This window comes from Paenibacillus sp. J23TS9 (genome assembly GCF_018403225.1).
In the GTDB taxonomy this organism is placed as follows: Bacteria; Bacillota; Bacilli; order Paenibacillales; family Paenibacillaceae; genus Paenibacillus_AQ.
In genome coordinates this window covers 2,129,441-2,244,783 of the sequence record NZ_BOSG01000001.1, presented here as the reverse complement: position 1 = coordinate 2,244,783, position 115,343 = coordinate 2,129,441, and the positions used below count along the sequence as shown (strand labels likewise).

Genomic DNA, 115,343 nt, shown 5'->3' with positions numbered 1-115,343 from the left:
TACACCAGGAGGATATGGATGGGACAAGCAGAAGGATCATTACAGAAAAAATTAAAGCCTAGACATATCAGCTTTATGGCGATGGGCGGTGTGATCGGAACAGGGATTTTTAAAGGCAGTGCTGAAACGATTGGACTGGCGGGGCCAGGGGTTATCGTGTCTTATATATTTGCAGGGCTGCTGCTGCTGGTCGTCATGGCTGCGATGGCAGAAATGGCGACCGTGTATCCTGGCCGAAACATGAAGGATTTCGTCCGCGAAGCTTTCGGGGAGAAAATCTCTTTTATTATGGGCTGGATGTACTGCTTCATGTGGTTATCGGTATGCGTGATTGAGATAATAGCTGCTGGTAGCTTTTTGCAGTATTGGTTTCCGGAAGTTCCTTTATGGGTGCTTAGTTTGGCCAGTGCGGCCTTTATTATTCTTATCAATCTAATGAGCGTGGGGACATTCGGAGAATTCGAATTTTGGCTGGCAGGTATCAAAATCGCCATGATCGTTATATTTATCGTTCTTGGAATGGGTTTAATATTCGGTATTATTCCAAGTGAGCATACGCCTTACTTACAGAATTTCACAAACTACGGTGGCTTCTTTCCGAATGGCTGGACATCGGTTTTCTCAGCACTGCTTGTAGTCATGTTTTCCTATGGGGGCTCTGAGCTTATCGGCTTGACGCTGACCGAAACGGAAAATGCAGAGCGTATATTACCGAAGGTGGTCGGTAATTTTATTCTGAGAATTATTCTGTTTTTTACGCTGCCGATTCTTATTATCTGCGGATTGATTCCATGGAACCAGGTTGGGCCTGAGAGCAGCCCGTTCGTGCAGGTGCTTTCCTCGACAGGACTCTCAGGGGCGGCCCATATCATGAACTTTATCCTGGTTACCGCTGTGCTGTCGGCTGCGAATTCGGGAATCTACGGGGCATCACGGATGCTCTTTTCCATGGCTGCTGCCGGCGAGGCTCCCAAGATACTGGCAAAAACAAACCGAAAAGGCAGTCCGGTGAACACGCTGTTGTTATGCGGAGTCATACTCCTTGCTGGTGCTATGCTGGGGATGTTTGCTCAGGAGCAGTTATTCCGGGTGCTGATGGCGGTACCAGGCTTCGTCGTTCTTCTGGTATGGATTTGTATTGTTCTTTCCCAGATGAAGCTTCGAAAAGCATACCCGGTTAAACCCGCCTTCAAAGTTTGGGGATCTCCATTTATAACAGGTACCGTAGTTTTGTGTCTGGCGGTCATTGCGGTACTGTTTCTTATTGACCGGCAAAACCGGTTCAGCATCGGGATATGTCTGGCAGTTCTGCTGATGCTAATCATTTGGTCCTTCGCCAAATTCCGGTCCAAACATGGCGGTGTATAAGGAGCGAGGGATATTCCGACTGTTGTTAGGGTTTTCTTTTGAAAACAATATGATCAATTTTACTATTGACGAGCGCCAACAGCTGGTCAGCCATGTAGTTTGCGGAATATTTGAAATTCATTTCTGCCCAGTGCATGATCACGCCAACGGTTGCAGATAAGCGGTAGCTCAGCATTAATTCATAGTCCAGCGGGGGATCGCTTGGTTCCATCTCCATATGCATATCCTCCCGCATGGATGCCCTCAAGGTACTATACAGATCCTCGCTGATGCTGTTATGTACGGAGAGGAGAGCCCTAAATTCATTTTTGTGCTCCTCAATATGTTCGAAAAGTTTCAGGCTGGATGGATAAATCTGCGTTGCTTCCACCTGTTCCATACCTTTGTAAGGCCTCAGCAGTGCCTCACGGATGCCCCGTAAAAAAACCTCTCGTATCTCATTCAAAAGCTCTTCTTTGCCAACATAATGTTTATAAAAAGTTCCCCGATTATAGTCTGCCTTGTCAGCCACTTCCTGAATCGTTACGGATTCATAGCTTTTCTCCAAAACCAGTTCAACAAACGCGGCTTGAATAGCTTGTCTTGTTCTTCGGGCTCTACGGTCTAATTTCTCCACTGACATGTATCCTCTGCCTCCATTATCCAGAATTGCTATGAACCTATCTTACCTGACCATTGATGAATAATCGATCTCTGCGTTATGGATAGCAACAAAATGCACCTATCTGTTCAATAACTCGCAGATCGGATACGAATTAGGATGATCTGTTACCTAGGCGACAATACCTTAAATTATGATTATTGTATAAACAATTAAATGGGAGTAATCTAGGATTGTGGACGGAATGATTCCGCTTCCACTTCGTTGAAGTAAATAAAACTTAAAAAGGAAGCGAATATATAATGAGCGAATCTCAAGTGAAAACAGCAGTCATCACCGGCGCCGCAGGCGGTATTGGCAAAGAGCTTGCCCGCCGGCTCGCAGAACGTAAACTGAATCTGGTCCTGGTGGATTTGAAAGTGGAAGCCGTGGAGCAGGTTATTGAAGAACTGGGTTTGAATCAATCCAATTCTCTGGCGGTCGCAGCCGATGTATCCAAGGAAGAGGATGTACAAAATTACGTTAACAAAGCGATAGAAAAATTTGGTACTATTGACTATTTTGCTAATAATGCAGGGATCGAAGGTCCGACAGGTCTTTTGGAGGAGCAGAATGTTAAGGCACTCGACATGGTCTATAACGTCAATGTCCGCGGTGTATTTCTTGGTCTGCATTATGTTATTCCAGTTATGAAAAAACAGAAGTCAGGCGCTATTCTGAATACATCTTCTCTTGCAGGCTTGATGGGCGGACCGGGAATGTCCCCGTATATCATGTCCAAGCATGCAGTAATCGGGTTAACCCGCGTGGCGGCGAATGAACTGGCACCGCTGGGCATTCGTGTGAACGCCGTGCTTCCGGGAACCATCAATACGCGTATGATGCGTCAAATCGAACAGAACTCTGGCATACCTGATGACTACAAAGCAGCGAATGAAGCAGCAACTCCGCTAGGCCGCTATGGTGAACCACAAGAGGTGGCAGCCGTGATGAATTTCCTGCTGTCCGATGAAGCTTCGTTTGTCACAGGATCGCTGTACACGGTAGACGGCGGGATGATGGGACAGTAAAAATTAACAAAATTAACCTGCAAGAATTGGAGTGAGCTTTTATGAAATTACAAAATAAAGTAATCGTTGTAACCGGAGCAGGGAGCGGTATCGGACGTGCTGCATCCCTGAAGCTGGCTTCAGAAGGTGCGGTTATTGTTTCTTCGGATTATAATGAAGCTACAGCTAGAGAAACCATGGGATTGATCCAAAAAGCAGGCGGACAAGCATCGTATGTCAGAGCGGATGTCTCCAAGCCCGAGGATATTCAGAACCTGATCGATCAGACGGTGGCCACTCATGGAACCATCGACGGGATCTTCAATAATGCCGGCGTGGGAGACGTGCGCTCCTTCGAAGAGCATACACCTGAATATTATAACCATGTCATTTCCGTGGACCAATTTGGTGTGTATCTCGGTATTTACTATGCATCCAAAAAAATGAAGGAGCTCGGAGTTCAAGGAATCATTGTTAGCACGGCTTCCATATTCGGTTATATGGCTGCGAAAGGCAGCTTTGCTTATCAAGCGGCAAAGGCTGCTGTTGTCATGATGACCAAGTCTGCAGCGCTTGAATTGGCAGAGGATGGCATTCGTGTTACGGCGGTAGCACCAGGATTTATCGATACGCCTATCATTAAAGACGGGGATGGCTTCAAGGATTTCCTGGCTGACCAGCATCTGAGCAAAAAGCTGATTCAACCGGAGCAAATCGCTGATGTGGTATCTTTTCTGTTCTCCCCGGAAGCTTCAGCTATTAATGGCCAAACTGTACCGGTGGATGACGGCTTCTTGATCTTCAAACGATCTTAATAGGAACTAATGTTCTCTAAAAGTGTTGACATCGATGAAGATCAGAGATATATTATAAGCAAATCGTACGGATGAGCGGGAGAAGCACCTCGCAGGATGGGTCGACAGGCCTTTCTTGTGAGGTGCTTTTTTGCGCTTCCATTGCGTGTAACTTTTAATATGGGAGATGATTTCATTGATCAAACGAAGAAGCAAATATAGCAAATTCGGAATCACCGCTAGCATTTTTATTTTGTGTATGACGCTGTTCATGGCTAGGCCGATTGGAGCAAACGCTTCAGATACGGGATGGGATAATGCTTTAACCAGTATTGAGAAACTGCATGACACCTATACGTCCGTGGACGCGTCCAACAAAGTGGAAAAGCAGCAATTACAGGCGTTACGCAAGCAAAATAATAACAAGCTCAAGGATATCAATACGAAGGTCCAGTCAATTGATAAAGCCAAGATCGACAAGCTAAAAGTCGATGCGGATCAGACTGAAAAGAAATTTGCACCGCTTCTTAAGGAATATACGGAGCTCGGTAAGAAGGCATCAGAAGCAAGGAAACGAAAGGATCAAAAGTCGGCACTATTATATGATTTGAAAAGAAACCGTATCAAGTCAGCAGCCATTGCTGCACGTCAGGAAGTGAAGATAAAAAAGGATGCGTTAGCATCCGCGAGAAAGCAAGCGTCAGCGAAAGCTAAAGTTGTTAAGGATGCCTTGGCGCAGGCACAAACCTTGAAGAAGCATATCACTTCGGAGAACCTGAAAATTACAGATGTGAACAAAACAAGGGCTGCTGCGGATAAACGTTACAAAGCAGCCGTAAAGCAGGGGGATGCCATAGCAGCTGCCGGGGAGATGAGGCAGATGGTCGGAGTGCTGACTCAAGTTCATGCTTCTCAGTTGAAGATGTTTGAATGGGAGAGACAAATCACTCAAACGCTGAGGGCTGCGGAAGAGAAGCTTCCATCCTGATTATTTGTCTTGATGCAGCGATTTAGATCTAAAAAAAGACTGACGGCTCTTGAAAAAGAAACCACCAGTCTTTTTTATTTATTGGATTTAAAAGCTTAACTGCCAAGAGATGCCGTATTTGTCTTGCACCCATCCAAACTTGTTTGCGAAAGGATAAGCAGCCAGTGGCATCAGAACCGAACCGCCGCCTTCGGAAAGTTTATTAAAGATTTCGCTGATTTCTTCGTCTGAATCACAGGTGACAAACAAGGAAATGGAGGGCGTGAATGAAAAGCCATGTTTTATGTTACTGTCAATGCACATTAAGTTTTGTCCTTTGAGACTAAAGGTGGCTTGCTGAACCGTGCCTTCAGCGCCTGTTTCATTGGCCCCGTAACGTGAAATGCTAGTGATTTCGGAGGGTTCAAAAATAGAGGTATAGTAATTCATCGCCTCTTCAGCTTGTCCTTCAAACATTAAAAAGGGTGTGATTTTGGAATTCAAAATTCAGTTCAGCTCCTTCATGGATAGAGATACTATCCTTACTTTACCGCATATTTAATTAAAACTAAACTCTCTTTGAATCCACCTCTGAGTTGGGTTAAAATGACTACCAGGCATACTTTATTCGATTCCATGAACACATGGGTAAAACAACAGAAATAAAAAAGGAGAACTCTAACATATGGCAACGATCCAAGAGCTTCTGACCGATGCTGATTTTCAAGAGGCTGAGCAAAAGAAGCTTCCCATTCGCGTCTTCCGCGATGATCATTTGATTGATTCATTAACCTACGTTATCCGGTTTACGGACACGACAATCATTACCCAAAAGGATGTCAGTGATATGACTTATCATTCTCGCGGGGAATGCCAATTCTATGAGCTTAAGAAATAGAAAAAACGATAGAAGAGAAGAGAGCCCGATCAGGGCTCTCTTTTTTAATATCGATTCGTAAAGTTGTTCAGCCTACCGTTAGACTTTTGGCAATACGCGCTACCGCTAGCTTATCAACTCCATAAAATCCCTTAACGCATAAGAAATCCATTTTCGCGGATGTATCACCAACTGCAAATTCAAATGGAAATCCGGATGGACAAATGGGAGCATACTGAGTTCTCCTCTTCTAATTTCATCAATGGCAGCCATTTGCGGCAGAATGGAGATTCCGGAACCTGACATAACGCATCTTTTAACTGCCTCGGGATTGCCGAGTTCAAGTCCGACCCCATAAGAAATACGATTTCGTTTTAATAGCTTCTCCAGCATGATCCGGTAATTGCAGCTTTCCTCAGGCATAATCCATTCCGCATCATTCAGGTGCTCCAGTCTTACTTCATCCAATAGCGTGAGCGGATGTTCCGGCTTGGCGATTAGAACCAGGGGTTCTTCTCGCATCGTGAGCCAGGTAAGGGCCGAGTCTGCTGGTTTATTTTCAAGGATTACTCCGATATCCAGCTCACCTTCTTTAACCTTCGTTAGAATATAGTCTTCGCGGTCGGGTTGTAAGCGGACATGGAGCTCAGGATACTGCTTGCGGATCTGTTGGATGAACGGGGGAAGAAAGTAGGAAGCAATCGAATCGATGGTACCGATGGAAAGGGTGCCGCCTCCTTGTTTGCTGAGCTTTTCCTTCGATTCCTGATATAGATTTAGCATCTGCACTGTGATTCTGAGAAGCTCTTCTCCCGCGGAAGTAAGCCGCATGCTTTTGCCGAAGCGTTCGAAAAGCTGTACATTGTATGCTTTCTCCAGCTTCTGGATTTGTGTTGTCACACTGGACTGGGCATAGCCGAGTTCTTCGGCTGCACGGGTAAAGCTTTGGCGAAGTGCGACCTCACGAAAGGTCAGAAGATAGGTTAGATCCATATTTTTCACTCCATCAATAATATTGATAATACTCATCAACTATTATAGATAACGCCGATGGCAATTCCTATGATAAATTAAAATCACTACAATCGAGGAGGTCATTCAAGTGATGGAAAGACAGGATATGCAGGGTATTTTTGTACCTCTCATTACACCTTTTTCTCTTGATGGGGGGTTGGATTTGGCTTCGTACCGGAACTATGTCGGCAATCTTTTGTCGCATGATATTCAAGGATTGGTCATTAACGGGACGACTGGAGAAGCGCCGACGGTACGATGGGAAGAGGTTATGCAGCTTACGAAATCCACCCAAGAGCTCTTGGAAAGTAAAAAGCTCAGTGTACCCGTGGTTGTTGGAACAGGTACAAATGATACGGCCTCTACTGTACAGCGGACTGAAATGGCGGCAGATATCGGAGCGGATGCGGTATTAGTCGTGGTTCCGTATTACAGCAAGCCCTCGCAGCAGGGGATCATAGAGCATTTTCGCAGAGTCACACAAGTTGGAGTTCCTGTCATTGCCTACGAAATTCCATCCCGCACTGGAATAAGTATAAGTATGGATACCGCAAGAAAAATATTGGATATGAGCGGAGTTATTGGGATCAAAGACAGTTCAGATAGCTTGGAGCTCGTTTCAGAGCTGGCGCGTTCTGGATCGGGTCCGGTCCTTTGCGGAGATGATCTTCAATTTCATGCCAAGCTGAGTCAGGGTGCCAGCGGAGGAATGCTGGCGTCAGCGAATGTAAATACTCAAGCATTTATCGACGTGTATCATCTTTTCAGAAGGGGAGATGTGATTGCAGCCCAACGATCCTTTGACCGTGTGACTCCATTGATTCGTAAGCTTTTTCAGGAATCCAATCCCTCTCCTTTAAAATGGATACTTGCAAGTCAGGGCTTGATTGCTTCCGATCAACTTCGGCTGCCAATGACTTCGATCTCTATGGAGCTTGAGGCTGAACTGGAACGGTTATTACCAAGTTTTATACAGAGTTCGGAGTAAGGGTATGTGCTGAAAAAAGGAAATAAATCGAAAAAGCCGCCTTATGGCGGCTCTTTTGCGCTATTTTCATGACGAACATGAACTGTGTTTTATGCTGGCATTGTTTGATCCATGCCTTCCGGCTTCTTCCAGGCAGTCCGAATTACAATTTCAGCCAGAACCAAGAGAAGCGGAATGGAAATGTAAACACTAATGCGATAGCTGGCCGGATAAGACCATCCTGAAGCATTGCGGATGAAAAAAGTAAGTAGATGTACGGTCAAATTGGTGAAGCAGCAAGCATAGCTCCGTACCATCCATTTCCGGTGGCTGTGGATCTGATTTTTTCTGATCTGGATAAGCGCGATGACGGTAAAGGCGGGCCATATCATGTTTAATACATTAAACGCGATACTTACTGATCTTCCTCCCGTTGCATATGGAGCCATATAACCCGATGTAAGTCCCACAATCATGACCGCGGCAACGTATGTATAACCATTCAGCTTATGTAATTTCCGGTGCTTCCTGCGCATCGTGCTGGCGAAATTCACGGCTCCAGATACCAGCGTTATACAGGCAAATACCGCATGTATCCTCATCATCGCCAACCAGATGTTGGTGTTTAACGGATGAAGCAGATTGGTTTTGAAGCCTAAAAAAACGGTTGACTGCGGATCATATATGATTTGGACATAAGCAATGTAAAGAATAAATAAGAAGATGACGGCTAACATCAGCGTATAGAATCGTTTGGTATTTGACATGAAGTTATTTTATCATGAATGTAGGGGGTATTCGTCACAAATTTAGAAGCCGAAAGTATAGATGCTTTAGCTAGGGAGTGGATTACGAAGGAAGCGGCAGATTGCCACCAGTACCTTACCTGTCGACGATCCTTTATAATAGAAGGAGAACCGCAAGCTAACGTTAAGTTAAGCGGGGTAACTGAACGAAGGGGATTATGAATTTGGCAACAAAAAGGGAACGGATATTGGAACATTTACATACACAGATAAAAGCAGAGGAACATATCATCGGAGTCGCTGTGGGAGCGGGAATCTCAGCCAAATACGCCGTGAAAGGCGGAGCGGATCTGATTTTGGCATTAAACTCGGGCCGATTCAGGCAGATGGGGCTGGGCTCTATCGCCGGCTTTATGCCGTTTGCGAACAGTAACGAGATGGTGATGGATTTTGGTTCGCGGGAAATTTTGTCCGTGGTCCGGGATAACCCTGTGGTCTTTGGCCTCTGCGGAACGGATCCATTAATCGACCTGCCGTCTTACTTGAATACAATTCAAAACAGCGGATTTGCCGGGATTATTAATTACCCGACGCTTGGATCATTGATGGTAAGTTCCGTGAAGCACTGGAGGAAGAGGGGATGTCATACCTTCAGGAGGTAGAAGCTGTACGGCTGGCTCATGAACGGGATATGTTTACTTTGGCATTTGTTTTTAACACGGAACAAGCGTCATTCATGCTGGATGCGGGAGCCGATGTCATTTGTGCACACTTGGGAGTCACTGCTGGCGGATTAATGGGTACGAAGAAAGTTCTGTCGCTGGAAAAAGGAGCGGAGATCGCCAGACAAATTTTTGCTGTATGCGATGCATCGGATCGGAATCCGATAAAGCTTGTGTATGGTGGTCCAGTGCATACGCCGATTGATGTACAGTATATGTACGACAATACCTCAGCGATGGGTTATGTCGGTGGTTCGAGTTTTGAAAGGATACCAACGGAAGAAGCGATCGTGGAAGCGACGTACCGTTTCAAAATTACTGGCCAGCTGGAGCAGGATCAGCAGTTGATGGACAAGCTCAGCCGCTCCGAAGAGCCCTATGATTATGTCTTTTTTGTTAAAGAACATATAGCTCAAAATTATATGAACAACATTTCACTGACCGATCTTGCTGACCGGATCCATGTATCACGGACGCACTTAAGCGCACTTTTTAACAAAGAAGTGGGCTGCACTTTTCCGGAATACATCGCGAAATACCGCATCCATAAGGCACAGGACGTGATGAAGCATACCAAGCTTTCCTTAACACGGATCGCGGAGCTGGTCGGTTATCCCGATTATGTTCACTTCAGCAAAACCTTCAAAAAATACACAGGGTTGACCCCGCAAAACTTCCGCAAGCAAATCGAAGACAAATATACATAAAGATCATACAAGGATACGATTACTTAATTGTGAAAGCGCTGTATTATGGGGTTGTAGAGGTTAACGTCAAGGTCCGGTTAGGGCTGGGGCGGTTCCTGATTGCAGTTCATAGGAGGTTATACGGTGAAAACGATAGCCATTGCGGGAACATTTGATTCAAAAGGTATTGAATTCTTATATGTGAAATCCGTCATCGAGAGTCTGGGCCTAAATACATTCACGATTCATAGCGGAGTATTCGAGCCCATGTTTACGCCGGATGTATCCAATGCAGAAGTCGGAGAGGCTGCTGGCCTTGATATGGTTGAAATTGCTGCCAGAAAGGACCGGGCTGCCGGTACGGAGGCGTTGGCAAAAGGAATGGAGAGAATCATTCCCCGGCTGTATGCTGAAGGGAAGTTCGACGGCATTTTATCTTTTGGCGGTACCGGAGGAACGTCTATCGTCACTGCCGGCATGAGGGCATTGCCGATTGGTGTACCCAAATTGATGGTCTCTACGGTTGCTTCCGGGAATACAGCTCCATATGTGGGGACAAGCGATATTGTCATGTTTCCATCCTTTGTGGACGTGGCAGGATTGAATTCGTTTTCAACCAAAATCTTTACCAACGCCGTACATGCAATGGCCGGTATGATCCAGTTTGAATCCGAGCCTCCCCGGGATAAAAAACCGCTGATTGCGGCCACCATGTTCGGCGTCACCACGCCATGTGTTACTTACGCAAGAGAATTCCTGGAGGAGCAAGGATATGAAGTGCTTGTTTTCCATGCGACAGGTACCGGCGGTCAAACGATGGAAAGCCTCATTGAAGGCGGGTTCATCGACGGCGTACTGGATCTCACGACAACCGAATGGTGCGATGAGCTGGTTGGGGGCGTGTTAGCTGCGGGTCCGAATCGGCTTGAGGCGGCCGGACGGTGCAAAGTGCCGCAGGTCGTATCGACAGGGGCGCTGGATATGGTGAACTTCGGACCGTACGATTCCGTACCTGAAGTCTTCAAGGATCGCAATCTGTACAAGCATAATCCATCGGTAACGCTCATGCGGACAACGGTGGAAGAGAACCGTCAGCTAGGGGAGATCATTGCCGGGAAATTAAATCAAGCGCAGGGCCCAACCGTGTTGATTCTTCCTTTGAAAGGCGTGTCGATGCTCGATGTTGAAGGGGAGCCGTTCCGTGGCATCGAGGAGGATGAAGTACTATTTAACACATTGAAACAGAACATTGACCGTCAAGCCGTTGAACTGATCGAAGTAGACACAGATATTAATGATCAAGCCTTTGCCGTCGCCGCCGCCAAGAAACTGGTTGAGCTGATACAGCAAAGCCAACCGCAGAACATCATGAACTAAATCACTGGAGGAGGAAATCAACCGATGAAAACAAGAACAGAGATATTGGCAGAATTAAAAGCAGAGGTAACCGCAGGGCATGTACTTTTGGGAGCAGGCGCAGGAACCGGGATTTCAGCGAAAAGCGCCGAAGCAGGCGGAGTCGATCTGATTATTATATACAACTCGGGACGTTACCGGATGGCTGGACGCGGCTCACTCGCAGGACTGATGGCTTACGGGGATGCCAATCAAATCGTCGTTGATATGGGGAACGAGGTGCTTCCTGTGGTGAAGGATACACCCGTATTGGCTGGCGTATGTGGCACAGATCCATTCCGCATCATGGATATTTTCTTGAAACAGCTTAAAGAGCAGGGATTTGCAGGCGTACAAAACTTTCCCACCGTTGGTCTGATCGACGGGGTATTCCGTGCGAATCTTGAAGAGACAGGAATGGGATACGATCTGGAAGTGGATATGATCCGGAAAGCACATGAGCTGGATTTGCTGACAACGCCATACGTATTTGATGTAGAACAAGCGAAAAAGATGGCTGAAGCCGGGGCGGATGTTCTGGTCGCTCATATGGGATTGACGACAAAAGGGACCATTGGTGCCAAAACTGCGCTGACCCTAGATGATTGCGTTGAGAAAATCCAGGCGATTTGTGATGCAGGCAAAGCGGTTAATCCGGATATCATGATCTTGTGTCATGGCGGTCCGATTGCAGAGCCCGGGGATGCAGAGTATGTACTCTCGAAAACCAAGGGAGTGGAAGGCTTCTTCGGAGCATCCAGCATTGAGCGTTTTGCCACCGAGGTTGGTATCAAGCAGCAAACGGAAGCATTTAAGAACATATCGAAGTAAGGATATAGCTCTATCATAAAGCGTTAAAAGAGAAGCAAGCCATAGCTGTACCCGGCCGGGAGAGTATGAAGAGATACTTTTGGATATGGGATCAGCTGTGGCTTTTTATTTCAAGTCCAGGCGCCAATTATTGCATCTCATGAAGCTTCCTTTCGGATATTCGAAATCACATTCGGAGATCAGTGTGAAGCCGAGTTTACGGCATATTCCGTTAGAAGCAGAATTATCGACCGATGGGAAGGCATGCATATAACGGTGTTTTTTCTGTTCGCGAGCACTGGCAATGGCCGATGTTGTCGCGGCAGCTGCTATACCCTGATTCTGGAATGGGGGAAGGATGCCCCAGCCGATTTCATAGATTGTCTCCTCTTGCCAGACGCTCTCCCAATAACCAACGTTGCCGACGGGTTCGTCATGAGGGGCCAACATGATGCTGAACATGCAACCTGTACCTGTTTCTGCGACCCCGATGTATCGCTTGTGCCTTTCAATGACTTGTTCCTCTGATTCCGGACCGCCAAGATACTCTAGCATTTCCGGCGTATTCAAACGGTACAACAGATCAAGATTGGACTCATTCCATGGTTTGATAAGCACCTGAAAATCGTTTTTCTGATTTCGCAAAGCAAACCCTCCTGTATGATAAAATAAACAGAACGCCTGTTCTGTATTATATACCGGGAATGGGAGGTTGTCATGTGAAAAGGATATTATTTTACAAGCTTTTTGATTTTATTGCCCGTCTTCACATAACCAAATCCAAGCAATACAAAGAGAATGAAATAAATGGCCATGACAGGAACAATGATTCCCCATAACCTGTCACTAAACCGGGACAGAAGATTGGTCATATTGGCTGAAAAAATCACTATATTAGCGATAAATACGCCACCCATCACACGTTGGATTTTTTTGTATTGCGCGATGAGGGACTCTCGGTCCGTATATAATCGAGGGGGTTCTCCCGGGATAAATTCCTTACGGAAATAGTGCCAAGCACTTCCGTAGGAGACTACATACTCCCAACCCGCATCCTGATACAAATCGAGATAATCCTGCATCGCATGATTTTTCTTAAGGCCAGGCTGATAATCCAAGCGATACGTGTATCGAGTCGTCGGGTCATTTGTGAAAAAGCTTTTTAAAGCTCCGGCCTTTTTCAGATGTAGTCCTTGCTCGGATAGTTCATTGATCCATTGTTCCTCTTTCTCATAATTCCAGCTCATCGTTAGACGGTATCTTTTCTCCAAGCGCTCTCCCATTGACCTCACTCCTTTTCGTCAATCCGTACTTGCTGCCCAGCCTTCAATAGCTCCTCAAGACGTTCAATTTCTGCTGCGACAACCATTTTTCCGTTTTCCGTAATTTCGTACATCTTGCGCCGACTATCGGTTCCTTCGGGAATGGGATAATGGTCAATTAATCCTTTATTCAGTAATGTGTTAAGAGCGGTATACAATGTGCCGGCTCCAATTTTTACTCTGCCATGGCTTAATTTCTCGGTATCTTGCATAATCCCGTATCCATGTGAAGGCTCTTTATACAATGCAATCAGAATATAATAGAAGGCTTCAGTCAATGGAAGCATGTCTTTCAGTTTATTCAACCGTTCCCCTCCATTCTTATGATATGATGGTTTTTATATCGTATGTCGATATATTAATACCCGATATATCGTTTGTCAATATATATCTGTGGTTTTTTCCACATGGAGAGGAGGGTGAAAGGTTGATGTCAAAAAAGATCCATATACTAGTCATAAACCGGTAGAGCCCAATGAAATAGCTATTTCCTAAGTTTATATCAATCGAAAAAAGTGTATATCAAGTACGAATACGAATATATAAGTTAACATTGGAGGTAACGTTAAAATGAATGAAGAACTAAACACTTCCGGTTGGGATGCGATTGATCAGCAACTATCGAAGATTTACCGGGATCAAGAGCCAAAGCATTATGGAACGCTCATTTCATATGCACTTGGGGGTCAAGATCCGTTGGATGGAATCAGTGCGTATAAGCGTGATACACCAGCCCCGCACTGGCACTTCGTAACCTATGGATTCACGGAGCTGTATGAAAAGGAATCGGATCATGTCGAGGACAGTGGTTATGGATTTGAATTGACGTTAAGACTCGCCCGGAAGGAAGAAGAGGAAGAGCCGCCTGCATGGGCGCTAAACCTGCTTCAAAATATGGGCAGATATGTTTTTAATAGCGGAAATATTTTTAGATCAGGTGATTACTTGGATGCAAACGGTCCCATATGCCTGAATGCAGATACACGCCTCACCGCGCTGGCCTTTGTGCATGATCCTGAGCTACCTGCAATCCATACATCAAATGGACGGGTGGAGTTCTTGCAGATGGTTGGCATGACGGGTGATGAACTTGAAGCCATGCAAACCTGGAATACCCTTGGAGTGCTCTCCGCAGGTCTCGATTATATGCCATATTACATAACCGATTTAACGAGAGATTCACTTCTTCAAGTTCCTTCCATCTCGGAAAAGATTGAACAGGGAATGGAAGAAGAAGGCTCGAATACCGGCTTTTTATATGTGGATCAGCTGGCTTGGACTCCGGGCAAGAAAGGTTGGCTAAACAAGTCTCCCGATATGCTCAAGTTAGGTGCGAAGCAAGCAGGAATCATTGGAAAGCTGCTCCGCGGACGAATTTTGAAAGGGAAAAGCCTGAGCTTGGTGGGCCCTGAAGTCCGGCTTGTTTTTGAACCAGGGGAGAAGGCTGAGTGTGCAATGCAAGAAAATGAGGTCCGGATTACTCTGGATGCATTGACAACGGCGGATTTCAGCCGGAACTTACTGCCTAGGGAAAGCATTTTTGAGGTTTCTTCTTTACAAGGCATCGCCATTCAAATTGTGAAAACCAGCATTAAGGATCATGAAGGAAATGTAGTAAAGACCATCGGTTGACCGCCATACTATATTTGCTCGAAGGGCAAGCTGAACGCAAGCTGCACCAACAATGTTAACGCAAGCCGGATAAAAGATTTATGCTCTATTGAAAGGCTTAAGTAGTCTTTTCAGTGCCTCTTTCGCATATTTTCCTTCAGCTCCAGCCAAATGACTTATATTTCTGAAGTCTGTATTGTCTGTAATCTGATCGATGTTACCGATTAAGCGTTTTTCAGCTAACTGGCGAATGTTTTTATCCGAAATATGTTTCAAAATAACTTTAGCAATTCCTTCGCCATGCATTACTTTGAAGGGACGATCGTAGAAGGTTGAAACGTTATTGGGGATCATTTCAGTGATCCCGAGCCTATTATGCATGCTCGATAAGTGCGTATAAGCACTATTCAATGCGTTCTCACGATCTCTCCATGTAGTCGCCGTTTGAGCAGTCCAAAGACTAGGCGTTAAGGGATCAGAGCATTTCAAACGACTAAATGCAGTCCCAAACCATTTGGGATAAGGCGCGTACTGACGTTCCATTAAAAAGCAAATATTCATGATGTCGCGGACAATTCGTGAAGCAATAACCGCTGAGCCTAGTTCATCACCTGCATAACCCGAACGAAGCATCAGATGCTCCTCTTGACCGATTCGCTGCCAATTGGATGCCATTAGGTACAACCAAATCGAGTGAGGATAATAATTGAATTGTTTGCGTAACGCGGTAAGTTGACCTGTATCATCCCTAAATACGGATCCTCTAGTTATCTCGAGAAGCGACTGCGAAGGGAATGTCAGCCAATCCTCTGTTTCCATGGGTTCATGGATATGAAGACCCAGGCAGCTTTCGACGAACATGGGTATCGTTGTAATCACGCTCATGTTTACATCGACCGGAATGCCATAAAACTGATCAGGCGCCCGCTCTAGCAAAGATCCTATTATCTGTTCTGAATAGCCAATATCTTCTTCACTAAAAAACAGATATACGCGTGGTCCCCAATCATGATCCGTTGACATTTCCGTATCATAGCCCAGAACTTCACTACCGGGCCCCAATAAAGCCGCCGAATACAGCAGAAACGGAAAAGTATCAGTCATTAAAGGTTCAACGACTTCGGCATGGAACCTGCGACATAATTCTATCCCGTGAATAAATGACATTCTTTATTCCTCCATTCCGATCTCGTGCTCGCATGAAAACGTTCTATCACCCAATATTATGCATTGCGGATATGGATTGCAACATAACTGAGGTTCAATAGGTAGTCTGGGAAATCGTTTTTAGTGCCTTGCTGAAGCATGCCGGAAATGATTGTCACTATTATGAAGCCATGTTTTAATGAAAATAAGCTCGAGTTGAGAACGAACAAATGAGTGGAGGTATTTGAATGCAGCCCAGTTTCAGTATCCAGAATAAAATAGCAATTGTAACAGGCGCAAGCAAAGGCATCGGCTATGGCTTGGCCAAATCCCTGGCAGCAGCCGGGGCGATCGTTGCCGTTATGGCCCGGAGCAGAGTCTCACTTGACCAACTAGTAGAAGAGATTACTGAAGCGGGGGGCCAAGCAAAGGCCTACGAGCTGGATGTACGCGACGTGAAACAGATCGGAAACGTATTCGGTCAGGTTGCCGAGGATTTCGGAAGGCTGGATATTGTTGTGAATAATGCTGGCTTGGGTGAGGGGATGCCGGCAGCAGATGTGACGGAAGAATATTGGGATGAAATGATGGACGTCAATTTGAAAGGCGTATTTTTCTGCTGCCAGGCTGCCGGTCGTATAATGCTGGAACAGGGTAGCGGCAAGATCATCAATGTCAGTTCGCAGGTTAGCATCGTAGGGATCGCCGATGGGGTTGCCTATTGCGCTTCGAAAGGCGGGATGAATCAATTAACGAAGGTGCTCGCTTTGGAATGGTCCGGCCGTGGTGTCTGCATTAATGCCGTTGGCCCAACATTCATCTATACGCCGGGTACAGCCGAACGTTTGGATACGCCTGAATTCAGAGACGAGGTGTTAGCCCGAATTCCTGCAGGCAGGATCGGTACGATTGAAGACGTGGCAGGAGCCGTGATTTATTTGGCCTCCCCGGCATCCGATCTCGTTACAGGCACTCTGCTGCTGGTAGATGGTGGTTGGACGGCTCAGTAACAGCTTGAAAATGGTATGGATGAACCTCGGATGTCATCAAAGTACAGAGCAGCGCAGCAAGGCTTGCGCTGCTTTTTTTATTTTCAGGAGCACGAAGCCCATGAGAGGACTTCACATATTGCTATGATTGTTTTCTGCCGATAAATACGAGCGATAGCAAACTGCCACCGAACAAAATAACAGTTGTTACGATAAGCGATACATGCATTCCTGCAATAAACGATTTGCTGCCTCTCAGAAGCGTGCCGAGGATGGCGACCCCCAGCGTTGCGCCAAGCTGGCGGCTTGAATTGAGAGCGCCTGATATCGCACCGGTCTGTTCCTTAGGGACAGAAGAGATTACGGCCGTCATTAACGAAGGAATTGTTAAGGACACTCCGAAACCGATCAGCAGCAATCCAACCATCGTAATCGCATAGCTCGTGTTCACTCCCGTCCACACTTGCAGCAGCGTACCCACTGCTCCAAGGCTAAAGCCGACAGTCATCGGTATCCGCGCTCCGATTCTGCCCACAATGCAACCGGTCAGAATGGGATTGCAGGCCAGTGGAATCATCATGGGCAGGAGCGCGAGTCCGGCGATGTGGGCCGATAGTCCGCGTATTTGTTGAAGAAATAAGGGCAGTACAAATAGAATCCCTGACAGGCCGATGTTAATCGCCATTCCGGCAAGCATTCCGGCCGATACTGTCGCATTCTTAAATAGCCGCAGCGGAAGCAACGGTGACTTGCCTTTTGCTTCCACAATCCAAAAAAGGAGGGCGCTCAATAGAGCCAGACTAAATGCCGCGATAATAACCGGTGAATCCCAGCCGTTCGTTTCCCCCTCCATCAGTCCAAAGGACAATGCAGTTATGGCCACAATAGCCGTGATTTGCCCCCCCAAGTCAAAGCTGCGCTGCGGATTAAGATCCGTTTCCCTGACGAACAGGAAAGTCATGATCAAGCTAATGGCTGCAAGCGGTACGTTGAGAAGGAAAATGCTGCGCCAGCCGAACGAATCCGCAAGTAGTCCTCCGATAACAGGTCCTGCCGCCATCGCTCCCCCGGTAACCGCTGCCCAAATGCCAAGCGCCCGGGCACGTTCAGCGGGTACCGGGTAAGCATGGGCTATCAGAGTGAGCGAGGCTGGCGTAAGCGCTGCTGCTCCTATGCCGAGTATTGCACGTAAGCCGATAAGCGCGCCTAGTGTCGAAACGGCTGCTGAGAGGGCCGATGCGACGAGAAATAGAGCTAGACCACCCATATAGACATGTTTGGCTCCAAGCTTGTCAGCAAACGCGCCCATGGATAGCAGTAAACCGGCAAATACGATCGTGTAGGCGTTCACCACCCATTGAAGGCCGGATATCCCTCCGCTCAAATCGACCCGAATCGCCGGAAGCGCGACGCTCACCACCGTCATATCCAGGAGTACCATAAAGTATCCGAGCGAAAGTCCGAAAAGCAACAGTGTTTTGGCAGACTTGCCGGTTCTGTTGGGTTGAGATTGAATTGCCTTTTCCAAAGTAAGTCTCCTTCCATGGCAATGTTTAAGTATTTGCCGTTTCTCCTCATGGAAATTGTATAATGAATCGTATACTAGAATAAGATGAGGGTTTATCCTAGGAGAAATTCTCCTAGGATAGGAGACATGCAAGGGGGCAAAGCGAGTTATGGAACCATCAAACCCTACGAGGCTTGTTGAATTGGCGCAGTTTTTGAAGACGCGCCGCGCCCGTATTTCACCCGAACAAGCGGGTCTGCCTCATGGAGGTCGGCGGCGCACGCCGGGACTCAGACGCGGGGAAGTGGCGCAGCTCTCAGGTGTCAGTGTGGACTGGTACACATGGCTGGAGCAAGCGCGAAACATTCAGGTATCCACCCCAGTCCTAGATAGCATTGCACGGGCTCTCCAGCTCGATTCCAATGAACGGAATCATTTATTTATGCTGGCACTGCAGCAGCTGCCTGCCGATCTGACGCCAGCAGAAAACAACATTAGTCCGACCTTTCAGAGCTTCCTTGATCTGCAGGGAACAAGCCCGGCCTATGTTACCGATCAGCGACTGAATATTGTGGCATGGAACAGGGCTGCAAGCCTGATTTACGGGAATTACGAGGCAATGTCGATACGTGAACGAAATACGGTATGGCGGACGTTCACTTCTACGTATGTACGGCAATTACTTCAGGAGAATTGGGAAGCTCATGCCCGGCACCGTTTGGCTCAATTTCGTACCAGCTACGGAAAATTCGCTGGTGATCCCTGGTGGATGGAGATCATTGAGGAACTGAATCAAGCAAGCCCGGAATTTAGGGCATGGTGGCCGAAGCATGATGTTCTAAATGGCCCTGAAGGAAAGAAAATCAATCATCACCCAACAGCCGGTCTGCTCGTATTTGATCAGATTTCTTTTCTTGTATCTGATGCTTCCCACCTTACCGTAACGATCAATTTACCATCAAATGATGCTACAATTTCCGAGCTAGGTAAGCTTCTATCCGAGTAATTGTTATGAATTCAGATCGTGCTAATGATGTTAGGATGCAGTTTACAGTGCATGAACTGCCGGTTGATGTAGTGATGATTCTCTAAGTGATTCATCTTTTATATTGACCACATACGGATCACTGCCGCCAAGGCTTTGGCGGCTTTTTTGTACCGTTTGGAATGAATTATCCTCTTAGCGCAAACGACAGCAACGCGTGATTGGCTCACTTTCGCTGGCAACAGAGTTCCTGTAACAACTTTATCCGCCATCTTTTACTATCCGGCCATTTCCAGATTCATCGGCCCTTACATCATCAGACTTTCAGAATTGTCTCCGCCTGAGTTAATTTCGACATTTCTACGCTAGCCTTCCACAGAGAACTCCAATTCTCATTGTTATACGAAAGTTCGGAAGATTTAATTTGTTTCTTACCTTCGAAATATTTTGCTGTCGTCTGGTCAAGCTTACTGTCGGTTACCAAATTGGCTAATGCACTTCCTGACTGGCGCACAGTATTCACATTCGGATAGAACAAAGTTAAAACAGGCAATACATAGTTCCAAACAAACTTCATAACAGGAGTATAGCTTTGAGCAAGCCCCGTTCCTGGCATCATTCCAGGATCGAAAGCATTGACGGTAATCTTTTTATCGGTTTGCTGCTTTATTCTACGGGCCAGCTCATAGGTGAAATATAAATTACATAGCTTTGAAGTCGTGTAGCGCCGTCTGCCAATAAGGGAAATGGCTTCATTTGTACCAGTTGGTTCAGGAACAGCCAATTGTTGGGGATTCACAAATATAGGTTCAGGCATTCCAGTTTTTTTCAATGGATCATGGGTTCCGCTACTAACAATTACAATTCGGCCTCCAGGCGTTATTTGTTCAAGCAACATATTTGCCAGGAGAAAATGACCGAGGTGATTTACACCAAAGGTAATTTCAAACCCATCTTTTGTATAATGTGTATCATCAATAAATTGTACACCTGCGTTGCATACAAGTGCATATAAGGGCGGGTAATCCATTTCGGATAAATTTCCAATGAAATTTCTAACAGATTCCAAAGAGGAAAGATCCAATTCCATGGAGGTTATGTTGTTGTTTTTGGTTTCTTGTATGAGGGAACTAACGGCTTGTTGGGCTTTGGCTGCATTGCGGCAAGCTAGAATAATATAAAAATTGTTGTCATATTTAGCAATTTGTTTAGCGCATTCGTAGCCTAATCCCGAGTTTCCACCTGTTATAATAACTGTTTGTTTCTGTGAACTCATTTCATACACTCTCCTTAGGATTATCATTATATAAGTAAAAGGACGTCTATTTTGTTGACAGTGTCAACATTGACTGAGTATAACCTCGCAATGTTGACATTGTCAACATTGAGGGGTAAAATTTTAATTGCAAGGAACATGAATCTATTTCACAAGAGGGAATTATGAAAAATAATAGTGATACAAAACAAAAACTGATTCAGGTCACAAGGGAAATGATTGACCAACAAGGAATAGACGCTATTAATATGCGAGATCTTGGCAAAAAAATAAACTTGTCCCGAGGTGCCCTATACAGACATTTCAAAAATAAGGATGATTTGCTGGCAACCATTGCAACTGAAAATTTCGTGTTGCTGAATAGAAATATTCAGCTATTAAGCGACAAGATTTACGAACCACGGCCGCTTTTGTATGCCATTTTGCTTGCTTATTATGATTTTGGCATCAACAATCAGGAGCATTATCAATTGATGTTCCGTAAGCAATGGGATAAGGAAATGTATCCTGAACTTGTTACTTCCGCTTTTTTTATGTTTACTTCCGTAGAGAAGTGTTTGGAAAAGGCGGGGAATATACGGAAGTCTTCAAATCAATCCACTGCAATGATGTACGCATTTATTCATGGTCTGGTGGAACTGAATATATCAGAGCACTCTGAATCAGAGAAAGGATTGGATAGTCCCATCCAGCTTATCGATTCTTTTCTGGATCTGATTTTTATGAATTCGTGAATGATAAAGGCCACAAGCACATATTGTATATGCTTGCGGCCTATTCATCGTGTCATCTGCTTAATTTTTCAAAAGTAGATAGAGAATGAGCTAGACTCATCGATTATTCTGGATATACAAAAATAGGATTTCGCTTGAATCTGAACTTAAAAAAAACATCTGAATAATATAGAATTATTATCATCATAAGAAAGAGGTTGGATATGACTTATTCACAGATCTGGAACAATTCAGGAATTGAAGCTGATATTCACTATCTGGAACAGCAGATTCAGGCTGTCAAAAAAGAAAAGAAACGAGCAGAAGCCGCAGGTCTTCAGGAAATAGTGAATCAAGCGAATCACAAGTTGGCTGAATTGGAAGCAAAGCTGGACGAGCTTGAAGATTAGGAGCTAGGCAGCCCATGTAGGGTAGTCGCTTATACCTGAATGAGTGCACGCGTTATCCCCAGAATTTTATTACACAGATAATTAAGAGTTTAACATAAATGTAATAAAAAACATCATCATCCATATATAGACAAATGGGTCTACGGATTGTAGACTATGGAGAGAAGATGCGGTCTATGAATTGTAGACCAGTTGGGGGTGTGCAGAATGGGGAACATCAGACTGACGGAAATGGAAGGGAAATTCGCGGATTTAATTTGGGACAATGAACCGGTCTCGTCAAGGGATCTGGTGAAGTTGTGCGAGTCAAAGTTGAACTGGAAGAAATCAACCACGTACACCATGCTAAAACGTATTGAGAGTAAAGGGATCTTTGATAACCAAAATGGTGTTGTCGTAGCTATCATAAAAAGGGATGATTTCTTTGCCGAACAAAGCAATCAGTTTGTGAAGGACACATTTAACGGTTCATTGCCAAAGTTTTTGGCCGCATTCACCAAAACCCGAAAGCTGAGCGACAGCGAAATCGAAGATGTGCTAAGACTGATCAACGAGCATAAGGAGGGATAGACCGTGGCTCAGCTGTTTGTGCATACGTTGAACATGAGCATAACGGGGATATATGTCATTTTGTTTGTGATCGTGTCGCGAATGCTGTTCAGAAAAGTCCCCAAGATCTACTCCTACGCGCTTTGGTCCGTGGTATGGTTCCGGCTCGTTTGTCCTTTTTCTTTCGAGAGTGCATTCAGCTTCATCCCTGCTCAGGTACAAAGCGTTCCACTTAACAGGATCTACTCGCAACCCCCTCAAATGCAAAGCGAAATAAGCGGATTGGAAGAGCAAACGGTAAATCCAATGATGTCTGCATCTGCTCCCCTTACTACACCTGCTGCTGAACTCAGTTCAACTCCTACAAATATATGGTTCGAAATAGGCCAATATCTATGGCTGTTCGGGATTGCTTTGCTGATCGCATACAGCATTGTTACCACGGTACGACTCCGTCGGAGATTAAAGAATGCATCCCCCGTTTTTAAGAATATATATGAAAAAATCGGTATCACGACACCCTTTGTGTTCGGCGTACTTAGGCCCAAAATTTATCTGCCGGTCGGTCTTCATGATCAAGAAAGAGCTTATATCATCAAACATGAACAAGTTCATATCCAAAGGCTGGATCATATCATCAAACCGTTCGCGTTTGCCTTACTGTGCATTCACTGGTTTAATCCGTTTGTCTGGGTGGCTTTCTTCCTCATGAGCGATGATATGGAGAAATCCTGTGACGAAAGTGTCATTAGACAATTGGGGAGTGAAATAAAAAAGGACTATTCGACCTCTTTATTGTCCTTGTCTACCGGAAAACGCTTCTTAGGCGGTTCTCCTCTTGCGTTTGGAGAGAGCAACACGAAAGGGCGAATCATCAATATTCTTCATTACAAGAAACCTGCATTTTGGGTTGTGATCGTGGCAGTGACTGCAGTAGCAGCCCTTTGTGTGGGACTCCTAAGCAATCCGCGAAAAGCGGATTTAACCGTAAATGATTATGCTGAGCAGTATGTTGACCAGAGAATAACGGATTTTAAAAATGTGAAGATTGTTGACCGGAAAATTACAAAGCTTGAAAAAATAGCGGAATTCGACGAGCTGCTGTCAATGCCTTTGGAAATTTGGGCACTTGAATATCGCTTGAAACCAGATGATCCAGACAAGTTGATCCTGGCGGAAGGGTTGACCGATGGTTTAATCACCGAGGAAGGAAGCATGGGAAAGCCGATGCTCATATTTTCCTATGAAAATTCATCACCGCAGTATCTGGGCGTGATTAGAAGCGGAGAAAATGATATGACCACAAAATCCGGACAGGAAATGGCGCTTCGTGTGTTTCTTGAGGGAAACGGGCAGCTGCCTCATGTGACCTATCCAGGGAATCTCGTCCTGGTGAAATTTCCGCTGTCCACGGGAGAAACAAGCCAGCTTTTATTATCCCAGCCGGTTGTTCAAGGAGATTCGGGGATTTGGTGTGTGGAGCGATGGAAGGATACCAATGGGAATGAATATTACAATACGCCCCAAACAGAGATTGCGATAGCGGATTATTATGCCCGTCTGCAAACGCAAGCTGCTCAGGGGGAGAATGCCTCTCTTCTTAATCCTTTACAGGTTGCCCTTCAGTATATCAACAAAGATCTTGGTCAACATGTGGCCAAAGATCAGTTGGCTGCGGAGTATGACGCTACGGCCAAGGATTTTGCGGGCACGCCTGAAAGCACGTTATTGGGATATGTTCTGAACCTTAGCATGTACCATGATTCTTTTGATTTTGATAAAGTCGAATGGCTTACGCTGAAGGATTCCGCACGATTTAAAAACCTGAACATCAATCCGGACGTGGATATGCCTGGAGGATTCTATGTTCTCAACAAAAGTACCGATACGGAGCCCCTTAAAGATACGGCTGAAACGAAGTATATCCTGCTTGACCCGGAGAGCGGGGGGGCGAATCAAACCAAAATCGTAAGTAAGCAAGCCTTCATTGAACATTTCAAGCCGTCTCCCGATTCCGGAGTCCTGTGCACCATTACTTCCAAAGACGGTTACGTGACCAGTATAGCGGAAAAATATTTGCCGTAACTGAACTCGTTTCTATGATCAGCCATAGAGACTAGATAGACGGGGATAAACTTTATGAACTTATATTTTTACGAAACAAGAAGAGCCTGCACTTAGTGTAGGCTCTTCTTTTCTTACTCCTCTCTCATAGCGATTGGGATGCCCGCTATACGATAACCAATGAACTTTAGGCACAGTAATAATTTTGGAAATTTTTCCTTTTTAATGATTGACATCATAATTTCCGGATGATATATTGTGCATACACAACATACACAATTCAAAGAGGAGGTACGGTATGCTGGCATTAGACATTAGAAATTTAAATAAGAAATACCCCAATTTCCAGTTAAAAGATGTATCGTTTCAACTGGAAAAGGGTTATATCATGGGTTTTATCGGTGCCAATGGCGCAGGGAAAACAACCACCATAAAATCGATCTTGAATATGATTCATATCGATAGCGGTGAAGTACGTATTTTGGGCAAGAACGCCGCCGAACATGAAACCGAATTGAAGCAGGAAATCGGTTGCGCATTTGGCGGCATCGATTTCTATACCCGCAGCAAGTTGAAAACATTGACCGATGTCATTAAGAAGTTCAACAAAAATTGGGATGATGAAACCTATTACAATTATCTGAAAAGATTCAAATTGGATGAAGATAAAAAAATAGCCGAATTGTCGACGGGAATGAAAGTGAAGTATAATTTGGCTCTTGCTTTATCCCATGGCGCGAAGCTTCTCGTCCTCGATGAACCGACAAGCGGACTCGATCCGGTCGCAAGAGATGATCTGTTGGATATTTTTCAAGAGCTCGTAGTCGATGGCGAAATCAGCATTCTTTTCTCCACTCACATTACAACCGACTTGGAAAAATGCGCGGATTTTATTACCTTTATCGAAAACGGGCAAATCATCGCCAGTTCTGAGAAAAATGACTTTATGGAATCCTATCGCTTACTAAGTGGTAACGAAAGCCAGCTAAACCGGGTGAAAGAACAGTTGATTTCCTACAAAATCAATTCATTCGGATTTACAGGATTGATTCATTCCAAAGATTTTGATTCAGCTTCCGATATTAAAGCGATTACGCCGAGCCTCGAGGAAATCATGATTTATTTCGCAAAAAAGGAGGATATTAATATCTATGTATAACTTGGTGATGAAGGATTTGAAATTAGGCGTAAATCCTATGTTTTTCGTCTTTCCTTTATTAATGGGTGCCTTAATGCTTGTTCCCGGCTGGCTCTATTTTCTCGTCCCTATGTATTTCTGTTGGATCACGATACCCAATATGTTTGGGCAATTTAGATCGCAGAACGACTTGATATTTACCTCGATGATGCCCGTAACCAAAAAAGACATGGTTAAGGCAAGGGTCTTCGTTATTGTCATCCTGGAAGTATTGCATCTTCTAATTGCCATGATCTATAGCATGATCACGATTCGCTTATACCCGCATTTGACCTACTATTTCTTTGCACCGTACATGGGTTTCTGGGGACTTTGTTTTGTCATGATTGCGATCTTCAACATGATTTTTATACCCATGTATTACAAAACAGCGTATAAATTCGGCGGGGCAGCGACCGTATCCATTGCGGGCGCTATGCTTTTTGGCGGAGTCGCACAATGGATTGGAATCCAAAGTTCATTTGTGTCCGACATTTTCAATGGTACCGGGGCACACAATATGACACTTCAAATATCCATTCTGATCGCAGGAATCGTGATATTCATTGCATTCACCATGTTTGCTATTCGAATTGCGGTCAAACGGTTCCTAAAAGTAGAAATCTTATGAACGTATCGATCTCGAGCACATCTGAAAAACCGATTTATCAGCAGCTTTTCGAACAAATTAGCGCCCAGATTTTGAAAGGGGAGCTCGAAAGCGGCTATTGTTTACCGCCTATTCGGCAAGCAGCCTTGGAGCTTCGTGTCAGTGTCATTACCGTAAAGAAAGCTTGGGAAGAACTCGAACGAAGCGGTTTGATCAATACAGTAACAGGTAAAGGGTGTTTTGTAGCCGAACTCTCATCCGAGGAGATGCTTCAAAAACGCAACGATATGATCTTGGAGCAAATGGTTAGCGACACTTCATATTACAAATCCTTTGGTCTCACCATAGAAGAAGTTATTGAGCTTTTGAAGAAGGTTTATACCATTTGAATAGGACGTTTATTGCTTCAATTCGGCTTCTTTCATAGACAGAGAAGATTACTGATCATATCAAAATCATCAAAAGCTAAAAAGCCGAGCCTTATTTAATAATAGGTTCGGCTTTTTCCACTAGTTAATATCAACGTAGTACGTACTTTTATTTCAGCGGAACTTGCTTGGATAGCTTTTCGAACTCCTCAAGATAAGGATTTAGTTTGGCTGAGATGCTTTGCAAATATTTCAAATCCGCATCATTTTTGCGTTGTTTGGCCTTGGTTTCAGCGGGGAAAATCGAGCAGCTCTTGACCGTGGAGCCGTTGCGATAATCCACACTGAACAAGTTGCCTTTTTTTAGCGAGCTTTTCATGTTGATATTGCTTCCCAGGATGGCGAGCGTTTCCTGCGAACTTTTGTAGGTAAAACTGTAATCTGGATCGGCCAAGGCGTGAATGACGTCGTATCCGGTTTGAAGCGTTCCATTGGCAAAAGCGCCAATTAGGATTTCATTCGAACGGACCGCACCGTCTTCCATGGTGACTTTATGGGTAAGCGTTCCTTTTCCGTTCATGTTGTCCTGTTTCCATGCACCGGTGTAGACTACTGTATGTTTTTCTCCTTCGGAGACATATTCATTCATATATTTCCCCGTTCCTTCACGTTTACCGCCAATAAAATCGCCCGAATACTGTTTATGTTCTCCCCAGAGCATTGTCCCTCGTCCATTAGGGACCCCGTTCTTAACCTCACCGTAATATGAGGTTTGTTCGGAGATTTTTACCCATTCCTTGACCGGTGCCGCGCTTGCCGAAGATGGTCCGGAAACGAAAGAGGCGGTTGTAAGGGATGCACAAAGCGCCATAGTTATAGAAAGTGCAGTTACTTTTTTCATCGATGGTCCACCCTTCATGTATGCAAATGTTGTGTTTTTTCTAAATTTCATCTCATCATATAGACGTAAATCTGCGGAATAAGTTGCTAAAAAAGGTGGAAACATGCATGGGTGGGCAGTGCAACCATAGGCCATTAGCCCCCGTTCTCTTTTCATGAGTTTCGCTACACCATCAAAATAAAAAGGCCGCGTTCGACGCGGCCTCTCGGTTCTTACTCGTCCCCCGTCGCTACCGGGTTCTCGTTGTACGAAATCCAGTCGCTCCAGCTGCCAGCATATAACTTCACATTCTTAAATCCAGCCTTCCCAAGCGCTAGTACATTCGGGCACGCGCTTACGCCGGAGCCACAGTACACAATAACTTCCTGCTCAGGATCTATATCCGAGAACTGAACTTTGAGCGCATCCGCGTTCTTCCACCGTCCTTGCTCATCCAGTACATCTTTCCAGAACTTATTGACTGCACCAGGGATATGTCCGGCTTTGGCATCCATGGGCTCTTCCAGACCTGCATATCGGCGGGATTCCCGTGAATCAATCAAAAGCGGACCGCCGTTTTTAACCACATTTTGTACATCTACCATGCTAACAAGCATGTTAGGCTGCACATTAGCCTGATATTGACTTGGAATGCGCACCGCTTGGTGATCACTGACCGGGAAGGAGGCTTTTTTCCACGCAGAATAGCCTTCATCCATGACATGAACATTTTCATGACCCAAATACCGGAGCATCCACCACAAGTGGGAAGCATAGATGCCTCCTTGATCGTCATAGGCAACAACAGTACTATCTCTATTCATGCCAACCTCACTAAGAACTGTGGTTAACTTTGAAATCTCAGGTAGTGGATGTCGTCCACCATGTGTGCTTACAGGAGCAGACAATTGTTTTTCCAGATCTAAATAGATAGCGCCGGGAATATGATCCTCCGTATAGGCTTTACGTCCAGCTTCCGGGTCAGTGAGTAAAAAGCGGCAATCGACTATAACAATTTCCGGCTCGTATAATCTGGCAAGCAGCCATCGAGTAGAGACGATCGGTTCCATAGTGATTCCTTCTTTCATGTTTAATATGTATGACGTCATTATATCGAAAAATAAAAGAGGACGCATCTTTAAGCTTATGGCTTAAACTGCATCCTCAAGTTGTTAGGTCAAAATGATATCCCGACTTACTATTGAACTTATAATAATCACCTAACTTGACATAAGGCGGAGAACAGTATAGAATTTATACCCGTTGGGGTATTCAACATGAGAGTAGGTTGTCCCATCTTTTTTTATGAAATTTTTAATACCCCATGGGGTATACAAAAAAACAGAAAGGAGTTTGACACGCAGATGAATCAATCATGGTCCGACATTACGCCACAGGAAGTAGAAGAATGGATTCAAAGTCAGCGCGGGGACCTGCAGTTTATTGATGTACGGGAATTGGCCGAGTACCAGCAGGGACATATTAAGGAAGTTAAGCTGATTCCGCTGAGCCAGCTCGAAGTTCGTCATGATGAAATCGACCGGAACAAAGTAACTGTCGTGATCTGCCGTAGTGGCAACCGCAGCCGCCAAGCTTGCGAATTTCTGTCATCTTATGGGCATCAAAAGCTTCATAACATGACGGGTGGAATGATGAACTGGCAAGGGCAAACAACAAAAGATTAAGCGAGATAATACTCATCCCAAAAAGCAAAGACAAATTGTTGTCTCGATACAATATTGAAGAAGGTGAAGGTATGGATATCAAAGTTGACCGCGTTGTTGATGCAAAAGGGCTGGCGTGCCCAATGCCGATTGTCCGCACCAAAAAAGCAATAAATGAACTGGATGCTGGCCAGGTGCTTGAACTGCAGGCCACTGATAAAGGTTCCGTAGCAGATATTCAGGCATGGGCGAAATCTACAGGCCATCAATTTTTGGGTACGCAGCAGGAAGATAAGGTGTATCGGCACTATATTCGCAAATCGGAGCCGGATGAGATCAAGGAAGAAATCACCTTCCCGCATTCCGTTCGCAATGATGAGCTGGAGAGACTGATGGATGGGGATCAGGAGATTCATATTTTGGATGTCCGCGAGCCTGCTGAATTTGCCTTTGGCCGCTTGAAGGGTTCAAAGAATATACCTCTCGGAGAATTGGAACAGCGTGCTGACGAATTGAATCCGGAGGATGTCATTTATATGGTGTGCCGCACGGGCAACCGCAGTAACTTGGCGGCCAATCTTTTGGCGGAGAAAGGCTTCAAAAACCTTAAAAACGTCGTTCCCGGTATGTCCGAATGGACAGGATCCGTGGAGCGGGATGAATTCAAACCATTAAACTAAATTAACCTATTGGAGGAAAAAATAAAATGGCAACTAAAGTAGCAATTATCGCAGCAAACGGTGGAATGTTCGACGCATACAAGGTTTTCAACATCGCAACGGCCGCAGCGGCAAGCGACGCAGAAGTAGGCATCTTCTTTACATTTGAGGGTCTGAACCTGATACACAAGCAAGCTCATCAGCAGCTTCCTATGCCAGCGGGTGCTGAACATTTTGCAGAGGGCTTCAAAAATGCGAATGTGCCTTCCATTCCGGAGCTCGTATCGATGGCTCAAGAATTGGGTGTGAAAATCATTGCCTGTCAAATGACCATGGATGTGATGAACCTGAAAGAAGAAGACTTTATCGACGGCATTGAAGTGGGCGGAGCAGCGACTTTTATCGATTACGCCAAGGATGCTAACATTTCCTTATCGTTTTAAATACGTTTTGACATCAAAGAGGAGGAGAAACCATGTCTGAAGAGACGAAGCAATCATCACTTACCAAAATGACGCCTCAAGAATTGACGCAGATCGTTGCAGGTCACGAGGAACTGTTTGTACTGGACGTTCGTAATGAGACAGAATTTAATGATTGGAAAATCGAAGGCGAGAATATTGAAGTGATCAACATCCCTTACTTCGAACTGCTGGATGGTATCGATCCTGCGCTTGACCGAATTCCTGACAATAAGCGTCTCCTTGTCGTTTGCGCCAAAGAAGGCTCATCCCAGTTCATCGGAGAGCAGATTGCGGAAACCGGACGTGAAAATATATATTACCTTGAAGGCGGCATGAAGCTGTGGAGTGAACATCTGGAGCCTGTCAAAGTCGGAGAGCTGCAGAGTGGCGGGGAAATCTATCAGTTTGTCAGAATCGGCAAAGGTTGTCTTTCCTATATGGTGCTTTCTGAAGATGAGGCAGTAGTTATAGATACAGCTCGTATGATACAGCCATATATTGATTTTGCAAAAAAGCATAATGTACAGATTAAACATGTACTGGATACCCATCTGCATGCTGACCATATTTCCGGAGGACGGGATTTATCCCAAGCTGCAGGAGCTTCCTACTGGCTGCCTCCTAAGGATGCGGATGAAGTAACCTACCCGTATAATCAGCTTGTGGAGAATGACGACCTTCTAATTGGTAATGGCAAAGTAAAGATCCACCCGATTTATACCCCAGGTCACACGATCGGCAGCACTTCTTTTCTGATTGATGACCAATACCTGCTGACAGGTGATATACTGTTTATCGCCTCGATCGGCCGTCCGGATCTTGCCGGCAAAGCCGAGGATTGGGTCAGTGATCTCCGGAATTCCTTGTATGAGCTCTATGGAAGCCTTCCTGAACAGCTGGTTGTACTGCCTGCTCATTTTGGCAAAGTAACCGAGCTTGACGAGCAAGGGAAGGTTGCGGCGAAGCTGGGAGCTTTGTTCAGTCACAACCCGGGCCTTAATATGGCGGATGAAACAGAATTCAGAAAAACAGTAACCGAAAATCTGCCGCCTCAGCCTAATGCTTATCAAGAAATCCGTCAGACGAACATGGGCAAAATCAATCCGGATGAAGAGCAGCAGCGCGAAATGGAAATGGGACCTAACCGCTGTGCCGTACACGATAAATAATATTGTAATTTTAAAGAGAGATAAGAGGTGGATATTCATGAACGCAGATAAAGTGCTTGATGCCAAGGGGCTTGCCTGTCCAATGCCGATCGTAAGAACCAAAAAAGCGATTGAGGAATTGCAAACGGGTCAAATTCTAGAAGTTCAGTCGACAGATAAGGGATCAAAAAATGATCTGACCGGCTGGGCTAACTCTACAGGCCACCAACTGCTGGAGAGCAAAGAAGAAAACGGTATTTATACGTTTTGGATAAAAAAGAAGTAAGAGGAATCAATTTTATTAAGCCGCTTCAATCAAGGCTATATATAGATCCAAACGGTTTTATTGGTCTATATATAGTTTCAATGTTATCGTTTTAGTGAGTTATGAAATTGATTCAAGAACAGCTCATAAAAAAGCAAACACTCCGGTATCACGGAGTGTTTGTAATTTTATCGAAACAGTTAACTGTGATATATAATTCTGACATTTAGATGGGAGTAGGTTTCTTCTGTATAATGTTGATTCGGGCAGCTCTTGATGCAGCGGAGATGATCTGATTCAGCAACGAGCGGTTCGGAACAATCCGGGCAGCGATCCTGAAACAGGCTTTTAATTTTGGCCAGCATGCTCATTCACCATCCTATTCCCATTGAATTACTTGGTTTTGTTTATTATAACGCTTCTTGTGCTGTTAGTATAGTGCATTTCAAAAAGTTTATACGAAAATGGATCGGCAGAGGTGGTGCACTAATATGGAAGTAACCGGATTTATCATTATGTTTCTAATCGGGATGGTTGGCTCCTTCTTTTCGGGACTGCTTGGTATTGGCGGAGCCATCATTAATTATCCGCTGCTTCTATACGTTCCTGAACTGTTTCATGCTGGCAGTTTTACAGCCAAAGAGGTTTCATCAATTAGTATGTTCCAGGTTTTCTTTTCCTCGTTGGCCGGTATGCTTGCATTCAGGAAACAGAGTAAAACAGAAAAGCCGCTAATGCATATGGGCTTGATCACGAACATGGGAATCAGCATTCTGATCGGCAGCCTGGGAGGGAGCGTCAGCTCAAGATATCTCCCCAGTGATACGATAAACATCGTGTATGGCGTGTTGGCTATTATTGCTGTCATTCTGATGCTGATACCAAACAGGGGAAGCCGGGATGAAGCGACGCTGGACACCATTACGTTCAATCCAATCGCTGCCTCGACTGCGGCGCTGCTTGTCGGGATCGTATCCGGAATCGTTGGAGCGGGAGGCTCTTTCATCCTTATTCCGATCATGTTGACATTGCTGCAAATCCCTACCCGGGTTACGGTAGCCTCCTCGCTCGCCATTGTATTTATCTCTGCTATTGGCGGCGTGTCTGGTAAACTTATTGGAGGAGGAATCCCTTTTCTGCCAACGCTCTTCACCGTTATAGGCAGTGTGCTGGGCGCACCGATTGGCACACGGGTGAGCCGTCATTTAAACGTCAAATATTTGCGTGTCGGCCTAGCCGTACTAATCGCAGTCACCGCAATCAAAATCTGGTGGGGAATTTTTTCCTCGTAACGCAGCATACTGGCAGTTTAAAAATTGGTCCTTGAAATGAACCCCTTGTAGTAGGAGGTGAACATTTCGAGGGCTTTTTTGCAATGGAACGATGTTTAAACAAGGCAGACTTTTTTTCTTCTCAGCTTAAATGAAGTAAAAACAGCAGTACATCAGAAAATATAACGATTGTGATAAGGGGCTAATACTGGTTACAATTCAACCCAAGACGATTCTTCAATCGCTGGGAGGAATGCAATCATGAAACAGGTCAGAGACGAAGAAACTCAGGAAACGAACAGGTATGATCAAGCCCCGCGGCTCACAAGAGAGCGATGCCAAGATGCGATCACATTTATTTTGGGACAAGTGGACCGGAATCTTGAAACGTTCGCGGACACTTTTCCTTCAGAAGCCAGTACGGGTAACATATACCGGCAGGTGGGCAATACCGAATGGACACCGGCATTCTGGACAGGAATGCTATGGCTCGCGTATGAGACAACAGGTGCTGAGAAATACCGGCATGCGGCAGAAAGGCAGCTTGGCAGTTACAGACAGCGGATCGAGGAACGCCGTTACACAGACACCCATGATCTCGGATTTTTGTATACGCTTTCCTGCGTGTCGGCGTACAAGCTGACAGGGAATGAAGAGGCCAAACGGCTCGCTTTGGAAGCCGCCGACCTATTATATATCCGTTATCTGGAGAAAGCCGGGATCATCCAGGCTTGGGGAAATCTGAGCGATCCGAAGCAGCAGGGCAGGATGATTATCGACTGTTTGATGAATTTACCGCTGCTATATTGGGCAAGTGAAGTGTCAGGTGACAGTAAATATTATGAAGCTGCGGCATCCCATGTCCTGATGTCTGCTGAGCATCTCATTCGCGAGGACGCCTCTAGTTTCCATACCTTTTATATGGATACCGAGACGGGGGCACCTAAATATGGCTCGACAGCTCAAGGGCATGCGGATGATTCATGCTGGTCTCGCGGTCAGGCATGGGGGATATACGGATTTCCGCTTTCTTACCGCTATACAGGCGATACTCAGTTGATCGATCTAACAAAAAAAATATCAAACTATTTTCTGAACAGGCTTCCGGAGGACTATGTTTGCTACTGGGATCTGATATTTACAGAAGGCAAGGAAGAAAGGGACAGCTCGGCTGCTGCCATCGCCGTATGTGGTCTGCTGGAAACGTCTGCTCATCTTCCGATGACGGACCCGCTTAAACGCAAATATGAAAATGCGGCTTTGCTGATTCTGGAATCTCTGATTGATCATTACATGACGCAGGAAGTGCCGGAATCAAACGGAATTTTACTACATGCGGTATACAGTAAACCAGGAAACAACGGTGTGGACGAATGCTGCATCTGGGGTGACTATTACATGTATGAAGCACTTATACGTGTAACTAGAGACTGGAAGCCTTATTGGTAAAGAGGGGGCGGAACATATGGATGAACAAGGTAAACGCAAGGATGGACTAAATCTTGTGAAGATGGCAGATCGGGATCAGAAAACAGAATGGTGGACCCAATCAAGGTTCGGTATGTTCATCCACTGGGGATTATATGCGATTCCCGCTCAAGGCGAGTGGTTTATGTATGCACAGAAGCTGCCGGTACATGAATATGAGAAGCTGGCGGCGCAGTTTAATCCAACAGCCTTTAACGCAAAAGCCTGGGTAACGCTGGCGAAGGAGGCGGGAATGCGATATATCGTCATCACTGCAAAACATCATGACGGCTTCGCCATGTTTCAATCTGAGGCAGATCCCTTCAACATTATGGATGCTTCACCGTTTGGCCGTGACCCGATGAAAGAACTGGCGGAGGCATGCCAGGAAGCAGGGATCACACTCTGTTTCTACTATTCTCATGTCATTGATTGGCATCATCCGCATTCGCTTCATAAAGAGCATAACAACACCTGGGATTACAAGCAGGAAGAGAAGCGGTTTTCTGAATACTGGGAAGGCAAAGTAAAGCCCCAGCTCAGGGAGTTGCTGACCGAATACGGGAAGATCGGGCTATTATGGTTTGATACGGCGGGAGGCTTGTCTGAGGAGGACAGTAAGGACATTGTTCAGTATGTGCGCAGTCTCCAACCGGAATGCTTAATGAATTCAAGGGTTTCCCATTTTATGGGTATGGGCGATTATGTGTCCAAAGGCGACAATGAAATTGGCATGAGTGGAGAGGACAGGAGGCCTTGGGAAACACCGATGACGCTCAATCAGTCTTGGGGTTACACGACCCGGGATCAAGTGTGGAAAACGGCTGAGTCATTGATTCATAAGCTTGTGAATGTGGTTGGAAAAGGTGGCAACCTGCTGCTTAATGTGGGACCGACTCCGGAAGGCGAGATACCTGAGTTATCGGCGCAACGGTTGCGTGAGGTTGGCGAATGGACTCACCGGAATGCGGAAGCCATCTATGGAACGGACGGAAGCCCATTTCCAAGTGAGCTGCAGTGGGGAGGGATTACGACCCGGCCTGGACGGTTGTATCTGCATATTCACAATAACAAATGGCCAGAGAATGGGCTTCGGATCAACGGAATACGAAATCATGTGCTCTGTGCCTATAGCTTGGCTGATCCGAACAAAGAAGAGCTTGGATTTGAGCATACCTATGATGAGGGGATGAATCTGCATACATTGAGCCTACAAATGCCCCCACAGCCAACAGACACTTATGTGTCCGTGATCGTGCTAGAGCTGGAAGGCGAGAATGACTTTGACCGTTCACTCATCCAGCTGCCTTATCGTTCATTTCAGCTGGATGTGCCGCTTGCTCAAAATAGTCTTGTCCGTGCTGCTGATGAAGAGGCGGGAATTCCCGCACTCCGGAGTGCGGAATGGACCTTTAAACTTGTTGATCCAGGAACTTATGAGGTCTTTCTGGTCAGTTATAAACGACAAGACCAGGTTTGGGCAGATTTGTATCCAGAACCCGTGCTCTTGGAAACTGCAGGACAATGCAAAGCCATTGATCCAAGAGAGGATGCGGCAGATCAGGATTCTCCTTCATGCCAGCATCCGTACACCGCTGTATTGTCCAGCTTAGGTAAGGTACGTTGGGACGCACCAGGGACTTATTCTTTAACACTCATCTCGTCTAAACTCAAGGATCCGTCTCCCCGGTTTACGGAAATATGGCATGCCGACCCAGTGAAGCTCCGGGCGGTAAGGCTTGTTCGTGTCGATGAAGATCCGAGTGCTTAAAAGGCATCGGAAATATGTGAAAAGCCCGCCGTTACAGGTGTTTTCTACGATTGAGAGATCCAACAATATTTAAAATTGCAAGTGAACATTAGAATCGTCAGTCCGTAATCTTACGAAAATACAGGTCTTGTGAAAATGTTCCAGTTCCTAACGGCTGTGACTATTCTCTATACTTTGCATACCGGCTGATCGGTGAAACGAAAGTCCGGAACATTCGATATGAATAAAAGGGAGGCGCTTTCATGGAAAGAAAAGTTAAAAAGTTGGGTCAAATGCTCTTGGTAACCGCCTTGGCTTTATCTCTCGCCGCATGTGGCAGCGGTTCAGGTAAGGATCAGGCAAAGGGAGAGGCTTCTTCAGAAGGCAAGACTGCCGAGGCTCCAAAGCTGAATCATCTTACATATTGGGTGAGCATGCACCCTGCAGCTGCAGCACAAATGAAAACATATGCAGAAATGGGCATGTATAAAGAACTTGAGAACGTTACCGGAGTAAAGGTCGATTTCCAGCACCCGCCGACAGACGCGGCTCAAGCGTCGGAGCAGTTCAATCTCATGATGGTCTCCGAGAAGCTGCCGGATGTAATAGAGACGGGATGGATCGGTTACCCTGGAGGACCGGAGAAAGCGATCCAGGATAACAAAATTATTAAATTGAATGATCTTATCGATCAATATGCGCCGAACTTGAAGAAGCTGCTGGATGAGCATCCGGATTGGAAAAAGCAGGTGACCACGGATGACGGAAGTTTATATATGTTCCCATTCTTCCGCGGCGGTGATAAGGTCCGGGTGTTCTACGGTCCTTCCATCCGCAAAGACTGGCTGGATAAACTCGGACTTGAAATGCCAACGACGATTGATGAGTGGTATCAAGTGCTGAAGGCGTTTAAAGAGAAAGATCCCAACGGAAACGGCAAAGCTGATGAAATCCCTCTCTACATCACCAAGGATGATATGGGTATCGACGCTCCTTTCCTGGGTGCCTGGGGTATCAACTATGGGTTCTACCAGATCGATAACAGTGTGAAATATGGTCCGATTCAGCCAGAGTATAAAGAATTTCTGACCACGATGAACAAATGGTATAAGGAAGGCCTGCTCGATAAGGACTTCGCTGCTCCGAACGATAAATTATTCGACGCCAAAATGACGGGCAACCAGCTCGGTGCAGCTCCGACATATAATGGCGGCGGTATCGGTAAATATGCCAATTTGATGAAGGACAAGGACCCGAACTTCAATCTCGTTGCCGCTCCATATCCGGTACTGAACAAAGGTGACAAGGCGATTTGGGGTCAAAAGGATTTTGCGACAAACGGAATAGGAGCAGCCATCTCGGCGAGTAATCCGAACCCGGTCGAAACGGTCAAATGGCTCGATTACGCATACGGGGACAAGGGGGATTTGCTGTTCAACTATGGTAAAGAGGGCGAAGCCTACACCATGGAAAATGGAAAGCCCGTCTTCCTGCCGGAAGTGCTTAACCCGCCGAGTGGGGTAAGCCTTCAGCAGTCGTTTGCGAAGCATAACCGTTCCACATGGAGTGCGCCATTTGTCCTTTCTGACGATTTCCAAATGCAGTATTTGGCGCTGCCAAACCAGAAGGATGCGCTTTCGGTCTGGTCTCAGCCAACCGGGGAACGCAAAATGCCGCTTGTGACACCGACGAAAGACGAAAGCTCGCAGTATGCTTCCATTATGACGGACATTAACACGTACAAGGACGAAATGTTCCTGAAATTTATTATGGGCGCTGAGCCGCTGGATAACTTCGATAAATATGTCAAGAAAATCGAGGCTATGGGTATTCAAGATGCCATTAAAATTCAGCAGGCGGCTCTGGATCGGTTTAATAAGCGTTAATGCTCACTTAAAAAGGGACTTGGGCTGTAGGAGATGACAAGGTCATCTCCCGGCTTTTCCCGGGAAGATTCTTACTCGAAGGGCAGGGAGACAAATGTGGCAGGTATCAAATAAGAAACTTATGAACAAGCGTCCGGAGAAAAGCAATATGGATCTTTCCACCGGACAGACGATCCGGAAGGACCTCCGTCTCAACTGGATCATTTACCTGATGGCGCTGCCCGTCATTGCCTATTATCTTATTTTTCATTATGGTCCAATGTACGGGCTGTTAATCGCGTTTAAGGATTATTCACCGGCAGAAGGAATTTGGGGAAGCCATTGGGTTGGTTTTAAGCATTTTGACAGCTTTTTTAATGGCATTTATTTTTGGAGGCTGATCCGGAATACGGTTCTGATTAATGTTTATGATCTGATCTTTGGTTTTCCGGCTGGGATCATTTTAGCGCTGCTGCTCAATGAAATCCGAAAGATGATGTTCAAGCGTTTCGTTCAGACGATCTCCTATTTGCCGCATTTCATCTCCATTGTTGTGGTTGCGGGCATGATGTTTGATTTTTTAAGCCGTGACGGTCTCATCAACCAACTGATTGGAATGTTCGGAATTGCCCCGATTGATTTTCTGAAGGAATCAGGCTGGTTCCGCTTTATCTTTGTTTCCTCCGGTATCTGGCAGGGCATCGGATGGGGGTCCATCATCTATTTGGCATCCATTGCGAATATTGATCCCACACTGTATGAAGCAGCCAAAATCGACGGAGCAAGCCGCTGGAGACAGATTTTTCATATAACCATTCCAGGCATTATGCCTACGATTGTGATTATGCTGATCCTGAATATGGGCAATATGCTCTCCGTTGGAAGCGAGAAGGTGCTATTGCTTTACAATCCACTTACTTATGAAACAGCCGATGTAATCTCGACTTATGTATACCGGAAAGGGATACTCGAAGCAAGCTACAGCTTTACAGCGGCAGTCGGACTGTTCAATTCGGTAATCAGTCTCATACTAATCGTCTCTGCCAATGCAATCAGCAAACGTGTTTCTGAAAATAAACTGTGGTAAGGGGGAACAATCATGGGCGCGCAAACGACAGGTGAAAAAGCATTCAGCGTCATCAACACACTGCTCATGCTGCTTCTTTGCTTCATTACGTTATATCCCTTTTTATATGTGCTGTTCGCCTCCTTAAGTGACGCAGCAAGCTTCATTCAGCATAGGGGTATGCTGCTGAAACCGCTCGGGTTTAATTTAGATGCTTACAAAGCGGTTTTCAAAAATCCGATGATCACGAGCGGTTACAGGAACACGCTCTTCTATGTTGCCGCGGGAACGGCAATCAACCTGCTTATGACGGCTCTCGGAGCATATGTACTTTCCCGGCGTAATCTGTATTTCAAAAATATTCTGATGTTTGGTATCGTCCTGACCATGGTATTCAGCGGGGGATTGATTCCGTCCTATATTCTGATCAACAAGCTGGGAATGATGAACACGCCATGGGCGCTGCTTATTCCTGGTGCCATCTCGACCTTTAATCTGATTATTATGAGAACCGCATTCCAGGCCGTCCCTATATCTCTGGAGGAATCCGCCAAAATCGACGGGGCAGGGGAGTTCACCATTATGTTTCGGATCGTCATTCCCTTGTCTATGCCGGTAATTGCGGTAATGATTCTGTGGTATGCCGTTGGACACTGGAACTCCTATTTTTCGGCGCTTGTCTACTTGCGCGACCGCACGATGTATCCCCTTCAGCTTGTGCTTCGCGAAATTTTGATCGCGAACTCGACGGACTCCATGTCCACAGGCGTTGCGGCCGATGACAAATACGCTATAGGTGAGACGATTAAATATGCCACCATTATCGTTTCTACACTACCGATTATTTGTTTGTATCCGTTCCTGCAGAAGTATTTTGTCAAAGGGGTATTAATCGGTGCCATCAAAGAATAAAACAGTGTCCAGCCCTGCCCGGTTACATTATAATGAACGTAATCGTTCATACTCACGCATATTGTATGATGCATGAATAAGGTAGGGGGGATGCTTGGTGAAATGGCTGCTTCGATCACTTGGTTTCCGTAATTTGAGAAGTGTATGGATTACGATGTTAATCTCGAATGTGGTTTTGCTGCTTATTCCTGTTTCCATGGGTGCATTTCTATACACGAAAGTGGAAGAGAGTCTGGAAAATGGAGCAAACCGATCCAATCAAGCGATGCTTGAGCAGCTTAAACTGTCTTTGGATAGTAAATTGAATGAAGTTGATAAACTGGCCCAGCAGATTATTTTTGATCCTAAGCTCGAATATTTGTTAAAGCTGAATGAAGATCAGAACAGCCCGGACCGCTATAAATTCATAGAGTTTATGCGTGATACTCTGTCGAGGCCCGGGAATATCACTAATTTCATTCAGGATTACTATGTATACTTCCGCAATAGTGATTTGGTCCTTAAGTCTGGTCTTCTGACGGATTCCCGCAAGTTCTATGATATGTATTACAGCTACCAGGGTATGTCCTACGAGCAGTGGCGGGAAGAAATATTAACCAGTTTCCATACGATGGCATACCTGCCTTCCGCCACTCTGCTGCGTCGTGCGGAATATGACCCGATGCAAAGCATTGAGAAAACGCCGTTGAATGTGATCACGTTTACACAATCTCTTCCTGGCCGCGACCGGAAAGATATCACAGGCAGCTTTGTTATCCTGATTGATGAAAGCCAGATCAAGGAAATGTTCGCGCAGATCGAATCCGCGAGCGACAGTTCGATTTACATCGTCGACGGCGATGGAAGGACCATTATGGCTACGGACCGGGAGCCGCTCCCGTCCGCCCTATTGTCCAGCATTAATGGCAGTGGCGGGTTGTTCAATCATACCCTGAACGGCGACGAAAAGGTGGTCTCGTATACGCCTTCCAAGAAGGAAGGTTGGAAATATGTATTGGTCACGCCAAGAAGCGTCTTTATGCAGCAGGTCATACTTATTAAAAAATGGACGTTGATGCTGTTTGGTCTTTGCCTTGCCGTGGGCCTTTCTGCTGCTTTCACTTTAGCTTACCGGAATTACAGCCCGCTCCGTAAAGCGGTAAATACCATTCTCGGGGGCAAGGAGTGGAGCGGTAAGTTATCCGGAAATGAATATGAATTTATTGTGCGGTCGATTGAAGGTTCATTGCATGAGGAAAAAAACCTGCGCAGCCTGCTGGCTCAACAGACTCCCGTCATCCGCTCGAATTTTCTCTCGCGGCTGATCCGGGGACAAATGGAGGTCGATGCTTCACATGCAGGCGGACAATCGTTGCGGTTTATGGATATTTCATTTGTAAGCGATTACTTTTCGGTCATTGTGGTTCAGCTGGACAGCATCTCCAGATTTAATCAAGAACAAAGCGAGGAACAGTGGGCGCTTGCCAGGTTTATCGTTTCCAATATCGGTATGGATATGATCCAAAGTCCGCATAAGACATTTGCCGTCGAGCTTGACCGGGATCGTATAGCATTACTGAATAACTATTCTGCAGAGATATCGGATAATGTAGAGCAGGACATTAAGGACATGGCCGAGTTATTCAAGAACATGATCGAAGTGCGGTTTAAAATTGACATTACGGTAGCTGTGGGCCTTCCTCACACCGGAGCCAAAAGTATCGGAGAGAGCTACGCTGAAGCAGTAGCTGCTCTTGAATACCGCATTATTAAAGGTGGAGGTACCATTATCTACTTTCAGGATATTACGAATGTCGACTCGCATTATTACTATCCGATTGATATCGAGGTTCAGCTTATCAATTTTGTGCGCAGCGGAGAAACGGATCATGCGCTCAAGCTGCTGGATACGATCTATATGATGAATTTTGAATCGGGAAGTATCACGCCTGAACTCGGAAGATGCCTGTTCTTCAACATTACAAGTACCTTTCTGAAGATCATTAATGCGACCGGGACCGATCAGAATGACATTCTCGGGCCGGAATTTGATCTGGTGAAGGATGTATTTTCGTATGAGACGGCAGAAGGCATGCATAATAGAACGAAAAAGCTGTATGAAATGCTGGCGGAATCGCTCGTCACGGATCGGACGGATCATAGTGCTGCGCTTCTGCAGGATATGTCACAGTTTTTGGAGGAGCATATCACGGACGCGAATATGGGGCTTGGTATGATTGCCGACCGTTTTGATATGACGCCACAATATGTCTCCACATTTTATAAAAAACAAAGCGGGATGAATCTCAGTGATTACATCGTCAGAAAAAGGATTGAACTGGCTAAGCAGCATATGTGCGATAAGGATCTGACGAATGTCCAAATTGCCCAACTGGTCGGGTATACGAGCGATGTCGTATTTATCCGTGCCTTTAAGAAAATTGAAGGGGTGACTCCGGGAAGATACCGTGAAAATATGCTAGCCTATGCGTCGGATGATACAGGCTAGCAGCTTCTGAAAAGTCTAAGTTGGACATGATAAATTGTTGACTGAGAGCAATTCATTCGTATACAATATGAAAAGTAATATGAAGCAAGCAATAAAGGCGATGGAGTTCGCCATAACCGCCGTAAGGCTGATGACTCCTACCAGTGAAGAGGAAGCACACACTGGTAGGAGTCTGTTTTATTTTGGCTGCTCCTGCCAAGTCATGCGCGGACAATTCATACATACCGTTCAGGAAAAGGGGCATAACAGAAGTGATGAAGAACATAAAGAAATGGAAAACTCAAAAGGTTTCAAATTTTTGGCATGCGGCTTTATTCCTGAGCTTTTTCAGATGGATCTGGCTTGGAGGGGTTGTCGGGATTTTGAGCGGATCGGCATCGGCGATTTTTCTGATTGCATTAGAATATGTGACAGATACTCGAATCAATCATCCCTGGCTGCTGTATTTTCTGCCTTTTGGGGGAGCGCTGGTCAGCTTTTTATATTTGAAATTCGGCAAAAACAGTTCCAAGGGCAATAACCTCATCATTGAGCAAATTCACAATGGCAATGAAACGATTCCCCTACGCATGGCACCGCTGGTGCTGTTCGGAACTTTGATTACCCACTTGTTCGGCGGATCGGCAGGTCGTGAAGGAACAGCGGTACAGATGGGTGGAAGTCTTGCGGAGCGTTTCGGCAAGTGGATCAAGGCTGGGCCTGTTGACAGGAAAATTTTGCTCATGTGCGGAATCAGCGGCGGGTTCGGATCGGTATTCGGTACGCCGCTTGCGGGAACGGTCTTCGGACTTGAAGTCATCGCCATCGGACTTATCCAATACGAAGCATTGATTCCTTGCTTTACCGCCAGCTTTGTCGGACATCTTGTAACTACCCGGTTGTGGGGTGTGGAGCATGTTCATTATCCGCTAATGACCGCGCCAGCGCTCAGTCTGATGGTCATCTTAAAAGTGTCAGCCGCTTCGCTCTTATTTGCTTTGGCGAGCATCTGCTTTAGTGAATTAACACATCTACTCAAAAAGTTGTATTCTACTATTTTCCGGAATCCAATGCTGAAAAGCGCGGCAGGCGGCTTGATTGTCATTGGACTCGTTTACTTGGTAGGTTCACGCGAATATTTGGGTCTTAGCATGCCGCTGATCACGGATGCTTTCCATCAGGATGTACCCACCTTTGCCTTCCTCTGGAAGCTGATCTTCACATCGGTTACACTGGGAGCAGGGTTTCAGGGTGGCGAAGTCACGCCGCTGTTCGCTATTGGTGCTACTTTGGGTCATACGCTGGCAGACTTATTTCATATGTACGGACCTTTTTTGGCGGCACTGGGCTTTATCGCGGTGTTTTGCGGAGCAACACATACACCAATCGCATGTTTTCTGATGGGCATTGAATTGTTCGGGTCAAGCGGAGCCATATATATGTTTATCGCATGCTTGATCAGCTATATATTTTCAGGATACAGCGGGATCTATACGTCGCAGCGGATCGGTATATCCAAAAGTCATCTGATCAACGTTCCGCCAGGAACGACGATTGCGGAACGGCGGAATCTACTGCTTCAAAATCGCATTACAAATGTACAAAATGATATCTCAGTAACCGAAAATGAGAATAAATAAACCTAGGAATCGGTAAGAGAGGAGCATGGAACGTGAAACGGATATGGCAGATCAGCATGACCTTGATGCTTGCCGGAATATTGACTGCCGGATGCGGTGGAGGCACCAATGAAGCTAACCCGGCGGAACCGCAGGCGGGAACATCTACGAACCAGAATACGAACCAAGGCTCGAACAGCTCAGTAAACTCCGGGGAAACCGGTACATCATCAGGTACCAAAGAGACAGACCCGGGGGATGTGAATAAGGTTCCGAGTGACCCGGCTTTGGAGCAGCTGAACAAGATGAGTACGGAGGAGAAAATCGGTCAGCTGGTTCTGGTGGGCATGGACGGAACAACGAGCAGTGGAGCGACCAAGGAGCTGCTTGAGAAGTATCACGTCGGAGGTTTTATTTTCTATAAAAATAACATCGAGAACACGAAGCAGGCCCTCCAATTATTCAATGACTTAAAGCAGGATAACCAATCCAACCCTGTTCCGCTCTGGATGAGTGTTGATGAGGAAGGTGGGCGCGTATCCCGGATGCCGAAGGATTTCGTGAAAGTCCCAACCAGCCAAGCCATCGGCAAAAAAGACAGCAAAGAGTTATCGAAGGAAATCGGAGGAATACTGGGCAGGGAGCTTTCCGGATTTGGACTGAATATGGACTTTGCTCCAGTGCTCGATATCAACAGCAACCCACAGAATCCGGTCATCGGAGACCGCTCTTTCGGCAATAAGGCTGATCTGGTGAGCCGTTTGGGATTGGCTGCAATGGAAGGCATCAAGGCAGAGAAGGTTGTTCCGGTAGTCAAACATTTTCCTGGCCATGGAGATACTTCCGTCGACTCTCATATTGGACTGCCTGTTGTGAATCATGATCTGACCCGCCTCCGTAAAATGGAGTTAGTTCCTTTCAAGGACGCCATTGAGGATAAAGCGGATGTTGTGATGATCGCTCATCTGCTAATGCCGAAGATTGACCCGGATCATCCGGCGTCCTTTTCCAAAAAAGTCATTACAGACCTTCTGCGCAATGAACTGGGATTTCAAGGGGTCGTCATATCGGATGATATGACAATGGGTGCAATTGAGGAAAATTATGATATAGGCAAAGCCTCGGTTAGCGCCATATTGGCAGGAGGTAATATCATCCTCGTTGGCCATGATTACGATAAGGAAAAGATGGCGATCCATGCTTTGAAGAACGCAGTTAATGATGGAACGATTTCAGAGGATGTGCTGAATAATCGGGTCTACGCCATCCTGAAGCTGAAGCATTCGTATGGGCTTTCAGATAAATCAGCTGCCGGCCCGGACGTGCAAAGCATCAATGCGGATTTGAAGAGCTTGCTGAAGAAATACGGATTGCAGAAGTAATCGTATCTCACAGTAACTTAATGGAAGTGAATTAAACAAGAATAGCAAGTTTTGAAACCGATCAAAGAGAGCAGCCCAAGGATCATCCGGGCTGCTCTTTCGTTTTTAATGAGCTGGTTTTTAGCAAAGCGGCAGGGGCGAATGCGGACAAGCGGCTGCGATGGAAGCATCTCTATCCGCGCAGCGTTAGTCCTATAGCTGACTTTGCATCATTTATACGATGATTCTCGCGTGAGTTTGCGGTTCCCCATCAGCTTCCTGACATCCAGCTCGGACAATGCTACCCCAAGCAGGACCAGGGCTGCTCCGATATATCCCTGAATCGTGAGCGATTCGTTCATAAAGCAAATACCGAATACAGCTGCCACCACAGGCTCGAGTGCAAAGATTAATCCGGTATGCGTAGGAGTGGTATACTTCTGTGTGATGGCTTGCAGGACAAAGCCGATCGCGCTGCATACAATACCAAGGGCAAGTACAGATATCCAACCTGATGTCGTAGCGGGAAGTCGAGGTGTCTCAAAAAGCAGGGAAAATATCAATCCGAACACGGCGGCGAAACCAAGCTGGAGGATGCCTGCATTCAGAGAGTCTGTTCTTTTAGTAGCGCGTCCGGTCATGATGATATGTATAGCGAACAGCAATGCGGCGAGAATGCACCATGTATCACCGGAATGCAATATGGTGTGCGGCTTGAGTGTCAACATACCAATTCCCATAACTGCTATAATCACTCCTGAGATCAGGCGCTTGCCCGGTTTGTTCTTCATGAATGCAGCAGTTAAGACAGGAACAAAGATCACCGTCAGACTCATCAGAAAACCAGCATTGGAAGTCGATGTGCTTTGAAGACCCATCATAATGGATGCAAATACCCCGAACAGCAGGATTCCTAGCATCAGTGAGTATAGGACCGTTTTCAGGTCGGAATGCCAGAGCCTTTTATAGAACAAACAACCTGCCGCGATGAATGCAATGCCGAAACGCAGAGCGATCAGATTGAATGGTTCCAGCGTATCCAGACCGATTTTCATAAATAAGTAGGAGGATCCCCAAAAAAAGGTGACCATTAAAACGATTAAGTCTGCTTTGTATTGTTTCATTGAATAAGCTCCAGCCTTTACCTCGTGAAGTGAATTTCGTATTGTGCCTGAATCAGTATAAGTGGTATTTTAAGATAAGAAAATTGAATGTTTATAATCCTTAACATGAGAAAAATTAATGCAAGGAAAATGAATACAGGCGAGTGTGGGAGTGGGGATCATTGAGTCTGATTAAATATGAAGTGCTGCAGCAGGTGGTTGAGCTGGGCAGTTTAACGAAAGCGGCGGAAACTCTGGGTTTAACGCAGTCCGGTGTGAGTCACGCCATTCACAGTTTGGAGTCGGAATTCGGCTTCTCACTTCTCAGTCGGAGTCGTTCCGGTGTAAAGCTGACGGATAACGGAGAACGCGTACTGAGATATATACGGGACATGCTTTTGGTTCAAGAGCAGCTGAAACAGGAGGTTGCCTTAATCAATGGCATTGAGGTAGGAACGATTCGGATTGGAACCTTCACGAGTATCTCTGTGCAATGGCTGCCCGGTATAATCAGGCAATTTCGGAGCCAGCATCCGAACATCGAGGTCAGGCTGCTTGAAGGCGACTACCATGAAATTGAAGAGTGGCTGCTTAAGGGGGAAATCGACTTTGGATTTGTATCCCTGCCGACCATGGATTCTTTTCACATTATTCCTCTGCGACAGGATCGGATGCTCTGCATTATGCCTCCGGATCATCCTTTGGCCCAGGAAACTTATGTGCGCTACTGCCAGCTTGCTGACGAACCGTTCATCATGCCCAAGGAAGGAAGCGACTACGATGTGCGGCGCGTGTTAAGGAAGGGACGAATCAAGCCGCCTGTCCCATTTCAGACCGCAGATGATTATGCTATTATTGCAATGGTTGAAAATGGGCTTGGCATTAGCATTTTACCCGAGATGATCCTGCAGGGAAGAACCAATAAGATTGTGGCCCTTGAACTGGAGGATCAAAGCTTCCGCTCTCTGGGCATTGCCTTGAATACATCGAAAAGCAGCACACCCGCTACACAGAAACTGATCCACTCCGCAAAAGACTGGCTGACTAGCTGGCAGCCGATGCCTCAAACCGGATTCAGACAACCGTATGGGCATAACCTGTAATCAGGCTTCCCACCATACCAAATCGCCAGAGGTACCGACAAGTCCGGCTACAGTCAGCGAGGCGCTCACGGACATCGTAATGGTTTGACCGGGCGGAACCACGTAGCGTCCATTTTCATGATAGAGAAAAGGCCCGGCTTGCAGAGGAACGCTGAAAAAAGTGGTACCTCCCGTGACTGCAGCGATGGAAGACTGTGCGGTCATGACGCTCGTAAGTGTGCTAGCGAAATTACTGTTTACGGGTGTTAAAGTCGTTGGAGAAGTCAGCGTACCTCCCTTGGCGAGGGTCAGGTTGCCGCTGAAGGACGAGAGCAGATTCAAGGCCACATTAACACCGCCTGTTTCCCTTGATACATAAAGTGTTTTTCCGCTCCCAACAGGATTGGAGACCTGAATTGTTATGATAACGGTACCACCAAGCAGCCCTAGAGTTGTGGAGTTAATGGCGTTCACCACATATAAATTGCCTGTTGCCCCGGCGCTGGTCTCTGGAGGGGCAACAATTCCGGGCGAAGCATACGTATTGGTGATATTTGTATATACTGGCTGATTTGGTTCATCGAAGACGTAATCATTGGGCATAATGTGCCCCCTTTCATCATTCAGATTGATTCTGAGCATTTCATTAAGCCTCCCACCAGGAAAGATTGATGGATGCCGTTAATGCACCTGTTCCAAGCGAAACTGTCAGCGTCTGGGCAGGTGGAACTACGAGTGCGCCATCTAAGCTGATGATATATAATCCCGTCGTAATCGGCATGTTCATATAGAGCACGGGCGTTCCATCCAGCGTACCGTTATTTTGGCGGGTAGTTACGACGGAGGTAATGCTGCTACCAAACAGATTATTTTGAGGTGTAGGGGGAGTTCCGCCGGTAATGGTGCCGCCGGAATACACGTTAACTGCAGCTGCAGCCGTAGCCCCACCTGATATTTGGGAGACGTGGACCGATTTACCGCTTCCTACAGTATTAATGATCTGCACTAGAAGGCTTTGCGATGCCGGAATGCTGACGCTGCCTGAAGTAAGTGTAAATGATTCTCCCGCTGAAGCGGCTCCTGAACTAGGCAATGAGCCAATGCCTGGAGAAGTATACGTATTGACATTTTGCGTGTACAAAGGTCGGGTCGATCTGTTGAATATTTTGAAATTAGCCATATGTCATCCCCCTTGATGCTGAGACGTTTTTTTAGTGTATGAACGGATTGACCCATTTGATATGAGAGAGAAGATAATCCGCAGATGCGGTGGAAATGGAGATGAGAAAGCTGGACCAGTTACGGATACTTATCATTGAAGACGATGCCAAAATCGCCACCCTCCTGAAAACTCACATTGAAAAATACGGTTATGCAGCTTCAGCGGTAGTTCATTTTGATCGCGTTATGGAGGAATTCAGAGAAGTGCAGCCGCATTTGGTTCTTTTGGATGTCAATTTACCGAATTTTGATGGATTCTACTGGTGCCGTCAGATCCGTGCGCTTTCAACCTGCCCAATCCTATTTATATCTGCAAGGGAAAGTGAGATGGATCAGGTAATGGCGCTTGAAAACGGTGCGGATGACTATATTACCAAGCCCTTTCATTACGATGTCGTGGTGGCAAAGATCCGCAGCCATTTGCGGAGAGCTTATGGTTCATATTCCTCGAAGACAGAGGAACGGACCGTAGAAGCCTCGGGGCTGGTGCTGTATCCCGAACGGTTTCTCTTAACCTATGAAGGAGAATCGATTGAACTAACACAGAAAGAATCTGTATTGGTCGAGGCTTTAATGAAGAAGCAGGATCGTATTGTCAGCCGTGGACGCCTGCTCGACTTGATGTGGGAGGACCGGCATTTTATCGATGATAATACTCTGAATGTCTATATTACGAGAATTCGAAAGAAGCTGAAGGAACTGGGGTTTGATGAGCCAGTAGAGACGGTACGCGGAGCGGGCTACAAGCTGCGTCTGGGAGGAAACGAGGGTTCATGAGACTTTTCCTGAGAGAGCAGCTGCCGCTTATGATTTTTTATGGGGTCCAAATGATACTTGTTGGCCTCTGGTACTGGCTTGCAATAGAGGAGCGATCTCTTGTTACGGTATTATATGGCGCTCTACTCAGCTTGGTCATGCTCCTGATATACTTGGCCTTCCGCTTTTATACCCAAAAAAGGCTGTATGTGAGATTAGAGACTCCACTTGGTGAAATGGATCAGTCATTGAATGAGCTCGGGGAAGCGCCAATGGCTGATGCCGTAAGCGAGCTGCTCCGTAACCAGTTTCAATTGTATAAAAATGAGCTGCATGGCACGCAGCAGAAGCTTGATAATCATACGGCGTTTATTAACCGCTGGGTTCATCAGATGAAGACACCGGTCTCCGTGATCCAGCTAACGCTGCAGGACCTGGACCTTGAGGATGAGATTTCGGACGGTATGCAGGAGGAAATCGACAGGCTGAGAAAAGGACTGGAAATGGCTTTGTATACCTCGAGGCTGGATAAGTTTGAACAGGATTTCAAGGTGGAGGGCATTCCACTTCTGGACACCGTGGAGAAGGCTGTTGCCGGAAACCGTCAGTGGTTTATCCGTAAGGAAGTCTACCCGGATATCCACGTCCCATCCGATTTGACCGTGATCAGCGATGCCAAATGGCTTGCATTCATGCTGGGACAAGTCATTGTCAATGCCGTAAACTATTCGGCGGGTAGGGGTAAGAAGGTTGCGTTCATTGGTTTCAAGCATGGCGCAAATACGGTGCTTGAAATCAGCGATGAAGGGATCGGCATTGCCAAAGAAGATTTGGGAAGGGTATTTGATCCCTATTTTACAGGTAATCAAGGCAGGCAATATCATGAATCAACCGGCATGGGACTTTTTCTTGTACATGAAGTATGCACGAAGCTTGGCCATAAAGTTGAAATTGAATCGGTACCAGATGAAGGAACGACAGTAAGGTTTACTTTTTTTAAGTATTGATATGAAGTAGCTGTTTGGCGCTGCGGGGAACGCAGCGTTCTTTGTTTTATCCATATTTCTATCCGAACAGAACCTTACAAATGTTTAAGGTTGAGGTAAGGAGAATCCATAGTTTGAGCAGAGGCGATGCTATAAAGTGGATACATAGAGAAGCACAGTTTTGGAAGGAGATTGATGATGATGACGGATATTTTAAAAGTAACCGGATTAAGCAAGGTATATCCGGGAAAAGTGACGACCCGGGCTCTGACAGACATCGGCCTAACGATTCAAAAAGGAGAGTTCGTGGGCGTCATGGGACCTTCAGGGAGCGGCAAGACGACACTGCTGAATATGGTGTCTACCATTGATACACCGAGCTCCGGCACCGTATTGATCAACGGAAGCAATCCGCATGCCATGAAGAAAAAGGAATTGGCATTATTCAGAAGACGTGAGCTAGGATTCGTATTCCAGGATTTTAACCTGCTGGACACGCTTACGGTGGCGGAGAATATTGTGCTCCCGCTTACGCTGGACACGCTTACGGTGGCGGAGAATATTGTGCTCCCGCTTACGCTGGATAAACAAAACCTTAAAACAATGGAGGCGAAGCTGCAAAAGATTGCGGACCGCCTCGGCATTGCAGAGATACTGAATAAACGGGTCTATGAAATATCGGGTGGCCAGAGGCAGCGTGCGGCCATCGCCCGGGCGATTATTCCAGAACCCTCGCTTCTGTTAGCAGACGAGCCGACAGGTGCACTGGATTCGAACTCGTCCCGTATCGTCATGCAAACCATGGAGAAGCTGAATGAAGTGGATGGGGTTACCATGATGCTAGTAACACATGATGCTCAGGCCGCAAGCTACTGTCATCGCGTCGTGTTCATCAAGGATGGAATAATTTCCGGCGAAATACGCAGAGGCGACAACCGGCAGGCATTCTTTCAGAAAATTATCGATATGCTTTCGTATTTGGGAGGTCATGCGCATGAGCTTTCGACAGTTCGCGTTTAATAATGTCAAGCGCAATGCCCGCGCCTATTTTGCCTATTTTCTGAGCAGCAGCTTCATGGTAATGGTGTTTTTTACGTATGCACTATTTATATTTCATCCGGATATTGATAAAACAGAGATCGGTTCGAATGTTCAAATGGTGATGCAGATTATGGAATACGTAATATACATTTTTGCGTTTTTGTTTGTCCTGTATTCGATTGGGAGTTTTTTGAAGGCCAGGAATAAGGAGTTTGGGATTCTGACAATCCTTGGAGCAACGCAAGGACAGCTGAGTAAGCTGGTATTTGTTGAAAATATGCTTATTGGAGCATTATCCATCATCACCGGAATGCTGGCAGGCATGTTATTGTCTAAGCTGTTTTTGACTCTGAGTGCCCGGATGATCGGAATTGAGCAATTAGGCCTGTATTTTCCGGTAAAAGCGCTTCTGCTTACCGTAGGTTCATTTTTTCTCTTATTCCTTGTCATCTCTGCCTTTACGTTAGTTTTCATCAACCGCAATCGCGTGCTGGAGCTGCTCAAAGGTTCGAACAAGCCCAAGAAAGAACCGAAAGCTTCAATCCTGGTTTCATTGCTCGGCATCCTGCTGCTTGCAGCTGGTTATTATGAGGTAGATAAAAGTCTGACGTTAGCCGCGGTGACGGGTATTTCCGGCACGTACTTTTTTTTCACGCAGATTACAGTGCTTGTATTTCGGCTATTGAAGAAAAGCCGGCGTTTGACGTGGCGGGGCACAAATCTGATCTGGATATCAGAAATGGCTTATAAAATCAAGGATAATGCGCGGATACTGTTTATGGTGACGGTGGTGACATCGATCTGCTGCATGGCTGTAGCCTTCATCATGTCAGTGAATTTGCGCAATCAAAACATGTACACAGCAGATCCTTATCCAATCCGTTACATCATGAATGATACAAAACTTGGAGCGGGTGAATTACAGTCCATCGAACAGAAGCTGAGCGAAGAAGGCATACAGTACCAAACCTTTAGTACCGAATCCTATATTGCTAAAGCAGCCGGCCGAAAACCGGATGTCTCCATTATGCCGGTGGAAAGTTATATCCATATTTCGCAAGCTCTTAAGCTTCCAGCTGCAGGTTCACTGGAGGGGAATCAGGCGGTACTGGTTCAGTCGGATAAAGAAGCAGGGAATAATCCGGGCTGGGGCAAGAATACATCCGTAAAGATTAACAATCCGGAAGCCCAGCTGCAAATCGTCAAGGAGATTCGAACGGATAAGGAAGTATCGCCGATGCCCAATTCGAATTTGCTTATTGTCACCCGTTCGTTTTTTGAGGAATTAAAGAAGCAGATCCCGGAGAACAAAAACTTTTGGGTTATGAATGCAAATATTTTTATGATACCTGCCTGGTCGAACGGGATGATACCGGGGAGAAACGATCAGGAGTATAAAGTAGGCATGGAGCTTGTTCAGTGGAAAACGTCTAATCTGCTGACTACCCGGGGCGGAACCTACGGTTCATATGATCAGTCGACATCCATGATGAGTTTTGTTGGTATTTTTATCGCTTCACTGCTGTCGGTATGCTCGGCCAGCTTCCTGTATTTCAAGCTGCATTCCGAGCTGAGACAAGATCAACAAATGTACAACTCGATGTCCAAAATTGGCTTGAGGTCATCCGAGATGGGAAAATCATCATTCATTCAAATTGCAGTATTGTTTTTTACACCGATATTCGTTTCGGCGATTCAGACGCTGGTGGTGCTGAACCGGGTACGGGAAGTGCTTGATCTCGATGATGTTAATCAACCGGTGCTCATCGCTTCGGCGGCCTTCCTGATTATTCAGGCTTTATATTTCCTGTTGGTCAGCACGAGATACATCCAGAAGCTGAAACGGGTGATGGTGTAAAGGAAGGGAGCCGAAATGAAACGAATTGACGTACTTGATTACTTACGGGGATTTGCCCTGATCGGCATTGTGTTTATTAATATTTTTCAGATGATCCCCTATATCCATGTGCCCCCGGAATACGGTTTATGGAGCGATATGGAGCAGGCAGTGCTAAAGTTCATTAATTATGCGGTGTTTGAGCGGTTCTACACGATCTTCAGTTTCTTGTTTGGCATTGGATTCTACTTATTCACCTCTCACGCAAGGGCGAGAGGTGAAAGAGCTTATCTTCTGTTTACACGCAGGCTCCTGATCCTTTTGATCTTTGGCTTCATCCATCACCAATTTCAACCTGGGGAAGCATTAACCGTATATGCCATTCTGGGATTTCTTCTTCTTCCTTTATATCAACTTAAGCCTATAATAAATCTTGCTCTGGGACTCATCTTACTAGTCTCTAATGTTTGGCTCGGACCCATCGGTATGAGTCTCAGTATGTTCATATTGGGCTTGTGGGCGGGGCAATGCGAGATATTCGAGCATGTGGTCCAATATAAAAAGAGATGGATTTTCATCCAAGTGGTTTCGCTTATTCTCATTCCGTTCGGGTTATATGCACAAAATGAAATCATCAATCGAACGGGACTACTGGATGCTGGAATGGCCGCCGGCGGATTGGCGGAGGATGTATTTTACGTCACCACACTCACATTGCTTCTCCAGTATCCTTTTATGAGAAAGTGGCTCATGCCAATGAGCAAGCTTGGGCGAATGGCGCTGACGAACTACATCATGCAGACCGTTCTGATTTTAACCATGGATGCGGTACTGGATCTGAGTAATCATGCGTATTACTTGATTTTGGCTATGATTGCAACCGAGATTTTAATGTTTCAAATGATTTTCAGCGTCATGTGGCTGAACCGCTTTGCCATGGGGCCATTGGAATGGATTTGGCGGATCGGAACCTATGGCAAAATCCCGGAGCATTACAAGCAAAAAATAAATGAATCCAAGAAGATGAGTCTATAGGCTGAGTTCCGCCATGTTGAAAATATGCCTGTTCTCCGCTAATCTTAGATCATCTCTCTGGCAATTACACGGATAACAGATCATCATAGATGTACAGAGAACAAGCGGAGGGTATGGCATGAGAATCAGCTTAAAATGGAAATTCACCGGCTTTCTTGCGGTGTTGCTTATATTTGCGATTGGCTTGCTGAGCTTCCTTATATTACAAGGAATATCCAGTAATCAGAAGCAGCAAATGGAACAAAGCATGGAGCAGCAGGCTGATGTGGCTTCAGACCGCATCCGGCAGCTATATGTGACGGGGACCCAGGTGGATGCAGCAACATTCATGCGTTTACAGGGTCCTGCTTTGGCGCGTGAACTGGGAAATGTCAGCGGCATGAGAGTTATTTTATATGATGCAAAGGGCAAGGAGACTGGGGATTCGCTGGTCATGGCCGAAAAACCGGATATCCGGCAAGCTCTCCAATACGCGCTAACCAATAAAATTGCATATGAGATTCATGGGGATGTGCTTGAGTACCTGTCCCCGGTTCAGAGTAATCAGGAGCAGCTGGGGGTTGTTCATTTTCAGTCATCGGTCAGCAGCCAGCATGCGTTTTACCGTAGTATTCAGCAGCTCTTTTGGATTGCGGGCGGAGTAGTTCTGGGTATTTCGTTCATCTTCGGCTTAATCTATATGAATAGGCAGGCCAATGCCATTCACCGGCTGAAAAAGGCAACGGACCGGATTCGCCAGAGGGATTATCTGGAGGAGCCCAGCTTACGGCGCAATGATGAGCTCGGGGAGCTAAGCAGCGGTATTTTTGATATGAGTGAGGCCATTCAGGCGAATGTGCTTTCTTTGCAGGAAGAACAGGAAAAGCTGCTTCAAACCCTCGAGAAGCTGCAGCAGCTGGAAAAACAGCAAAAGGACTTCATCCATAATATCAGTCACGAATTCAAGACGCCGCTGACTTCCATTCGGGCATATGCCGATCTCCTGCACATGTATCCCGAAGATCCGGCGCTCATCCAAGATGCATATGGATCGATTACTAAAGAAGCAGGCCGGCTCTATGAGCTTGTTGAACGGGTTCTCCATCTTGCTGCCTCGGAAACATATGAGTTTGATCATCATCCGGAAGAAGTGGAGCTTCAAGTACTACTGGCCGATATCATCTCACGGATGAAAGGCAAAGCCGACCAGTTCGATATCACCCTGCATGAGCTGCTCCAGCCAGCGCGAATCATCGGAGACCGCAACAATCTGACTCATATTTTCATCAATTTGCTCGATAATGCGATTAAATATAATGTTGCCAAGGGTTCGGTAACGATTTCAAACCAGATTGTTGGTCAATACGTAGAGGTGCGTTTTCATGACACCGGCGTAGGTATTCCGGAAAACATGAGGGATCTTATCTTCGAACCGTTCTACACGGTTAATCATGACCGGGCCCGGAAATCCGGGGGAAGCGGCCTTGGACTGGCTTTGGTCAAACAGCTGACGAAGCAGAATCATGGCGTTATAAAAGTGGAAAGTCCTGCGGAAGGCACAGGTACAGAATTCATTGTTACATTTCCGCTGATTTCCGCAAAAAGTTTATAAGTTGGAAACATTTCGATAACTTTTAGAAATCATTGTTCCCTATACTCAAATACAGAAAGAGAATTCAGGATTTACGTAATCCGCAGTTAACGAGAAGGAGGGAGCCGCATTGATGACACACAGATGGCAATATAAACTAGGCTTTGCGGCGATGGCTGTCATGATTGCTCTGGTGACTGGGTGCAGTGGTACCGGCAGCGAGAAAGTGACAGTCAAGAATCCTCCGGTTCGTGAAACAGGTGGAAAAGTAGAGCTGGAACGGATTGACCGCCAGAGTGATTCCTATGGACTTGCTTGGTTGTCGGATTCTGAAATCATCAGCACCAAAGCGCCAAAGTGGATGGAGGGAGATTTGTACGTTCACTCCCTCGTTAAGGAAAATGATCCGGATCGGAAGCTTGGCGTTCAGCATGCCTTGACGGTCAACCCATCTCCGCAGCAGTCGTACTTGTTCATCAGTAACCGGATGGAGGCATCTTTCTTAAATCTGGCGGATGGGAAGGAAACTCCTCTGGATGTAAGCGACGGAACATACTCCATCTTAAATGGTGATGTGCGAGGCGCATGGGTCGAGGAAAAGGCTTACGTGTTCGCTGCAGCTTACGGGCTCAGTGTGGCTGAAACCAATGGAAAAGTGACGCCTATCCTCAAGATGAAGGATCAGCAGAGCGTATTGAAAGTCGAAGCCTTCTCAGATTCGTCCGATCCTAATCGGTTTGCGGTGTACTTTTTGGATTCGTCAGATGCACTCTACAAGCTTATGGTCTCAAACGGTCAGTTTAATCGTCCCACGGCAGAATCGGATCCGGAGCTGATTCGGAAAAATATAGCGGATTTCTCGATTTCGCCGGATGGAACCAACCTGGCTCTTGTTGAAGAAACCGGCGATAACAAGAATACAGTCTATTTAATTCCAGCCGACAAACCTGGAAAAGAGACCAAGCTGGCTGAGGGCCGCCTCGCCAGACAAATGTCATGGTCTCCCGATGGATCCAAGCTAGCCTATTCTTTGTTTAACCTTGAACGGGGTGGCTCCGGCTTGTATGTCATGGATACGAAGACGGGGCATATGACCCTGGTGTCCTTATATCCAAACCTGCAAAGTCTGCTCGTATGGAGTCCGGATGGGAATCAGCTGATGATGAGCCAGGAAAATCCGGAGATGAATCTGACCACAACCGATACCAAGCTGATGACCGAAATCTACCGGTTCAAGTGATTTGAGATATAGAGAGGGCGATGATTCTCATGAAGAAATCAATTCTGATGATGCTGGCACTTGTGACCGCAATTGCCGTTACGGGCTGCGGCAAGGATAAAGATGTTACCGTACAGAATCCTGTAGGGCAGGATGGGCAAAAAGAAAATGTGACTCAACAGCCAGCAGACACTACTAAAGACACATTGGAGAAGTTCAAGATTCTGACTTCACAGGCAAAAGATGCGGGCGATGTTATCCAATATTTAGATTCCAATCTGCCAAAAGTGACACCGGAGCAGGCAGACCAATTATTCCTGGAGCTTGAGAAGTTTTATGACCGTTATTTGCCGAGCCTTAATGACAATTTCAGAGCGATGCTGTCCAAGCCGGAAACGATGCAGAAAATGAATGAAGAAATAGGCTATCCGATGGATATTAACAACATTAAAGATGACGATACACTAAAGCAGTGGCTGCTGGATCAGCAGGCAGGGGGGCTTGCGTTGGGGAATACGGAAGGCGAGTTCTTCTGGAAGATTGATTATAAGTCGCTGCAAAAATACGGAAAATACGTCTCAAACGATATCAAGAGCTATATAACGCTGAAGACCGTGGAAACGGAACACAGCTATATCAGCGATGGAGCGATCGCCATTACAAGAGAAGAACTGGGAGAGCGGATATTAAAAGCGGAGTATTATCTGGTTGAAAACCCTAATGGTCTTAAAAACAAAGACGTGCTGAAGATATACAAAGATTATTTGAACACGTACCTGACAGACTACCGGTATGAAGCAATCGATGACAAGACCATGAAGCTCTTGCCGGCGGTTAAAAAGAGTTACCAAAAGTTTGTCAGCGAGCATCCGGAATCCAAGACAACGATACTGATCAAAAAGTATCTCGATGTCATCGAGAGAAACAAGGGAATTATTTACGAAAAAGGAACGGACAGCATTCAAGGTCCACTGAAGGCAGATATTCAATCCTTCTGGGATTCCATCGATCTGAAGGTCGACAGTCTGTTTGTCTCCTAAAATCTAAAGGCGCGTAAATTACGCGTCTTTTTGTCGTGCCACCATGCAGCGCCTCAGAAAATAAACAGGTCACATGGGCTAGAGCTCCCTTGGAATGACTTCATACAGCAATCTATGTATAATCGGTAAGATAAGATGTTTAGATTAGACAAGAATATACGGATAGGAGCTTTTAATAAATGAAAGAGGGTCATCAAAAAGGGAACTGGAAAGCGTTTATTCTCTTGGTCCGTCAAACCAAACCTTCCATTTGGATGCTTTCCGTCGCTGTTACGCTGAGTATTATTTCCACTCTGGTCAGTCTAGTCGTACCGCTGTTTACGAAAGGGCTGGTGGACAGCTTTACGGTAGACAGCATCAAGCCTTCCCAGATTGTTATGCTGGTTGTAAGCTTCATTATTTCCGCTATTTCCGGCGGTATATCGATTTACCTGCTAAACCGGCTCGGACAGGAGGTAGTGGCCAAGCTCCGCGACGGTTTGTGGAAAAAGCTGCTCAAGCTGACGATTCCCTACTATGACAATCATCGTACAGGGGATACCATCAGCCGGATGACCAATGACACGGCCGTGCTCAAAGGTCTTGTATCCGAGCATGTGACGGGATTTTTTAACGGTGTTATTTCCATGGTCGGGGCTATTGTCATTTTGCTCCTACTGGATTGGAAAATGACGCTGATCATTCTTGCGGCGATTCCTGTCACGGCGGCAGTGCTGGTTCCTCTGGGCCGGATGATGCTTCAGATTTCACGCCGTTTGCAGGATGAAACGGCTGATTTTACAACGATACTCAACCAGGTTCTCTCTGAAATCCGGCTTGTCAAAGCTTCGAATGCGGAAGAACGGGAGACGGGGATTGGCCAAAAAGCCATTGCAGGTCTGCTCAAGCTGGGTATACGCGAAGGCAAAATTCAGGCTTTTATCGGTCCGATTATTTCTTTTGTCATGATGGGGCTGATGGTGCTTATTATAGGTTATGGCGGCATGAGAGTTTCAACCGGAGCGCTTTCTGCGGGTGATCTAGTAGCATTTATATTATATTTGGTGCAAATCATCATGCCGATGAACCAGATTACCGTGTTCTTCACACAGCTGCAAAAATCTGTCGGTGCTACAGAACGCATCGTGAGCATATTGGAAGACCGACAAGAAAATGTATCGGAAGGCAAAACACTCTCCGGGCCTATTCAGACTATTCAGCTAGAGAATGTTCATTTTTCTTATGAAAAAGGCGATACCGTCCTGCATGATATCAGCTTCAAGCTGGAGCCCGGTAAAGTAACGGCTGTGGTAGGTCCGAGCGGTGGCGGTAAAACAACACTCTTTTCCATTATTGAACGGTTTTATCTTCCTGACAGCGGAATAATCCGTGTTGGCGGGCTGGATGTCAGCGGATATTCATTGGAATCCTGGCGCAGACAAATCGGCTATGTTCCACAGGAGAGCCCGATTATTGCAGGGACAATCCGAGATAACATATGCTATGGCATGGAGCGGGAGGTTGCCGACGAGGAAGTTCAACGGGCAGCACATATGGCATATGCCGATATTTTTATTGAGGATCTGCCGGAAGGCTACCGTACCGAGGTAGGTGAACGCGGGATCAAGCTGTCTGGAGGACAGCGCCAGCGGATCTCGATTGCCCGGGCGCTCTTGCGAAATCCGCAAATTTTGATGCTGGACGAAGCGACTTCGAGCCTGGACAGCCAATCAGAGGTTTTCGTACAGAAGGCTCTGCAGAACTTGATGAAAGGCCGTACCACACTTGTCATTGCGCACCGCTTGTCTACGGTTGTTGACGCGGATCAGATCCTCTTTATTGAAAAAGGGCATATCACAGGCGTAGGAACGCATCACGAGCTGGTTGAAAGCCATCATATGTACCGGGAATTTGCCAATCAGCAGCTTCGTATTGCTGATTCTTCCTCATAGGCGAGAATCTGATCAATATTGACTTTTATATAATTAACCTTTATAATCTTTACATACCCTATAGGGTATATCGGCCGTGAAGCGTTTTAAAGATGATAGACTTATGGTTGCGACCTTCGTAGCTCTCAGCCCAATCTGCTGCTCAAGGCTCGAATTGAAAAGGATATTTATTCGGAGATTCAGACCCATAGTCATATGCTGTTATGATTGGTGCCGGTTCTTGCATAATAAAATACAGTTAAACAAGACATATATTCGAGGAGGTACCTACACTCATGCTGTGGTTGTTGTTAGCTGTCCTCGCAGCAGTGGTGGCCTGGTGGGCTGTGCGGGAATTATCGCCGGTCAATGGGCTGACCTTCGTGAGTCCGGAAGAACTGCGCGGGCCCGATACAGAAGGACATGAGATGCAAATGCTCGATGTAAGAGATGCTGTGGATTATATTCAGCATCATGTTCCCGGGGCGATCAATATTTCGATGGGGCGATTGCCATATGTGCATAAAACACAGTTGGCATCTGAAGAACCCGTACTCATCTTGGCTGAGAACTGTCGCCAGACCAAAAAAGCGGCACGTATGCTGAAGCGTTACGGTTTTCTGCGGTTATATGCACCGCAAAGCGGTAAAGGAGCCTATGGTTGTGGTGTTTGCTGTTAATATCGAAAACCGGTTGATCGAATGCACCGAGAGCAGTCGTTGGTCTGTTTAGCTAATCCAATGAAAGAACCTGGGCAAAATGCGCCAGGTTTTTTTATTGAAGCTATATTTTCGGTTCGAAATTTAGATATTGTGAATGTAGATTTTGTCATCAACAGCCAAACCATGCGGATAATGATCCAGATAGGCGCGAATAGTTTCATGTGCATCCATATCCAGAAGCTTGCGTCCCTCTTTGTATTTCTTCAGCACTTGCTCACCGCCTCCGGCCACGCGGTAGGTCTTGTGCAGGTCCAGCGGCCGGCCGCCGATTTCAATATGCTGAATCCGGTGACCTCTCGGATTATAAGGCTTAAACGCCATGGCAAGATTCGAGGATCGAAGGATATATCCGCCCTTTTGCTGAAAAGGATCCGGAGCCATCACTTGCTCGAGATTGGTCTCGAGAGCGTTCAAAATATCGTTCCCTTCCAGCTCCATCATGAATATTCGGGGATTGGTAGGAATTATATTGTACAAATCTTTGGTGGTCAGCGTTCCAGGAAGCACCGGTGCTCCGTATCTCCAACCATGGGAGAAGGTCACATCTGCGCCAGTGGCATGCTTGTAAGCATCTGTAATCAGGCGGTCCATTGGCGCCTCATTCAGCGTCATCCGGTGCAGTGGGGTCATCAGCTTGCCGGCTGCAGGTGACAGAATATCTGCATAGGGACTCATGATCCGCTGGATGATGGCCGCTATATCCGGATCGGATTCATATTCATCCTCAAACAGCGTAACCAGCTCGTGACGGATATCGGTAATCCGCGTGCCGTCATATTCCAGATCAATTCGTCCGATAAAAGAACCATTGGCTCCGGATTGCACGATAAATGTACCATTAGTGACAATCGGTCTTTCAATCCGGTCATGGCTGTGGCCGCTGAGCAATATATCAATACCTGGAACCAGCGAAGCCAGCTTGATATCAAGCGGCAGACCCATATGGCTGAGTACAACGATCAAGTCGACATGTTCTTCAGCGCGGAGGCGCGGAATAAGTGTCGTTAGCTCGGTCGTTCCAAGAGCGAATTTTACGTGTTCCGAAAAGGATGGAGGCATGGTCTCGTGAACATGAGGATAGGTCAATCCGATGATGCCTACTCGGCAGCCTTGAAATTCCTTAATGACATAAGGCTCGTACTTTAAATTCGGATCACTGCTACGCAAATTGGCTGCCAGAACCGGGAATTTCAACTGTGTGGACAATCGGTGCAGCTGCTCCGGTCCATATGCGTAATCCCAGTTGCCTGGGACCATGGCATCAAGCCCCATGGCATTCAGCAGCTCAATCATGATATTTCCTTCAGACAGTACAAGCGGAGCCGTGCCATGAAAAACATCTCCACCGTCCACAAAGAGTACATTGCTGCTTCGCTTCCGCAGCTGTTTTACATAGGAGGCGATACGGTCAAAGCCGCCGGCATTGCGATAAACGGGCCGATCCGAGTGCCAAAAAAACTCAGGATGAGCTTCAAGACAGCCATGGGTATCATTTTGCTGGAGAAGGGTTAGTTTCGTATTCAACAGGTAAGCCTCCCTGAATAAAAATTTACATACATAGAATGAAAGGAGCATTTCAATTGCAAGTGATTATGCTTGGACCTTTGATGCTGAAATATTCGCTGCTCATAACGATCATTTCCGTGGCGGCAGGATACCTTGTTACGCTGTTCCGTACGAGGTACTTGGGAACGGATATTCGAAAGCCCATACTGGATGATCTGATGACAACCCTTTTGATCGGTATCCTGGTATGGAAATTCAGCACGCTTGTATTTGATTTCAAGTCGGTCATCCGTTCACCGCTATCGCTGCTTTATTACACGGGTGGCACGCAGGGAATCATATTGGCTGTTATTATTGGCATCCTGATTCTTACTTATAAATGTATCCGGCATCACAAGCCGTGGGTGCTTCATGCCAATGCTGCACTGACCTGGTTGATATCAAGTTATGGTGTTATGAGCCTGCTTCAGGTTTTCTTTGCGGATGGGGGAATAAGCTCGATTGCCACTGCAATCGTCACCGCAGCAGTGATTCTTTATCAATTCCGGCATAAAGAACACATGAACAGTCTCCACCATCTAGATGTCTCTATCATGTGGTCATCCATCGGGATGTTCGCGGTCTCGCTTTTTGGCGAAAATGATACATTTTGGTTAGGTTTCAGCAGCAAGCAGCTTATATTGCTCTTCACTTCCATTCTGTCTCTCATTATTAAGGTTATGATGGAGAAAAGAAACCAACTTTAACGAATTCATATCATTATTCATGGTGTCCGCAGTTCCGTCGGATCGAGAGGCCGAAGCTTTGGCCTTAGATTAGAAGATGACCTATCAAAAAATTTACTTTTCTGCAAAAACCGCGTATAAACGCGGTTTTTTTTGGCGATGATACTAATTTTAGGTGGGAATTCATTGACATCTTTCCGGTAGAGTGAATATAATATGCTTAACAAGTTTATATATGAACATATGCTCATATTATATTTACAGTTTGGATCGGAGGCATTACGATGGCTGAAGCAACCGGTAAAGTGAAACGGGAGCTCGTTCTGGATGGATTGGATTGCGCGAGCTGCGCTATGAAAATTGAAGACGGTGTGAAGAAAATGGAGGGCATTACTGCCTGCTCCGTCAATTTCGTTAAGCAAACGTTAACCTATGAGACCGATGGAGAAAACGAACAGCTGCTGACCCATGTGAAAAATAAGATTAAGAAGCTTGAACCACATGTAAAGGTGCTGGAACACAATAAAAAGCCTCTGGGAACAGCACATCACGAGGGTAATGATCACCATGGACACAAACATGAACATGGTCATGATCATAACCATACTCATGAGCATGGCCACGAGGATGCGCATGGGGAAGAGGGACATTCCCACTCCCATGATCATGGAAGCGGTGGAACCAAAGTCATGGCGATACGACTGGCTATTGGTGCTGTTTTGACGGCAGTGGGAATGCTCGTTCATGCGAATTCGTTTGTTGAGCTTGCCATTTTCCTGGCAGCCTATGTGGTTGCCGGCGGCGATATCGTCCTTCAAGCCGTTAAGAATATTATACGTGGCCAAGTATTTGACGAGTATTTTCTAATGTCGGTAGCGACGATAGGCGCTTTTGGAGTTGGACAGTATCCGGAAGGCGTTGCGGTCATGTTATTTTATCAATTGGGTGAAATGTTCCAGGGAATTGCAGTGAACCGTTCCCGTAAGTCGATCAGCGCGATGATGGACTTGCGTCCGGATTATGCTAACCTGAAAGTGGGCAATGAGACCAAACGTGTAGAACCGGAAGAGGTACAGGTTGGTGATCATATTGTCGTAAAGCCGGGTGAAAAGGTACCGCTCGATGGTATGGTTATCGAAGGAAGCTCCATGGTGGATACTTCGGCATTAACTGGTGAATCCGTACCGCGTGAAATTGAAAAAGGCCAAGAAGTATTAAGCGGATTTATCAATAAGAACGGCGTGCTTACCATTGAAGTTTCCAAGGCTTTTGGCGAATCGACGGTATCGAAAATACTGGATCTTGTGCAGAATGCGAGCAGCAAAAAAGCTCCTACGGAGAACTTCATTACCAAGTTTGCCAGATACTATACGCCAGTTGTCGTTATCGTGGCACTGCTGCTGGCACTTGTGCCACCGCTGATTGTAAGCGGAGCGGCATTTTCGGATTGGATATACAGAGCACTTATTTTCCTCGTAATTTCTTGCCCATGCGCACTTGTGGTTTCGATTCCGCTAGGCTTCTTCGGAGGCATTGGGGCTGCTTCCAAATCGGGTATTCTGATCAAAGGAAGCAACTATCTGGAAGCGCTGAATGACGTTAAATATGTTGTGTTTGATAAAACAGGTACCTTGACCAAAGGCGCTTTTAAAGTATCTGATATCCACACATCCCTGAAGGGGCTTGGAAAAGATCAGCTGCTGGAGATTGCGGCCTATGCCGAATATCATTCCACTCATCCGATTGCAGAATCGATCCGCACGGCCTTCGGCAAAGAATTGGACGAAGCAAGGATTGAAGGTTACAACGAGATTTCTGGACATGGCATTCAGGTTAAGGTGGACGGTAAGGAAGTTTTGGCAGGGAATACGAAACTCATGAATAAGGAATCCATTCTCTTTGAACAGCCTGCGCAAGCGGGAACAACGGTTCATATCAGTGTGGACCATCAATATGCCGGATATATTACCATTTCAGATGAAGTGAAAGAAGATGCGGCTGAAGCGATCCGGACACTCAAGCAAATGGGCAAGACGACTATTATGCTGACGGGTGATGCTAAGAGCGTCGGTGAAGAGGTTGGACGCTCGCTGGGTCTGGATGAGGTTCATGCTGAACTTTTACCGCAGCATAAGGTAGAAGAGATAGAGAAGCTGGACCGCAGGAAATCACCAAAAGAGAAGATTGTGTTTGTGGGTGACGGGATAAACGATACGCCAGTGTTAGCACGAGCGGATGTTGGTATCGCGATGGGAGGTCTTGGTTCCGATGCGGCCATTGAGGCGGCAGACGTTGTTATCATGACAGATGAGCCATCCAAGATTGCATCAGCCATTCATATCGCTAAGCGAACCCGCCGAATCGTATGGCAGAATATTATATTTGCGCTTGGTGTCAAAGGAATCTTCCTGCTACTTGGAGCATTTGGTATCGCAACAATGTGGGAAGCCGTATTCTCGGATGTGGGCGTTACAATCATTGCAGTTCTGAATGCGATGCGGGTATTGAAGGTAAGGTAGCTGCGATGAACTATATCAAAATAAGGACTGTCCGATCATTCGGAACAGTCCTTTATTTTGGTTCGAATCAAGTCAATCAAATGCTAAGAGCTTTTATAAGCTGCTTATTTGATGTTGTATGGCAGCTCGAAGGTCCACAAATCGGTTCCGTTTTCTTTGGAATCCGGATCGGTGACACCAAAGTCATTATCATTGACAATCACCAGTGTATGTCCGTTTACGAGGGAAATTCCTTCGATTTTTTCATTGGGATACTTGAATTCAACCGCATCCAATACAGTCCGTTTTACGGGAGTTTGAATACCTGCCTGGCGGACTTCGCTCAGGCTAAGCTGTTCCAGTGTTTTACCAGCTTTGGCTGTGTCATCGTACTGCCCAAGGATATTCGTGGCGTTCTTCAGATCAATGGAAAAGATCTTCTTAAGCTGGGCAGCGTCTCCGGCATTTTTGTCACGTTCATCGATCAGGAGTGTATTCTCATTCACTACGAACATATCAGAAATAACAATGTCGGATTGCTTCAGATCTTTATATTGATTGGCGTCCTCGGTAATATAGGCATATTCGGCTACCGGTTTCAATGTGGACAGATCAATTTTCAAAATGCGTAAGGTACGGGAGTTGTCCACGTTTTTGTCCGGGTTGCGAAGAGGGCTCTGCATCGCCATAAACATCCATTTTCCGTCCGGTGTAATGCCAACGGCTTCGGCTCCACGATTCTGGCGGCGGGTCAGATATACGGCCGGTAGATTGTCTTTCAGGGGCAATGCGGCTGTATTCAGCTCGGCGCTGATACCTTTTGGCGCAATACGCTGAAGCATCGTGCCATCACGCTTTACCTGAACGAGGTAAGGACCATACTCATCGGAAATCCAGAACGTGTCATCCTGTGGATTATACGTCAGGCCTTCGACATCCAGACCATAAGGATCGTAGGAGATAACTTTTTCAGCAGCTTTGTCATACGGCACTTCATCACGGGATTTCAGGTTTGGCAGTCCAGTAATCAGATTCGTTCCAGTGACTGGATCCTTGCCGTTGATTTTCAGCGGAATCGTGTCTAGGATGTTGATTTTTCCCTGTTCCAGCTGAATTTTATATATCGTTGGTGTGTAATTCGGAAGAGGGAAGGTGCGGCGGGTGGTTCCATTGACATCCACTTCACCGTTTGGTCCACGGTCAGCAGTTGTGTAGAACACATTGTCCGGATCTCCAGGAATATGGGTAAGGGAAGAGCCAATGCCAAACTTGATATTTTCCGCTAGATCCTTCTGTTGAAGTGTATACGTTCCGGTCAGCTTTGGTTTATCCGAGAATAAAGCCGTTTTACTGACATCATCCCAGTCTACATATTTGCCCAGCAAATTTGCCAGGTCACGTACAGGTAAAAAGAGACGTCCTTGTTCCTCAATTGCAGCCGTTGATGGTGTGAATGCTTGTCCATTAGCAGAATATTGGACCTCCGGTGATGCAGCATGAACGGAAGGAAGAAGAGCGGAACCAACCGTTAGAGCAGCGATTGCGGAGATAAACCATTTCTTTGTCATGTTATGTATGACCCCTTTCGAATGATGACCGAATATGTATATGTATCATGGATTATTGTATAAACCGAGTGTTAACGAGATGTCAATGAAAGATCAGAGGAAGGTAAAATGTTGCGATTTATGTGAATAAGCAGGAAATGAGCTATGTTTTTTGATACAATGTTTGTAAATGAGAAAGATTCTTAATTGGAGAGAGGGAATGACGAATGAATATATCAGAAGCTATACGCACACGTCGAAGTATTGGTAAAGTCACACAGGGAGATATCCCTGTTTCTCAGATCGAGCAAATATTAGAGGCTGGAACTTGGGCACCGAATCACCGGATGACGGAGCCTTGGCGCTTCTTTGTACTTAGAGGCGAGGGACGAAAGGTGCTTGGGGAAGCTTTGGCGGATGTAGCGCTGGCTTCGGCTGCAGATCCGGCATCACCTGAAGCAGCGGCTGCAGCGGAATCGGCAAGAACAAAGCCGATGCGAGCGCCAGTCGTGATTACAGTTGCCGTGACCCCCAAAGATCATGAGAAGGTCATTGAACTGGAGGAGTATGGTGCCGTATTCGCAGCGATTCAAAATATGCTGCTGGAAGCCCATGGACTTGGTCTGGGTGCGATCTGGAGAACGGGTGCGCCAACGTATCATTCGAAGATGAATGAACATTTCGGGCTTGGCAGTAAGGATAAGGTGCTTGGTTTTATATATCTGGGTGAACCTGTAGAGGGACAGCAGCTTCAGGGTAAACGTAAGTCTTTCGAGGAATTAACCGTATGGATTGACGAAGAAGGTTCTGTTGCAGGGAAGTAATAATATGCAATTGAAAATTGAATTCTGTAAGCCCGCGCTTAAGCGCGGGCTTTTTTGTGTGTGATGAAGCGTTTCAATCCTATAAGCAAAAGCTGGCATACCGTTGAAAAATCATGTGCTTGGCAAGTGAAACTGTGAAGGATATGTGAAAAAGCCGCTGAAATGGTCAAATGCAATGTTACATGTTCAAATCATTCCTATCGTTTCTTTACATTTAGCGTTTATAATGAGGGCGAAAACAAAAAAACTGCACCAACAAGTCTAAAATCAGACGAATTGGAACAGTCTTTCTTCATGTCATCCGTGCTGGGTATGCTGAAGTGTTTGAACAAAAATTTGTTCGATATGTGTATCATCAAGCGAGTAATAAACCGTTTTGCCATCTTTGCGGCGTTTAACAATTCTTAAATTCCGCAGATAACGGAGCTGGTGGGATACAGCCGATTGTCCCATACCGAGCAGAATTGTCAAATCATGCACACACAGCTCTCTTTGCAGGAGTGCGTTGATTAGTTTTACCCGTGTTGGATCACTGAATGCCTTAAACCAGTCGGCTACCTGTGAGGCGGCTTGATCATCGATCAGTCCTTCTTTTATTTTGCTTAGTTCAGATTCTGAACCCATGCAGGTTGCATCGCATTCTTCAATTGGATTGACGGACTGTTCCATGGATTAATCACCTTTCTCTCGGTTCCGTGTTAAAGCTGATTATCCCAATTATAGCAAAAGAACACTTTAAACGGAATGATTACAGTTAAGAAAATAGAGGAAATCCGTTTTACTTATGCATCATTGTAGGAGTTTAGCCAGGAAAGACGTAAAATTATTTAAAATATAGGGTTCCGTGGTATACTTTATTTTAAAGAGGAATCATTTAGAAGGAGAGATGATGTTGGGTAAAAAGACACGTATTACAGTACTCGGAGTAATCCTTTCAAGTATGCTGTTGGCTGGCTGCGGAGCCAAGGAGGCTGAACCGGAGAAAGGTCATCAGGATTCTCATCAGGCAGTTGCTGCGAACGGGGATTTGCAGGAGATGACACTGGGAACGGACAAGCTCCCGACTTTTCTGGATTCGCTTGATCCTGCTCTTAAGACCGCATATTCTACGGCAGCCAGTGTGAAGGACATTTTGATCTCGATCCCGTGCTACTGCGGCTGTGGCGAAAGTGCCGGTCATAAGAGCAACCTGAACTGCTTTATAAAAGAAGTGAATACGGACGGGAGCGTCGTGTGGGATGATCATGGAACCCGCTGCGGTGTCTGTGTGGAAACCGCGGTGGCCGTATCAGAGCTAAGCAAGCAGGGGAAGTCGGTGAAGGACATTCGCAATATCATTGATAAAACTTACTCTACAGGTGAATATGCGGCTCCAACGCCGACGCCTGAAGTCATGTAGACTAATATGGAATTGAAGTGAAGCTGCGCAGGTATTAGCCTGCGCTTTTATTATTTTTTGAATCTAAAAGGAAATCATTCTTTAAAAAATCAACTTTTTTTCCGATGTAGTTCATAATAGTTTAATATGTATATAGCAAATATATATAAAAAGTATGGTGAATCTTGATGAATATGAATTCACGGGTACCCCTGTATCAGAAAATCCAGCAATACATACTGGAACAAATCCGTACCAGCGGACTTCAGCCCGGGGACCGGATTCCTACCGAGAAAGAACTGATGAAGCAGTTCAATGTCAGTAAAATCACGGTGGTCAAAGCACTCTCCGGCCTCGCTGACGAGCAGATTATTGACCGGGTACCTGGCAAGGGCAGTTTTGTCGGGAGCGGGAACCCAAAAAAAGGGAGCATAACTGCGGACTCTTCTTCTGAGTCAAATTCAGTCCTTAAGTTGAATCAGTCCACGAAGCTGATCGGTCTGGTCATTCCATCTATTCTGGATTATTTCGCCATCCGGCTTATTAACGGCGTTCAGACAACTCTTGATGAGCATGGATATCGGATGATGATTCTCTTATCTGAGGGTGATATTGAGAAGGAAAAGGAAGCACTAAAGACGCTCCATGCGTTCGGAGCGGAGGGCATATTAATTTTTCCAGTCGATGAGGAGCATTACAATGATGAAATCCTCAACATGAAATTCACTGGATATCCGTTTGTGCTGATGGACCGTTTTTTACCCGGGGTTGAGACCGACTATATTGCTGCAGACGGCAAGCTCGGCGCACAGCTCGCGGTGGATTATTTGTGGGAGCTCGGACACCGGGAAATCGCGATCTGTTCGGACTCTCCAATTCAAACGGTAACGGTGCAGGAACGGATTGAAGGCTATATCACAGCTCTGAAAAATAAGGGGGCGATGATCAATCCGGCTCATATCATTACGGACTTTCACATTCAAAGTCTGAAGGATGCCGAGAGTCACCCACTTTTCCGCTATATGCGGAACCGGATGGCAACGGCTTATATTACCTTAAACGGCAGGCTTGGCGTCCAAATGTATCAGCTGGCCGGTCGGGCCGGCCTCAAAGTACCTGGGGACTTGTCCATTATAAGTTTTGATGAGCCGACATCTGTGGTGGATGGTTTCAGTATTTTCACTCACATCAAACAATTTGAATATGAGATTGGTTGTAAAGCGGCGGCAACGATGCTGGAAGTGATTCGCAGCGTCGGTGACAACCGTAGGAGAACCTACAGTAAAATTTTGCTCCAGCCTGAACTCGTACCCGGACAAACAACCGGTATTCCACCTGCCTACTAAACAACTTCATATTTCGAAACAGCACATGAAATCTTTTCCTTCACGGAAAAGATTTTTTGCTGTTCTTTTTGCAGCTTAAGATAATGAAGAGTTTCTTTTTTGGCGAGAACGTCGACATGATGAGGATGAAATATCTAGTATTTTTTATTAATACTATATTGAATATATTGAATATATAATATATGATAATTCCAAAGTCTGTAAGAATAACCTCTTCGAAGTACCTTCGCGGCGTTGTTATTCTTGCGAATACAAAATATTCAGCTTAGATGAAACTGAAGCAACAAGGGGGGAAGCGATATAAAAGAAACCAACCGGGTGAGTTGATTGCAAACGCTTACACTTAATGGCTGGTTTTATCGATCATCAAGAAGAGAGGTGAGGTTTATGAAGTCATCTTTACTGTGGAAAAGGGTTTGGCGTCACAAGCTGTTCTATCTATTCTTAATGCCTGGAATTGTGTGGTTTTTTATCTTTTCCTATGTTCCGCTTTATGGACTTCAGGTCGCTTTTCGGGATTTTACGTTTGTAGGCGGCTTCACTGGCAGCCCGTGGGCAGGACTGAAGTATTTCCATCAATTTTTTGATTACTATCAGTCCACAGCCATTATTAGAAATACCATCATTATCAGCTTGTTGAAGCTCCTTATCGGTTTTCCCATGCCGATCATCCTGGCCATTCTGCTCAATGAAATCCGCAACGTAAAATTCAAGAAAACGATCCAAACGCTATCTTACCTTCCTTACTTCGTCTCATGGATCGTCGTCGTTACGCTGATGCAGCGCCTTCTCTCCATGTACGGGGGACCGCTAAACGATCTGTTGTCCTCTTTCGGCGCAGAACCTGTCCAATTCATGAATAATACAACATGGTTTTACCCATTGGTTCTGGGATCCGATGTCTGGAAAAATATCGGCTGGAACTCGATTATTTATATGGCAGCGATTGCCGGCATCGATCAGCAGCTGTATGAAGCAGCCAAAATTGATGGGGCAAGCCGCTTCCGGCAAATCTGGCATGTGACTCTTCCGGGAATCCGTAATATTGCGGTTATTTTGTTTATTCTCGCCACGGGAAGTTTGATGAGTGCAGGCTTTGAGCAGCTGCTCCTGTTAAATGGACCGGCTACCGCAAGTATCGGCAGTGTTTTGGACGTTCATGTCATTACCTCGGGTATTCAGCAGGGACGACTCAGTTATGCAGCAGCTGTAGGTCTGTTCCAAAGCGTGATTGCTTTAGTATTGATCGTTACCGTGAACTGGATTGCCCGGAAAGTCAGCGATGTATCACTGTTCTAAGGGGGGGCTGGTATGAAGACAAATACTTTTTCCGTATTCAATCTCTTGAATTACATCCTGTTAACACTGTTTGCATTTTTGATGATATATCCATTTATCTACATTCTCATTTACTCGCTAAATGACGGGAAGGACTCGATGCTCGGCGCATTGTACTTTTTCCCCCGCAAGCTTACATTGGACAATTACGTCCAGGTGTTCGACAACAAACAAATCTGGCAGGCCTACAAAATTACCATCTTGAGAACGGTCATCGGGACCGTGCTGCATGTGCTTCTATGTACGCTAATGGCATATGCGCTGTCGAAGAAAACCCTGCCGGGACGCACCTTTTTCACATTCTATATCTTCCTGCCAACGATTTTCAGCGCAGGATTCATCCCTTATTTCATTACGCTTCAAAAGCTGCATCTGATCAACTCTTTTTGGGTGTATGTCATCCCCATGCTGTTCAACTTCATGCACATTGTCATCGTCCGCACGTTTTTGCAGGGGATTCCTGAGGAGATTGAGGAGTCGGCTCGAATCGACGGATTAAATGATTTTCAAATTTTCATGCGGATTATTTTGCCGTTATCCGGCCCTGTGATTGCGACCATATCGCTTTTCATCGGGGTGGCACATTGGAATGACTGGTTTACGGGGACTTATTATGTCTCCAACAAAAATCTCATACCGGTACAAACACTTCTGCAGCAAATGCTTACGGAAGCTGAGGCGCTATCCTCATCCATGCAGCGAGCAGCGCAGCAGGGGGGGCAGACTGTGAACGTCAATATGGCGGGCGCAACACCGGAATCTCTCCGGATGGCGCTGCTGGTCATTACCGTGTTCCCGATTTTATGCGTGTATCCATTCCTGCAAAGGTACTTTGTTAAAGGTGTCATGATCGGTTCGGTCAAAGGCTAGGATACAGGTTCCGAAAAGGGACTTGATCATATCATTTTAATGGATGGGGAGGGTTCATATGGCTAAATTACGTGTAAGAGCGGCCTGCACTCTGATGGGGGTCATGATGCTGACAGGGCTGTTGTACGGTTGTGGAGGCGGTGGTGATTCAGAAGGAGGTAAAGGAACCACATTAACGATTCTGAATAACTGGAATGGCTCTACTGGACCTGACAGCGACACAACACCCGTTACGCAGGCGATTGAAGACAAGACAGGCATCAAAATGAAAATTGACTATACCAAAGGCAGCGAGGTAGAAAAGGTCAACACGATCTTTGCGACTCAGGATCTGCCTGATATCTACACTGGCCCTGCTTGGGGCGGCGAGCTGGACGGAATTATCAAAGCAGCCAAAGAAGGGCAGCTTGTAGATCTGAGCGATAAACTCGACAAGTACCCGAATCTTGCCAAAGCGGTTGCCAAAGAAAATGTACCGCCGGCCTTGTATGAGAAAGCTATTGGAGGCATTGACGGCAAGAAGTACATGATGTATCAGAACCAGCCAGCAACCGGGGATGATGTGAATGACTGGTTGTACGGCTTCTATGTGCGCAAGGATATTGCTGAAAAAGTGGGTGTTGATCCACAGTCGGTAAAAACAAAAGAGGATTTGTACCAATTTCTGAAAAAGATCAAAGATGCGAATTTATCTGAAAATGGTATGCCTGTCATGCCGCTCGGGGGCTTCCATGATGGCTGGGCCGTGGGCATCGGGAGCACTCTTTTCTATGGAACAAGCTATGTCGACAAAGGCGATGGAAGCCTGGAAAATGTGTTTTTTACCAAAGCCTATGAGGACTATACGCTGTACTACCGCAAGCTGATTTCCGAAGGTCTGCTCGATCCGGAAGTATTCACGCAGACGGACCCGATTGCAAACGAAAAAATCAAGCAGGGGCGTATAGCGGTATTGGCAGCACATTATCCGGCCATTCTTGATGCATCGAAGGACTATGTGAAGTCCCATCCAGGCACGGATTATATTCCTGTCGGACCGCTGGAGAGAGCAGGAGCAGAGCCGAATCGTCCTGACGATTTAGCTATTCAGGGCAATAACGTAACTGTCATTACAAAAAAATGCAAAGACGTCGATGCGGCACTCAAGCTTCTGGATTACCTGGCGTCGGATGAAGGATTTATGCTTGTGCATTATGGTGTTGAAGGCGTTCATTGGGAAAAGGTGGATGGCAAGCCTGTCGCCAAAAAGGAATGGTTTGATAAATTCTACGAAGATACTACCGGGAAAGTGAAACGGGATCAAGGAATTGCGATTGGGCTTGAAAATATGACAGGTATGGACCGCATAAACTCTGTAGGGGGAGGAGATATTTGGGCAGACCAGGGCCGATTGGCGGCCATGGACAATGCACGCAAGATTTTACGTCCGAACGGTATCAGCGTGATTTCCGCTTTTAATCCCAGTGACGTGATTACCAAAGCACCGGTATGGGAAACGTTGAAGCCATCCATAGATCAAATGACAGATGTGTGGAAGCAGGCAATTTTCACGAAGTCGGACGATGCAGCTCTGAAAGTGCTGAATGATCTGCGTGATCAGATCAAGAAAACCGGATACGATGAAGCGATACAGTATGTCAATGAACAATTGAAGGGAAAAGAAGTTGTTAAGCTCTCCATGCCGAACTAAGGAGGAATATTCGAGTGAGCCGTAAGAAGAAAGCTGCTCCGGAATGGACGGGGTTTCAGGAAGCGAAGCCCTATGGACCGACTTATGATCTGCGTACGGATTTTGTTATGGTATATGGAATTACTGAAGATATGCCTGAGCGTATTGAAGGATGGAAAAAGGCCGGTTATACGGTCCATTTGATGACAGGGGTGTCATGGGGAGAATACCAGGATTATCTCTATGGCCGGTATGATGGACGGAATCATTGGGATGAAGCCCAAATGGACCGAAACGGAGGACACTTGCTTCATAACGAGGATGTGCCTTATATGGTTCCGACTTTGTCTTTTGCAGGGTATCTGTCTTCCCACATCAAAAGGGCAATAGATGCCGGAGTAGAAGCCATTCACATGGAAGAGCCCGAATTCTGGGCAGTGTCCGGATATTCGGATGCTTTTAAGCGGGAGTGGCTCAACTACTATGGAGAAGAATGGTGCCCACCCCATGCTGCGCATGATGCGCAGTATCGTGCTTCCAAGCTGAAAGCCGCGATGTATTACCGGGCAATGGATCGGATATGCAGCGAAATGAAGGAGTATTCGCTTACCACGTATGGTAGAACGGTTCGCTTTTATATTCCAACGCATAGTCTGATCAATTACACCCAGTGGAGAATCATTAGTCCAGAGGCGTTATTTGTCTCCATGCCGGCTTGCGATGGCTTCATTGCTCAAATCTGGACGGGTACGAGCCGAACACCAAATGTGTACCAAGGTGTCCGCCGGGAACGGACGTTTGAAACAGCATATCTGGAATATGGAATGATGCAAGAGCTAACCCGGGGAACGGGACGGGAAATGTGGTTCCTTCATGATCCGATTGAAGATAATCCTGCACACTCCTGGGTCGATTTTGAACAGAACTATTTGGCGACGGTGACGGCTTCATTACTTCATCCGGGTGTAAGCCAATATGAAGTCTGCCCTTGGCCGCATCGTGTCTTTGAAGGAAGTTATCCGAGAGAAGACGGGGATGGAAAAGAAAAGATTCCCTCACGGTATGCCACACAGCTGTTGACGATCATGCATATGCTTGGGGAGATGCATCAATATGATGCTGCTCAGCAAGAACTTTCCTCCACATCGGGTATTGGACTATGTCTTGCCAATTCAGCGATGTACCAGCGGGGGACCGTAGAAATCCCCGGAGCAGAGCCTGATTCCAGCTCCAGGTATGATGGAACGGAATCGGATGAGAAGATGGGGACGGAAGAACGGAAGCTGCTGGACTGGTCGCCATTCTATGGGATGGCACTACCGCTTCTCAAAAATGGAATCCCGCTGAGGCCGCTTCAATATGATAATATATTGAATTTCCCTGGTTACCTCGATGATTATAGGGTCCTGCTGCTGAGCTATGAGTTCATGAAGCCTGAGCATCCCGGCATTCATCAGGTTATTGGACAATGGGTCAGAGAAGGCGGCGTCCTTATCTACATTGGCGATGGGGGCGATCCCTATCATCAAGTCAGGGAATGGTGGAACCGGGAATCGAGGCGCGGCGCTTACAAGCGTCCGGAGGAGCATCTTTTCGAGTCTCTTGGACTTGGACGTACTCCTGAGGAAGGGGTTCATTCTGTGGAGGCGGGAGCTATTATTCTGCACAGGAAGGATCCGGCATCTTTAGCAGAAACACCTGAAGGAGCCCAATTGGTTATAGACAGCGTTAGGCAGGCGTTAATGATCCGGGATGAAGCAGATGATTTCAAGGGGAATCGAATACTTGAAATCCAGCGTGGTCCTTATCGTATTGTTCATGTTCTGGACGAAACGCCTTCAGCAGATTCGGACAGCAGTGTTGTACTGGAAGGCTCATTCATCCAGCTATTTGATGCAAGCTTACCAGTGCTGAATAGAGTGGAGCTTAAGCCTAATGACAATGCGCTTCTCTATGATTTGAGCTTCCTCAGCGAAAATTCGAATCAGCCGCTGATTCTTGCCACTTCATCAAGAATCAGGAATGAGGAACATTCTGAAAGAGGTTATGCCTGGATTTCCGAAGCTCCGGCAGGAATTACAGTCAGCACCCGGCTATGGGTTCCGCATCCGCCGCTTCATGTATATGTTGATCAAGCATCCATAGACTTTGAATATGATGAGGAGACAGGGACTGTTTTTCTGGAGTATCCAGGTGGCCCGCAAGGCAACTGCTTCAAATTAGATTGGGAATAAGAAAAAGTCCGTTACCCGATTCATCCCGGGTAACGGGCTTTTTCGCGCCGTATTGATATTTAAATCGATATCTCTTTCGATTGATTCCATGGTTTAATATATGCTATTGGCGATGATCGCCAATTCATCCTCATCATACAGTGGTATGAATTTTTTGTTCTTCACTTGGTTGGACATCAGCACAAAGGTCAATCCGTCCTGCCTCCAGTAAAGCGCGCTCATCTGTGAGTCACTTTGGATCCATGTTGGAGCTCCGTTGCTGAGCTTGGGACCGGATTTCCCCTCGGGCTCGGATGTATCCTGTGAATTACTCTCAACTAAAATCAGCTGCCGGCCTTGGTCCAGACTGGCGTATGTGAGTTGGATCATGTCAAACGGGGCTTTGATGATACTTGCTGCTTTATGCGTTGGAGGAAAAGGGGACTTTATTTCTTTTACTTCAAAGGAAACCCTCTCGATGGTGTCATCATAGGAGGGGGCAGATTTGTCGATATCCCATTTGAGCCCTTCGTCAGTGATCCCCATACTCGTGCTATTGGTTGGCTTCCCATAGTCTATTTTTGCTTCTTGTTTGGAGCTGCAGCCCGCAAGCACTGCAAGAGCTATTATTAACCCTATCCATCCTGCATGCCTGTAAATACTAATCACCTCGATTTTAAAGGGTATCATCGTGTAGGGGGTTTCTCTTTTTGTTGGCCAATCTATATACACTAATAAACGTCCGATCGAACAAAGAAGTTATGACTTCATTGTCATATTCAATAGTCTCCGGATCATTTTTTTTTGCGAGATTATAAATATCTTTAAAAAATAACAATTTTTTGTATAACCTTTTACATCGGGCCGGCATCTAAAGTATATGCTTTCAAAGGTCGTAATGAATAATAACAAAAGGAGACCGTGACGTGTGGATATCAAACAGGAAGTGAAAAAAGCCAGGAAAGGGGATCACGAGGCATTTACACGGATTGTGCTCAGCATGAAAATGAAGATGTACGGATTGGCTTTTTCTATACTCCGCAGTAACGATGATTGTGCAGACGCCATGCAGGAGACGATTCTCAAGGCTTATAAATCACTGAATACACTTAAGAAGCCTGAGTATTTTCAGAGCTGGATATTCCGGATATTAATTAACGAATGCAATCAGCTGCTCAGAAACAAGTCGAGGCTGGTTCCTGTAGAGAACTTTGATCATATTGCAAAGCATAAGCTGGAAGCGGAATACGAAGCCATTGCAATTAGAGATGCCGTAGAACAGCTTGATGAAACGCTTCGAATGGTTGTCCATTTGTTTTATTTTCAGGATATGTCTATGCGTTCCGTCGGTGAAGTACTGGGAATTAAGGAGGGAGCTGTGAAGGGACGCCTTTTTAGGGCACGACAGCAGCTTTTGCACATTCTTGGTGAATCACCGGAAAGGAGGGTAGCCCATGAATCCAAATGACTTTGAAACAAAGCTGAAGCAAGTTGCATGGATTCCATCCGATGAACTGCCGGCAATCGTTGAAATGAAGATGAACGAGGCATTTAAAGAATTACCATCTATAGGGGTAAAGCGCAGAAGCGGGCTTACATATGCCTGGGGTTCTGCAGCAGCAGTGTTTATCCTATGTCTTGTTCTGCTGGCATCGGCTTTTGTGTCACCCACGATGGCCAAATCTTTGAAAGAGCTGCCTTTTATTCAGGATCTATTTAAGCTGACTCAGCATATCGGTCTTCAGACTGCCGAAGAAAAAGGCATGCTTGAAGATATTAATCAAAGTGTCACGAAAAATGGGGTTACCATTCGCATTACGAAGCTGATCTATACGGGATCAAGTATCTATTTCGTGTTGGAAGAGGATACTACGGACCATAAATTCAATAACCGGGATTTCAGCATGAGCGGAAAGGTGAACGGAGAGATCGTGGATATGACGATGTCCCGTGGTCCTTTGAAAAATTATGGACGTGCCAATGCGCCCTCTGCGACGATTATTACAATTAGCCATGCCGAATACAGCTCCAAGGACGGAAAAAAATACAACTTTCCGGACCAGTTTACGCTGAATCTCAAAATCGGTCTGGTCGATATGCCGAAAGAAATGTTTCTGTTCGATATTCCCGTGAAGAAGAATGAAACCGCAAGCAGGGTGGTGACATCCAATGATCCGGCCAAGGAATGGAAAAAATGCAAAATTGCCTTGGGAAGCATCGAATTTACACCCGTCATGACGCGATTGACGATGCATGAGGATAATGGAGTCAGAGATTCCAGCGAGAGAGGGCCCCATTTTGGTTACCTGTTGGTGGATCAGGATGGTAATCAAGTGATGACCACCGGATCTTCTTTTGGAAGCAGAATTAAGGGGACCGATTTTATGGCCGTGACAACGGATGTAGACCCTCTACCGAAGATTCCGAATTCAATCACGATAAGGCCTTTTATTGATAATTACCAAACCGGCGAAAAAACCTTTATACCAGAACTTGAGATGACATTTCCTGTGAAGTAAGCATACAGAATTGCGAAGGATGCTTGCGACGATCGATAAAACAAGACATGAAGCCATGCTAGCCTCGGCCAAGTACGGCTTCATGTTTTTTATTCTTTCCATAAAATAACTTTGAAAGCGTTGTTGTCAAAACGAGCACCATGTGGTATTTTATATGTGTAACCGGTTCCACATTGAGGAGAGAACATGATATGGCAACCATTAGAGATGTAGCAAAGCATGCCGGGGTTTCGGTAGCGACCGTTTCGCGTGTACTGAATGAGACAGGATATGTACATGAAGATACCCGCAAGAAGGTTGAAACCGCTATCAGCGAGCTCCACTATACGCCCAATGAGGTCGCAAGATCTCTGTATAAACGCAAATCGAGGCTGATTGGCCTGCTGCTTCCGGATATCACGAACCCCTTCTTTCCAGAGCTTGCCCGCGGGGTGGAGGATGAGATGCAGGAGAACGATTTGCGGATTATCTTCGGCAATAGTGATGAAAATATAAAAAAAGAAAAAGAATACATCCAGACGTTTGTGCAAAATAACGTGGTTGGCGTCATTGCCTCCACGAACCATCCGGATACCGATACATACCGGAAGCTGAACATTCCGGTTGTCTTCCTCGACCGGACGGCGGACAATCGCCCATCGGTATATGCTGACGGACGTGAGGGCGGGAAAATTGCTGCTCATGAGATGATAAACCGTGGGAGCCGTCAGATTACGGTCATGCAAGGCCCCAAGCATATCCGGCCTGCACAGGACCGTTATCAAGGTGCGATAGATGAACTGAGTAATCAAGGAATAACTTTTAACGTCATAGAAACCTCCTCATTTTCCTTCACAGAGGCGGGTACATGGGCAAAGGAATTATTCGAGCAGCATCCCGATACCGATGGCGTGATCGCCAGCAATGATATCGTGGCGACAGCGGTTCTGCATGAAGCCCTCAGGCTCGGCAAAAAGGTGCCGGAAGATGTACAGATCATCGGCTTTGATGATATTCCGCTCAGCAGCTTGCTGACACCGTCTCTTACGACGATCAGACAGCCTGCTTACGACATGGGCAGAGCGGCAGCTGGATTACTTATTCAATTCATTGATAATAAAAATATAGATCAAAATACCATTCAAATGCCCGTTACGTTTACGGAGCGGGAAACGACCAGAAAGGTGGAGCAGCAGTATGGCTAAAATTATTGTGGTAGGTAGCTCTTCAATAGATCTTGTCGTAACATCATCGAAACGTCCGGGAGCCGGTGAAACGGTTCTCGGTGAAAGCTTCAAAACCGTCCCCGGAGGCAAAGGAGCCAACCAGGCGGTTGCAGCAGCACGACTCGGAGCGGATGTTACAATGGTTGGACGCGTAGGAGACGATCATTTTGGCGAAGCGATTTTGAACAATTTCAAATTCAATCATGTTTCTGCGGACTATGTGGAACCGGTTACACATATGGAGAGCGGAACAGCCCATATTGTTTTGGCTGAGGGAGACAACAGTATCGTAGTGATCAAAGCAGCCAATAATGAGGTAACACCAGGTTATATCGAACAATCCATGGATGCTTTTAGCGGGGCGGATATGGTCATGATCCAGCAGGAAATACCGGAAGACACAGTAACTCATGTCAGCAGAGTCTGCCAAAAGCTTGGTATTCCTTTATTGCTTAATCCCGCGCCGGCTCGTTCATTAGAAGATGAGGTTATTGAGAATGCTGCATATATCACGCCGAATGAGCATGAAGCAGCAATTTTGTTTTCAGACCTGAGTGTTTCCGAAGCCCTTCGCAAGTATCCGAACAAGCTGTTTGTAACGGAAGGAAGTAAAGGTGTCCGTTATTTTGACGGTGAAAGTGAAGTCCTCGTTCCTTCTTATGCAGTTGAAGCTGTAGATACGACAGGTGCCGGAGATACATTCAATGCTGCATTTGCAGTTGCCTTGGCAGAAGGCAGACCGATTGTTGAGAGTGTGCGTTTTGCGAATCGTGCTGCATCCTTATCCGTGACGAAATTTGGGGCACAAGGCGGCATGCCAACACGTCAAGAAGTGGAGGCGCAAATGTGAGATGAAAAAGCAGGGGATTTTAAACAGTCATATTTCCAAAGTGTTGGCCGATCTGGGCCATACGGATACCATTGTAGTTGCTGATGTCGGGCTCCCTATACCCGAGGGAGTTGCAAAAATCGATCTGGCTCTCACGCTGGGTTCACCAAGTTTTGAAGAAACGGTCAATGCGATCGCCTCTGATATGGAGATTGAGAAAGTCGTCATTGCGAATGAGATGAATACAGACAATCTGGAAGCACTTCATTATATAGAGAAAAAATTCGACGGGTGTGCTATTGAGCATTGTCCTCATGAAGAGTTCAAGCAGCGGACCCAAAAGGCTAAAGTCGTGATTCGCACAGGCGAAGCCAAACCGTTTGCAAATATCATTTTACAGGCTGGCGTCTATTTTGGTTAAAATGCTTCTGCTTACGAAGCCAGATTTTGCTGTGGAGTACGATCAAGGAGCATTGCTCCGCAAAAACTGAGTATCTGCTTACGAAGTCAGATTTTGCTGTGAATACGATCAAGGAGCATTGCTCCGCAAAAACTGAGTATCTGCTTACGAAGCCAGATTTTGCTGTGGAGTACGATCAAGGAGCATTGCTCCGCAAAACTGAGTATCTGCTTACGAAGCCAGATTTTGCTGTGGAGTACGATCAAGGAGCATTGCTCCGCAAAAACTGTGAGGAGGAACCGTTATGCAGATTCAAATGAATGGAATACACAAAGCCTTCGGCGCGAACCAAGTATTATCCGGTGTAGATTTTGACCTGCGCGAAGGCGAAGTGCACGCCCTGATGGGAGAGAACGGTGCCGGCAAGTCCACTTTAATGAATATACTTACTGGCCTGCATGCCAGGGATGAAGGAACAATCCTCATCGACGGCAAGGAAACGTATTTTGGAAGTCCGAAGGAAGCAGAGCTTCAAGGAATCGCTTTTATCCACCAGGAGCTTAATGTATGGCCGGATATGACGGTGCTTGAGAATCTGTTTATCGGCAGGGAGATGTCTTCACCCTGGGGTATTCTGAAATCCAAAGAAATGAAGGCGCTCGCAAAGGAACAGTTCAAAAAGCTTTCCGTCGACATTCCGCTGAACAGCGAAGCCGGCGAATGCTCGGTAGGCCAGCAGCAGATGATTGAGATCGCCAAGGCCCTCCTTACGGATACCAAAGTGATCATCATGGATGAACCGACTTCTGCACTGACGGAGAGGGAAATCCAGAAGCTGTTCGAAGTCATCACGTCCCTTAAAAAGCAAGGCGTATCGATCGTCTATATTTCTCACCGGATGGAAGAGATTTTCGAGATCTGCGACCGGATTACCGTCATGCGGGATGGCCGGACTGTGGATACGAAGGAAATTCCGCATACCAACTTTGATGAGGTCGTTAAGAAAATGGTCGGCAGAGAGCTGACCGAGCGCTATCCGGTAAGAAATCCGAATCCGGGAGAGGTCGTTCTTGAGGTGGAGCATGCTTCGCGCAAAGGATTATTTGAAGATGTAAGCTTTCAGGTCCGCTCCGGTGAAATCGTCGGTTTCTCAGGTCTGATGGGCTCGGGACGCACGGAGATTATGAGAGCGCTGTTTGGTCTGGATCATCTGGACAGCGGCGAGATTCGCATGTTTGGGAAAAAAGCCGTGATTAGAAAGCCGGTTGATGCAGTTAAGCTTGGAATTGGCTTCATAACGGAAGACCGCAAGGATGAAGGTTTGATTCTGGATTTTTCCGTACGTGATAATATGGTGCTCCCAAGTCTCAGCGGTTTTACGTCTAAAGGCATTATTTCATCGCAAAAAGAAAAAGTGTTCGTGGATGCGCTGATCAAACGCCTGCAGATCAAAACCCATACATCCGATACCGCAGCAGGAAATTTATCGGGTGGTAATCAACAGAAGGTTGTTATTGCCAAGTGGGTAGGTATCGGTCCAAGACTTCTGATTCTGGATGAACCAACCCGGGGCGTAGATGTCGGTGCCAAACGTGAGATTTACCAGCTGATGAATGAGCTGACAGGCCATGGCGTCGCCATCATCATGGTATCCTCTGAATTACCGGAAGTGCTTGGCATGAGTGACCGCATCGTTGTTGTTCACGAAGGGCATATCACTGGACAACTGAGTAAAGATGAAGCGACGCAGGAAAAAATAATGACGTTGGCTACAGGGGGACAGTAACATGACAACAATGAATGAAGCAAAAACATCCAAAGGCTTTCAGGTTTCGCAAATTACACAAAAATTAGGACCGCTGCTCGGCCTGATTATCTTGATTATCATTGTATCGGTTCTGAATCCAAGCTTCTTGGAACCGCTTAATATTCTCAATTTGCTGCGGCAGGTGTCAATTAACGCATTGATTGCGTTTGGAATGACCTTTGTTATTTTGACCGGTGGTATCGACTTATCCGTCGGTTCCATACTGGCGCTGTCGAGTTCATTTGTCGCGAATATGATGGTAGCGGGCTTTGATCCAATCCTGTCCATCATCATCGGCTGCTTGCTTGGCGGCGTGATGGGTATGATTAACGGTCTACTGATCACCAAAGGTAAAATGGCACCCTTTATCGCAACGCTTGCAACTATGACCATTTTCAGAGGCTTGACGCTCGTATACACCGACGGTAATCCAATTACGGGTCTTGGCGACAGCATGACATTCCAGCTGTTCGGCCGTGGCTATGAGCTCGGCATTCCGGTACCGGCGATTACGATGATCATTACGTTTGCGATTCTATGGGTGATTCTGCACAAAACATCCTTTGGACGTAAAACATATGCGATCGGCGGCAACGAAAAAGCAGCGATCGTTTCCGGTATTAAAGTATCCCGGACTAAAATTATGATTTATTCTCTGGCAGGCATGCTGTCCGCATTGGCAGGTGCCATCCTGACATCCCGTCTGAACTCGGCGCAGCCAACGGCCGGTACTTCTTACGAACTGGATGCTATCGCAGCTGTTGTCTTGGGCGGTACAAGCCTTTCCGGCGGCCGCGGCCGTATTGTAGGTACTCTGATCGGCGCGCTGATTATCGGTACTCTGAATAACGGACTGAATTTGCTCGGCGTATCTTCCTTCTACCAAATGGTGGTTAAGGGGATCGTAATTCTCATCGCCGTACTTATTGACCGGAAGAAATCTGCATAAGGGAGAGACTCATATGAAAAAGCTAACATTCTTATTGGCAGCGCTTCTGCTCATCTTAACGACCGGATGTTCTCTGGAACCGCCAAGCTGGGCCAAGCCTAAAACAGGCGGGGATATTAAAAATATGAAAATCGGACTGTCCATTTCAACACTGAACAATCCATTCTTCGTTTCCTTGAAAGATGGCGTAGTTGCGGAAGCTAAAAAGCACGGTATTGAAACGATTGTCGTCGATGCGCAAAACGATTCAGCCAAACAAAGCAATGACGTGGATGATTTGATGCAAAAGGGCGTAAACGCATTGCTCATCAACCCAACCGATTCGGCAGCCATCTCGACGGTCGTACAATCGGCCAATAATTTGGGTATTCCAGTTATTACCTTGGACCGTTCCTCGGATAAAGGGGATGTCAAGGCACTGGTCGCTTCGGATAACGTGAAGGGCGGTAAAATGGCAGCGGAATATATCGAAAAAATGATCGGCAAAGGCGGGAAAGTGATTGAGCTTGAAGGCGTCGCAGGTGCATCGGCTACCCGTGAACGCGGTAAAGGCTTCCACGAAGTCGCTGATAAGGATTTGAAAGTCATTGCCAAGCAAACCGCGGATTTTGACCGTACAAAAGGGTTGAATGTAATGGAAAATCTGCTGCAGGCGAATCCGGATGTACAAGCGGTGTTCGCGCACAATGATGAAATGGCTCTCGGTGCCATCGAAGCCATTAAAAGCTCCGGTAAAGATATTCCGGTCATCGGATTTGACGGCAACGAAGATGCGCTGAAGTCGATCCAGGCAGGCAAGCTGACTGCAACCGTGGCGCAGCAGCCTGAATTGATTGGACAAATGGCAGTTCAAGCCGCATATGATGTGCTTCATGGCAAAACGGTAGAAAAATCTATTCCGGCTCCATTGAAGCTGGTAACGAAGGAATAAAATAAGGTTGGTAACGTCTCTATGAGCCGTGAAAATCATGAAAAGACCTCTAACGATTATATCGTTGGAGGTCTTTCTATTCTCATACGGATCGCGCCCAGATCAAATGAATCATACCGTTCCAGTGCCGTTCCATATGTTCAATCTGGAGTCCGGAATTCCGTACGATCTGCTCGATATCCCGATTCCAATTGCAGCCGGATATTTTGCGCGCGACCGGATTCAATAGCCGCTGGGCTGACTTGAAAAAAGGGTTTCTCCCAAGACCATGCTCCAAAAGATAAACACGCCCGTTTGGCTTACACCAGCGTTTAATATTGCGAAGAACCTGTTCCGGATCATCATATCCGCATAAAGAAAGCGTAGAGACAACGCAGTCGAAGGAATGGGCCGGAAAATCAAGCGTTTCAATGTCACTTTCGATCAGAGTCACCTGCAAGTTAAGCTCATCCGCAATCCGCCGTGCGCGCTGCAGCATCATTGGGCTGAAATCTGCGGCGCTCAGGCGTACCCGGTCCATATCGTAATAAGGGAAGTTGGCTCCCGCGCCGACAGCGATTTCAAGTACGTCACCCTGTACACCTTCGAGGAGACGTTTTCGCCATGATCCCATCATACGTTTGCGTGTGTTTTCTTCATATATTACTGATTGCTTGTCAAACTTTTTAATCAATTTTTGTTTATTCAACGTTCGACCTCCTGCAATCTTCATTCTACATTAAGCGTTAAGTTCACATTTTCTCTAAAATCTGCAGAATAATGATCACATTCCACGATTCTGTTTATTGTCGTTGAAATCTGCATTGATTATAATAAAGGCGAGAAAGATAATCAACGCATTGTTTATTATCTTGTGGAGGTTAACCCAATGGAAATTACCGTAAAGCTTCAACAGGTCAGCAAAAGTTTTGGAAAGAAAACCGTGCTCTCCGAGGTGAATTTGAATATAGGGAAGGGACAAATTTACGGGATGATCGGTCCTTCAGGAGCCGGGAAAACAACCCTTGTGAAAATGATTGTCGGCATGGATACTCCCAATGAAGGCTTGGTTGAAGTGTTGAATACAAAAATGCCCAATCTGTCCATGCTTCAGCAAATCGGTTATATGGCTCAATCGGATGCACTATACAATGAACTTACAGGTGGGGAGAATCTTAGGTTTTTTGCATCTATGTTTAAAATGGGCAAGGAGGAGCAGAAGCAGCGAATCAGCTACGCGGCAGGCCTGGTCAATCTCACGCATGAGCTTGGCAAAAAGGTATCTGCTTATTCCGGTGGTATGAAGCGCAGATTGTCACTGGCGATTGCCCTGATTCATGACCCGTCTGTACTGATTCTCGATGAGCCAACCGTCGGTATTGACCCGGAGCTCAGACAGTCGATTTGGAATGAATTAATGAGGCTGAAGAATTCCGAACACAAGACGATTATTGTTACGACGCATGTCATGGATGAAGCGGATAAATGCGATATGCTGGCCATGGTACGTGATGGCAGGATATTAACCAGCGGTTCGCCGGAACAGTTAAAGAGTCAGTACCAAGTTGAAAGCCTGGAAGACGTATTCTTGAAGGCGGGAGGCCAACTATCATGAGAATACGAGCGCTCATCCGCAGAATCTGTGAGCAGCTGCTGCGGGACAAAAGAACACTGGCTTTGTTATTCCTTGCCCCTTTGCTAGTGCTCTCATTAATGTACTACTTGTTCAATCACACCGGCAATGCGGCAGATGCAAAAATTGGCGCTGTAAACCTGAATCCCAAAATTGTAGAAATGATGCAGCAGCAGGGAATGGAAGTTATTTCATATGAAAAAGCAGATAAAGATATTTTGGTAAATGAGCATCTCGATGCGTTAATTGAAATGCAAGATGCCAAGATACATCTCATTCTAAAAAATAGTGACCCATCCCAATCGAAAGCTCTTCAAATGAAAATCAGCCAAGCGGCGGCGGCCATCAGCAGTTTCAGTCAGAATCAGGGCAATGCTGCACCAAATCTTACAGTCACAACGGATTATGTATATGGCAGCGCAGACACAACTTATTTCGATACATTAAGTCCCATTTTAATCGGCTTCTTTGTCTTTTTCTTCGTCTTCCTGATCTCAGGCATCGGCCTTCTCAGGGAGCGCACCACCGGAACAATGGAACGACTAATGTCAACACCCGTGCGCAGAGGCGAAGTCATCATTGGCTATTTGGTTGGGTATGGTATTTTTGCATTCATCCAAACGGTTATTATCGTTATATACGCTACGATGGTGCTCGGAATGAATATGGCCGGGTCCATCTGGTTTGTTCTGCTAACCAATCTGCTGCTCGCATTCGTGGCACTTTCCCTCGGAATCCTGCTATCGACGTTTGCCTCGTCCGAGTTTCAGATGGTACAGTTCATCCCGATTGTCATAATTCCGCAAATCTTCTTTGCCGGAATATTCCCGCTCGACCATATGGCCGCCTGGGTGCAAGTCATTGCCAGAATTATGCCTTTATACTATGGTGCCGATGCTCTCAAAGATGTGATGTATAAAGGACAGGGATTTGGTGATATTGCTCTGGATCTTGGGGTGCTAGTGCTGTTCGCTGCACTGTTTATAGTACTGAATATTTTGGCCCTTAAAAAATATCGCAAGCTCTAGTATCCACTCCAAACGCCATTTTGTCTTACATCTTTTCGAATGTTATAGACAGGTATATGAAATAGAGCAGAGTCTGCTCTATTTTTTTGTGACCTTCAAAGGGGGAGCATCGTCTAATCTATGTGATGAATAATTGAAAGGGGGACGCCCCGTTTGGATATAGATTTTGTGGAGGCTGAAGTTAAGAGTGCACAACAAGGGAATAAGGATGCCTTTATAGCATTGATTAAGAAGATGGAAGTTCGAATGTACAACATCGCCAGAGCGATTGTGAAGAAAGATGAGGACTGTGCTGATGCGATGCAGGAAACGATTCTAAAAGCCTATAAGTCACTTCCAACCCTGAGAAATCCTGCCTATTTTAAAACCTGGATATGTCGGATTCTCATTAATGAATGCAACACGCTGCTTCGTAAAAAATCAAAAACCGTATCCATGGCTGAACCGCCTGATGCGGTCTTTTTCCCCAAGGCATCAGATGAACATATGGATCTCCGTGAAGCGGTTCACCGGTTAGAAGAAGCTCAGCGAACGATTGTCATTCTGCATTACTTTCAGGATATGCCCATACGGCAAATTGCCGACATATTGGAGCTGTCCGAAAGTACGGTGAAGACAAGGCTTTACCGTGCCAGGATGAAGCTGACCCGTTGGCTGAAGGAACCTGTAGCAAGGGAGGTAAGGCTGTGAAAGCTATAGACCATGAAGATCTTTTACTGCTGAAAGAAGAACCGGCACAAGAGCTGCCGCACACCATACGCATGCGTTTGGACGAGACATTCTTGATGCTGGATGACATTCAACCGATAAAAGCAGAAGAACGGAGAAGAAAGCGCTGGGTTCGGAGGTCACTTCTGATTACATTGGGGGCAGCAGCAGCAGGGATACTTTTAATCGGATCCGGCTTTGTATCGCCGGTTATGGCGCAGGCTCTGAAGCAAATTCCTTTTATTGAAAGTGTGTTTAAGCAGGCCGGAGACCGGGGATTGCAAAAAGCCAGTGAGGAAGGATTTACGACAAACGCGAATCAAAATATAACCCATAATGGAGTTACCATCAGTTTGTCGGAAGTGATATATGATGGAAGCCGTTTAAACCTGGTGCTGAACCGTGACAAGCTTCCGGTTGAAAAAACATCCGGTTCTGGAAGGGATTGGATTCGGAGTTCGACGCTTGGTCTAAACAACATCGAATTTTATGTTAATGGTTCATGGGTAAATACAGGAATGTCATTAGCGCCCGGAGGGGGTAAGGCACCGAATTCAATCATTGTCACGGCTCTGAATTCTCCTAATCTGCATATTCCGGACGAATTTGAACTGAAGATGCTTGTTAAACTTGATGATGTACCAGAGCCTTTCGAGTTTAAACTTCCGGTAAAGAAAGTAAAGGACAGGAATGTGGTCATTACCCCTGAGGAAATGAAGATATTTGACCATATCCACATGAAAGTTGCCAAGCTGGAAATAACACCGGTAACCACGAGACTGGATATGGAGATAACAGGGGAAAAGGGACAGAACCTTAGAGATATAGCAAATGCGATTCCGGAAAAGTACAAAGTAACGGATTTTATTCAAATTGACTATGATCTAACAGACGATCAGGGCGTGCTGCAGAAGAGTATTGGAGCCAACGGTACTGGAGAGGAGGATCATTTTTTATACTCATCCAGTTATGAGCCCTTTGCCGCCATACCTGAGTTCGTTACGGTTAAACCCTATGTTTATGTAACAAAAACACGGCAGAAAAATTACATCCCTGAGCTTGAGTTTACCGTTCAGGTGAAGTAGATAGACAGTGCTGCTCATACATGGTTAGATAAGCAGTATGGGTATGCAAATTTATGAACGCGAGGTTCATTTGAGATGACGAATGATAAACCGGCAGAGTATTTCACATTGGAAACGCAAAGATTGCGGCTGAGAATATTAACTCTTCAGGATGCTGGACACATCTATAAACATTTTGCGGATGAAGAAATTACACGGTTTATGGATATTGAGCCCTGCAGGAGTATGAAGGAAGCGGAAGATATCATTCAGTTTCATCTGGATGATGCAGGCTGCCGCTGGGGTGTATTTGATCATGAGGAGCAAACGTTGATAGGTACCTGCGGATTTCATTATCTACGAAAAACGGACTCCGGGTTGATTGCCGAGATGGGATATGACCTTGCCAAAAACGATTGGGGAAAAGGATATATGCTGGAAGCGACTCAAGCAATCATCCGTTTTGGATTTGAAAAGATGGAATTGACGAAAATCGATGCTACTGTGGACCCGGAAAACATAAGATCCATTCGTTTGATGGAGAAACTCGGATTTGAGCGGGAACAGGAGCTCACGGACAACCTGGTATATTTTTATAAGAGCGGTCCAGAGCAACCATTAGATTAGAGAGGCAAGGGGGCTGTCTCATAAGTGGATTTCCCACGCCAGAGACAGCCCTGTTTTATTTTAGGAGCCGAAAAAATCTCAGCAAAGGAGCGATTCTCCCGTTGTAGGAGAATCGCTCCTTTGCGCTTTTTCTCTACTGTGGCTTGCTTCAGCATATTATGGGCAAGCGAAAGCCAGCTGACCTCAAGCGTCACTTTTTCCATGCCGCGAAGCAGAAATCGCCGGAAGCCTTTAATTTTCCAAACACACTTTCCGGTTCCGTTATCCGACTTGCGGCCAAGGCATAACCTTCTTCACTCCGTAGAATTGACCGAGCCTGATTCTGGTGTCGAAGCCGTTCTCGACTGACAACCGCCTCACGGTTTCCAGGCGCTTTTGTGGAAAAGCGGCAGCGGTCGCCTTGGTCTCCGGATTTTCACCGTAAAGGAGAATGAAAAAAATCTGGAGAACACAGCGATTGGAACAACGGTCCGTTCACGCAGCGTCCACTCTAAGAGCTTAGGTACATCCTACTCAAAAAACAGGGGTGTCCCAAGCAGCCATTTCATGGCTTATGGGACACCGCATTTACCATTTTATGGAACGGATGATTTTGATAGGATAAAGATTTGTTGGAGGAAAGGCCGCGCGATGCACGGTTTCTCTCAACTTATACTCCAGATCATCCTGAAAGAATTACACCTGCAGGCGATTTGTATTATAATGAAAAAACAGAACAAATATTCTATGAAATGGTGATGCATAGTTCCATGAATTCGTATAATAAGTCTCTGGACTTTGCGGAAATTGATATAAGTGATGATAAGGAGCATAGCAGTTGTTCCTTGCAGGAAATGAGCATACCTGAGCGGAAAGAGCGTCCTGCCGAGGCATCCATTCCTTTTGTGAATGCCCTGACGAGAGAACAACAGTTTATGCAGCAGGCTAAGGCTTTGGCGAATCGGACTGATGAGCAGGTATCCTTCGTTCCGTTCATGAGCTATTGGCCAATCTATGAGCAAATGAATGAATCGCAGCTCAGCTGGTATTTTTATTGGAGAAGCGAAGTCAGAGGCGGGCAATACCTTTTTACGGACCTGTCCTATATTTTCGTTTATCTGTATGAGCTGATTCATGGGGTTGGCTGGGAGCATCCTAAGCAGGGATACGACCTGATGATGCGGATCTGGGACGGGTATGCGAAAAGGTATCCAAATCTGAACGGATATATGGCGGATTGGATTTGCGATTTTGTGCTTGTCCACCAGCTCGACATCCCGATGATCGATATCCTCTCGCGTTCCTCGGCTTCCCAGACAGGCGAGCTGTTCGATATGGAGCTGATGAGATTATTTTCGGATCATCCAACCTCACTTAGCTTTGAGATGATTCTAACACTGTCTGATTATGATATGCAGCGGAGTAAGTTTTATTTGGAAGGCGGGAGCACGCTTTTGGAGGAGTATATACCCAAAGTTGTAGCTCTCATCGACTCTTTTTTACAGAAAACAACCGGCAAAAAGCTGGTTAACACCTTTTACAAGGGGAATGGGAAGGCTGTCGAGCGGTACTTGTTCCGCAGTGCTATCTATGATGCTTCGTTGTATGGGAGAACATATACCCTGCAGATTTCACACCTGCGGAAATGTCCGCCGCTTCGTTACTACATTACGCAGCTTTTGCGCTGTACGGAAAATAAGCTGAGAGAGCTTCAGCATTTTAAAGGCCGCTTACGGGGTGTGACCCTGAAAAGCGAGACGGAAACACTGATTCAACGATTTTTGGAAAAAGAGTTTGCACCCGAAAAGTCATCCAAACCCGTGATATCTATTAACCCTGACCGATTGGCTGAGCTGCAAAGGGATAGTGAAGATGTACGAAGCATGCTTACGCTGGAAGAATGGGATGAGTGTGAACAAGATGTGGAATTGCGTTCAGAGGTCCCTTTTCAGGACCAAGCAGGCACCGTAGGCATGGCTTCTGATGCTCCGCTCACAGACACACAAGAAACAACCCATTCTGTAGTGCCTCATGAAATTGACATTCAGGCATCAGGCCAGGCTGTAGTTTGGGATACGGCAGATATGGATGAAGATTGGAACCAGTTCTCCGGGCAGCTGAAACAAGCTCATTTGGATACGCTGTATGCATTAAAAACGGAGTTATCATCCACAGAGCTTGATTTAATCGCTGAACAATATGGAACCATGCCGGCGCTGCTGCTGGATGAGATTAATCAGGCCGCCATGGAAACGATTGGTGACCTGGTGATCGATGGAGAGAGCATAACGGAAGAATATATCGATTATTTTGAAACACTGAAGAGGTGAGAGGTTTGACGGATCTGAAAATTCCAAAGCGTCTGACGACTGCACTTGTCAATTCTTTGACGGCAGGCGTTGTACCGCGAATCGGATTAGAGCATATTGCCGTCGGCAGGAAGCCGGAAGTCGAGGCAATTCTGCGTGATATGGAGAATATCGCCGAAGGCGGAGCCGCCATGAAGCTGATTACAGGACGGTATGGCAGCGGTAAGAGTTTCCTGCTGCAAACGATTCGCAACTACGCGCTAGACCGTGATTTTGTTACGGCTGACGCGGACTTATCGCCTGAACGTAGGCTGGTCGGGACCAAGGGGCAGGGATTAGGAACCTACCGCGAGCTCATGACCCATTTATCTACACGTACCCGTCCGGATGGTGGGGCCCTTGAGGCTATTTTGCAAAAGTGGATATCCACGATTCAGCAGGAAGCGATGAAGGAATGTGATTTGCGCGCAGGCGACCCCGCATTAAGCCAGGTAGTGGAGCAGCGGATTTTTGCGGTCACAGCGGAGATGCAGAATTTGGTGCACGGTTTTGATTTTGCGCGGGTGCTGGCAGCGTATTGGAACGGTTATAAGCTTGGGGAAGACGATAAGAAACAGGCAGCTCTGCGCTGGCTGCGGGGAGAGTTCCCGAACAAGACGGAAGCGAGAAAAGAACTGGAAGTCGGAGTCATCATTGACGATGATAATTGGTACGACTACATCAAGCTGTGGTCGGAATTTGTGGCGAAGATTGGATACAAGGGTCTGCTTCTCTTTATTGATGAAGGGGTTAATTTATATAAAATATCAAACAGTATATCCCGGACAAGCAATTACGAAAAGCTGCTTACGATGTTTAATGATACTATGCAGGGAAAAGCGGAGCATTTAGGAATCTTCTTAGGCGGTACGCCCCAATTCGTCGAAGATGAGCGCCGCGGATTATTCAGCTACGAGGCATTGCGCTCACGGCTCGTGGAGGGGCGTTTTGCCGGGAATGGATATCGTAATTACACGGGGCCCATTTTGAAGCTGGAGATGCTGTCACATGAAGAGATACTGATTCTGCTGCAAAAGCTGCTGCAGATTCACGGGCTTCATTTTGGCTATACTCCATCTTTGACCGATGAGGATTTGATTCAGTTTATGGAAACGGCTGTCGGACGGATGGGAGCGGATGAACTGCTTACGCCTCGTGAGATCGTAAGGGGTTTTATGGATTTGCTGCATACGCTGCATCAGAATCCGGAGGCATCCTTCAGCCAGCTGCTGGGTGAGCGTATGGCTTCACCGGCGTCTGCCGGCAAGGAGCAGGATGAGGTGGATGATTTTCTGGCGGAGTTTGAATTATGAGCAGTGCTGACAATCAGCTTTTTTACCGTCTGGCTCCGTTTATTCAAGAATTTATATACCGGAAAAGATGGGATGCCCTGCGGCCTGCCCAGGTGGAAGCTCTCAAAATCTGCATGGATTCCCCCCATCATATGCTCATCGCTGCGGGCACCGCATCCGGTAAAACGGAAGGCGCGTTTTTCCCTGCATTGACTGAGCTGCACGAACGTCCCTCCGCATCGGTGGGAATTCTATATATCGGTCCGCTTAAGGCGCTTATTAACGATCAGTTTGAACGGATTAAAGAGCTGCTTAAGGATGGGAATATTCCAGTGTGGCATTGGCATGGGGATGTTTCGCAAACCGAAAAAAACAAGCTGATGCGAAATCCTTCAGGAGTGCTTCAAATTACGCCTGAATCCCTGGAAGGCCTGCTAATGAACCGCCCCAATGCAATTCCAGCGCTATTTCATGATCTCAGATATATCATTATTGATGAAGTTCATGCCTTCATGGGTGCGGACCGGGGGATCCAAGTGCTGAGTCAAATCGCCCGGATTGAACGTATGACAGGCTGCTCTCCTAGGCGTGTGGGATTATCAGCGACATTAAGTGACTATGGCGCAGCCAAGGCATGGCTTGGTGCAGGAAGCAGGCAGCCGATTGAAGATGTATCTGTGCCAGGTGGACGTAAGCTGCGGCTGCGCGTGGAGCATTTTTCATTTCCGGATGCACGGGATGAAGAGCAGGCAGAACATTTGCAAAATGCGCGTAAGGCTTATTACGACTTCGTGTACGACAGTACGCATCTCAAGAAAGCGCTGGTCTTCACCAACAGTCGTTCCGATGCGGAACTGACGACGCTTGAACTGCGTAGAGTAGCAGCGCACCGGCATCAGCCGGATGTGTTTCATGTGCATCACGGCAGTATTTCGGCGATGCTGCGCGAAGAAGCGGAGGCGGCACTGAAGAACGGTCCCGGCCCGGCCGTTGCCGCTGCAACGTTAACGCTTGAGCTGGGGATCGACCTGGGAGAATTAGAGCGCGTCGTTCAGCTTGGAGCACCCTATAGCGCATCCAGTTTCGTGCAGAGGCTTGGCCGCTCGGGCAGACGGAATGATGCTCCTTCGGAGATGCTGTTTGTCTGTCCGGAAGAAGAGGAGGAAGATGCCATGCTTCCTGCACGTATGCCCTGGACACTGCTGCGGGCGATCGCGGTCATCGAGCTGTATGTGCGGGATCGTTGGGTGGAGCCGCTGGATATCAGGCAGATGCCAATCGGTCTGTTATATCATCAGACGATGAGCATTCTGAAGAGCAGGGGTGAAGCAATGCCTGCGGAGCTGGCATCCGATGTGCTGTCACTACCTTCCTTCCGCGAAATCTCTTCGGACACGTACAAGGTTTTCCTGAATTATCTGCTGCAAACAGACCATGTTCAGTGGACGGAGCAGCAAAGTCTCATTATTGGCCTAACAGGCGAGAAGATCGTGAATAACTTCCGCTTTTATGCCGTTTTCAAGGATGATGAAGAGCATGCCGTATACAACGGTTCTGAGGAGATCGGATCGATCACAACGGTTCCGCCACCGGGATACTGCTTTTCATTAGCCGGAAAGCTGTGGAAGGTTACGGAAGTAGATACTAAGCATAAGGCAGTTTATGTCAAAGCAGCACTAGGGAAGGTTGATACGCTGTGGCTTGGTGCAGGGGGAGATGTTCATACGCTGGTGGTACGGAAAATGCGTGAAGTTCTCGCTGAGCATACCATTTACTCATACCTCTCTCCACAAGCCGTTAACCGGTTGGAGCGGGCCCGCAGATTGGCCAGAGAGAGCGGCCTCCTGAAATCGGTTGTGATTCCCGCAGGCGGAGATTCGATGTTCATTTTACCGTGGGTAGGGAGCAAGCAGTTTAGGACACTGGAACGGATGCTCAAGAATAATCTTTCGCAGCGGTTGTCGTTACGTTCCATTGTACCGATGGAGCCTTATTATTTTGTTGTTGCGGGTAAAGCCGACAGCCAGGTGCTGCTAGATCAAATGATGCAGGAAAGCGCAGACTGCACCGATCCTTCATCGCTCCTTGGACCGGATGAGGCACCTTATCTCGGGAAGTATGATGAATTTGTCGCGCCGGAGCTTGTTCGGCAGGCTTTTGCCGTGGATGGCCTGGATGTAGAGGGGCTCAAGCAGGGCTTGAGTCGCCTGTAGTGCAATCCGTTTAAAGAGCCGAATTCGTAATTAACGAATTCGGCTCATTTTAATTTTTGTTATCCATATAACCCTTAAAATGAGAAGATAGATACTGTGAATCAGGTTTCATAAAATGCATTTTTTATACATACTCAAGCGCCGCTTGATATACAGAATTTACTTTCATCGATACACTAAACGCATCAACCAATAAGGAGTGATTGAAATGTTTGATATGGTCAAAATCGGCAGGAATATTGCCAAGCTAAGAAAAGAAAAAGGGATGACGCAGATGGAGGTCGCGGATAAAATGGGAGTCAGCTATCAGGCGATCAGCAATTGGGAACGGGGAGAAACGATGCCTGACATCTCCAAACTTCCTGAACTTGCAGCAACGTTTGAAGTAAGCATAGATCAAATTCTCGACAACCACCATAGTACCAAAATCATCCATACCTTCGTCAACCATAATACATCAGAGTTTTTGAAAAACAACGAAGTTTCGATCGAAGATTTCTCCACCATTGCCCCGATCCTGAAAACAGAGCAGGCTGATGAGGTATTTGGGCAATTAAAAATGAACATTGAAATCCAAGATATAATTTCGATTGCCCCGTTTGTCAGTACCGAGATCATTGACGAATATGCCAGAAAGTCTTTTGAAGCAAAGGGCGTAGAATCGCTGAAATCCCTGGCACCGTTCATGAGCGATGAAGCGATTGACGAGTGCGCCAGAAAGACTTTTGAAACAGAGGGCATAGAATCGTTGAAATCCCTGGCACCGTTCATGAGCGATGAAGCGATTGACGAATGCGCCAGAAAGACTTTTGAAACTGAGGGCATAGAATCGTTGAAATCCCTGGCACCGTTCATGAGCGATGAAGCGATTGACGAATGCGCCAGAAAGTCTTTCGAAGCAGAGGGCATAGAATCGTTGAAATCGTTAGCTCCGTTCATGAGCGATGAAGCGATTGAGGAATGTGCCAAAAAAGCGTTCGAAGCCAACGGTATCGGGGCCTTAAGGCCGATTGCTCCGTTCTTGAATCAGGACGTGATCGAAAAATGGATCAGAACCGGACTCGAATACACGACTTGATCATAATGTAAACATATTGAATGCCGTAAAAGAGGAGCCGAAGCAGTACGATAAATATCGTCTGTGCGGGCTCCTTTTTCACCAGTTATCCGAAGGAATGATATGTTTGGAATCAACAATAGACTTTTATATTCTTTAATATATGATATTCTAATGGACGCTCAATACGAAAAAAGTGGTATATTAAAGTACTTATTACTTGCTTTTTATGTTATGAATTTCATTTAGTGAGGACGGGTATTTATGAAGCTTGAACGGATCATTTCCATGATCTACATGCTGCTAAATCACGAGGTTTTGTCAGCATCGGTCTTGGCCGAGAAATATAATGTTTCGCAGCGGACGATTTACCGTGATATTGAGGCCATTTGTGCTGCCGGGATACCGGTCGTCTCTTATCAAGGGGTTAATGGCGGCTACGGAATCATGGAAGAATATAAAATGGACAAAAGCCTGCTCGGATCGCATGATGTGAATTCCATTGTGACTCTGCTGCGGAGCATGTCAGCAATTTTCGAGGACGAAAAAGCCGAAGAAACCATACATAAGCTGCAAACCGTACATAAAGAATCGCGGACTCATGCTATGTCGCTGGATATCGGCAGCTGGCGACCCTATAATGAGATGCTCCGGTTGATCAAGGATGCCATTGCCAACCAGCTTGTGCTGCAGTTTGAATATGTAAGCGCCAAAGGCGAGCGAGTGAAACGATATGTAGAGCCTGTAAATTTGCTGTATAAATACGATACATGGTATTTGTATGCTTACTGCAGATTAAGAAACGGATACCGGGAATTCAAGCTTCCGAGAATGATGTCGCTTTTGGTCACCGGAGAGCATTTTCAGCATCATCAGCACGAACCCAAGCCGGCTAGAACCTATGTTAGAAAAACGAATTCAGAGGACGGCGACAGAAATATTGTATTGAAATTTTCTTCGGATTGCATGGCAAGAGCACTGGACTTCTTTGTTGGAGTTGAGAGGCAGTTCAACGAGGATGGTTCTTTGAATATTTATTTGCAGAACCAAAATATAAAAGAATTGAAGTGGCTGATGCCGATTATTCTCAGTTTCGGAGATGGAGCAGTAGTTCTGGAGCCTTTGGAATTAAGAAAAGAGATCAAGATCATGCTGCAAAAAACTATCGAAAAATATCGGGAAGTATGACATTCAGTTGTCATACTTCTTTTTTTAAAATACTTATAGGCCAAGAAAAAGTGAATGTGAGAAGAGGAGTGGGTCTGTAAATGAAACAGCAGCAAAGCCGGTTACCGTTAGTCATCGCAGCATTGTTATTGGGGATTCTGATGGCGTCTATGGATAATTCGATCGTCGCTACGGCAATGGGTAATATTGTTGGCGAGATCGGAGGCATGGATAAATTCGTCTGGGTCACCTCGGCATACATGGTTGCGGAAATGGCAGGAATGCCGATATTCGGCAAGCTGTCGGATATGTATGGCAGAAAAAGATTTTTTATATTCGGGATCATTATGTTCATGATCGGATCAGCCTTATGTGGAACGGCTCAATCGATAACCCAGCTGGCACTGTATCGTGCGGTCCAGGGAATCGGCGGTGGGGCGCTTGTACCGATTGCGTTTACGATTATGTTCGATACGGTGCCGCTTGAAAAGCGAGGGAAGCTCGGCGGATTGTTTGGGGCTGTGTTCGGTATCTCCAGCATCTTCGGTCCGCTGTTGGGTGCATATATTACAGACTATATCGCTTGGCAGTGGATATTCTATATCAACCTGCCGATCGGACTCGTGGCACTCTGCATGATTGCAGCTTATTACAAGGAATCTCATGAGCATTCAAGGCAGCCGATCGATTGGGCAGGGGCTGTGACTCTGCTTGGTGCCGTCGTTTGCTTGATGTTTGCCTTGGAATTGGGCGGCAAGCAGCTTGCCTGGAATTCGGCGGAAATACTCAGCCTGCTGGGAGGCTTTGTGCTTCTGGCAGCAGCATTTCTGTACCGTGAAACCAAAGCCAATGAACCGATTATTACGTTTGCACTATTCAAAAACAGGATTTACTCCTCCAGTGTAATCATGGGCTTTTTTAGCGGGGCGGCATTTATTGCGGCGTCGGTGTACATCCCGATATATATCCAAGGAGTCCTGGGCGGTTCGGCAACAAACTCCGGCATGGTATTGCTCCCTATGATGGTTGCATCGGTCATCACCGCGACACTGGGCGGCAGCCTGATGAATCGTTTGTCGTACCGATCCATTATGAGTGGTTCTTTGGTGGTTTTAACAGCAGGAATCCTGCTTTTGTCGACACTGAACCCTGATTCCTCACGTCTCATCATTACGCTGTACATGACTCTGGTCGGGCTCGGAATCGGTGCTTCCTTTTCGGTACTGGGCAATGCATGTATTCACGGTTTGTCATACCGGCAGCGGGGAACGGCGAGCGCGACCTTTAACTTTTTGCGCTCACTCGGGATGACCCTCGGCATTACGATGTTCGGCATGATTCAGAAACATGCATTTTCGGGTCAGATGGAGCGAATTTTCAGCAGTGGAGCAGCTTTACCGCAGTCTTTTCAGATCGATGATCCGCATGTGCTTTTAACCGTGCAGGCACGATCATCCATACCTGAAGATGTGCTGACAAGTATTTCCGGAGCCTTGTCTTCCTCCATTGCACAAACTTTCGCTTGGGCATTACTTCCTGTATTGCTGGCTTTCGCGGCGTCATTGTTCATGGGCAAATCGAAACTGGATGCAACGGCGGAATATACCACTCCAATTGAGGAGGACGATCCTTCTGAATCCCGGCCTAGAGCTGGAGATTATTCCCCGGTTCAATCTTCATAGGAAGAAGCCAAGATTCCGTGCTTCGGGGGCATGCGGGATCTTGGCTTTTTTCATATTCCGCTATATGTATTTGTTTGAAGATAAATTTCAGAACCCTTGCATTCAAACTACTATCGATATATAGTTTAGTTAACTAAACTATAATAATTTTAATGCGGGGGCTTAGAATTGGAAAAAGAGATGGTTTCAATCGAAAAGAAGCAAAAAAAATCATTATTTTATAAACTTGGAATAGGGCTTCTAATGATCTCTCTAATGCTTTGGTTGATACCAGTGACCACACCATTTACCTCACTTTCAACTCAAATAAAAGCAGGTGTTATTACAGGAAGCATAATAATGTCGGAAATCATGTTTTGGGTAGGCGCCTTACTTGTTGGGAAGGAAGTGGCAGCCAAATTTAAAAGCTATTTAAACCCCAAAAAATGGCAAAAATAAGGTGAGGGACAAAAGCATGAAAGATAAAAATATAGCTGAGCAAATTAATCAAACATTGGAAAATATATGGATGACGCTTGAAAAGAAAGAAAGAGCCTATACGAATTTTAAATTAAATAATCAGCAATATGTGCTATTAACATTAGCAATTCGGCATCCTTTCTCCTCTCCTTCAGAGTTAGCTGAAAAAATGGATGTTACAAAAAGTGCTGTAAGTCAACAGTTAGCAAAACTTGAAAAGGAAGGCTATATAATTAGAAAACAACATGCAGAAGATAAGCGCATATTTTCAATTGAATTAGGCGAAAAAGGGCTGCTTTATAAAAAAGAAATGGAAGCATTTAATAAACAAGTTTCGGAAAAGTATCATGCGAATTTATCACTTGTAGAATTGACAAATATGTTATCAGAACTTCAAAAGCTGCAGGAAGTACTTAAGTAACGGTTACCAACTCAACACTATCCATAAATATTTCATCACTATAAAATTAAAAAGGCATCTGCGGCAGACGCTGCAGATGCCTTTTTTCTGACTGGTAACATTCTATAAGATCCATGCCCCGATCAAACCACTAACAAACCCCGCAACGACGACGGAGCCAATAACAAACGCCAGTACTTTTTTCGGGAAAGCCCTGCCGACGATGAGTACGGACGGGAGACTGATTGCAGGCAGAGTTACGAGTAAAGCTGCAGCCGGGCCTGTCCCTATGCCAAGCATGAGGAAGGATTGGATAATTGGAATCTCTGCAGCTGTCGGTATGACGAACAACGTGCCGACAATCGCGAACACAATAATGGCTGCAATACCTCCGCTAACCCACACTGGAAACATGTTAGACTGGAATGCTCCGAGCAGTAATACCGCAATCAGATAAGCAGGTACGACACTAATAATCATCGTTCCCAAACTTTTAAGCCAGCGGGTCAAAAAGGGAGCTTGTTCTGCTGTTTCATCAGGAATATTTGCGATGGATCCGTTAACCTCAGTTTTTCCTGCAAAACGATTGGCAAAATAGCTGACGCCAAACGTAACTACAAGACCAAACACAATCCGCATCAGCGTAAACTTCCAGGACAATACAAATGCCATGAAGATCAGTGTTGCCGGGTTGAGCAGGGGATTGCCGAGCCAGAAGGCCAGAGCAGCCCCGATGGAAACATTGCGTTTGCGGAGTCCGCTTGCAATAGGAGCTGCGCAGCATGTGCACATCATGCCAGGCAACGAGGAGACGCCCCCGATCAGAGTGCTCTTGAAGCCGGCTTTGCCGAGTTTTTGATACAGCCATTGCACTGGCAAAAGGACCTGCACTAAAGACCCGAGCAAGATACCGAGTACAGCGGCTTTCCACACGGATTTGAAGTATGCCTTTGCATATTGCAGGGCGGAGTGCCAGGATGGTCCATCCTGTTCCATACCCAATATGGATGAGCCGATCGAATGCTTGGAAGCTGCCGAAAATGCTTTATGGTAATAGGGCCACCATTTGACATAAAGCAGGCCGATGATCGCGATAAGAACGAACAGCATCGCCAACCAAAATGTTTTTTTAGTTGGAGGACGGCTGGTAGTTGAATGGACAGGTGACATTCTTTTTCCTCCTTAATAAATGAACAAGTATATATTTTAGTACTCGATATGAATAAACACAAGAAAAACTACTTTCATTTCATGAAAATTACATTTTCCTCATAAAATTTTCCTGTCTTAAACAATTCCACATCATTACACATGAATGAGTGATAGGACACCCTTAGTCCCCCATATAATGGCTATTAACCGAACGAAGAAAGGAGGCTCTCTCACTCTGCATACTCGTCTTCGCCCATTCGCAGCCATGCTACTCATTTTGCTATTGGGCTGGATCATCCCCGCGCCTGTGCATGCGGACACACAACGTGTGGGCAGTGATCTCATTATCGTCAACAAAAAAACGAATAAACTGGCTTTTTTTCAAAATGGATCCCTAATCAGGGAATTTCCCGTAGCCACCGGCAAAACCCCGTCACTCACGCCGGAAGGCAGCTTTGAGATTGTCAATAAGATTAAAAACCGTCCGTATTACAAAGAAAAAATTCCGGGAGGAGATCCAAGAAATCCGCTCGGCGACCGCTGGATCGGGCTGGATGTAAACGGAACGAATGGAACGACATATGCAATCCATGGAAACAGCAATAAAAATTCCATTGGGAAGTATGTCAGCGCCGGATGTATCCGCATGTATAACGATGATATTCATTGGCTTTTTGCACAGGTAAAGGTTCATACTACTGCCATTATTACATCGTCTAAGCTTTCATTTGAAGATATCGCTCAAAAATCTGGCTATCGTATAGGTGAGCAGAAATTTGAGGGGAGGCTGTTGATCGACAACAGGGAAGCGGCATTGCGAAATGATATAGTCCTGTACGATTCCCGGATTTATATTCCTTTACGAGCATGCATTGAATTACTGGGCGGGGAGGTGCTGTGGAACGACCAGACAAAAACAGCCACCATAAAGATTGGAACCCGAACCATTGTCCATAAAGCATTATCCGAACAGGCAACAGTTAACGGTAAAAATGTGAAAATTACGGCTTCAAAAAATCGTGAAAATTCATTGATGCTCCCGTTGAGAAACTTCTCGGAGCTTTCAGGTTATTCCGTTCAATGGGACGGTACTTCGAATACCGTATCAATCACGTCTCCAAAATAATATAGAGGACTCATCCTGTTATCCGCGGCTACCGCGGATTTTTTTTATCTATTATATATCTTTCATATTGACGAAACTCGGACAAACCTTATAAAATATGAAGGTTGCGTCTTTTAAGATAAGAATATCAACTGTTGGGAAGGCATCCTATGAATAGAAAAATTATTGCAGATATCTTTTTAATTATTGCCGGTTCATTTATTTTTGCGCTCGACATCAATCTGTTCGTGATTCCGCATGATCTGTCCGAGGGCGGGGTCACAGGGATTACCATTATTCTCTACTATCTGTTCCAATGGTCACCGGGTCTGGTGAATCTGATTCTGAACGCAATCCTGCTGCTTGTGGGTTATAAGTTTCTGGATAAACAGACGACCTTATACACGGTCATTGCCATTGTGTTCAATTCTCTGTTCCTGCATCTGACTGAAGGATGGACACTCGCATCAAACGAGCTGCTGCTGAATGCCATATTCGGCGGGGTTTTTGCCGGTGTAGGCATTGGTCTCATCGTTCGGGCAGGCGGAACCACTGCGGGAAGCGTGATTTTGGCGCGGATTGCTCATAAGTACTGGGACTGGAATATCAGCTATGCACTGCTCTTTTTTGATCTGATCGTGGCGTTCTCGTCGTTCTTCATCATCGGAGCTCAAAGCCTTATGCTGACCATCATCATGTTGTTTGTCGGTACGAAGGTGATGGAATTTATTATCGAAGGTCTTAATCCGCGTAAAGCCGTGACGATTATATCCAAGGAATACGACCATATTGCCAAGGAGATTAACTGCGTGATGGAACGCGGCGTGACCGTTTTTCCGGGTTATGGATATTACACAAAAGCACCGAAAGAAGTACTTTACGTTGTCATTAACAAACAGGAAGTGCCGACACTTAAAAAAATCGTGAAATCAGTGGACAAGGAAGCATTCATCACGATCCATGATGTGAGAGATGTTTTTGGTGAAGGATTTATTGATTTAGCAAAATAACAAGTGACAACGTCTCGAACACAAAGCCTGATAAGCATCAGACTTTTTTGTTCCTATATATGATTGGACTATCCCTGAAAAGGCTGCCTGCTGGCAGTCTTTTTTGTTCAGGATAAGTCTTGTTACTCCTATATTTGCGTCAAAGGATTGCCATAATCCGCAGAACAACCCTAAAATAGAAGAATAGACATGTACGCAAGGATATTTCAAAATGCGGTTACAGAAAGCGAGGGTCCGAGATGAAGCAGCTTATCATTGATGCCATGGGGGATTCGGCATTGTTGATACAATTCGGCGAGAACATAGATGAAAGCACGAATTCGTTGGTCCAGGCAGCAGCCTTCCGTCTGGAGCAGCATCCGTTTCCCGGTTTTCAGGAGTGTGTGCCTTCCTTTACAACGCTAACCGTCTATTATGACCCGCTTCATCTAAATCAACCTGCTGACGGCGGGACAGCTTTTGAATTCGTCCGTACAATAGTGGCTGGGCTGCTGCAGAACATGGAAACGGTCCCCGCAACGGAGCGGGAGACTATCGAAATTCCGGTTTGTTATGGTGGTGAGTACGGGCCGGACCTTGCCTATGTTGCCGAAGCGAATGGACTGGATGAAGAGGACGTCATCAAGATTCATACAGGGCAGGATCTTCTGGTCTACGCACTAGGTTTTGCACCGGGTTTTCCTTATCTTGGAGGTATACCGGAAAGTATAGCTGCTCCAAGAAAGACGACCCCAAGACTCCGTATACCGGCAGGATCCATCGGAATAGCTGGCACGCAAACGGGTATTTATCCGCTGGAAACGCCGGGGGGATGGCAGATCATCGGACGAACGCCACTTGCTTTATTCCGGCCGGATCAGGATCCGCCGGTTCTTCTAAAGAGTGGTCAGTGGATTCGTTTCAAAGCCGTTAGTTTTTCTGAATATACCCGTTTGGCAGGTGGACGAAAATGAGCCTGGAAGTATTGAAGCGCGGCTTGCTTGCAACTGTTCAGGATCTGGGGAGGAAGGGCTACGGAAAATATGGGATCAGCAGCTCAGGAGCTATGGATAGCTATGCGTGCAGCCTTGCCAATTGGCTGGCGGGAAATGATGGAGGAGAAGCGCTGCTGGAAATAACATGGTCCGGTTTTTCAATAAGATTCCTTCGGGATACGCTAGCCTCCATAACTGGAGCGGATTTGGCTCCTGAAAGTAGTGGTATCTCTGTGCCGATGTGGCGGCCGGTGATCTTCCGTAAAGGAAGCGAGCTTACATTTAAACGCCCGGTTTCCGGCTGCCGTTCGTATGTAGCCGTCTTAGGCGGAATCGATGTGCCTGAAGTCATGGGAAGTCGCAGCACGTATATGCGCGCCGAAATCGGAGGCTTGAAAGGGAGAGCGTTGCAATCTGGGGATGTTCTTCAGGTGAAACACACTGCGTTTGAAACCCGGTGCATGTGGTCATCCGTATGGAATGCGGAGTATCCGTTCCAATCCGTGGATTGGTCAGCATCTCCCCGTTACACTTACGGCCATCCTCATCAAATCGTTAGAGTAACGAGAGGACGCAAATATGGTGATTTCAGCAGCTTGGCGCAAGAGCGATTATTTCAAGATGAGTATATCGTCAAACCGGAATCAGACCGGATGGGATATCGGTTAAAAGGGCCGCAGTTACAGCTTGTGACGCCGCGCGAGTATGTTTCCGAGGGGGTAGCTGTAGGCACCGTGCAGGTCCCTGCTGATGGGCAGCCTATTATTCTTATGGCAGACAGACAGACGCTGGGAGGCTATCCGAAAATAGCGCAGGTTGCTTCGGTGGATCTGTCTAGGGTTGCCCAGCTGCCTCCCGGGGGGAGCATCCGCTTTCATGAAATTTCGCAGTCCGAATCGGAAGGGCTCTATTTTGAACAGGCCCGTAAGATGAAGCTGATGAAAAGCATGATTGATTACCGGTTAAGGGAGGGGTTCCATGCTGCGGCTGGATTTGAATTGTGATATGGGCGAAAGCTTTGGACGATATGTCCTGGGAACGGATGCGGACATGATGAATGAGATTACGTCGGCCAATATAGCATGCGGCTTCCATGCGGGAGATCCTTCTGTCATGAGAAAAACAGTGCGTCTGGCTGTCAGCAAAGGGATCGCAGTGGGGGCTCATCCGGGACTCCCGGACTTGGCCGGATTCGGAAGGCGCCGGATGGACGTGTCTCCGGAAGATGTCTTTGACATGGTAACCTACCAAATTGGGGCGCTGCAGGCATTTGTAAGGCAGGAAGGCGGTAATATGCGGCATGTCAAGGCACATGGGGCGCTGTATAATATGGCAGCGGTGGATAGAACGGTCGCGGAAGCCATTGCAGAAGCCGTCTATGCTATTGATCCCACCCTCATTTTATTCGGTCTCGCGGGAAGCGAGATGATTCAAGCGGGCAGAACAACCGGCCTGCAAACGGCTCAGGAAGTATTTGCGGACCGGACCTATCAGGATGATGGAACACTGACACCAAGAAGCATGGCGGGTTCATTAATTGAGAATCCGGAACTGGCGGTGAAGCAGGTGCTGCAAATGGTGAAAGAAGGATGCGTCACGGCGGTGAGCGGCAAAAAGGTGGCTATCACGGCGGATACGGTGTGCATCCATGGAGATGGAACACAGGCTCTTTCTTTTGCCCAAATGCTGCGGGCTGCACTCAACCAAGAGCAGGTATTGGTTCAAGCTTTGTAAACAAAATAAGGGGGGATTTATATGAAAATTCTGATCACGGCATTCGAACCCTTTGGCGGCGATACGATTAACCCGACGCAAAGATTGATCGAAGACATGGAAAAGCAATCTTTTGAGGGTGCAGAAATTTATACCCTGATGCTGCCGGTAGTTTTCGATGAATGTTCGGAAAATCTGATTCATTCGATCGAATCCATACAACCGGATGCTGTCATTTGCTGTGGATTAGCCTCAGGCCGGACTTCAATTACTCCGGAGCAAATAGCCATCAATCTCAAAGAAGTACCAAAGGAATCCACGGTTTCAGATAATAAAGGTGTTCGTCCTTATAACGAATATGTAAACCCGGAAGGCCCGGATGGTTTGTTTACCCGTTTACCGGTCCGCGAGATGATTGAAACCATGAGAGAGCAAGGTATTCCAGCCTCCATCTCCTATTCGGCGGGGACATTCATATGCAACAATACGATGTATGCTCTTCTTGATTACATCCGAATTCATCAGCTTCCAATCGCAGGCGGATTTGTCCATTTCCCGGCATCGGAAGAGATGGCCGCGAGTAAGCCGAATCTGCCTTCGCTTTCCCATGAAACCATGCTAAAGGGCTTGATAACAATGGTACATACGCTTATTAAATAGTTTGATTAATATCGTCCATGCGCTGCATGGGCTTTTTTTTTCATCATTTACCAGCATGACTGTCAATTAAAAATAGTTGACAACTGTCCTCTAGAATCCTTTATAATATATAGACCGATCGTTATAATTGGGAGGTGAACAATAATGGTAGGCAAGCCCAATTCGCGTGAATCCATCGTGGATACAGCTTCCAAGCTGTTTTTCAAGCAGGGTTATCATGGAACGGGTTTAAACCAGATTGTTAAAGAAAGCTGCTGTCCCAAGGGATCTCTCTATTATTACTTTCCCGAAGGGAAGGAGGAGCTGGCACTCGAATGCATACACCGCACAAAATTGATTGTAGCGGATAAATGGAATGATGTATTTGAGAAGGTTCCCGACCCGGTTCAGGCCGTGCGGCAGTTTATTGAGAATATGGCGGATGAAGCGCTGAAATCCAATTTTGAAGGGTTTGTCCCATTCAGCTTTTGGATGGCGGTCGAAACCTCTGCAATTAGCAATTCATTGCGGGAGGCATGTCAATCCGTGCTTGCTGACTGGCAATTTATTATATCCAGCAGGCTTTTGAAGGAGGGACTGGAGAAGCAGCAGGCGGATGAAACCGCCGAGGTTCTTCTGTCTATGCTGGAAGGCTCATTGATATTGGCTCAAACCAACAGAGATACGAGCCATATCTTATTGATTTCCAAGTACGCCGGTTTATTGTTGAATGAGATGCTTGGAAGAACACAAACTTAGATAGACATAACGGGGGATGAGATTTTGGAAGCAACCATACATCAAAAGAATGAACAACATGAGCAAAAGAAGTTTAAAGTTATACCTATCATGATTGCGCTGTTGATCAGCGGATTCATTGGGATGTTCAGTGAAACAGCGCTGAATGTCGCATTAAGTGATTTAATGACATTGCTGCATATTGAACCTGCTACCGTGCAGTGGCTGACGACGGGGTACCTGCTTACTCTCGGTATTCTTGTACCTGTCTCAGGTCTGCTTTTACAATGGTTTACGACGAGACAGCTTTTCGTCACAGCGATCATCTTTTCCATTTTGGGTACACTGATTGCGGCGCTTGCACCGAATTTTGAGATGCTGATGCTCGCACGCGTCGTTCAGGCTATCGGTACAGGTATTATGCTGCCCTTGATGTTCAATACCATCCTGGTGATTTTCCCTCCTGAAAAAAGGGGAGCTGCCATGGGTATTATCGGTTTGGTAATTATGTTTGCACCGGCGATCGGACCAACCATTGCCGGACTGCTTATCGAGCATTTAAGCTGGCACTGGATCTTCTGGCTGTCGCTGCCATTCCTGGTATTGTCACTGGTCTGCGGTATCTTCTTTATGCAGAATGTCTCGAAGATTACGAAACCGAAAATTGATTTTTTATCCATCCTATTGTCTTCACTAGGTTTTGGCGGTATTGTGTACGGCTTCAGCAGTGCAGGTGAAGGAAGCGGAGGCTGGTCAAGCACCAAGGTTATCGTGGCCCTTGCTGTTGGTGTGGTAGCACTTATGCTGTTTGCTCTTCGTCAACTGCGGATGAAACAGCCGATGATCAATTTGCGGGCATTCAAATATCCAATGTTTACACTCGGTGTCCTGATGGTATTCATCAGTATGATGATTATTCTATCGTCCATGTTAGTACTGCCGATGTTCCTGCAGAGAGGATTCGGCAAAACAGCATTTTATGCAGGTCTGATTATGCTTCCGGGTGGAATTATCAACGGTATCATGTCACCGATTATGGGGCGTCTTTTTGATAAGTACGGACCAAGATGGCTGGTATTTCCCGGCTTCCTGGTGGCTGCAGTGATGCTTTGGTTCTTCGCCAGTGTCACTCCGACTTCAGCGATTTTTCTAGTCATTGTACTTCATACCTGTCTGATGATCGGAATCTCGATGATTATGATGCCAGCGCAAACCAATGGTTTGAATCAGCTTCCGCAGCAGTATTATCCGGATGGAACGGCCATCATGAACACTTTGCAGCAGGTTGCCGGTGCGATTGGTACCGCGGTTGCGGTCAGCATTATGACAGCAGGGCAGACGCGATATATGAGCCATGCGGCGAACCCGAATATGCTGGATGCTTTGACGACAGGTGTTCAAGATGCATTTATGTTCGGAATGATTGTCGCTTTGATCGGTTTTGTGAGTGCACTGTTCATCAAACGAGTTCATGTGAAATAACGGAAAGAAACTGTCGGGACTTCCCGGCAGTTTTTTATATATCGAGTTTGAAAATAACCATACTCCCTAGAGAGAGAATGGTTATTTTTTTGCCGAAAATTTAATATTATCATCTGTTTATTCATACAAAACAGTGTTTAAAAAAAATAAATTAAGGAAACTTAAAACAGAATGCACCGCTTAAACGCAAATAGGATGATTTTTACTAAGAGAGGAACTTTTCGATGGTGAATAAGTTTAAGCGGGTGCTGATTGGCCGGCCGATGAAAAGCGGAGAAATCGAAGGCGAAAAGTTAACGAAGCTGAAGGCACTTGCCGTGCTCTCCTCAGATGCGCTTTCCTCAGTGGCTTACGGAACGGAGCAAATTCTGATTGTGCTGATGGCAGCCGGCTTTGCCGCGGTCTGGTATTCGATTCCCATATCCATCGCAGTTCTGGGACTGTTATTCATATTAATTTTATCTTACCGCCAAACCATCTTTGCCTATCCAAGCGGGGGCGGTGCTTATATTGTCGCCAAAACGAATTTAGGCGTTCCGGTTGGCCTGCTGGCTGGCGGCTCCCTGCTGGTTGACTATATTCTGACGGTTGCGGTCAGTTCCTCTGCGGGTACGGATGCCATTACATCGGCCTTTCCGTCGCTCCATGATCACCGGGTTCTCATTGCACTGGTCATGATTCTCTTCCTTACGATCATGAATCTTAGGGGAGTCACGGAATCGGCCTCTGTGCTCGCCATTCCGGTATACTTGTTCGTCATCTCCATCTTTGTATTGATCATATCAGGGGTTATCAAATATGCGTTCGGAGGCATTCATGCGGCTGCCCCAGCGCTTGGTACCACGGTATCCAATGTTAGTCTGTTCCTGCTGCTCAAAGCTTTCAGTTCCGGCTGTTCGGCATTAACCGGGGTGGAGGCTGTATCAAACGCGATTCCGAACTTCAAGCAGCCCTCAGAGAAAAATGCGGCAAGGACACTGATCATGATGGGTACGATTCTCGGTGCCATGTTTATCGGAATCAGCCTGCTGGCTTATTGGTACGGAGTTGCTCCGAATCCGAAAGAAACGGTCGTTTCCCAGATTGCCAACGCCACTTTCGGCAGGGGAGTGATTTACTACATTATTCAAGGCATTACGGCACTCATTTTGTTTTTGGCAGCCAATACGGCATACTCGGCTTTTCCGCTGCTTGCTTTTATGCTGGCCAAAGACAAATTTATGCCCCGGATGTTTATGGTACGGGGAGACCGTCTCGGTTTTTCGAATGGCATCATTAATCTGGGCGTTCTGTCGGCGCTGCTCGTTATTGTGTTTCAAGGTAATACGGAAAATTTGATACCCCTGTATGCGCTGGGTGTATTTATTCCTTTTACATTGTCACAGCTGGGAATGATGATCCGCTGGACGAAGCTTAGGCCATCCGGCTGGGAAATCAAATTTATCATCAACACGATCGGCATGCTGACTACACTAACGATTGCGCTGATCTTTGTATTTACGAAATTCACGCATATCTGGATGGTATTTATATTCCTTCCGATCGTTATCTACATCTTTTATCAGACCGAGCGGCATTACCGGAATACAGCGGAACAGCTGCGTATTGACGTGATTCGAGATAAGCCTGTTATTAAAGGAAACACCATTGTGGTTCCGATCGCAGGGATCACCCAGGTGGTAAAGCAGTCGATAGGATATGCCAAATCAGTTACGGATAACGTCGTTGCCGTCTATGTAGGATTTAATGATGAAGAAATTGAACGGATGGAGAAGAAGTGGGATGATTGGAATCCAGGCGTACGGCTGATCGTGCTCCGTTCCAGCTATCGCAGCGTAATACGTCCACTCATGAAGTTCATCAATACAGTGGAATGGAAAACCTCTGCGACAGACCATATCACGGTTCTGATCCCGCAGTTTATTACGAAGCATTGGTGGCAGCATATTCTCCATAACCAGACCAGTCTGCTCCTGCGGGCATACTTGTTTAATCAGAAGAATGTGGTCATCTCAACGTTTCCGTTTCATCTCAATAAATAACATGGGAAGCCTGATACGACAAGTATCAGGCTTTTCCTTTTTTGCGGAACTGGTGTGGAGAGATATTCTTATACTGCCTGAACTGCTGAATGAAGTAGCTGGAGCTTGAAAATCCAACCTCAAGAGCAATATCTGTCATGCTCATTTCTGTCGTTAGCAGGAGCTTTTCCGCTTCGGTGATTCGGATATAACTTAAATAGTTGGTGAATGTCTTGCCCATGATCGATTTGAATTTTCTGGAAAAATAACTGTAGCTCATATTGCACAGGCCGGCTGCCGTCTGGGCGTTGATATCATTCATGTAGTTGTAGTCAATGTATTCAAATACTTTCTGCAGCATCTGGTAGTCGCTGTCATTCAGCGAATGGGCCACCTCCCAGCTCCAATGCTGGTTATGGGTCTTACGCAAAAACCATAAAAAAACACGGCAGATCAGCGTACGAACAGCAAGCTCGAATCCGAAGCCTTTGGAGCTGAATTCATCATATATTTCTCTGATCAGAGCCGGTATGGGAGTATCATTGATTTCCGCTTCGGTAAAGACCCTCTGTCCGTTGGAATCAGCGAGCGTAAAGGGCAGTATGTATTTGGATTCAAGAATCGTCCGTGAAGTGGAGTACAGAATCTCAGGATCAAACTTGACGACAATATAGGAGATTTCCTCACCCATGGAGTAGATAGAATGCGTCTCATGCGAATGGATCAGAATGAGATCGCCTTTGCCGACAACATGGCATTCTCCTCCTAGAAAGACCTTGGCTTTACCGGATAAGAAATATAGGATTTCGATATAAATATGCCAGTGCGGACGTACAATGCAGCGTGATTCCTTACTGGAGTAGTGGATCATGCTTTCGTAAGGAAAGTGGATGGATCCGGCAGCAGACCGGTTGGATTCAAAATACGGCTCAAGCATCATTTCAGCACCTCATTTTCACCATGACAAATATTTAATATTTTCGGATAGGTTCATTGTATTACTTATTCGGCGATTTTGGTATTCTTACTTTACTTGTTACACAGGAGGAGGCTTATATATGGAAAATATAGCGCTTCAGCTGTATTCCATTAAAGAACTGACAAGCACAGATTTCTTGGGTACGCTGAAAAAGGTGGCAGAGATCGGATATGACGGCGTTGAATTCGCCGGGTATTTCGGGACATCTGCGGCGGAATTGAAAAAATCATTGGATTCAATTGGACTGCGGGCCGCGGGGAGTCATATCGGTATATCCGATCTATTGCTTCAGCTCGATCATACCATTGAATACTCGCTTGAGATCGGCAGCCCCTATATTATTTGCCCGGGTCTTCCTGAGGAGATGCGTGAAAGCGCTGACAGCTACAAGCGTACAGCTGAAACGTTTGATAGGATTGGGGAGCGGTGCAAGGAACATGGCATTCGTTTCGGATATCATAATCACGGAATCGAGTTTCAGAAGTTTGACGGGTTCACCGGCCTGGAACTGCTTGCGAACCATACGCAGCCCGATCATCTATTTCTGGAATTGGATACATATTGGGCAGAACATGCCGGCTTCCGCTCTGTGGACTGGATTGAGACATTGAAAGAACGCTGTCGTATTCTGCACATCAAGGACATGAAGAGTGAGCAGGACAAACGGAACACAGAGATCGGTTCTGGTATCATGGATTTCCAATCGATTACTGCGGCTGGCAAGCGTTACGGGGTAGAGTGGTACACGGTAGAGCAGGAGGAATACGAGATTCCCCAGCTGGAAAGCATCGGTGCCAGTCTCAAATACCTTCGACAAATATTATAAATAATGATATCAAGGAGATGACTTTATAAAATGGCTGAACAAGTACAAAGAACATTGCGTGTAGGCATTATTGGCTGCGGCGGAATCGCAAACGGCAAGCATATTCCGAATTTGAATGCGCAGAAAAACGTCGAACTGGTGGCATTCTGCGACATTATTGAAGAACGGGCGATTGAGTCCGCGAAGAAAATCGGCAAGGAAGACATTGCTATTTATACAGATTATCAGGAGCTGCTGAAGGATGAGAGCATCGATCTGATTCATGTATGCACACCAAACAAATCCCATTCCTTCATTACCATTGCCGCACTGGAGGCCGGTAAACATGTCATGTGCGAGAAACCGATGGCCAAAACCTCCGAGGAAGCAAGAGCTATGCTGGATGCTGCCAAACGGACCGGCAAAAAGCTGACCATTGGCTATGACAACCGCTACCGTCCGGATTCCCTGCTGCTTAAGAAAGTTTGTGAGCGTGGCGATCTTGGCGATATTTATTTTGCCAAAGCTCATGCCATTCGCAGACGTGCGGTACCGACTTGGGGCGTGTTTTTGAACGAAGAAGAGCAGGGTGGCGGACCTCTGATCGATATTGGTACTCACGCACTGGACCTGACCCTGTGGCTGATGAACAACTACAAAGTGAAGAGCGTTGTAGGTACTGTTTATCACAAGCTGGGCAGCAAAAAAGATGCCGCAAACGCATTTGGACCTTGGGATCCAGAACAGTTCAAAGTCGAAGATTCAGCATTTGGCTTCATTACGATGGAAAATGGTGCAACTGTGACGCTGGAATCCAGCTGGGCGCTTAATACGCTCGATGTGGGAGAGGCGAAGGCGACGCTGTGCGGTACCGAAGCGGGTGCGGATATGCGTGATGGGCTGCGGATTAACGGCGAAGAGCTGGGTCATCTGTATACCAAGCAGCCAGAGCTGAACACAGGTGGAGTCGCTTATTTTGACGGGAAATCGGAAGGCCAGGCAGCCAGAGAATGCAGACTTTGGATCGACAGCATCTTGAATGATACCGAACCGATGGTGCTGCCTGAACAGGCGCTGGTCGTGACCGAGGTATTAGAAGCGATCTATGAATCCGCCCGTACCGGGAAAACCGTATATTTTGAATAGAGACGAATAGGAAAAAGCTCACCCTTTTTAAAAAGAGAGAGTGAGTTTTTTCTCTTTCCTTAATTTATTCGGAATGTCGTAAAATTAAAGTCTTTTGTCGTAATGTTACACTGTATAAACGCCTTTTCCTGTGATAGATTAATGGCATGATGTCATAATATTAAATATTGAGGTGGCTGAAAATGATAAGAATCGGAAAAATTAGCTATTGGCATGTTCACGCATGGGATTATACAAAACAAGCACAGGAGCATCCGGAAGCTGAAATCGTTGCAGTATGGGATGA

General features: G+C 46.2%; 109 protein-coding genes, 2 pseudogenes and 1 riboswitch (1 of these 112 cut by a window edge). Of the genes and pseudogenes, 88 read left to right on the top strand and 23 right to left on the bottom strand.

Features of this window, described 5'->3' with window-relative positions:
• Positions 1-18: 18 nt before the first annotated feature.
• On the top strand, positions 19-1,368 hold the full coding sequence (locus tag KJS65_RS10560) for an amino acid permease (protein WP_213649778.1): 1,350 nt from the start codon (positions 19-21) through the stop codon (positions 1,366-1,368).
• 25 nt (positions 1,369-1,393) lie between these two features.
• Here KJS65_RS10560 and KJS65_RS10555 read toward each other — a convergent pair whose 3' ends face one another.
• Positions 1,394-1,990, bottom strand: a complete 597-nt coding sequence (locus tag KJS65_RS10555; protein WP_213649777.1) for a TetR/AcrR family transcriptional regulator — start codon at positions 1,988-1,990, stop codon at positions 1,394-1,396.
• Positions 1,991-2,271: 281 nt separating this feature from the next.
• On the opposite strand from KJS65_RS10555, the gene KJS65_RS10550 reads away from it, so the two are divergent.
• From KJS65_RS10550 to KJS65_RS10540, 3 genes are all read left to right on the top strand, one after another.
• Entirely contained in the window at positions 2,272-3,039 is a 768-nt protein-coding gene (locus tag KJS65_RS10550) for an SDR family NAD(P)-dependent oxidoreductase (protein ID WP_213649776.1), read from the top strand.
• 41 nt (positions 3,040-3,080) lie between these two features.
• Complete coding sequence (locus KJS65_RS10545) at positions 3,081-3,833, top strand: SDR family NAD(P)-dependent oxidoreductase (protein ID WP_213649775.1); 753 nt, start codon at positions 3,081-3,083, stop codon at positions 3,831-3,833.
• Positions 3,834-4,008: 175 nt separating this feature from the next.
• The gene (locus tag KJS65_RS10540; protein ID WP_213649774.1) at positions 4,009-4,800 is read left to right on the top strand and encodes a hypothetical protein; all 792 of its coding nucleotides are present in this window, start codon (positions 4,009-4,011) and stop codon (positions 4,798-4,800) included.
• Positions 4,801-4,887: 87 nt separating this feature from the next.
• Here the strand turns inward: KJS65_RS10540 and KJS65_RS10535 are convergent, their stop codons facing one another.
• Complete coding sequence (locus KJS65_RS10535; RefSeq protein WP_213650749.1) at positions 4,888-5,286, bottom strand: VOC family protein; 399 nt, start codon at positions 5,284-5,286, stop codon at positions 4,888-4,890.
• 178 nt (positions 5,287-5,464) lie between these two features.
• Between KJS65_RS10535 and KJS65_RS10530 the strand changes: the two genes are divergently transcribed.
• Positions 5,465-5,677, top strand: coding sequence for a hypothetical protein (locus KJS65_RS10530; RefSeq protein ID WP_213649773.1), 213 nt, complete (start codon positions 5,465-5,467; stop codon positions 5,675-5,677).
• A 105-nt stretch (positions 5,678-5,782) separates the two neighbouring features.
• On the opposite strand, the gene KJS65_RS10525 is transcribed toward KJS65_RS10530, so the two are convergent.
• Entirely contained in the window at positions 5,783-6,649 is an 867-nt protein-coding gene (locus KJS65_RS10525; protein WP_213649772.1) for a LysR family transcriptional regulator, read from the bottom strand.
• Between the two features lie 109 nt (positions 6,650-6,758).
• Here KJS65_RS10525 and dapA point away from each other — a divergent pair, with 109 nt between their 5' ends.
• Positions 6,759-7,658 (top strand): 4-hydroxy-tetrahydrodipicolinate synthase, encoded by a 900-nt coding sequence (gene dapA / locus KJS65_RS10520; protein WP_213649771.1) that lies wholly within the window; start codon positions 6,759-6,761, stop codon positions 7,656-7,658.
• An 89-nt stretch (positions 7,659-7,747) separates the two neighbouring features.
• Here dapA and KJS65_RS10515 read toward each other — a convergent pair whose 3' ends face one another.
• Entirely contained in the window at positions 7,748-8,404 is a 657-nt protein-coding gene (locus tag KJS65_RS10515) for a DUF2306 domain-containing protein (RefSeq protein WP_244864474.1), read from the bottom strand.
• A 197-nt stretch (positions 8,405-8,601) separates the two neighbouring features.
• Here KJS65_RS10515 and KJS65_RS30265 point away from each other — a divergent pair.
• The 4 genes and pseudogenes from KJS65_RS30265 to KJS65_RS10500 form a co-directional block, all read left to right on the top strand.
• Positions 8,602-9,359: pseudogene (locus KJS65_RS30265) on the top strand (phosphoenolpyruvate hydrolase family protein); the annotation flags it as partial.
• Positions 9,342-9,812, top strand: coding sequence for a helix-turn-helix domain-containing protein (locus KJS65_RS30260; RefSeq protein WP_374706178.1), 471 nt, complete (start codon positions 9,342-9,344; stop codon positions 9,810-9,812). The pseudogene KJS65_RS30265 and the gene KJS65_RS30260, both read left to right, overlap by 18 nt.
• A 123-nt stretch (positions 9,813-9,935) precedes the next feature.
• Positions 9,936-11,168 carry a Tm-1-like ATP-binding domain-containing protein gene (locus KJS65_RS10505; RefSeq protein WP_213649770.1) on the top strand — a complete coding sequence of 411 codons (1,233 nt, stop codon included), beginning with the start codon at positions 9,936-9,938 and terminating at the stop codon, positions 11,166-11,168.
• 24 nt (positions 11,169-11,192) lie between these two features.
• A complete protein-coding gene (locus KJS65_RS10500; protein WP_213649769.1) occupies positions 11,193-12,017 on the top strand; it encodes a phosphoenolpyruvate hydrolase family protein in 825 nt (274 codons plus the stop codon).
• 105 nt (positions 12,018-12,122) lie between these two features.
• Here KJS65_RS10500 and KJS65_RS10495 read toward each other — a convergent pair whose 3' ends face one another.
• The 3 genes from KJS65_RS10495 to KJS65_RS10485 form a co-directional block, all read right to left on the bottom strand.
• Entirely contained in the window at positions 12,123-12,641 is a 519-nt protein-coding gene (locus KJS65_RS10495) for a GNAT family N-acetyltransferase (RefSeq protein ID WP_213649768.1), read from the bottom strand.
• An 86-nt stretch (positions 12,642-12,727) separates the two neighbouring features.
• Positions 12,728-13,279, bottom strand: coding sequence for a DUF2812 domain-containing protein (locus tag KJS65_RS10490; RefSeq protein WP_213649767.1), 552 nt, complete (start codon positions 13,277-13,279; stop codon positions 12,728-12,730).
• 5 nt (positions 13,280-13,284) lie between these two features.
• Positions 13,285-13,623, bottom strand: coding sequence for a PadR family transcriptional regulator (locus tag KJS65_RS10485; protein WP_374706149.1), 339 nt, complete (start codon positions 13,621-13,623; stop codon positions 13,285-13,287).
• 265 nt (positions 13,624-13,888) lie between these two features.
• On the opposite strand from KJS65_RS10485, the gene KJS65_RS10480 reads away from it, so the two are divergent.
• A complete protein-coding gene (locus KJS65_RS10480; protein WP_213649766.1) occupies positions 13,889-14,950 on the top strand; it encodes a suppressor of fused domain protein in 1,062 nt (353 codons plus the stop codon).
• A gap of 78 nt (positions 14,951-15,028) precedes the next feature.
• Here KJS65_RS10480 and KJS65_RS10475 read toward each other — a convergent pair whose 3' ends face one another.
• Positions 15,029-16,096, bottom strand: coding sequence for a DUF4037 domain-containing protein (locus KJS65_RS10475; protein WP_213649765.1), 1,068 nt, complete (start codon positions 16,094-16,096; stop codon positions 15,029-15,031).
• A gap of 227 nt (positions 16,097-16,323) precedes the next feature.
• Here KJS65_RS10475 and KJS65_RS10470 point away from each other — a divergent pair, with 227 nt between their 5' ends.
• A complete protein-coding gene (locus KJS65_RS10470) occupies positions 16,324-17,085 on the top strand; it encodes an SDR family NAD(P)-dependent oxidoreductase (protein WP_213649764.1) in 762 nt (253 codons plus the stop codon).
• A 121-nt stretch (positions 17,086-17,206) separates the two neighbouring features.
• On the opposite strand, the gene KJS65_RS10465 is transcribed toward KJS65_RS10470, so the two are convergent.
• Entirely contained in the window at positions 17,207-18,592 is a 1,386-nt protein-coding gene (locus KJS65_RS10465; protein ID WP_244864471.1) for an MFS transporter, read from the bottom strand.
• Positions 18,593-18,740: 148 nt separating this feature from the next.
• Between KJS65_RS10465 and KJS65_RS10460 the strand changes: the two genes are divergently transcribed.
• Positions 18,741-19,577 carry a helix-turn-helix transcriptional regulator gene (locus KJS65_RS10460; RefSeq protein ID WP_213649763.1) on the top strand — a complete coding sequence of 279 codons (837 nt, stop codon included), beginning with the start codon at positions 18,741-18,743 and terminating at the stop codon, positions 19,575-19,577.
• Positions 19,578-19,872: 295 nt separating this feature from the next.
• On the opposite strand, the gene KJS65_RS10455 is transcribed toward KJS65_RS10460, so the two are convergent.
• The gene (locus KJS65_RS10455) at positions 19,873-20,832 is read right to left on the bottom strand and encodes an SDR family NAD(P)-dependent oxidoreductase (RefSeq protein ID WP_213649762.1); all 960 of its coding nucleotides are present in this window, start codon (positions 20,830-20,832) and stop codon (positions 19,873-19,875) included.
• Between the two features lie 164 nt (positions 20,833-20,996).
• Between KJS65_RS10455 and KJS65_RS10450 the strand changes: the two genes are divergently transcribed.
• The 7 genes from KJS65_RS10450 (at position 20,997) to KJS65_RS10420 (ending at position 26,744) form a co-directional block, all read left to right on the top strand.
• Positions 20,997-21,566 carry a TetR/AcrR family transcriptional regulator gene (locus tag KJS65_RS10450; RefSeq protein ID WP_213649761.1) on the top strand — a complete coding sequence of 190 codons (570 nt, stop codon included), beginning with the start codon at positions 20,997-20,999 and terminating at the stop codon, positions 21,564-21,566.
• A gap of 203 nt (positions 21,567-21,769) precedes the next feature.
• Complete coding sequence (locus KJS65_RS10445) at positions 21,770-21,955, top strand: hypothetical protein (protein WP_213649760.1); 186 nt, start codon at positions 21,770-21,772, stop codon at positions 21,953-21,955.
• 207 nt (positions 21,956-22,162) lie between these two features.
• The gene (locus KJS65_RS10440; protein WP_213649759.1) at positions 22,163-22,525 is read left to right on the top strand and encodes a BlaI/MecI/CopY family transcriptional regulator; all 363 of its coding nucleotides are present in this window, start codon (positions 22,163-22,165) and stop codon (positions 22,523-22,525) included.
• Positions 22,526-22,528: 3 nt separating this feature from the next.
• A complete protein-coding gene (locus KJS65_RS10435; RefSeq protein WP_213649758.1) occupies positions 22,529-24,589 on the top strand; it encodes a M56 family metallopeptidase in 2,061 nt (686 codons plus the stop codon).
• A 277-nt stretch (positions 24,590-24,866) separates the two neighbouring features.
• Positions 24,867-25,727, top strand: coding sequence for an ABC transporter ATP-binding protein (locus KJS65_RS10430; protein ID WP_213649757.1), 861 nt, complete (start codon positions 24,867-24,869; stop codon positions 25,725-25,727).
• A complete protein-coding gene (locus tag KJS65_RS10425) occupies positions 25,720-26,376 on the top strand; it encodes an ABC-2 transporter permease (RefSeq protein WP_213649756.1) in 657 nt (218 codons plus the stop codon). Before KJS65_RS10430 ends, KJS65_RS10425 begins: the two co-directional genes overlap by 8 nt.
• Positions 26,373-26,744 (top strand): GntR family transcriptional regulator, encoded by a 372-nt coding sequence (locus KJS65_RS10420; protein ID WP_213649755.1) that lies wholly within the window; start codon positions 26,373-26,375, stop codon positions 26,742-26,744. Before KJS65_RS10425 ends, KJS65_RS10420 begins: the two co-directional genes overlap by 4 nt.
• Positions 26,745-26,892: 148 nt before the next feature.
• Here the strand turns inward: KJS65_RS10420 and KJS65_RS10415 are convergent, their stop codons facing one another.
• A complete protein-coding gene (locus tag KJS65_RS10415) occupies positions 26,893-27,624 on the bottom strand; it encodes an MORN repeat-containing protein (RefSeq protein WP_213649754.1) in 732 nt (243 codons plus the stop codon).
• A gap of 212 nt (positions 27,625-27,836) precedes the next feature.
• Complete coding sequence (locus tag KJS65_RS10410; protein ID WP_213649753.1) at positions 27,837-28,673, bottom strand: sulfurtransferase; 837 nt, start codon at positions 28,671-28,673, stop codon at positions 27,837-27,839.
• 294 nt (positions 28,674-28,967) lie between these two features.
• Between KJS65_RS10410 and KJS65_RS10405 the strand changes: the two genes are divergently transcribed.
• From KJS65_RS10405 to nagZ, 14 genes are all read left to right on the top strand, one after another.
• Positions 28,968-29,288 carry a rhodanese-like domain-containing protein gene (locus KJS65_RS10405; protein ID WP_213649752.1) on the top strand — a complete coding sequence of 107 codons (321 nt, stop codon included), beginning with the start codon at positions 28,968-28,970 and terminating at the stop codon, positions 29,286-29,288.
• Between the two features lie 71 nt (positions 29,289-29,359).
• Entirely contained in the window at positions 29,360-29,947 is a 588-nt protein-coding gene (locus KJS65_RS10400; protein WP_213649751.1) for a sulfurtransferase TusA family protein, read from the top strand.
• Between the two features lie 26 nt (positions 29,948-29,973).
• The gene (locus KJS65_RS10395; protein ID WP_213649750.1) at positions 29,974-30,369 is read left to right on the top strand and encodes a DsrE/DsrF/DrsH-like family protein; all 396 of its coding nucleotides are present in this window, start codon (positions 29,974-29,976) and stop codon (positions 30,367-30,369) included.
• Positions 30,370-30,401: 32 nt separating this feature from the next.
• A complete protein-coding gene (locus KJS65_RS10390) occupies positions 30,402-31,559 on the top strand; it encodes an MBL fold metallo-hydrolase (RefSeq protein WP_213649749.1) in 1,158 nt (385 codons plus the stop codon).
• 37 nt (positions 31,560-31,596) lie between these two features.
• Positions 31,597-31,824: a sulfurtransferase TusA family protein gene (locus KJS65_RS10385; protein WP_213649748.1), complete on the top strand. Its 228-nt coding sequence runs from the start codon at positions 31,597-31,599 to the stop codon at positions 31,822-31,824.
• Between the two features lie 470 nt (positions 31,825-32,294).
• Positions 32,295-33,095, top strand: coding sequence for a sulfite exporter TauE/SafE family protein (locus KJS65_RS10380; protein ID WP_213649747.1), 801 nt, complete (start codon positions 32,295-32,297; stop codon positions 33,093-33,095).
• 240 nt (positions 33,096-33,335) lie between these two features.
• Positions 33,336-34,523: a glycoside hydrolase family 88 protein gene (locus KJS65_RS10375; RefSeq protein WP_213649746.1), complete on the top strand. Its 1,188-nt coding sequence runs from the start codon at positions 33,336-33,338 to the stop codon at positions 34,521-34,523.
• Positions 34,524-34,539: 16 nt separating this feature from the next.
• On the top strand, positions 34,540-36,312 hold the full coding sequence (locus KJS65_RS10370) for an alpha-L-fucosidase (RefSeq protein ID WP_213649745.1): 1,773 nt from the start codon (positions 34,540-34,542) through the stop codon (positions 36,310-36,312).
• Between the two features lie 242 nt (positions 36,313-36,554).
• On the top strand, positions 36,555-38,177 hold the full coding sequence (locus KJS65_RS10365) for a type 2 periplasmic-binding domain-containing protein (protein ID WP_213649744.1): 1,623 nt from the start codon (positions 36,555-36,557) through the stop codon (positions 38,175-38,177).
• Between the two features lie 148 nt (positions 38,178-38,325).
• Complete coding sequence (locus KJS65_RS10360) at positions 38,326-39,243, top strand: ABC transporter permease (RefSeq protein ID WP_374706177.1); 918 nt, start codon at positions 38,326-38,328, stop codon at positions 39,241-39,243.
• 12 nt (positions 39,244-39,255) lie between these two features.
• Positions 39,256-40,134 (top strand): carbohydrate ABC transporter permease, encoded by an 879-nt coding sequence (locus KJS65_RS10355; RefSeq protein WP_374706148.1) that lies wholly within the window; start codon positions 39,256-39,258, stop codon positions 40,132-40,134.
• A gap of 97 nt (positions 40,135-40,231) precedes the next feature.
• Positions 40,232-42,622, top strand: a complete 2,391-nt coding sequence (locus KJS65_RS10350) for a helix-turn-helix domain-containing protein (RefSeq protein ID WP_213649743.1) — start codon at positions 40,232-40,234, stop codon at positions 42,620-42,622.
• Between the two features lie 87 nt (positions 42,623-42,709).
• Positions 42,710-42,769: riboswitch (Fluoride riboswitch) on the top strand.
• 107 nt (positions 42,770-42,876) lie between these two features.
• Positions 42,877-44,241: a voltage-gated chloride channel family protein gene (locus KJS65_RS10345; RefSeq protein ID WP_213650743.1), complete on the top strand. Its 1,365-nt coding sequence runs from the start codon at positions 42,877-42,879 to the stop codon at positions 44,239-44,241.
• A 32-nt stretch (positions 44,242-44,273) separates the two neighbouring features.
• Positions 44,274-45,602, top strand: a complete 1,329-nt coding sequence (nagZ, locus tag KJS65_RS10340) for a beta-N-acetylhexosaminidase (RefSeq protein WP_244864470.1) — start codon at positions 44,274-44,276, stop codon at positions 45,600-45,602.
• Between the two features lie 209 nt (positions 45,603-45,811).
• Here nagZ and KJS65_RS10335 read toward each other — a convergent pair whose 3' ends face one another.
• A complete protein-coding gene (locus tag KJS65_RS10335) occupies positions 45,812-46,705 on the bottom strand; it encodes a DMT family transporter (RefSeq protein WP_213649742.1) in 894 nt (297 codons plus the stop codon).
• A gap of 161 nt (positions 46,706-46,866) precedes the next feature.
• Between KJS65_RS10335 and KJS65_RS10330 the strand changes: the two genes are divergently transcribed.
• Positions 46,867-47,787, top strand: a complete 921-nt coding sequence (locus KJS65_RS10330; RefSeq protein ID WP_213649741.1) for a LysR family transcriptional regulator — start codon at positions 46,867-46,869, stop codon at positions 47,785-47,787.
• Here KJS65_RS10330 and KJS65_RS10325 read toward each other — a convergent pair whose 3' ends face one another.
• The gene (locus KJS65_RS10325) at positions 47,788-48,408 is read right to left on the bottom strand and encodes a hypothetical protein (RefSeq protein WP_244864469.1); all 621 of its coding nucleotides are present in this window, start codon (positions 48,406-48,408) and stop codon (positions 47,788-47,790) included.
• Positions 48,409-48,412: 4 nt separating this feature from the next.
• Positions 48,413-48,946: a hypothetical protein gene (locus tag KJS65_RS10320; RefSeq protein WP_213649740.1), complete on the bottom strand. Its 534-nt coding sequence runs from the start codon at positions 48,944-48,946 to the stop codon at positions 48,413-48,415.
• Between the two features lie 101 nt (positions 48,947-49,047).
• On the opposite strand from KJS65_RS10320, the gene KJS65_RS10315 reads away from it, so the two are divergent.
• From KJS65_RS10315 to KJS65_RS10270, 10 genes are all read left to right on the top strand, one after another.
• On the top strand, positions 49,048-49,764 hold the full coding sequence (locus KJS65_RS10315; RefSeq protein WP_213649739.1) for a response regulator transcription factor: 717 nt from the start codon (positions 49,048-49,050) through the stop codon (positions 49,762-49,764).
• The gene (locus KJS65_RS10310) at positions 49,761-50,750 is read left to right on the top strand and encodes a sensor histidine kinase (protein ID WP_213649738.1); all 990 of its coding nucleotides are present in this window, start codon (positions 49,761-49,763) and stop codon (positions 50,748-50,750) included. Before KJS65_RS10315 ends, KJS65_RS10310 begins: the two co-directional genes overlap by 4 nt.
• A gap of 174 nt (positions 50,751-50,924) precedes the next feature.
• A complete protein-coding gene (locus tag KJS65_RS10305; RefSeq protein ID WP_280531312.1) occupies positions 50,925-51,749 on the top strand; it encodes an ABC transporter ATP-binding protein in 825 nt (274 codons plus the stop codon).
• Positions 51,724-53,628, top strand: coding sequence for an FtsX-like permease family protein (locus tag KJS65_RS10300; RefSeq protein WP_213649737.1), 1,905 nt, complete (start codon positions 51,724-51,726; stop codon positions 53,626-53,628). The genes KJS65_RS10305 and KJS65_RS10300 overlap by 26 nt, the downstream gene beginning before the upstream one ends.
• A 15-nt stretch (positions 53,629-53,643) precedes the next feature.
• Complete coding sequence (locus KJS65_RS10295) at positions 53,644-54,642, top strand: DUF418 domain-containing protein (protein WP_213649736.1); 999 nt, start codon at positions 53,644-53,646, stop codon at positions 54,640-54,642.
• Between the two features lie 118 nt (positions 54,643-54,760).
• Entirely contained in the window at positions 54,761-56,233 is a 1,473-nt protein-coding gene (locus KJS65_RS10290) for a sensor histidine kinase (RefSeq protein ID WP_213649735.1), read from the top strand.
• 112 nt (positions 56,234-56,345) lie between these two features.
• Positions 56,346-57,452 carry a TolB family protein gene (locus KJS65_RS10285; protein WP_213649734.1) on the top strand — a complete coding sequence of 369 codons (1,107 nt, stop codon included), beginning with the start codon at positions 56,346-56,348 and terminating at the stop codon, positions 57,450-57,452.
• 29 nt (positions 57,453-57,481) lie between these two features.
• On the top strand, positions 57,482-58,471 hold the full coding sequence (locus tag KJS65_RS10280; RefSeq protein ID WP_213649733.1) for a hypothetical protein: 990 nt from the start codon (positions 57,482-57,484) through the stop codon (positions 58,469-58,471).
• A gap of 179 nt (positions 58,472-58,650) precedes the next feature.
• A complete protein-coding gene (locus tag KJS65_RS10275) occupies positions 58,651-60,402 on the top strand; it encodes an ABC transporter ATP-binding protein (protein ID WP_213649732.1) in 1,752 nt (583 codons plus the stop codon).
• Positions 60,403-60,677: 275 nt separating this feature from the next.
• Positions 60,678-61,061: a rhodanese-like domain-containing protein gene (locus KJS65_RS10270; RefSeq protein WP_213649731.1), complete on the top strand. Its 384-nt coding sequence runs from the start codon at positions 60,678-60,680 to the stop codon at positions 61,059-61,061.
• Between the two features lie 123 nt (positions 61,062-61,184).
• On the opposite strand, the gene KJS65_RS10265 is transcribed toward KJS65_RS10270, so the two are convergent.
• The gene (locus tag KJS65_RS10265) at positions 61,185-62,627 is read right to left on the bottom strand and encodes a bifunctional metallophosphatase/5'-nucleotidase (protein WP_244864468.1); all 1,443 of its coding nucleotides are present in this window, start codon (positions 62,625-62,627) and stop codon (positions 61,185-61,187) included.
• Between the two features lie 56 nt (positions 62,628-62,683).
• On the opposite strand from KJS65_RS10265, the gene KJS65_RS10260 reads away from it, so the two are divergent.
• Together KJS65_RS10260 and KJS65_RS10255 are read left to right on the top strand one after the other, a co-directional pair.
• Positions 62,684-63,355, top strand: coding sequence for a hypothetical protein (locus tag KJS65_RS10260; protein WP_213649729.1), 672 nt, complete (start codon positions 62,684-62,686; stop codon positions 63,353-63,355).
• A gap of 263 nt (positions 63,356-63,618) precedes the next feature.
• Positions 63,619-65,853, top strand: a complete 2,235-nt coding sequence (locus KJS65_RS10255) for a heavy metal translocating P-type ATPase (RefSeq protein WP_213649728.1) — start codon at positions 63,619-63,621, stop codon at positions 65,851-65,853.
• Positions 65,854-65,957: 104 nt separating this feature from the next.
• On the opposite strand, the gene KJS65_RS10250 is transcribed toward KJS65_RS10255, so the two are convergent.
• Positions 65,958-67,400: an esterase-like activity of phytase family protein gene (locus tag KJS65_RS10250; protein WP_213649727.1), complete on the bottom strand. Its 1,443-nt coding sequence runs from the start codon at positions 67,398-67,400 to the stop codon at positions 65,958-65,960.
• A 206-nt stretch (positions 67,401-67,606) separates the two neighbouring features.
• On the opposite strand from KJS65_RS10250, the gene KJS65_RS10245 reads away from it, so the two are divergent.
• Positions 67,607-68,203 carry a nitroreductase family protein gene (locus tag KJS65_RS10245; RefSeq protein ID WP_213649726.1) on the top strand — a complete coding sequence of 199 codons (597 nt, stop codon included), beginning with the start codon at positions 67,607-67,609 and terminating at the stop codon, positions 68,201-68,203.
• 297 nt (positions 68,204-68,500) lie between these two features.
• On the opposite strand, the gene KJS65_RS10240 is transcribed toward KJS65_RS10245, so the two are convergent.
• On the bottom strand, positions 68,501-68,872 hold the full coding sequence (locus KJS65_RS10240; RefSeq protein WP_136605066.1) for an ArsR/SmtB family transcription factor: 372 nt from the start codon (positions 68,870-68,872) through the stop codon (positions 68,501-68,503).
• Between the two features lie 217 nt (positions 68,873-69,089).
• On the opposite strand from KJS65_RS10240, the gene KJS65_RS10235 reads away from it, so the two are divergent.
• The 6 genes from KJS65_RS10235 (at position 69,090) to KJS65_RS10210 (ending at position 77,038) form a co-directional block, all read left to right on the top strand.
• Complete coding sequence (locus KJS65_RS10235; RefSeq protein WP_213649725.1) at positions 69,090-69,602, top strand: PCYCGC motif-containing (lipo)protein; 513 nt, start codon at positions 69,090-69,092, stop codon at positions 69,600-69,602.
• A gap of 167 nt (positions 69,603-69,769) precedes the next feature.
• Positions 69,770-70,927 carry a GntR family transcriptional regulator gene (locus tag KJS65_RS10230; RefSeq protein WP_213649724.1) on the top strand — a complete coding sequence of 386 codons (1,158 nt, stop codon included), beginning with the start codon at positions 69,770-69,772 and terminating at the stop codon, positions 70,925-70,927.
• A 387-nt stretch (positions 70,928-71,314) separates the two neighbouring features.
• Positions 71,315-72,226: an ABC transporter permease gene (locus KJS65_RS10225; protein WP_213649723.1), complete on the top strand. Its 912-nt coding sequence runs from the start codon at positions 71,315-71,317 to the stop codon at positions 72,224-72,226.
• Between the two features lie 12 nt (positions 72,227-72,238).
• On the top strand, positions 72,239-73,135 hold the full coding sequence (locus KJS65_RS10220) for a carbohydrate ABC transporter permease (RefSeq protein ID WP_213649722.1): 897 nt from the start codon (positions 72,239-72,241) through the stop codon (positions 73,133-73,135).
• Between the two features lie 58 nt (positions 73,136-73,193).
• Complete coding sequence (locus KJS65_RS10215; RefSeq protein WP_213649721.1) at positions 73,194-74,825, top strand: extracellular solute-binding protein; 1,632 nt, start codon at positions 73,194-73,196, stop codon at positions 74,823-74,825.
• Between the two features lie 14 nt (positions 74,826-74,839).
• On the top strand, positions 74,840-77,038 hold the full coding sequence (locus tag KJS65_RS10210; protein WP_244864467.1) for a hypothetical protein: 2,199 nt from the start codon (positions 74,840-74,842) through the stop codon (positions 77,036-77,038).
• A gap of 93 nt (positions 77,039-77,131) precedes the next feature.
• On the opposite strand, the gene KJS65_RS10205 is transcribed toward KJS65_RS10210, so the two are convergent.
• Positions 77,132-77,707, bottom strand: coding sequence for a hypothetical protein (locus tag KJS65_RS10205; protein ID WP_213649720.1), 576 nt, complete (start codon positions 77,705-77,707; stop codon positions 77,132-77,134).
• Between the two features lie 238 nt (positions 77,708-77,945).
• Between KJS65_RS10205 and KJS65_RS10200 the strand changes: the two genes are divergently transcribed.
• From KJS65_RS10200 to rbsB, 9 genes are all read left to right on the top strand, one after another.
• The gene (locus KJS65_RS10200; protein WP_213649719.1) at positions 77,946-78,485 is read left to right on the top strand and encodes a sigma-70 family RNA polymerase sigma factor; all 540 of its coding nucleotides are present in this window, start codon (positions 77,946-77,948) and stop codon (positions 78,483-78,485) included.
• Positions 78,472-79,536 carry a DUF4179 domain-containing protein gene (locus tag KJS65_RS10195; RefSeq protein ID WP_213649718.1) on the top strand — a complete coding sequence of 355 codons (1,065 nt, stop codon included), beginning with the start codon at positions 78,472-78,474 and terminating at the stop codon, positions 79,534-79,536. The genes KJS65_RS10200 and KJS65_RS10195 overlap by 14 nt, the downstream gene beginning before the upstream one ends.
• 191 nt (positions 79,537-79,727) lie before the next feature.
• Positions 79,728-80,720: a LacI family DNA-binding transcriptional regulator gene (locus KJS65_RS10190; RefSeq protein WP_213649717.1), complete on the top strand. Its 993-nt coding sequence runs from the start codon at positions 79,728-79,730 to the stop codon at positions 80,718-80,720.
• Positions 80,713-81,591 (top strand): ribokinase, encoded by an 879-nt coding sequence (gene rbsK, locus KJS65_RS10185; RefSeq protein WP_213649716.1) that lies wholly within the window; start codon positions 80,713-80,715, stop codon positions 81,589-81,591. The genes KJS65_RS10190 and rbsK overlap by 8 nt, the downstream gene beginning before the upstream one ends.
• 1 nt (position 81,592) lies before the next feature.
• On the top strand, positions 81,593-81,991 hold the full coding sequence (gene rbsD, locus KJS65_RS10180; RefSeq protein WP_213649715.1) for a D-ribose pyranase: 399 nt from the start codon (positions 81,593-81,595) through the stop codon (positions 81,989-81,991).
• Positions 81,992-82,017: 26 nt separating this feature from the next.
• Positions 82,018-82,290 (top strand): hypothetical protein, encoded by a 273-nt coding sequence (locus KJS65_RS10175; protein ID WP_213649714.1) that lies wholly within the window; start codon positions 82,018-82,020, stop codon positions 82,288-82,290.
• Positions 82,275-83,756, top strand: coding sequence for a sugar ABC transporter ATP-binding protein (locus KJS65_RS10170; RefSeq protein ID WP_213649713.1), 1,482 nt, complete (start codon positions 82,275-82,277; stop codon positions 83,754-83,756). The genes KJS65_RS10175 and KJS65_RS10170 overlap by 16 nt, the downstream gene beginning before the upstream one ends.
• Position 83,757: 1 nt before the next feature.
• Positions 83,758-84,726, top strand: coding sequence for a ribose ABC transporter permease RbsC (rbsC, locus tag KJS65_RS10165; protein WP_136605079.1), 969 nt, complete (start codon positions 83,758-83,760; stop codon positions 84,724-84,726).
• A gap of 13 nt (positions 84,727-84,739) precedes the next feature.
• On the top strand, positions 84,740-85,657 hold the full coding sequence (rbsB, locus tag KJS65_RS10160; RefSeq protein ID WP_213649712.1) for a ribose ABC transporter substrate-binding protein RbsB: 918 nt from the start codon (positions 84,740-84,742) through the stop codon (positions 85,655-85,657).
• A gap of 82 nt (positions 85,658-85,739) precedes the next feature.
• Here rbsB and KJS65_RS10155 read toward each other — a convergent pair whose 3' ends face one another.
• Positions 85,740-86,345, bottom strand: coding sequence for a class I SAM-dependent methyltransferase (locus KJS65_RS10155; protein WP_213649711.1), 606 nt, complete (start codon positions 86,343-86,345; stop codon positions 85,740-85,742).
• A 180-nt stretch (positions 86,346-86,525) separates the two neighbouring features.
• Here KJS65_RS10155 and KJS65_RS10150 point away from each other — a divergent pair, with 180 nt between their 5' ends.
• The 5 genes from KJS65_RS10150 (at position 86,526) to KJS65_RS10130 (ending at position 90,696) form a co-directional block, all read left to right on the top strand.
• On the top strand, positions 86,526-87,251 hold the full coding sequence (locus KJS65_RS10150; RefSeq protein ID WP_213649710.1) for an ABC transporter ATP-binding protein: 726 nt from the start codon (positions 86,526-86,528) through the stop codon (positions 87,249-87,251).
• Positions 87,248-88,297 carry an ABC transporter permease gene (locus KJS65_RS10145; protein WP_213649709.1) on the top strand — a complete coding sequence of 350 codons (1,050 nt, stop codon included), beginning with the start codon at positions 87,248-87,250 and terminating at the stop codon, positions 88,295-88,297. Before KJS65_RS10150 ends, KJS65_RS10145 begins: the two co-directional genes overlap by 4 nt.
• A 153-nt stretch (positions 88,298-88,450) precedes the next feature.
• On the top strand, positions 88,451-88,987 hold the full coding sequence (locus KJS65_RS10140) for a sigma-70 family RNA polymerase sigma factor (protein WP_213649708.1): 537 nt from the start codon (positions 88,451-88,453) through the stop codon (positions 88,985-88,987).
• Positions 88,984-90,090 (top strand): DUF4179 domain-containing protein, encoded by a 1,107-nt coding sequence (locus KJS65_RS10135; RefSeq protein ID WP_213649707.1) that lies wholly within the window; start codon positions 88,984-88,986, stop codon positions 90,088-90,090. Before KJS65_RS10140 ends, KJS65_RS10135 begins: the two co-directional genes overlap by 4 nt.
• Positions 90,091-90,165: 75 nt before the next feature.
• Positions 90,166-90,696 carry a GNAT family N-acetyltransferase gene (locus KJS65_RS10130; protein WP_213649706.1) on the top strand — a complete coding sequence of 177 codons (531 nt, stop codon included), beginning with the start codon at positions 90,166-90,168 and terminating at the stop codon, positions 90,694-90,696.
• A gap of 125 nt (positions 90,697-90,821) precedes the next feature.
• Here the strand turns inward: KJS65_RS10130 and KJS65_RS30330 are convergent.
• Positions 90,822-91,093, bottom strand: a pseudogene (locus KJS65_RS30330) (transposase); the annotation flags it as partial.
• A gap of 214 nt (positions 91,094-91,307) precedes the next feature.
• Here KJS65_RS30330 and KJS65_RS10125 point away from each other — a divergent pair.
• From KJS65_RS10125 to KJS65_RS10090, 8 genes are all read left to right on the top strand, one after another.
• A complete protein-coding gene (locus KJS65_RS10125; RefSeq protein WP_213649705.1) occupies positions 91,308-93,005 on the top strand; it encodes a TerB N-terminal domain-containing protein in 1,698 nt (565 codons plus the stop codon).
• Positions 93,006-93,010: 5 nt separating this feature from the next.
• Positions 93,011-94,336, top strand: a complete 1,326-nt coding sequence (locus KJS65_RS10120; protein ID WP_213649704.1) for an ATP-binding protein — start codon at positions 93,011-93,013, stop codon at positions 94,334-94,336.
• A complete protein-coding gene (locus KJS65_RS10115) occupies positions 94,333-96,528 on the top strand; it encodes a DEAD/DEAH box helicase (protein ID WP_213649703.1) in 2,196 nt (731 codons plus the stop codon). Before KJS65_RS10120 ends, KJS65_RS10115 begins: the two co-directional genes overlap by 4 nt.
• 208 nt (positions 96,529-96,736) lie before the next feature.
• The gene (locus KJS65_RS10110; RefSeq protein WP_244864466.1) at positions 96,737-97,606 is read left to right on the top strand and encodes a helix-turn-helix domain-containing protein; all 870 of its coding nucleotides are present in this window, start codon (positions 96,737-96,739) and stop codon (positions 97,604-97,606) included.
• A gap of 243 nt (positions 97,607-97,849) precedes the next feature.
• Entirely contained in the window at positions 97,850-98,773 is a 924-nt protein-coding gene (locus KJS65_RS10105; RefSeq protein ID WP_136605091.1) for a helix-turn-helix transcriptional regulator, read from the top strand.
• Positions 98,774-98,853: 80 nt separating this feature from the next.
• Positions 98,854-100,434 (top strand): MDR family MFS transporter, encoded by a 1,581-nt coding sequence (locus KJS65_RS10100; RefSeq protein ID WP_213649702.1) that lies wholly within the window; start codon positions 98,854-98,856, stop codon positions 100,432-100,434.
• Between the two features lie 168 nt (positions 100,435-100,602).
• Positions 100,603-100,872: a transporter suffix domain-containing protein gene (locus tag KJS65_RS10095; RefSeq protein WP_244864465.1), complete on the top strand. Its 270-nt coding sequence runs from the start codon at positions 100,603-100,605 to the stop codon at positions 100,870-100,872.
• Between the two features lie 16 nt (positions 100,873-100,888).
• A complete protein-coding gene (locus tag KJS65_RS10090) occupies positions 100,889-101,314 on the top strand; it encodes a MarR family winged helix-turn-helix transcriptional regulator (RefSeq protein ID WP_136605093.1) in 426 nt (141 codons plus the stop codon).
• Between the two features lie 102 nt (positions 101,315-101,416).
• Here the strand turns inward: KJS65_RS10090 and KJS65_RS10085 are convergent, their stop codons facing one another.
• Complete coding sequence (locus KJS65_RS10085) at positions 101,417-102,463, bottom strand: permease (protein WP_213649701.1); 1,047 nt, start codon at positions 102,461-102,463, stop codon at positions 101,417-101,419.
• Between the two features lie 178 nt (positions 102,464-102,641).
• On the opposite strand from KJS65_RS10085, the gene KJS65_RS10080 reads away from it, so the two are divergent.
• The 9 genes from KJS65_RS10080 to KJS65_RS10040 all read left to right on the top strand — a co-directional run bounded on the left by KJS65_RS10080 (position 102,642) and on the right by KJS65_RS10040 (position 112,148).
• Positions 102,642-103,571, top strand: coding sequence for a L,D-transpeptidase family protein (locus KJS65_RS10080; protein WP_244864464.1), 930 nt, complete (start codon positions 102,642-102,644; stop codon positions 103,569-103,571).
• 149 nt (positions 103,572-103,720) lie between these two features.
• The gene (locus tag KJS65_RS10075; RefSeq protein WP_213649700.1) at positions 103,721-104,560 is read left to right on the top strand and encodes a YitT family protein; all 840 of its coding nucleotides are present in this window, start codon (positions 103,721-103,723) and stop codon (positions 104,558-104,560) included.
• Between the two features lie 239 nt (positions 104,561-104,799).
• On the top strand, positions 104,800-105,513 hold the full coding sequence (gene pxpB, locus KJS65_RS10070) for a 5-oxoprolinase subunit PxpB (protein WP_136605096.1): 714 nt from the start codon (positions 104,800-104,802) through the stop codon (positions 105,511-105,513).
• Positions 105,510-106,538: a 5-oxoprolinase subunit C family protein gene (locus tag KJS65_RS10065; protein ID WP_213649699.1), complete on the top strand. Its 1,029-nt coding sequence runs from the start codon at positions 105,510-105,512 to the stop codon at positions 106,536-106,538. The genes pxpB and KJS65_RS10065 overlap by 4 nt, the downstream gene beginning before the upstream one ends.
• Positions 106,513-107,268, top strand: coding sequence for a 5-oxoprolinase subunit PxpA (locus tag KJS65_RS10060; protein WP_213649698.1), 756 nt, complete (start codon positions 106,513-106,515; stop codon positions 107,266-107,268). Before KJS65_RS10065 ends, KJS65_RS10060 begins: the two co-directional genes overlap by 26 nt.
• A gap of 21 nt (positions 107,269-107,289) precedes the next feature.
• The gene (gene pcp, locus KJS65_RS10055; RefSeq protein ID WP_213649697.1) at positions 107,290-107,907 is read left to right on the top strand and encodes a pyroglutamyl-peptidase I; all 618 of its coding nucleotides are present in this window, start codon (positions 107,290-107,292) and stop codon (positions 107,905-107,907) included.
• 144 nt (positions 107,908-108,051) lie between these two features.
• Positions 108,052-108,645 carry a TetR/AcrR family transcriptional regulator gene (locus KJS65_RS10050; RefSeq protein ID WP_213649696.1) on the top strand — a complete coding sequence of 198 codons (594 nt, stop codon included), beginning with the start codon at positions 108,052-108,054 and terminating at the stop codon, positions 108,643-108,645.
• 90 nt (positions 108,646-108,735) lie between these two features.
• Entirely contained in the window at positions 108,736-110,106 is a 1,371-nt protein-coding gene (locus KJS65_RS10045) for a DHA2 family efflux MFS transporter permease subunit (RefSeq protein WP_213650736.1), read from the top strand.
• A 224-nt stretch (positions 110,107-110,330) separates the two neighbouring features.
• Positions 110,331-112,148, top strand: a complete 1,818-nt coding sequence (locus tag KJS65_RS10040; RefSeq protein WP_213649695.1) for an APC family permease — start codon at positions 110,331-110,333, stop codon at positions 112,146-112,148.
• A 25-nt stretch (positions 112,149-112,173) separates the two neighbouring features.
• Here the strand turns inward: KJS65_RS10040 and KJS65_RS10035 are convergent, their stop codons facing one another.
• Positions 112,174-113,067 carry an AraC family transcriptional regulator gene (locus KJS65_RS10035; protein ID WP_136605101.1) on the bottom strand — a complete coding sequence of 298 codons (894 nt, stop codon included), beginning with the start codon at positions 113,065-113,067 and terminating at the stop codon, positions 112,174-112,176.
• A 118-nt stretch (positions 113,068-113,185) separates the two neighbouring features.
• Here KJS65_RS10035 and KJS65_RS10030 point away from each other — a divergent pair, with 118 nt between their 5' ends.
• The 3 genes from KJS65_RS10030 to KJS65_RS10020 form a co-directional block, all read left to right on the top strand.
• On the top strand, positions 113,186-113,932 hold the full coding sequence (locus KJS65_RS10030; protein WP_213649694.1) for a sugar phosphate isomerase/epimerase family protein: 747 nt from the start codon (positions 113,186-113,188) through the stop codon (positions 113,930-113,932).
• 30 nt (positions 113,933-113,962) lie between these two features.
• Positions 113,963-115,057 (top strand): Gfo/Idh/MocA family protein, encoded by a 1,095-nt coding sequence (locus KJS65_RS10025; RefSeq protein ID WP_213649693.1) that lies wholly within the window; start codon positions 113,963-113,965, stop codon positions 115,055-115,057.
• A 182-nt stretch (positions 115,058-115,239) separates the two neighbouring features.
• On the top strand, positions 115,240-115,343 hold the start of the coding sequence (locus KJS65_RS10020; protein ID WP_213649692.1) for a Gfo/Idh/MocA family protein. Its footprint extends 898 nt past the window's final position; 104 of the gene's 1,002 nt are visible here — the first part of the coding sequence; its start codon is at positions 115,240-115,242; its stop codon lies off the right edge, out of view.

Coding starts and splice junctions, on each gene's coding strand:
- KJS65_RS10560 (WP_213649778.1), top strand. CDS start 19: ATGGGACAAGCAGAAGGATCATTACAGAAAAAATTAAAGCCTAGACAT.
- KJS65_RS10555 (WP_213649777.1), bottom strand. CDS start 1,990: ATGTCAGTGGAGAAATTAGACCGTAGAGCCCGAAGAACAAGACAAGCT.
- KJS65_RS10550 (WP_213649776.1), top strand. CDS start 2,272: ATGAGCGAATCTCAAGTGAAAACAGCAGTCATCACCGGCGCCGCAGGC.
- KJS65_RS10545 (WP_213649775.1), top strand. CDS start 3,081: ATGAAATTACAAAATAAAGTAATCGTTGTAACCGGAGCAGGGAGCGGT.
- KJS65_RS10530 (WP_213649773.1), top strand. CDS start 5,465: ATGGCAACGATCCAAGAGCTTCTGACCGATGCTGATTTTCAAGAGGCT.
- KJS65_RS10525 (WP_213649772.1), bottom strand. CDS start 6,649: ATGGATCTAACCTATCTTCTGACCTTTCGTGAGGTCGCACTTCGCCAA.
- KJS65_RS10515 (WP_244864474.1), bottom strand. CDS start 8,404: ATGTCAAATACCAAACGATTCTATACGCTGATGTTAGCCGTCATCTTC.
- KJS65_RS30260 (WP_374706178.1), top strand. CDS start 9,342: ATGGGTTATGTCGGTGGTTCGAGTTTTGAAAGGATACCAACGGAAGAA.
- KJS65_RS10500 (WP_213649769.1), top strand. CDS start 11,193: ATGAAAACAAGAACAGAGATATTGGCAGAATTAAAAGCAGAGGTAACC.
- KJS65_RS10490 (WP_213649767.1), bottom strand. CDS start 13,279: ATGGGAGAGCGCTTGGAGAAAAGATACCGTCTAACGATGAGCTGGAAT.
- KJS65_RS10480 (WP_213649766.1), top strand. CDS start 13,889: ATGAATGAAGAACTAAACACTTCCGGTTGGGATGCGATTGATCAGCAA.
- KJS65_RS10475 (WP_213649765.1), bottom strand. CDS start 16,096: ATGTCATTTATTCACGGGATAGAATTATGTCGCAGGTTCCATGCCGAA.
- KJS65_RS10470 (WP_213649764.1), top strand. CDS start 16,324: ATGCAGCCCAGTTTCAGTATCCAGAATAAAATAGCAATTGTAACAGGC.
- KJS65_RS10460 (WP_213649763.1), top strand. CDS start 18,741: ATGGAACCATCAAACCCTACGAGGCTTGTTGAATTGGCGCAGTTTTTG.
- KJS65_RS10455 (WP_213649762.1), bottom strand. CDS start 20,832: ATGAGTTCACAGAAACAAACAGTTATTATAACAGGTGGAAACTCGGGA.
- KJS65_RS10450 (WP_213649761.1), top strand. CDS start 20,997: ATGAAAAATAATAGTGATACAAAACAAAAACTGATTCAGGTCACAAGG.
- KJS65_RS10445 (WP_213649760.1), top strand. CDS start 21,770: ATGACTTATTCACAGATCTGGAACAATTCAGGAATTGAAGCTGATATT.
- KJS65_RS10440 (WP_213649759.1), top strand. CDS start 22,163: ATGGGGAACATCAGACTGACGGAAATGGAAGGGAAATTCGCGGATTTA.
- KJS65_RS10430 (WP_213649757.1), top strand. CDS start 24,867: ATGCTGGCATTAGACATTAGAAATTTAAATAAGAAATACCCCAATTTC.
- KJS65_RS10425 (WP_213649756.1), top strand. CDS start 25,720: ATGTATAACTTGGTGATGAAGGATTTGAAATTAGGCGTAAATCCTATG.
- KJS65_RS10420 (WP_213649755.1), top strand. CDS start 26,373: ATGAACGTATCGATCTCGAGCACATCTGAAAAACCGATTTATCAGCAG.
- KJS65_RS10415 (WP_213649754.1), bottom strand. CDS start 27,624: ATGAAAAAAGTAACTGCACTTTCTATAACTATGGCGCTTTGTGCATCC.
- KJS65_RS10410 (WP_213649753.1), bottom strand. CDS start 28,673: ATGGAACCGATCGTCTCTACTCGATGGCTGCTTGCCAGATTATACGAG.
- KJS65_RS10405 (WP_213649752.1), top strand. CDS start 28,968: ATGAATCAATCATGGTCCGACATTACGCCACAGGAAGTAGAAGAATGG.
- KJS65_RS10400 (WP_213649751.1), top strand. CDS start 29,360: ATGGATATCAAAGTTGACCGCGTTGTTGATGCAAAAGGGCTGGCGTGC.
- KJS65_RS10395 (WP_213649750.1), top strand. CDS start 29,974: ATGGCAACTAAAGTAGCAATTATCGCAGCAAACGGTGGAATGTTCGAC.
- KJS65_RS10390 (WP_213649749.1), top strand. CDS start 30,402: ATGTCTGAAGAGACGAAGCAATCATCACTTACCAAAATGACGCCTCAA.
- KJS65_RS10385 (WP_213649748.1), top strand. CDS start 31,597: ATGAACGCAGATAAAGTGCTTGATGCCAAGGGGCTTGCCTGTCCAATG.
- KJS65_RS10380 (WP_213649747.1), top strand. CDS start 32,295: ATGGAAGTAACCGGATTTATCATTATGTTTCTAATCGGGATGGTTGGC.
- KJS65_RS10375 (WP_213649746.1), top strand. CDS start 33,336: ATGAAACAGGTCAGAGACGAAGAAACTCAGGAAACGAACAGGTATGAT.
- KJS65_RS10370 (WP_213649745.1), top strand. CDS start 34,540: ATGGATGAACAAGGTAAACGCAAGGATGGACTAAATCTTGTGAAGATG.
- KJS65_RS10365 (WP_213649744.1), top strand. CDS start 36,555: ATGGAAAGAAAAGTTAAAAAGTTGGGTCAAATGCTCTTGGTAACCGCC.
- KJS65_RS10360 (WP_374706177.1), top strand. CDS start 38,326: ATGGATCTTTCCACCGGACAGACGATCCGGAAGGACCTCCGTCTCAAC.
- KJS65_RS10355 (WP_374706148.1), top strand. CDS start 39,256: ATGGGCGCGCAAACGACAGGTGAAAAAGCATTCAGCGTCATCAACACA.
- KJS65_RS10345 (WP_213650743.1), top strand. CDS start 42,877: ATGAAGAACATAAAGAAATGGAAAACTCAAAAGGTTTCAAATTTTTGG.
- KJS65_RS10335 (WP_213649742.1), bottom strand. CDS start 46,705: ATGAAACAATACAAAGCAGACTTAATCGTTTTAATGGTCACCTTTTTT.
- KJS65_RS10325 (WP_244864469.1), bottom strand. CDS start 48,408: ATGCTCAGAATCAATCTGAATGATGAAAGGGGGCACATTATGCCCAAT.
- KJS65_RS10320 (WP_213649740.1), bottom strand. CDS start 48,946: ATGGCTAATTTCAAAATATTCAACAGATCGACCCGACCTTTGTACACG.
- KJS65_RS10315 (WP_213649739.1), top strand. CDS start 49,048: ATGAGAAAGCTGGACCAGTTACGGATACTTATCATTGAAGACGATGCC.
- KJS65_RS10310 (WP_213649738.1), top strand. CDS start 49,761: ATGAGACTTTTCCTGAGAGAGCAGCTGCCGCTTATGATTTTTTATGGG.
- KJS65_RS10305 (WP_280531312.1), top strand. CDS start 50,925: ATGATGATGACGGATATTTTAAAAGTAACCGGATTAAGCAAGGTATAT.
- KJS65_RS10300 (WP_213649737.1), top strand. CDS start 51,724: ATGAGCTTTCGACAGTTCGCGTTTAATAATGTCAAGCGCAATGCCCGC.
- KJS65_RS10295 (WP_213649736.1), top strand. CDS start 53,644: ATGAAACGAATTGACGTACTTGATTACTTACGGGGATTTGCCCTGATC.
- KJS65_RS10290 (WP_213649735.1), top strand. CDS start 54,761: ATGAGAATCAGCTTAAAATGGAAATTCACCGGCTTTCTTGCGGTGTTG.
- KJS65_RS10285 (WP_213649734.1), top strand. CDS start 56,346: ATGACACACAGATGGCAATATAAACTAGGCTTTGCGGCGATGGCTGTC.
- KJS65_RS10280 (WP_213649733.1), top strand. CDS start 57,482: ATGAAGAAATCAATTCTGATGATGCTGGCACTTGTGACCGCAATTGCC.
- KJS65_RS10275 (WP_213649732.1), top strand. CDS start 58,651: ATGAAAGAGGGTCATCAAAAAGGGAACTGGAAAGCGTTTATTCTCTTG.
- KJS65_RS10270 (WP_213649731.1), top strand. CDS start 60,678: ATGCTGTGGTTGTTGTTAGCTGTCCTCGCAGCAGTGGTGGCCTGGTGG.
- KJS65_RS10255 (WP_213649728.1), top strand. CDS start 63,619: ATGGCTGAAGCAACCGGTAAAGTGAAACGGGAGCTCGTTCTGGATGGA.
- KJS65_RS10250 (WP_213649727.1), bottom strand. CDS start 67,400: ATGACAAAGAAATGGTTTATCTCCGCAATCGCTGCTCTAACGGTTGGT.
- KJS65_RS10245 (WP_213649726.1), top strand. CDS start 67,607: ATGAATATATCAGAAGCTATACGCACACGTCGAAGTATTGGTAAAGTC.
- KJS65_RS10240 (WP_136605066.1), bottom strand. CDS start 68,872: ATGGAACAGTCCGTCAATCCAATTGAAGAATGCGATGCAACCTGCATG.
- KJS65_RS10235 (WP_213649725.1), top strand. CDS start 69,090: ATGATGTTGGGTAAAAAGACACGTATTACAGTACTCGGAGTAATCCTT.
- KJS65_RS10230 (WP_213649724.1), top strand. CDS start 69,770: ATGAATATGAATTCACGGGTACCCCTGTATCAGAAAATCCAGCAATAC.
- KJS65_RS10225 (WP_213649723.1), top strand. CDS start 71,315: ATGAAGTCATCTTTACTGTGGAAAAGGGTTTGGCGTCACAAGCTGTTC.
- KJS65_RS10220 (WP_213649722.1), top strand. CDS start 72,239: ATGAAGACAAATACTTTTTCCGTATTCAATCTCTTGAATTACATCCTG.
- KJS65_RS10215 (WP_213649721.1), top strand. CDS start 73,194: ATGGCTAAATTACGTGTAAGAGCGGCCTGCACTCTGATGGGGGTCATG.
- KJS65_RS10205 (WP_213649720.1), bottom strand. CDS start 77,707: ATGATACCCTTTAAAATCGAGGTGATTAGTATTTACAGGCATGCAGGA.
- KJS65_RS10195 (WP_213649718.1), top strand. CDS start 78,472: ATGAATCCAAATGACTTTGAAACAAAGCTGAAGCAAGTTGCATGGATT.
- KJS65_RS10190 (WP_213649717.1), top strand. CDS start 79,728: ATGGCAACCATTAGAGATGTAGCAAAGCATGCCGGGGTTTCGGTAGCG.
- rbsK (WP_213649716.1), top strand. CDS start 80,713: ATGGCTAAAATTATTGTGGTAGGTAGCTCTTCAATAGATCTTGTCGTA.
- rbsD (WP_213649715.1), top strand. CDS start 81,593: ATGAAAAAGCAGGGGATTTTAAACAGTCATATTTCCAAAGTGTTGGCC.
- KJS65_RS10170 (WP_213649713.1), top strand. CDS start 82,275: ATGCAGATTCAAATGAATGGAATACACAAAGCCTTCGGCGCGAACCAA.
- rbsC (WP_136605079.1), top strand. CDS start 83,758: ATGACAACAATGAATGAAGCAAAAACATCCAAAGGCTTTCAGGTTTCG.
- rbsB (WP_213649712.1), top strand. CDS start 84,740: ATGAAAAAGCTAACATTCTTATTGGCAGCGCTTCTGCTCATCTTAACG.
- KJS65_RS10150 (WP_213649710.1), top strand. CDS start 86,526: ATGGAAATTACCGTAAAGCTTCAACAGGTCAGCAAAAGTTTTGGAAAG.
- KJS65_RS10145 (WP_213649709.1), top strand. CDS start 87,248: ATGAGAATACGAGCGCTCATCCGCAGAATCTGTGAGCAGCTGCTGCGG.
- KJS65_RS10130 (WP_213649706.1), top strand. CDS start 90,166: ATGACGAATGATAAACCGGCAGAGTATTTCACATTGGAAACGCAAAGA.
- KJS65_RS10115 (WP_213649703.1), top strand. CDS start 94,333: ATGAGCAGTGCTGACAATCAGCTTTTTTACCGTCTGGCTCCGTTTATT.
- KJS65_RS10110 (WP_244864466.1), top strand. CDS start 96,737: ATGTTTGATATGGTCAAAATCGGCAGGAATATTGCCAAGCTAAGAAAA.
- KJS65_RS10105 (WP_136605091.1), top strand. CDS start 97,850: ATGAAGCTTGAACGGATCATTTCCATGATCTACATGCTGCTAAATCAC.
- KJS65_RS10100 (WP_213649702.1), top strand. CDS start 98,854: ATGAAACAGCAGCAAAGCCGGTTACCGTTAGTCATCGCAGCATTGTTA.
- KJS65_RS10090 (WP_136605093.1), top strand. CDS start 100,889: ATGAAAGATAAAAATATAGCTGAGCAAATTAATCAAACATTGGAAAAT.
- KJS65_RS10085 (WP_213649701.1), bottom strand. CDS start 102,463: ATGTCACCTGTCCATTCAACTACCAGCCGTCCTCCAACTAAAAAAACA.
- KJS65_RS10080 (WP_244864464.1), top strand. CDS start 102,642: ATGGCTATTAACCGAACGAAGAAAGGAGGCTCTCTCACTCTGCATACT.
- KJS65_RS10075 (WP_213649700.1), top strand. CDS start 103,721: ATGAATAGAAAAATTATTGCAGATATCTTTTTAATTATTGCCGGTTCA.
- pxpB (WP_136605096.1), top strand. CDS start 104,800: ATGAAGCAGCTTATCATTGATGCCATGGGGGATTCGGCATTGTTGATA.
- KJS65_RS10065 (WP_213649699.1), top strand. CDS start 105,510: ATGAGCCTGGAAGTATTGAAGCGCGGCTTGCTTGCAACTGTTCAGGAT.
- KJS65_RS10060 (WP_213649698.1), top strand. CDS start 106,513: ATGCTGCGGCTGGATTTGAATTGTGATATGGGCGAAAGCTTTGGACGA.
- pcp (WP_213649697.1), top strand. CDS start 107,290: ATGAAAATTCTGATCACGGCATTCGAACCCTTTGGCGGCGATACGATT.
- KJS65_RS10050 (WP_213649696.1), top strand. CDS start 108,052: ATGGTAGGCAAGCCCAATTCGCGTGAATCCATCGTGGATACAGCTTCC.
- KJS65_RS10045 (WP_213650736.1), top strand. CDS start 108,736: ATGATTGCGCTGTTGATCAGCGGATTCATTGGGATGTTCAGTGAAACA.
- KJS65_RS10040 (WP_213649695.1), top strand. CDS start 110,331: ATGGTGAATAAGTTTAAGCGGGTGCTGATTGGCCGGCCGATGAAAAGC.
- KJS65_RS10035 (WP_136605101.1), bottom strand. CDS start 113,067: ATGATGCTTGAGCCGTATTTTGAATCCAACCGGTCTGCTGCCGGATCC.
- KJS65_RS10030 (WP_213649694.1), top strand. CDS start 113,186: ATGGAAAATATAGCGCTTCAGCTGTATTCCATTAAAGAACTGACAAGC.
- KJS65_RS10025 (WP_213649693.1), top strand. CDS start 113,963: ATGGCTGAACAAGTACAAAGAACATTGCGTGTAGGCATTATTGGCTGC.